Here is a 115343-nt window from a genome sequence, read left to right as displayed (position 1 = left end):
CGTATAATTCACTAAGTTCCAAAGTAAGTATGCGTAAATATTTCGCATCTGAGGAGAATTATTCATGGATGGATATTACTAAAGAGGGCGATTGCGTTTCGAGATGCAGATACGCTATTTATCATTTACGAGCTGCTGGTGTACCTGCTACCTATGATTATATTCCTAATTGGGGAAACAGACCCTTTTCAAGACATGCTTATGTTGGCTTGGCTAACAGAAACAAACAAGTTCCACAATTATTGGATAATACAAACAACACTAAAAATCTTGTTGATAATTTAAATGCTGCAATGAGTCCTAAGAAAACAAAAGTTTTTGCCGCAAAAGAATTGCCAAAAGGATTGTATGTGGAATATGAAAAAACCATACCTAAAATATACAGGCAAACATGGTCTAACCAGCCTGATATGATTGGTTTGCTGTCTGAAATCCCAAATGAAGAACTTTTTTTAGATTTAATCAAACCCAATATGGTCGATGTTACAGCACAGTATTTACAGACGGCTAGTGTTGCAACGTCCAAAAATATTTTCGAAAATAAAAAAATGGCATATCTAGCCACTTTTGATACCAATAATTGGACTCCTGTTGCCTTTACAACTTTTAACTGGTATGGAAGTGCAACATTCAAAGAGGTTGGAAAAAATATTTTGTATTTACCAATGACATATAACGGAACATTAGCAGCTTATGAGAATCCTTTTGTTCTAGATAATTCAGGCAACAAAAATGTATTGACTTGCAACAAGGACAAACGCATCTCAATGAAACTGATTCGGAAGTTTCCTTTATTTTCTTATACCGCCGATCATAGCGTTGATTTGAAAGACTGTTACATTGAGGGATCGAATAATAAAGATTTTAAAGATGCCGTGCTTTTGCATTTGGTAAACGGACTAACATTCAATACCAAGGAACTTGATTTCAAAAAACCAATTGCTTTTCGTTATATCCGTATGCTTGCTCCAGAAGGAGGAAGATTGCGACTTGCCGAAATTGAATGTTTTCAAAACAAACAAGGTATTCTAAAAAAGCTCGAAGATGTAAATTATAAAAAAGGAATTATTGAGGGGCAAAATGGAAATGCTTTTGATGGCGATTTCAATACCTATCTAGTGGGCAAACCGGTTGTTTTAGATTTTGGAGCTTCTGTACCTGTATCACGAATTCGGTTTACTCCCATGAATGACTCCAATTATATTATTCCCAATTATGAATATGAATTGTTTTATTGGGATAATAGTTGGATTTCGGCTGGAAAAAAAATAGCTAACACTGATTATTTGAATTATTCTAATATTCCATCTGGGACTATATACTGGTTGCGATGTTTAACTTCAGGCAAGGAAGAGCGCATTTTTACCTATGAGAATGACACTCAAATTTGGTGGTAGCATAAGAAGTAATTAAGAATTACTATCAATGCTATTTCTCTTTACAAGGAGAAAAACAAAGGTTATAGTTTTTCTTTTTTGCTTGATCAAAAAAAAACAAAAAAATCAAGTCTTACGCTTCCTCGTCGGTCAAATTAGTTTTCGAATACTAAAAGAAAAGAACTCTCTACGCTCAAACAGCTTTTCTTTTTACGTATTCTTCAAACATTTGACACTCGACTGCAAAAGCTAAGGACAATTAAAAATGGTAAACAAATAACTTTAAAAAAGACTATAAAGTGATTAATTTAAAAATGACATCGATGCTTCTTCGTATTTCAAGATTACTTCTTGTTGTTTTTGTTGTTATACTTCTTTTGTTTATACCTCAGTTGCATTTTCCAGAATACGTATTGCCTACTATTACAAGCAAGACGATTTATTTTCTATATGGTAGTATTATTCTTTGTGGTCTTTATACTTTAACTATTGTTTTTTCAAAAGAAATAACATTCTCCTTTTCTAAAATTGATATTGTTCTTTTTGTATTGGTTCTTTATATTACGTTGAATCGCTATTTTATTCAATCCTATTACGGATTTTCAATTCGCTATATAGAATTATTAGGATTAAGTTTCTTTTATGTTGTTTTAAGATCCATTTCGCTTAAAAATTATCCTTGGATACTATTATCGGTTGTGATTTCCGGCATCATACAGACTATTTACGGTAATCTTCAATTATTTGGATATTACGCTTCCAACCATTCGGGATTTAAAATGACAGGCAGTTTTTTTAATCCTGGACCCTATGCTGGTTTTTTAGCTAGTGTTTGGTCAGTTGCTTTGGGAATGTATTTATTTAAAGATGAGATAACAGCTTCTATACAAGTACAAAAAAAAAGAAACTTCTTGTTATTAAATGAAGCTATTAAAAACATTTTTGAGTACATACCCTTGTTAGGAATCATTAGTATTGCCATTGTCCTTCCTGCTTTACAATCTCGAGCCTCTTGGATCGCCACTATTGTGAGTAGCGCAGTTCTAATCGAATTAAAATATCATTTTCTAAAAAATATTTTAAAAAGAGCATTCGCCAGCTTTCAAATAAAAGCTGTAATTACTATCTCTATCATTATTTTAAGTATTACTCTCTTTAGTTTATATCATTACAAAAAAGCTTCTTCGGATGGAAGAGTTTTTATTTGGAAACTGACCACATATATAATAACAGATAATCCTGTTTTTGGTGTGGGTTTTGACCGATTTAAAGCATATTATATGAATTATCAAGCTGATTATTTTGCTGAAAACGGTGAAACTTTAGAAGCATTGGTAGCTGATAACGTTTATTATGCTTTTAATGAGGGATTACAGTTCGTATCTGAAAACGGTTTGATTGGATTAGTATTACTACTTATCCTAATCTACACTTTGTTCAGAGCAAAAATAAATGAGGAATATTATACAATGTTTTTTATAGGAAAAACAGGACTACTTACTATCGGAATTTTTGCCTGTTTTTCCTATCCAATGCAAATTCTACCAATAAAATTGGTATTAGTGTTTCTATTAGCCTTACTAACCAATAGTGTTGCAAATGAATTTCAATTAAATATTGGATATAGTAACAGAAGTCTGTGGTTGTATAAAACCGCTGTTTTACTAGTTACTTTTGTTACTACATATCAAACCATTTCTTATACGAATAATCTAAGTCAAGGATTTATAGCATGGAATATTGCTCTAATAAGTCATCAATACGGGAATTATGAGAGTGCAATTATCGATTATGAATTAGCATATCCTATTTTAAAGAGTGATGGAGATTTCCTGATGAATTACGGTAAAACGCTCTCAATTGCTAAAGAATATTCCAAAGCTATTGAAGTATTAAAACAAAGTAAGAAATATCAAAATAACACCATTATAACTAATTCCCTGGGTGATAGTTACGTAGCCACAAAACAATTCGACAAAGCAGAGGTAACCTATAAAAGAGCTATAAATATGACCCCAAGTAAGTTTTATGCTAATTATTTACTGGCTAAATTATATGATCTATCTGGGCAAGAGGAAAAAGCAGTTACAATGTCTTATAAAATATTAAATAAAAAAATAAAAATTCCTTCTACTGCCATTAAAGAAATACAAATAGAAATGAAAAAAATCTTAATAAAATATAAAAATCCTCCAGAGTTTAAAAATTAAAAAACTACCAAATCGTTTAACCTTTAAAAAAATAGCCTATGAAATAGATCACACCCCAGAGGAAGAATTTATATTGGAAATAATTTCTATATTTTCTTACAAATGCTTAAAGTTAAGCTATTGTAATGTGAAGCAAAAGTACCATTCCTATACCACTTTGCAAAAATAGTAAATACAAAAGGTTTAATTACCAAATTAATAACATATTAATTTTTATATGATGAATAATAAAAAACTAGGAATAGCCTGTTTAATGGCTTTAGCAATTTTCGGTACATTTAATCTAAATGTTGCTAGCTCTGGAGAAAAAGATAATGACGTTAACCTAAAAATTATGGTAACAAATGCAAATGCTCAGACCGAATATAATGATCCATCTCTTTGGTTTAGCCAAGGACTTACTAAAGATGAAAGAGAAATATCTGTAGCTTGTCCAGAGTCTACCACTTCTACTACAGGAGGTTCTATTTCAGGAGGCTATAAAGGAGTGACAGGTACTGTTAGTGGATCAACTACTACTACTAATAATTACACTTCTGGACAGACTCATATAACCTGTGGAAGTGGCAATGATAATTGCACAGAAACAGATTGCTAATTTTTTTGAGATACTCATTGTTTTATGAGTATCTCATTTTAAAAAACTCTAATTGTAAAAAAATGCAAAAATATACTTTTCTATTTTTAATCTTATTTTTTGTTTGTTGTAAAAACAAAGAGAATAAAAATTCACGATTTACTGAAAAACAAATAGCTTCTCTGCATCTAAAATCGGCTAAAATTTTAACTACTGAAAAAGATTCAGTAGTAAAGATTGATTTAAATCCCTTCTTGAAAGAACAAGCCTTTGATTTTGGCTCCTTGATTAAAGAAATCAAATTAATACCACTTGAAACTAAAGGCGAAAGTTTGCTTGATAATATTGAAGAAGTAGTTGTAACTGATTCTAATATTTACATTCGCGATGATTTTAAAGGAGGAGGAATCGTTATTTTTAATAGTAACGGAAAATTTATTAAAAGAATCGCCAGCGGGAAGGGACCAGGAGAACTTATGCGACTGTATGATATTGATTTTGATAAAGATAATGATGAATTAATAGCGTTTCAGCATTCTTTTTTGGTATTTTTTACCCCTACTGGTGAATTTATTAGACAAGAAAGATTACCATTTGTAAATTATAACTTTTCTGTTCTTCCAAATGGCTACATTTTTAAAACACTTGACAGTCAGGGAAATGAGCATATGGGAGATTTGAAAGATTTTACATTATTAGTTACAGACAAAAAATTTAAATTTCAATCTGTTGGTTTGTTTCGAACACCAATTTCTAATAATTATGGAGTTTATAGTTATTTGTTTAAAAATCAAAACTATATAAATGTAACACAAAGTTTTACTGATACTATTTTTAGGTATGAAGGCGTTGAAGGCAAGTTAAAAGCAGAATATGTTCTAGATTATAGTGATAAAAGAATTCCCGAGAATTACAGCAAATTATCTTTTGACAAGTTTAAAAATTTAGTAAAAAAAAATAATTATTATTTTTATACGGGTAATTACCTTGCTACAGAATACACAAATGTTTTCTTTTTAGAAAATTGGTATATCAAAAAATTTACTATTATATTCAGAGATAAAAAAACAGGTCATTTAATAGGTGGAACCGATCCATATCATGACTCACAAGAAATTCCACCTATAGCTTTTCCTAAATTTGTATCCGGTGAATATTTTATCTCTTGGTATTTACCTAGTCCTAATGATTCGTTCGCAACAAAAAGCAAAATAATTTCAAATGCAGACAAATTAAAAATTAAGGGATTAACAGAAAATGATAACCCTGTATTAGTATTCTATAAATTAAAAAATTTCTAAATGAAAGAAAACAAATTTATAACACTTATTATTATAACCCTTTTTGGAATTACTGTATTTACATTATTTCGATTCAACAAACTTAAACAACAGATTAGTATAAACTCAAGAAGTAACTCTAATGTTGAATCCGTAAAAGACGATGAGTTGAATGCATACAAAGTAAATTTTAAAACCAACTTATTAAACAGCAATTTGTCATTAAATAATGTTCTGATGAAAGACTCCATTAATAACATTATTCCATTAATAAATATTTTTAAGAACAGTCAAAAAACAATCTTGGTTTATCGTTTTTCACAAATGCACTGTGAAAGTTGTGTTATAGCCTCAATAAAAATTTTTGTAAATTGGGCTAATTTACACAAGGTAAAAAACATATGTTTTTTAGGTAATTTCAGTAATAATAGAATTTTTTACAGGACAATTCCTGAATATAGCATTGAAAATATGAATGTCTATAACGCATCAGACTTTGACATACCTGCTGATGGAATTGGTTATCCATATTGTTTTATTTTAAATAACAATATGCAAATATCAAATGTTTTTGTTCCCGATAAAGGTATGCCAAAATTAACAACTGAATACTTGAAAATGATACAAAACAAGCTTAAATAGATAACGACAAAGAACACGTTATTGACTTTATCATTTGAATTCGTTAATCTAAAATTTGTGAGTTTTATTGTAAAATGCAATTCAAAAAAATCAAAATCCCAATGAATAAAAAAACTCTCGCTATTGCACTATTTTTAATATCAGTTTTTGCCATCCAAAGCTGCTCCAAATCAAAGTCACCTGATGAAACGACTATAGATAAAAAAGCCTATGTAACTGAAAAAAACGAAGTAGAAACCATAGTCTTAAAAAACGAATCGTTCCAAAAAGAGTTGGTCAGCAACGGTAAAATCATTGCTGCCCAAAAAAATAACGTGCAATTTGAGGTAAGTGACAAACTGCAACATTTGTATGTGAAAAATGGAGATTTTGTTCATAAAGGGCAAATACTTGCTAGTTTAAATTCATTTAAATACCAACAAAGGTTAGCTAGAGCTGAAATCGAACTGAAAAAAGCCAAATTCCAGTTTGAGGATATGTTGGTAGGTAGAGGAATTTTTACTACCAAGAGAGACAGCATTCCTAAAGCTATTTATGATATGGTAGCCAGCAGAACAGGTTATGATACTGCATTGTTAGAATTAAAAACGGTTCAGTTTGAATTACAGTCCACTAAGTTGATTGCTGCTGTCGGTTTTCTTGCATATTGGTCAAATCCAACAATTCCAATATTAATTGCAGCTATGTGTGCATGCTAGCTCTAAATACAATAAAAAATGAAAAACTCCATTAAAATATTTGTAATAGGTGCTTTGATAATTATTATCGGAGCATTTTTAAAAATTCAAAAGCAAGAATATTCCAAAATTATCCTTGCAGTAGGTGTGGTTTTAGAAATTTCTTCAGTAGTTGTTTATTTCATAAATAAAAAGAATAAATCCGCTAAATAATAGCAACCACAAAAGACAGCAGATATGAGATTATAAAAATCTTATTTTCTGCTGTCTTTTTCTAAAACTAAATATAAACTCCTCAACAATGAAAAAAATATTAATGAAATATAAAAATCCTCCAGAGTTTAAAAATTAAAAAACTACCAAATTGTTTAACCTTTAAAAAAATAGCCTATGAAATAGATCACACCTCAGAGGAAGATTTTATAAAAGAAAAATAACTTTATAATTTCGTACAAGATCATTGAGATAATGGCATTGTAATGTTCAACGAAAGTGACATTCCTTTTTCACTTTGTAAAAATAAATAGGGATTATTACCCTTACTAACAATTTAAATTTTATAAAATGAAAAAAACAATTGGAATTTTGAGTGTTGTTGTTATCGCAGTAACAATGTTTGTAAATAATAATTCAGTGAACAGTTTAACACAAGATACTAATTTAGCAAATTTGATTGCACTTAATACTGCAAATGCTGAAGATGATGATAAGGAAAAGTGTGCTTGTACTGATATTGCAACCGACATATGCTATTATGGTTGGAGTAAGGTTACATATTGTTATCCCACTGTAGGACCTGACACTTGTAAATGAATATCATAGACTTTAAAAATTCTTTGCTTTACTTCACTATAAAGTAAAGAATTTTTATCCATGTTTAATACGAAGAGGGTTTTAGAATGATAAATCAAAAAAATACATGAAAATTATAAACAACAATAGAACAAATATATATGCATTTTTATCAATTATTATTTTGTGTCTGACTAGTTGTCAAACTATAAATAAAGCAGAAAATATTAATCTAAAAACATTCGAAAAATTTCAACAAGAAGGAAGTCCTTCATTTACAAATCTTTTTGAATTCACAAATGGAGTTCCCAATATAATACATTCAATAGACACTACTCTAATCATATCTTTAGGTAAAGGCGGTATAAATGACGCATTCTTTTATAATTATTCATTACCCAACAAAACACTTTCTAAAGGATACCTTAAAGGCGGAAGGGGACCGGAAGAAGCACTTACAGTTTTTTCTTCAGGAATAATTGGTAATATACTGTGGTCGTATGATATCACATTGGGAAGAATAACAACAATTGATAAAGAAAAAGCCCTTAAACAAGAAAAAAATATTAATATAAAACAATATTCTAAAAATGTGTTTTCATATCAAATTGCTTTTAAGGACTTGAATACAATATTAGCTGTTGGAAATCGTCAATCAAAATATAAAATACAGGAAATTGATTTAAAATCAGAAAAAATTATTGCTGAATATGGTGAGTTTGATAATATTTCAGAAGCCATTTCTTTCGAGTCCTTCAAATCTGCCAATGAGTGTTTTATTTTAACTAAACCATCGGGCAAAAAAGCTGTAATTTCATACAGATACAAAGACGAGATAGAAATATTTAATACTGAAAGTCATAAAAGTATTGCTATAATAAAAGGGCCAGAAGCATTTGAAGCCGATTTGGATTTAAGTGCAAATGTGGCTTATAGAAATAAAAATACACGGTTTGCTTTTTTTAACGGTGACACAACTGAGAAATTTATTTATCTTTTATATTCAGGGAATAGTCATGAAAGTGAGTTTCGTGATTTTTGCAATACCGTTTATGTTTATGATTGGGAGGGAAATCCTGTACGAAAAATAAAGCTAAACAAGTATGTTACAAGTTTGTCAGTTGCCAAGGATGATTCGGCACTGTATGCATATGATCCCTATTCAGGACAAATTGTTCAAGCACAAATTCAATTTTAATATGAAAAATAGATTAATTGGTTTTAGAAAAATCCTAATGTATTTTTATATAATTTCATTGTTTATCAGTTGTAAAAGGGAACAAATCAAGAATGAAAAAGTGGAATTATTAGAAAACATTGTAAAAGTTAACCTTGGAAGAAAATTAGTCATTCCTAAAGATTTGCAATTGTACACACCATTTAGTCAGAATTCAACTGATAGTGCTAAAATAGCAAATTCAAGTTTAAAGTTATATTCTTACGTTAACACCTCATGCTCGACTTGTTTAGATGAAATCAAGGAATGGAACTCTTTTGCGTTAAAACTTAAAAAATACAAAACACCTATTATTTTAGTATGCAAAACACGAGATAATTTTGAATTACTTAAATATTTATGTGAAACAAAAAAAATAAAAACATTCGATTACCCATTTTTTTTAGATATAAAAGAGCATTATATAAATAAAAATCCATTCATGAATGCTTCAAGCGATTTCGAAACAGTATTAACTGATAGGAATAATTCCATTTTATTAATCGGAAATCCACTTCATTCAGAAATAATTAAACAATTGTATTTAAGCAAAATACAAAAAGATCAAGGGGAAGTAAAAATTCAATGATTTTAAGTATAAAAATGAATGAATTAGAATCCGAACTGTAGAGATAAATATGATTTTAAAAAGTAGCATTCCCAATAGAAACTTTTGCGAAAAGAAAAGTTAAAAATAATAACAATTAATATTTTATATTTTGAAAAAAATAATAGGAATTTTAGGTATTGCAGTGCTTGCTGCAGGTATGTTTTTTAGTGCTAATGCATTGAATGGATCTGCTAAAGATGTAAGCTTAAGCGATTTCACAACTCTGAATAAAGCACATGTTTTTGTTCCCGATAAAGGTATACCAAAATTAACAACTGAATACTTGAAAATGATACAAAACAAGCTTAAATAGATAACTACAAAGAACACGTTATTGACTTTATCATTTGAATTCGTTAATCTAAAATTTGTGAGTTTTAGTGTAAAATGCAATTCAAAAAAATCAAAATCCCAATGAATAAAAAAACTCTCGCTATTGCACTATTTTTAATATCAGTTTTTGCCATCCAAAGCTGCTCCAAATCAAAGTCACCTGATGAAACGACTATAGATAAAAAAGCCTATGTAACTGAAAAAAACGAAGTAGAAACCATAGTCTTAAAAAACGAATCGTTCCAAAAAGAGTTGGTCAGCAACGGTAAAATCATTGCTGCCCAAAAAAATAACGTGCAATTTGAGGTAAGTGACAAACTGCAACATTTGTATGTGAAAAATGGAGATTTTGTTCATAAAGGGCAAATACTTGCTAGTTTAAATTCATTTAAATACCAACAAAGGTTAGCTAGAGCTGAAATCGAACTGAAAAAAGCCAAATTCCAGTTTGAGGATATGTTGGTAGGTAGAGGAATTTTTACTACCAAGAGAGACAGCATTCCTAAAGCTATTTATGATATGGTAGCCAGCAGAACAGGTTATGATGCCGCATTGTTAGAATTAAAAACGGCTCAGTTTGAATTACAGTCCACTAAGTTGATTGCTCCTTTTAGTGGTAAAGTTGCCAATATTGAGAGTAGAGTGTATGAGAATATTAGTGCAGGGAAAAGTTTTATGACCTTAATTGACGATTCGGTTTTTGAAGTAGAATTTTATCTGATAGAATCAGAAATGAAAGATGTCGCTCTAAACAGTAGTGTGCAAATAGTTCCTTTTGCATTGGGTAAAACTTATAAAGGTAAGATTTCCTCCATCAATCCCTTAATCGAAAAAAACGGGACTATTCTGGTAAAAGCGGTGGTAAAAAATGATGGAAAATTGAGCGAAGGCATGAACGTCAAAGTGAGAATCCAGAAAGAGATAAAAAACCAGTTAGTGGTACCTAAATCGGCGGTAGTTTTACGAGATAATCAAGAGGTATTATTTAAAGTAGTTGATGGAAAAGCCTATTGGACATACATAAAAACCACTCTGGAGAATAGCGGTTCTTATGCAGTTATTGCCCATCCCGATAAAAGCAGTGCTACCTTAAATCCAGGAGATATAGTCATTGTTTCCGGCAATTTGAATTTAGCACACGACAGTGAAGTAGTTGTTAATCCAAATAAGAAAAACTAAAAATTTCCTTACCTCCCAATATTTTTTTATTAAGAATCTAATTATGGTAAAATTTTTAATTAATAAACCCATTGCTGTTTTAATGACTACGCTTTGTATGCTTATTTTGGGGATATATGCGTTTGGTTTTATCCCAGTAGCTTTGATGCCTAATATTGATATTCCCGAAATTACGGTGCAGGTTGAAGCTGATAATATGTCGGCAAGGCAGGTAGAAGACGTCATTGTAAAGAATTTACGAGCTAACTTAATGCAAGTAAGCCACCTGAAAGATTTAAAAACAGAATCCAGCAATGGTAATGGAATCATTCGGTTACAATTTGAACAAGGAACTAAAATTGATTACTCCTTTATTGAAGTAAATGAAAAAATTGACAGGGCGATGGGTAATCTTCCCAAAACAATCAAACGCCCCAAAGTAATAAAAGCCAATATTACAGATGTTCCTGTGTTTTATTTAAGCCTGACCTTAAAAGATCAAGGTAAAACAATACCGAGTGTTTCAAATAATGAACTCTATCCCGTTTCTCAACAATTTGTTGATTTTAGTCGTTTTGCAAATCAGGTTATTCGTAAACGTATAGAGCAAGTAGAGGAAGTAGCGATGGTAGATGTAAGTGGATTGGTTTTTTCAGAAATCCGAATTATTCCTGATACAGAAAAATTAAATGCACTGGGTATTAGTTTGAACGAATTGGAATCAGCTATCAAAACCTACGATATTGAAGTGGGGAGCTTACTGATTAAAGATAATCAATACCAATACAATGTTCGTTTAGGTTCCAGCCTAAATAGCATTCGGGAAATTGAGAATATTTATATTAAAAAAAGTGATCGTCTTTTTCAATTAAAAGATATTGCCCAAGTAATTGAACATCCACAAAAACGTATCGGATTAGTTTTGTCTAATGATAAAGAGGTCGTTACGATGGCTATTATTCAGCAAAGTGATGCGCGGATGGAAAATTTAAAAACCTCTTTGAATTCACTTGTTGAAAGGCTAAGAAAAGATTATCCTACTATAGATTTTTCAATCACCAGAGATCAAACGAAATTGTTGGATGTCGCCATCAGTAATATAAAACAGGATTTGGTATGGGGGATTTTATTAGCATTTGCTGTTATGTTTCTGTTTCTGAAAGATGTTAAATCTCCTTTTTTAATAGGAATATCGGTTCCAGTTTCTCTTATTATTAGTTTGGAATTCTTTTATGTTTTCAATATTTCGATTAATATCATTTCTTTATCAGGATTGATTCTAGGAATCGGTCTGATGATTGATAATTCCATTATTGTAATTGAAAACATTATACAATATAGGGAACAAAAACATAGTTTAGCCAAAGCTTGTATTTTAGGTGCTACAGAAGTGATTAAACCTTTATTTTCTTCGGTTCTGACTACCTGTTCTGTTTTTTTACCGCTGTCTTTTTTGAGTGGTATTTCCGGTGCTTTATTTTATGACCAAGCGATGGCAATAACGATAGGGTTGTTTATCTCTCTATTGGTCTCTGTTACTTTGGTGCCGTTGTTGTATCATTTATTTCATTTAAAGGAATCCGGTAAAAAGAACCGAGTTGAACGTTTTCTTGAAAAAACAAATACACTGGATTATGATGAACTGTATGAAAAAGGATTTCGTTTTGTGATGAGAAAACAGAAAGAATGCTGGGGGATTTGTATGCTGTTACTTATCGTGGGTATGATTTTATTTCAATTTCTTCCCAAAACACAAATGCCTTATTTGACTAAAACTGAAACAGTATTGAAAATTGACTGGAACACGCAAATTAATGTTGAGGAAAATAAACGAAGGGTATTAGAATTATTACAGCCTGTAAAAAAGGAAATAGTAAACTATACTGCATTAGTAGGTTCTCAACAATTCATTTTAGACAAAGAGTCTACTTCTTTGAGTTCAGAAAGTGTTATTTATATTAGTTGTGATTCTTCAGAAAAATTGGATGAAATTCAATATAGAATTAATCTTTTTATACAAAAGAATTATAAAGGAGTTCTTTTTTCATATAATGAAGTTGACAATATTTTCAATATTATTTTTTCTGATAAAGAAGCTCCATTAGTTGCCCGGTTACGCAATGTAGAAAACCTGGGAAGCGCACAAAATGAACAATTAAAAAAAGTTTGGGGTCAGATAAAAAGCAATGTAAGTGATTTAGATTTACAGCCCATTGCATGGCAGGAACATATTAACCTTGTGGCGAATCAGGAAAAGTTAATGACCTATGGTGTATCAAGTAGTACCCTATTTGATGCTTTAAAAAGCGCTTTTAATGAGCGTGAAATTTTATCGGTAGTAGATAATCAAAATTTTGTTCCTGTAATTCTTGGAGAAAATAATAAAACAATAGCCGAAGTCTTAAGCCAAACAACTGTACAGTCAAGAGATAGTGCTGTATTCCATGCCAGTGATTTTATTAAAGTGGTCAATACGCAAGACATGAAAACCATTACAGGCGGTGTTGAAGGAGAGTATTATCCAATGGAGTTGAACACTAATGATGATAATGTAAATCAGACAATTGATAATGTAAAAAAAACAATTAAGGATAACAAATTGTACACGGTTTCCTTTAGTGGTAGTTTTTTTAATAATCAGGATTTAATGAAAGAATTAATTGCAGTTTTATTAATTTCACTACTTCTACTTTACTTTATTTTAGCTTCGCAATTTGAATCCCTTGTCTTACCGTTGATTATATTAATCGAGATTCCATTGGATTTGGCTGGATCATTTTTACTGTTAAAGATTTTTGGCATGAGTCTTAATTTAATGTCTATGATAGGTATTGTGGTGATGAGTGGTATAGTAATTAATGATTCCATCTTGAAAATTGATACCATCATTCAATTGCAACGTCAAGGATATTCTATACTAAGAGCTCTTTTGTTTGCAGGACAACGAAGGCTAAAACCTATTTTAATGACCAGTTTAACCACTATTTTGGCTGTAGTGCCACTTCTTTTTACTGGTGGTTTGGGTGCTGAACTTCAAGCTCCATTAGCAATGGTATTAACAGGAGGGATGATATTAGGAACGATAATCAGTCTTTATTTCACTCCATTATGTTATTATTATTTTGCTAAAAGGATAGAGAGGAGGACTAAGAAAAGGAACAAAAATGTTTTAAATACAGCTTAATACAATTAGGGGCTATTTGTTCATAAAAAAAAGAAATTTTCTTTTCCCTGCCCTTAAAGGGTGAAAAATTTCTTAAATAAAATATTAACACTGAATTTCATTAAATAATGATCTTAATAAAAAAAATACAAACAGTCTTATTAATCACTTTTGTTATATGTTCTATAGAAAGTAAAGCTCAAGAGCCAAATAAAAAGGATACTACTAAAAAAGTAGTTACTCTTGATGATATCATTTCAATTGCAACTAAAAAATCCTTAGATGCTTTTAAAGCCAAACAACAATACGGGGCAAGTTACTGGCAATTTAGATCGTTTAAAGCAAGTGTATTGCCCAAAATGAGTTTAGAACTGGAACCTTTAACTTATAATAAATCGGTATTAAAAAGATATGATTCCGAAAATAATATTGATGTGTATCGACTACAGCAAAATTTGAATTCGTACGGAAATATCAGTATCAATCAAAATGTTAAAGCTACAGGGGCAACCATTTATGCTAATTCCAGTTTTAACAGGTTGGCTAATTTTGGATTGATTGATTCCAAAGACTTCACTGCCACTCCTATCCGAATAGGTATTATTCAACCTATTATGGCTTTTAATCGCTTTAAATGGGCACATGTTATTTCTCCTCTCCAATTTGAAAGTGCTAAAAAAGAATATCTCTATGAATTACAGGATATCAAACTTAAAGCTGTTCATTATTTTTTTAATTGGGCTTCTGCGAGTAAAAGAGTAGAATTGGCTAAAGAGAATTTGTTAAGTACCCAAAAACTTTTTAAAATTGGAAAAAAAAGGTATGAACTGGGTTCTATAGAAAAGGATGATGTACTGAATCTGGAATTGGATGGGTATAATGCTGAGACCAATTTGACTCAAAATGTGAGAGAATTACAAAAAGCGGAATCAGAATTAAAATTATTTTTAAGAGATGATAGTCCTTTGTATTCGCTACCAGAATTACCCGAATTGGTTTCCGATTTACAAATAGATATTAAAGAAGCGACAGCACTGGCCGAGGCAAATAATCCTGAAATTTTTAATTTAAAAATAAAAAAAATTGAGGCTCAAAGGGATTTGGATAAAGTAATTAAGGACAATCGTTTTGATTTGTCATTGAGAGGGAGTTATGGTTTGAATCAAAATGCAAATACATTTAGAGATGCTTACGGCAGGTTATTAGACCAACAAATGATTAGTATCCAAATGAATATTCCCCTCTTAGACTGGGGAGAACGTAAAGGAAATATCAAAACGGCTAAAATGAATAATGAAGTGAGTGAAATTGCTCTCCAACAAGAAAGCGACAAACTAAGTCAGCAATTAAGCTTAAAAATTATTGATTTTAACCTTCAAAAACAATTGGTAACCGGAGCTTTACGAACCAGTGAAATCTCTAGGTCTTCTTATGAAATTACTGAAAAAAGATTTTTATCAGGAAGTATTGATTTATTACGACTCACCAGTGCCAGAAAGGCTTGGCAAACAGCCTCTGAAAATTACATAACTAGTTTGTATAATTATTGGAAATTTTATTATGAGGTACAGCAATTGACTCTTTATGATTTTCAGAATAAGAGTACTATTAGTGAAAATTTTGATGAAATGCTGGATAAATAAAAATCCTCTGGATATTAAAAATAAATAAATCTCACACTATTTAACTTAAAAAAAGCAGCCTATGACATAGACCACCACCCAGAGGAAGATTTTATAGATAAAAACATTTCTGTAATTTCGTACAACTGCTTATTAATAGGCGATTGTAATGTTCTGCAAAAGTAGCATTCCTAGATAACTTTTCAAAAAACAATAAGTATAAAAGGGTTTAAATACCCATTACAAACAATTTAAATTTTATAAAATGAAAAAAATAATAGGAATTTTAGGAGTTGGAGTTATTGCTGCAACGATGTTTTTTAGTGCTAATAATTTGAATGGAAGTAGTTCAGATACTAGTTTGGCTAGTTTAATAAATATGAATGTTGCGAATGCGGAAATTGACCCTGACGGAGAGGTTGAGGACGAAGTCGCTTGTAAGTATACAATTACAATAAATGTTGGTCCAATTTCATACACTACAGAAATGGATGGCACAAGAACTGATTGTGTAAGTGGAAAGGGCAAATGTTGGAGTACACATCTTTGTTTCTAAAAAATAATAAGTAATAATCTGATTGAATTCATTCTTATTAAAGAATGAATTCAATTTTTATAAAAATTAATTTATGTATATATTACGAAATATTATCCTAATTGTATTAATCTTTTTATACGGATGTAATAGCAAAAATAAAGACGTTAAATATAAAGGAAAAAATCAATTTAAGACGATTAAAGTTAGTCAAAATTCAAGTTTAATTCAAATAGATATTCCTGAAGAAGAATTATTCAAAGAGTTAAATACGTCTTCTATTTTAGATTCTGTTTGGCATGTAAAACTTCAAACAAATGAACAAAGCATTTTTGGAGCTATAGATCAGTTAATTGTATATGATGGCAGTATCTTTATTTTAGACACTAGTAATACCAACAGTCTGTTTGAATTCAGTTTAAATGGAAAATTCATTAAAAAATATGGGAGAATTGGTAAGGGCCCGGAAGAATATCTTAACCCAACCAGTTTTGGAATAGATAAAAAACAGAATAGAATCATCTTATTTGATGATAAAATGAGTAAAATACTTTTTTTTAATAGAGATGGCAGCTTTTATAAAGCAGAAAAACTCGATTTTTACACTAGTGAAATCTGCGTATTTAATAGCGAAAAAATTCTTTTAAATAATAGAAAGTCTACAAATGATGGTACAATTCCAGAGATATACACATATTATCTCACAATGATTAATTTTGGAGGTCAAATAGTGTCTAAAGCTTTGCCATATGATGAAGATATTATAAATTTCAGATACCATTCAAGGCAAGATTTTTTCATGTCTGAAAATGAAGTGTTATACCATCCCGCACTAAACGATACGATTTATACCGTTTCAGAAACTACAATAAAACCTAAATATGTCCTTAATTTCGGAAATAAAAAGTTGCCTTTAAATTTTGATAGAAATATTAAGTTTTATGACTTTGAACAGAAATATAAAGGAAAAAACTCTCCCTATGCCTATTTGGTAGGTGATTATATGGAAATTGATAATAAACTTTTTTTTGATATAAGTTATCAAGGTCATAAAGTTAAATGTATCTATTCTTTAAATTCAAAGAAATTACAATTTGGAGGTAAAATAAATGATGATTTAAAAAATAATTTTGGAACATTTAGCCCCGTTGGTTTTTATAAGGATTGGATAATAACAGCTGTTAATCCAGATATGGTATTAAATAAAAGAGAAAGAGTAAAGAATGATAAAATAAATGATATTATTGATCGCACTTCGATGGGCGATAATCCGATTTTGTCTTTTCAACATTTAAAAAATTTCTAATGAAGAAGTATGATTCAAAACACAAGCTACTTTTGGCAATTGTATTATTTCTTTTCGTATTTATTAGTAATGAGATATGGAATAGTGCCCAAAAAGATAAAATAATAACTAATCAAGAAAAAAATATTCAAAATTTAGATGGAAATTTATCCATTTTAAAGCATAATATGATGGAACAAATGGCTTCAACTGGGATTTCAGTTGATCAGCCTTCATTTTTAATAGGTCATGAAAATAGAAGAAGATTATTGTCTCAGATGAAATTTGGATCATTATTAGCTGTACGGATTTCACCTTTATCTTGTTCAATCTGTGTAGATAGCACTATGCTTGATTTAAGGAAATTCCTCACTAATAATAAACTCAAAAATAGGGTAATTATCTTAACGTCTTATAATACAGAAAGAGATTTAGTTTTATTTCGTAGACTACATCAAATGGGAGATATAGAAATTTTTAATATTAAGGAAAATGAAATTTCCTTAGCTATAGAAAATGAGAAAAAACCATATATGTTTATCATAGATTCCACCCTGATTTCTAGATCTCTTTTCATTCCTGAAAAAACTATTTCAGGGTTAACAAATTTATACTTAACAAGTATTAAGAAAAATTTTTTAAAATAAAAAAGTAGTTTGGTTAGGATAGTTGACGAATAACCATGTTTATACCTAAAAAACATTAAACTACAAAAAATATTTTTTAAAAGGGACTGCAATTAAAATAATTTTAAGCCCATTTATAAAGATCAAAATAAGAATATAGACGATAAAATGATATTTTAGAAGATCTCAATACCTAAATATTAATGCCAAAAACGTTATCGAATTTAAAAATGAGGTTATTTATCCTTTATAAAATGAAACAGAGTAAATACCAATTTCAATGAAAAAATTACAAAAAAAAGTCTTCTTAATCATCCTAGCACTGATTTCATTAGTGCTAGGGTTGATTTGGCTAACTATTATCTTTCTTTTATTTATATTAATTTACAAATTTGCATTACATTTTATTTCGTTGATAAAAACTACTTTTTTAAGAAAAACAGTTAAAGTTATATTTCTATTTGTTTTTCTTTTATCGGTGACTATTAGTGTAAAATTAATAGTTTTTGATATATATAAGATACCCAGTTCTTCCATGGAAAATATGCTATATTCCGGTGATGTTATTGTGGTAAATAAACTCAATTTTGGTCCTAAATTACCCCGTTCTCCTTTTGAAATTCCCTGGGTAAATTTGTTTTTTTACATGAATAAAGATGCACGTTCCAGAATAAAAGATACTTGGTGGGATTATTCCAGATGGAGCGGCATTACAACAATAAAAGAAGGAGATGTGTTTGTGTTTTCGTTAAACACTTCTTTAACTTTTTTTGTGGTCAAGCGATGTGTAGGACTTCCTGGAGATACCATAAGTATAAAAAAAGGAGAAATCTATACCAATTCTAAGTTATTTATTTCACCAGAAACAGTTAAGAATAATTACAGTTTCCGTATCAAAAATAAAAAATTACTATATAAAATTATTGATTCTTTACACATAGAAGGATATATAAAATATGACTATAGAACCCCAACTATGGGAAGTGCAATGTTATCGATTCAAGAATTTGATTTTCTTCAAAAAAGAAATTGTATCTATTCTATCAAGAAAAGCATAGATACCTATGACCCAAAGAAAAAATTATTAAAAACTCCAACAAGTCAATGGACTTTAGACGATATGGGGCCTATAATTATTCCCAAAAAGGGAATGAAAATACAATTGAACCCAGATACTTATATGCTATATGAAAAAGTAATAAATATGTTCGAGAAATGTAAGTTAACTGAAAAGAAAGGGACTTATTTTATTAACGGGAAGAGATCTACTAAATATAAATTTAAACTGAATTATTATTTTATGATGGGTGACAATAGAAAAGAAACTTCGGATTCCAGACGTTGGGGATTTCTTCCTGAATCCAACATAATAGGTAAAGTACAATGTATATTATTCTCTAATAAAAATGAGGAATTTCAATGGAATAGATTATTCAAAATGCTTTAAAATAAATCCAAATGAAATTAAAGTTATCTTCATTCACCATATTAACTTGCTTTATTTGCTTATCCATTATCGGAGCAAGTATGATTCCTTTATTGAGTATCCAATTAAATCCATCTAACTCTCTACCTTCTTTGAGCATTACTTATGTTTGGCACGATGTTTCGGCTAAGGTTATAGAACAAGAAGTAACTTCTAAATTGGAAGGTGTTTTTAACACGGTCAAAGGAATTAAGGAGATAAATTCTAACACAAATAAAGAAAGTGGATCTATAAATATTAGATTCAAAAAAAATACAGATTTGGATGCCATCAGGTTTGAAATTGCTAATCTAATCCGTCAAACGTATTCTGAACTTCCAGAAGGTGTGAGTTATCCTCGATTGTCTATTAGCGGGGCGAACGAGAATTCTTTACCAATTTTAACTTATAGTATCAATGCCAATGAAAGCCCCTATCTTATTAAAAAATATGCCGAAAATCAACTACTTCCAAAATTAGCAACCATAGAGGGTGTTAATAAAGTATATGTTTATGGTGCTGATCCTTTTGACTGGGTTATAAAATACAATTCAGACAAACTGTTACAACTGTCTATATCGGTTAATGAAGTTGAAAATGCTATTCGTGAATATTTTCAAACCCAACAACTAGGAAATGGAATAGTAACCTCGAAGAATAATGCTGAAATTGAGGAGATTTCGTTGGTATTAAGTTATAAACAGGAAAAAGAAATTTATTGGGATAATATCCCAATAAAAAAAATAGGAAATAGAATTATTTATCTAAAGAACATTGCTACAGTCCAGTATAAAGAAGCTCCTATGCAGGCTTATTTTAGAATAAACGGCAAGAATTCCATAAATATGGCCGTTTATGCCGAAAAAGGAGCTAATACAATTGATGTTTCTAATGAAGTAAAGGAAGAAATTGATCATTTGGATAAGGAAATTAAAGGGGGATATAGCTTGAAATTAACCAATGATACTTCCCAATACATTACTGAAGAACTACAAAAAATGGAAGAAAAAATGTTGTTCTCCTTATTGATATTATTTTTTCTCATTTTAATTACCAGCAGAAGCTTAAAATACATCTTAATTTTATTTTTAAGTATTATTACCAATATTCTAATTGCTATAATATTCTATTATATATTCAAGGTAGAATTGCAATTGTATTCCTTTGCAGGGATCACCATTTCTTTAGGAATCATTATTGATAATTGTATTATTATGATAGATCACCTGAGGAATAAAGGAGATAAAAAAGTGTTTTTAGCTATTCTCGCAACAACTTTAACTACTACAGGTGCCTTATTGTCAACCTTTTTACTAGATGAATCACTACAAGCCAATTTAAGGGATTTCACTTTAGTCATTGCAATAAATATAATTGTTTCCTTATTTGTGGCATTATTTTTTGTTCCTGCCCTTTTGGAAAAAATGGGTGTCAATCGCAAAAAGAAACAATTTTCAAGAATAAGAAAAAAAAGAACAATACGATTTACAAACTATTATTATAAATGGATTTTAGCATTTAAAAAACCGCGTTTTAAATGGTTGTTTATTGTTGTTTTATTGTTGGGTTTTGGTTTGCCTGTACAATTTTTACCGAAAGAAATAAAGGGCGATGGCTTTTTTGAAAAGAGCTATAATAGCACTATTGGCTCAGAATGGTTTTATGATGATATAAAACCAACTTTAGAAAAAATACTTGGAGGTTCTTTGAGGCTTTTTGCTGAAAATGTTTATGAAAACTCTCATTATTCTGATCCAGAGAGAACCACATTACGGGTTAGTGGCAGTATGCCGGAAGGTTGTACTATCGAGCAACTCAATGAGGTAATTATAAAAATGGAAAATTACATCAGTAGTTTTGACGAAGTAGAATTATTTGAGACCAATATAGGGAGTTATAGAAACTCGACTATTTCCATTTATTTCAAAAAAGAAAATGAATTCAGTGGTTTTCCGTTTAAGTTAAAAAATTTGTTGGAATCGAAAGCCATCAGTTTGGGAGGTGTGGACTGGTCAGTGAGTGGTGTGGGTCAAGGATTTTCGAATGCTTTAGGATCGGACTATAAAAACAATAGAATTATACTAGAAGGCTATAATTATGATAAATTATACGCTTATGCAGATTTTTTAAAATATCAATTGATAACAAACTCATCTTCAAGGATTAAAGACGTGGATATAACCAATGGAGATTCTTGGGGAAATGCTAATTCTTATGAATATTTTTTAGCATTTGATAATGAAAAAATGGCAATGGCGGAGGTATATCAAACAGGACTCTATTATTATTTAAAAAATCAAACATACTCTGGAGGTGTAACCTCTTTTATTCATAATAATGAATTACAACAAGTTAAATTGATGTCTGATCAATATCAGAAAGTTAATGTTTGGGATTTAAAGCATGTTCCTATTACTATTGGGAATAACCAATATAAACTAGATCAAATGGCAGCTATTGATAAACGAAAAACAGGAAACTCCATTTCAAAATTTAATCAGCAATATCGTTTAACGGTTGAATATAACTTTATTGGAACAGAGCCATTAGCTATAAAAGTTAGAGAAGACAATATAACCGAGTTAAGTAATAAGTTACCTATTGGTTATAAAGTATTTGAACAAAATCAAAATAGATGGGATAAAGGAAATAAGCAACAATATTATTTTATTTTTGTAGTTATTTTAATCATTTTCTTCATTTGTTCAATTTTACTCGAATCTTTGAAACAACCTTTCGCGATAATAAGCATGATTCCAATTTCCTTTATTGGAGTTTTTCTAACATTTTATGTTTTTGATTTCAATTTTGATCAAGGTGGTTATGCATCGTTTATTTTATTGTGCGGTATTAGTGTTAATGCTGCCTTATACATCATAAATGATTATAACAATTTAAGAAAAGAATATCCTTTTAGAAATCCACAATTACTCTATTTCACAGCTTTTAATTATAAAATAATTCCTGTAATGTTGACGATTATCTCTACTATCGCAGGTTTAATCCCTTTTATATGGGGAGGTCAAAATGAGGCTTTTTGGTTCTCTTTTGCTGTAGGTTCTATAGGAGGATTGTTGTTTTCATTATTAGGGATATTTATTTATTTACCTGTTTTTGTCGTAAATAAAAATAGTTATTTAATTAGGGGTTGCTGAGAAAGTACATTGCTTTGATTTTTAGTGGTTAATGACTATTTTTATTGAATCAACTGTAAGGGAAAATGAAAAGGCATTCAAAAGACCGTGCATCTCGACTAAAATATGTGAGTAAAAACAAACTCACAATTGAGGGGTTTGAGAGCCAATGATAGCTTATAACCTAATGTCCATCTTTAGAATATTGCTATCCAATGACAGGAGCTGTCTGGACAAGTGACAGTAAAGAAATCAAAAATCCTTACTATCCGAAAAATATGCTGACTTGCGGTGAAGTAAAAGCAAGTCTATAAAGATTGAGTTAGTTGATAAATACGGTATTCTGAATAAGGACCGTATTTGTCTTTTTAGCTAGTATGAAAAGTATAGTCTTAGAGCCTGTTTAGATTTTATCTAATTGCTTTTTACGGCTTATTTTCCGCTATATTTCGTTAAATTTACTCAAAAACAAGTCTATTATTCTTTCAAAATTTGCCTCATCTATCGAAAAATAATCTCATAAAAATCTAAATATTTAAATTTTAAACAGGCTCTTAAATACAAAGTTGTACATCTTTTTAGGATTAAGTGTAAATAGGTGATTCTTTTTTCAGTATTAGATTATGTATTTATACAATCGGGGAGAGAAAGAACTCTTTAAGTCAGTTTTTTAAATCACTGTTATTAGATTGAATTTATGCTAATGATTTCTTTTGCCTCAAAAAAAAATACATTGACCTCATTTTATTGTCAGAGTTTTTAAATATACATATTATTGTAAATAAGTCTTTGATACAGGTATTATTGAAATATCGGTATAAAATTACTATCGATTTTTTTAGTACATGACAAAATTATATTTTTCTAAAAATCAATAATATACAGGTTAATTAATTTGCAAAAAAGACTGATATTTCGTACATTATAGAATTATTACGACATAATTTTTATAATGAAGAATACCAGTCTTGAGGGTAAAGATACAGAGCTTATTTCAGTTTTACAAGGTCATTTCAAAGGGAAACTCAATTTAGCAAGGGTCAAGCTCATTTGTTTATTTATAACGGCTTTATGCAAAATAAAAACAGTTAATTATGATAGGTTAGCATCGGGATTTGATACAACCGCCAATAAAAATAGCTCTTATAGGAGGGTTCAAAGATTCATGAAGGAATTTGACTTTCCTATGAAAATAGTTTCTTCTTTGATATTCAATATATTACCGGTAAGATGCGATTTGGTATTGGTCTTAGATAGAACCAATTGGAAGTTCGGAACTAAAAATATCAACATTCTAATGTTGGGAGTCAGTTATAAAAATGTTGCATTTCCATTGATGTTCAAAATGTTGGATAAACGAGGAAATTCAGATATACAAGAGAGGATTGATTTAATCAAAACCTACATAGAATGGTTCGGGAGGCAAAGTATAGATTGTCTCTTAGCTGATAGAGAGTTTGTTGGGGATAAATGGTTAGAGTTTCTAAACCAAAACAATATTAGGTATTATATTAGAATCAGAAATAATTTCAAAATTTATTCTTATCAAAAACAGGAAGAGATTAAGGCTTTTTGGTTATTCAATAATTTAAAAATAGGCGAGTTTTACCACTATCCGAGAATTGTGGAGTTACATGGTCAAAAATGCTATCTTTCTGGGAGCAAGACCATTGCTAGGGATGGAAAAATAGAATTTTTAATTATTGTATCATTCGATAAACCAGAACAAGCAATGGTTTATTATAAACGAAGATGGCAAATTGAAACTCTTTTTAGAGGTTTAAAAAGTAGTGGTTTTAACATAGAAGACACACATGTGACGGATTTAAAAAGATTAGAAAAACTATTTTCTCTAACAATGATTGCTTTTGTATGGTGTTATAAAATTGGCGACTATTTGGATGAATGCATCCAGAAAATAATAATAAAAAAACATGGCAGAAGAGCAGTAAGTATTTTCAAGTATGGATTAGATTATTTGTCAAAATTTCTTTTGACAGGATTTAAATCTTTGGAAAACAATATGTTTTGCTTTTTGTCATGTACTTAAATCGATTTTATTCCTTTTTCACCTCTATTTAATGGCATATTTTGCAAGTATGAATCTTTTAAATCCCAAAGAATATGAAAACAAAAAAATATTTCTATCTCTGTTTAGGCGTTCTTGCTATGTCCTGTTCTAAAGACAACGACAGCAATGATGATGAAACCAGCGTTACAACCAATACTCCTGTTACCATTAGTGCCACGACTGTAAAGGGAACAGCAGAAGGATCATCAGAGACCGGGGCAAATGAGGAAGATATATTGGCTAATTCCTCATTTGCTTCTACGGTAAAAATAACATTTAGCGGTACAAGTGCGACGGTAGAAAATGCAGTAACAGGAGTAACCGTTACCACTTCCGGTGCAGATGTTACTGTTACGTCGACTGTTGCAGGAGTCGCTTATGAAGTAACCGGCACTACCACAGACGGAATGCTTAAAATCTACAGTGATAAAAAATACAAGCTTACGCTGAATGGCGTGTCGATCAAAAATAATGATGGACCGGCAGTTAATATTCAGTCAGGCAAGCGTGCCTTTATTGTACTGAGCGGTACCAATGCCTTAGAGGATGGAGCAACTTATGCTACTTCTACCGAAGACCAAAAGGGAACTTTTTTTAGTGAAGGACAGCTTATTTTTTCGGGTTCTGGTACTCTAAACGTTGTAGGTAACAATAAACATGGTATTGCCGCCGATGATTATGTGCGTGTACAAAGTGGTACGATTAACATTACCAAAGCGGCTTCTGATGGGATCCATACCAATGATGCGGTTTATATCGATGGTGGTACTCTGAACATTATTGCGTCCAGTGACGGTATCGAAGCCGAAGAGGGGCATATTATCATCAATGGCGGAACCATAACCGCTACTGTGGCTGATGACGGAATAGTGGCTTCATACGATACAGATGATACGATCGATCCTTATGTGGTGATTAATGGCGGTACCATTACGATTACTACAACAGGTGAAGGCGGAGAAGGAATAGAGAGTAAAAGTACCCTGACCATCAATGATGGGACCATTTATGTCAAGGCTGTAGATGATGCCATCAATGCCGGTGATGCGATTTATATTAATGGTGGAACTATTGTAGCCTACAGTACGACAAATGATGGTATTGATTCGAATGGTACACTGACCGTAACCGGCGGAAGAATCTTTTCTACAGGAGCCAAAAGCCCTGAAGAAGGTTTTGACTGTGATAATAATACCTTCAAAATTACTGGCGGACTGCTGATTGGCGCCGGAGGAGCTACCAGTTCGCCAACTGCCAGCGTATCTACTCAGGCTTCTGCTATTTTGGGGAGTGGAAATGCGGGAACGATATTTAGTATATTAGATAGTGATAATGCAGAGGTAATGACGTTTAAATCGCCTGTGAGTTTTACTACATTGCTATTGTCCGGCAGCAAATTCAGTTCTGGTAAAACCTATAAATTGGTTACGGTTTCAACAGTGACCAGCGCTTCGGATTTTAACGGACTGTATCTGGGAGGAACATTTAGCAATCCTACAGTATCGTCAAGTTTTACACTGACCTCGATGGTGACCAAAATAGGAGGGAGCACCGGTCCGCGATAACACAATAATTTTGACTATATGAAAAACAAGTCTGTGCCTGATGAGGTACAGACTTGTTTTTGTTTATAAAAGGATCATCCTTTTACAATAAAATAAAATTAATCAAAAAATGTCATCTAATTTTTTTCAGGGAGAAGCATCGTATAATCGTAACAAAATCCTGTTCAAATCCTGCATAAACGACTCTATAGTACATAACTATAAACTTCTCAAACCCTCTAATAGTTTTTTACTATATTTGGCATAGATATTGGTTTGCTGTTGGTTTTTAATCAATCTGTATCGGGCTAATATTATAATTTAAATATCCGATTTCCACTTTTAAATAATTGTCCCCAAATCGAAAATCAAAATTTAAAAAATGAAACAAAAACTTATCATCCTTCTGTTTGTATTTACTGTTATAAATGTATTTGGACAAGTGCCGGTTACTTCAAAACCTATTGAGCCTAGTGATCCTGCTAATATCGTTTCAGCTGCTGATGTTTTCACTAATAAGACGATAAGACCGATAAAGAAGGTTCCGTTAGACGAAGCTTTAGTCCTGATTTATGATTACGACGGCACTCTTTTTACATTCGATTTAGAATCTGAAACAATTGCCTGGACTGTAAAAGCTACAGACTCTTTTACAGAGATGTGCGCAAACGGAGTGACACTTCTGGATGGGGTTTTATATGTTCCGTTTATCAACGGAGAAATTTTTGCAATTGATAATCAAACCGGTGAAATTTTTTGGAAGTCAAGATTAGGTGATAGTAAAGACCAAATTATACTAAAAAATCAAATTCCGGTCATCAATAATGGCAAACTGTTTATAACGACTCAAAGTCCAAATAATAACATTTATGCCCTGAATGTAAAAGATGGCAGTTTAGCATGGAGCAACAAGTTAGAAGCTACCAATAACGATATGCCGGTTCTGTTTTTTGACAACAAAGTTTTTACTCAAAGCGCATCAAATGTGTATAGTTTTGATGCCAATACAGGAAAACTTCTTAGTCAAAAAAGCTTTGAAGGAGCCATTTTGGGAAAACCTGCCACCGATGGCGAAATTATATTTATAGCCAATGAAAAAAATACAGTTTATGCTTTAACGCCGGATAAATTAGATATTTTATGGGAATTTAAATTCGATGAAAATCAAAATAATGTAAGGCAACATATAGTGGGTAAAGACAAAAAAGTCTATTTTGCGGCACAAGGGGAGGAAGTTTCTTCCCTATATGCTGTGGATGCTACAACAGGAACTCAGTTATGGAAAACGGATTTTAAAGCCGATACTATTGCGTATATGATTGAAGAAAGTGATAACATCTGGGGATATACCCGAAAAGGAAAACTTTTTCAAATAGACTTGACGAACGGCGAAATAGCATTCGAAGTTAAATTAACCACCAGACCCATTTCAAATTTTGAATTTGCCAGCGATGATGAATCCTTGTTTTATTTTTCCGATGCTGCTTTAATTCAATTTGAATTTAAAACAAAAGACGAAAACGAAGTTTACCTGCGGACTTCAATTAAAGATGATCCTTATAGCGCCTATGTGAAACTGATTCGATAAAAAAAACAGGCTGTCCGAAAAGTAAGGACAGCCTGTTTTTTTTATAAATTCTATCGAAAATTTTTATTGCTGTTTTGCAGAGGTTTCAATCTCAAAAATCAACGTTGCATTTGGCGGAATGACACCACCGGCACCTTTTTCCCCATAAGCCAAATTTGAAGGAAGAAAAAAGATGGCTTTATCTCCGTCTGTCATCATATCAAGGGCTTCAATAAATCCGGGAATCATACCGTCTTTTTTACCTACCGTAAAAGGAAAAGATTTATAACCTCCCTGTGCATCCCTGTTAGGGTTATATTTTCCGTATGCTTTTTCTACATTTGGCATACTGCTGTCAAAAAGATTTCCATCTTCAAAATATCCTGCATAATGAAAATAAATCGTAGATCCTTCGGCGCCTTTTACGCCATTTCCTTTTTGTGTAATTACATATTTTAGACCAGAAGCAGTTGTTGTGGCTTTAGCTTTCATAGCTGCAAAATAAGCCGCTTTTTCTTTAACTACTTTTTGCGCTTCTGCTTTTTTAGCTTCTTCCTTTTTAGCATCATCAGCAATAACTTTTAAGGCATCAAATTTTTTGGCAGCAGCACCTTTACGCGTTATAGTGATTTTTGTCATAATATCATCCTGAACAATTTTGTTTACATTGTCCATTCCTGAAACTACATGGCCAAAAATAGTATGTTTACCGTTTAACCACGGCGTTTCTTTGTGTGTAATGAAAAACTGGCTTCCGTTAGTAGCCGGCCCGGAATTAGCCATCGCCAAAATACCGCCTTTGTCAAATATTAATTCATTTACGAATTCATCTTTAAAGGAATATCCTGGACCTCCAGTGCCGTTTCCGTCAGGATCACCCCCCTGAATCATGAAATCATTGATTACTCTGTGAAATTTTAATCCGTCATAAAAAGGCTTTCCTTTCAGTTTTTCAACCTTAACGTTCGGATTAGTACCTTCAGCCAAAGAAATAAAATTGGCAACAGTAACAGGTGCTTTTACATATTCCAGAGTTAAAACAATATCGCCTTTTGTTGTTGAAATTGTAGCAAAAATACCTTCGTTAGGATTTTCCTTCGGATTTACTTTTGCCTGTGTTTTTGTTGCAGGTGCTTTTGATTTTGCTACAGGTTTTTTAGTGGTTTGCGCCTGAATATTAAGTATTGCCAGGCAAAAAAGAAATAAAAATTTATATTTCATTATAGTTCAGATTATGTGTTCTTAAATTTTTTATGGCTTTTCTAATAATTGAATTTCGAAAATAATATTAGCATTTGGAGGAATAACACCACCTGCACCGGTTTCGCCATACGCCAGATGTGACGGAATAAAAATAACGGCTTTATCTCCAAAAGAAAGCTGCTCAATTCCTTCAATAAACCCAGGGATCAAGCCTTGTTTACTTCCGGCCGTAAAAGGGATTGGCTGATATCCGTTTGCATCGGCTTTTGCCTGAATAAATTTTCCAAACGTTTTTGAGATCTCCGGAGAACTGGAATCAAATAAAGTTCCGTCTTCTAAAAAACCGGAGTAATTAATATAAACTTGTGTACCTGCAGCTGGTTTTTTTCCTGATCCTTTTTCAGTAATTACATATTGTAAGCCACTATTTGTTTTCGTAGCTTTTGCTTTTAAGGCAGCAAAAGAAGCTGTTTTTTCTTTCTGAATTCCGGCATATTTACTTTGCTCTTTTGCAATCTCTGAAAAATAATCATGAAATACTTTTACAGCATCGAATTTTTTAGCTTCTTCACCATTTCTGATAATAGTTACAGCAACAATAGTGTCGTCCTGAAGAATTTTATTGACTACTTCCTGATCTTTTGCATCAACGACATGTCCAAAAATAGTATGTTTATTGTCTAGCCATGGAGTTTCTACATGTGTAATAAAAAATTGGCTGCTGTTTGTTCCTGGCCCGTTATTAGCCATTGCCAGCACACCTGGTTTGTCAAATTTTAAATCTGAGAATTCATCTTTAAATTTATAACCTGTATCCCCAGAGCCTGTTCCTTCCGGATCTCCGGTCTGAATCATGAAATTTTCAATAACCCTGTGGAATTTTAGTCCATCAAAAAAGGGCTTTTTTTTCAGGTAATCTTTCGTTACAAATTCATTTTTGCCTTCTGCTAAGGTTATAAAATTCGCCACAGTTACAGGTGCTTTTTTATAATCTAGTGCAACTATAATATGCCCTTTGTTTGTTTCAATATCAGCATATAAACCATCCGGTAAATTGCTATGTTCGTTTTTACAGGAATAAAATGAAGTAACGGCTAATAGTAATAATAAAATACTCTTTTTCATTTTTAAAATGTTGTTTTTATGGGTTTATTGTATCTTTTTTAGCTACAGATGCCGGTTTTGACGCTGCAGTTTTTGGAGTTTGTCTCGTTGTTTTTTGTTTTGTGGAGTCTGCAGCCGGAGCTCCTGCTGCATTAGGGTCAGGAACAAAATTGCGTAAAGTAACGGTACAGATTAACGATTGATTGGTTCCGATTTTTTTGTTGTCTCCATGATATCCGTACGCAATATGGGATGGGAACAGGAAAGTTACGGTTTCATTTTTATGCATTAATTTGATTCCGTCTCTCAATCCCATCATGATGTCTTGTTTGTCTACATAATACGTTTGTGGACCAAGTTCAGCTTCAGAATAGATGATTTTGCCCTCAATGTCTTTTATCTCTAAATTAAAATAGGCGATATCTCCTTTTTTAGGGGTTTGAGTATCCGTTAGATTTCTTTCATCATAAGTTAGCCAATACCCCTTTCTGGTGGCATAGTATTTTACCTTTGGATTGTTTTTGATGATTTTTTTTATCACATCTTCTTCACTCGCAACCAGTTTTTTGTTTCTTTCAGCCGATTTTTTCATAAAGGTACCTGAAGCCTGGGAAATAGGTCTTCTGGCTTCTTCATTTTGCTTACAACTAATAAATAAAACAGTAAAAAGCAAGGTATAGATACTTCGTTCTAAGTGGTTCATATTGGGTTATATTTTTAGTTTAGTTACCAAATCTTCAAACTTTTTCAGGGTTTCTTCCATTGAAACTTCAGATTTTCCACCGGCAGCATTGATGTGTCCGCCACCATTAAAATAATCTCTTGCAAACTGATTTACATCAAATCCGCCTTGTGAACGAAAAGATATTTTAATAATGTTTTCTTCTTTATTTTCGATAAAAATAGCTGTAAAAACAATATCTTTTATGCTTAATCCATAATTAACAATTCCTTCTGTATCCCCTTTAACATAATTAAAAGAATCCAATTCTTCCTGAGTTAAGGATGTATAAGACGTTTTATGCGCTGATAAAATTTTCATATTCTGCAAGGCGCGTCCCAGTAGTTGTAAACGGCTGTATGAACTATTGTCAAACAATAAAACCGGTATTTGGGTATTATCTGCGCCTAAATCAATCAGTTCTGCTACTATCCGATGGGTATTTCCTGTCGTTTTAGGAAAGCGAAAGGAACCTGAATCGGTTAATATTCCGGTATAAATGCAGGTTGCGATAGTTTTGTCGATATCTTCTTTTTTGTTTAAAAACAGAATGAAATTGTAAATCATTTCACAAGTAGAACCAAAAGAAGTGTCAGAATAAGTGTAAGCTGCGTAATCATGCGGTTTTTCATGATGATCGATCATGATAAAAGGAACTGTTAGTTTGGCTAAAGTATGTTCCATTTCACCTGTACGATGAAAAGCATTAAAATCAAGTGTAAAGATCAGCTCGGCTTCTTCTAATATTTTGGAGCAGTTTTGAGTGTCTTTTTCAAATATTTTCACAGTTTCAGAACCTGGGAGCCAGGCTAAAAAATCAGGAAAGTCATTTGGAGCAACGACAGTTGGCTGATGATTGTTTTTTAATAAAAAATGGTATAGTGCTAACGTAGAACCCATAGCGTCGCCATCTGGTCCTCTGTGCGGAATTATTGCAATTTTCTTTGGGGCAGCAAGCAACAATTGTATTGCCTGAATATCTTGTATTTTCATAGTGTGCGAATTTACATTTTTTTAATCTAATGCTGAAATCATTTTGTAGATTAACACACTTTTATAGGTTGGAAGTTATAAGTTAAGAGTGATAAGTTTTTGAGGAGAGACTTATTTTGCAGAATGCTTAATGTACTGAAAAGGTATTATAATTTATAATCAAAGGTTTTTTAACTCTCTTCTTTGTAATTTCTGATAGAGTTTATATTTGGCGCCTTTTACAATTTGAGATTTATAAATCCCTACAGAACCAGAAGAAAAATAAGCAATTGTACAGGCAATCGCAATGAAAATTCCGGGTTGTACTCCAAATAATTCCATTCCCATAATAGTACAGGCAATAGGAGTGTGGGTCGCGCCTGAAAATACAGCTACAAATCCCAAACCTGCCAACAGTGCAATCGGCATTGGAATAAAAAGGGTTAGAGTGCTCCCTAAAGTAGCTCCCACAAAGAATAGCGGGGTTACTTCACCGCCTTTAAAGCCAGCCCCTAAAGTGAATCCGGTAAACAATATTTTAAGCAAAAAATCATACCATGGACTGACATTTGAAAAAGAATCCACAATTATTGGAACGCCTAATCCAGAGAATTTTGTAAAACCAAAACCTGCAATGGCAATGGCTAAAATGATTCCACCAATAAAAGGTCTTAATGGCGGAAATTTTATGTTTTTTGAGAAAAAAGAGCTCCAAAAATGAACATTTCTGGAAAAAAGCAAAGCCGCTAATCCGGATACTATTCCAATAATAATCGTGTAAAATACTGTAGTGAGATTAAATTCAGGAACAATTGGGATGCTATAATGTGTATGTTTTACCTGCCAGAACTCAACAGTAAAATAAGCAACATAAGCCACTAAAAACGATAAAACGATGCTCTTAAAATTGATTTTACTGAAATATAAAACTTCAAGGGCAAAAATAGCGCCTGCCAAAGGTGTCCCGAAAACAGATGCAAAGCCTGCACTGATTCCCAGAATAATCAGAATTTTTCTTTCGGAATGATCTAATTTGAAAAATTTCGTAAACTGATCGGAAATTGCACCTCCCATTTGTACAGCAGTTCCTTCGCGTCCGGCTGATCCACCAAATAGATGTGTGAGTAAGGTTCCCAGGAGTACTAAAGGAGCCATTTTGAACGGAATGACTTTTTGAGGGTTTTCATATTCCTCAAGTAGTAAATTGTTCCCTTTTACAACAGATTCGCCCCAATAATAATAACTGAATCCAACTAATAATCCGCCAAGAGGCAAAAACCAGATAATCCCCTCATGTTGAATTCTGAATTTTGTGACATATTCCAGTGAAACTAAGAAGAAAGCTGATGCAGATCCTGAAAAAAAGCCAATTAAAGTACAAATGAAAGACCATTTGAATATTTTCTGGAGTGTTTCTTTTAGTTTTTGAAGGTTCATTTAAAAAAGTTTGCCACGAATTTCACCAATTAAAACGAATTTTAAAAGTTCCTGATGAAATTCGTGGCAAAAAAAATTATTCCTGTACTACAGCTGTAAATTCAATTTCGACCAAATATTCAGGTGCAACCAGTTTACTGATTTCGTAAAAACCGGTTGTGGGCTTTACCTCTTTGAAAAAAGCAGCATGCGCTCTTGCAACCTCTTCAAAAGTAGCAATATTGGTTGTGAAAATTCGGGTTCTGATAACGTCTTTCATTCCAACATTTAAATCTTCTAATACTTTTTCAATGCGTTCCAGAATATTATACGTTTGGGCATAAGCGTCATCGGCTTTTACTTTTTCGCCATCAACAATAGCCACAGTGCCGGAAACTTCAATGATATTGCCAATTCTTACGGCACGACAATATCCCATTTTGTCTTCCCACGGTGATCCTGTTAAGATGTTTTCTCTTTTCATTTCTTCTGTTTTATTGAATTGTTTCATAAAATTTTAAAACAAATTCAGGTTAATTAAATTGCATTGCAATTTATAAAATATGCCATCAAAAAGAGATAAAATTATTTGAAATCATGCTGTAATTCGCTCTTTTTTGTGATATTTAAATGATGGATATAAGTAACTATCCGATTTGATTTTGTTCAAAAAGCCGGAGCCTGTTTTGAGCATTATTCAGGCTTTGCTGCAACACTTCAATCCTGTTTAATAAATGCGCTATAGCATCAATTCCTTCAAGATTTATTTTAAGATCGTAATGCAGCCGGATCATTTTCTCAACAGTAGGGAGTTGTTCGGGCTGCAGATATTCATCTTCCTCTAAAGCAATAATTTCAACAAGCCCATAATTGCTCAGTTCTGTTATAAAAGTATTTTCAATTTCGTGATACAGACAAAATTGCTTAATCTGAATTAAATTTTTGTTACTCATGATTTCTTATTTTAGCTAATTCCTGAAATAATTCTTTTTCCTTTTCGGACAATTGGGTCGGGATTTTTAATTTATAGGTAATAAATAAATCACCAAACTCATTTTCCTTTTTATACACCGGAAATCCTTTTCCTTTTAGCTTCACTTTTGTTCCGGTTTGTGTTTCTGCCGGGACTTTTATTTTTACTTTTCCATCAAAAGTTTTAACATTAATCTCACCTCCCAAAATGGCAGTATATAAATCAAGATCTACATCAGCGTACAAATTATTGCCTTCGCGTTTAAAATCAGCATTGTTTTCAATCAGAAAAGTAATATATAAGTCTCCGTTAGGTCCTCCGTTTGCGCCTAATCCGCCATGTCCGGGGATTTTAATAATCTGACCGTTTTCTACACCTGCAGGAATCGTAATTCGGATATTTTTTCCGTTAACGGTTAAATTTTGTTTGTGAGTAGTATAAACAGCAGCTAAATCCAATTGTAATTCTGCGTTGAAATCCTGTCCTCTGTATTTAACCTTATTTCTGCCGCTTTGTCCAGATCCGTACATAGAATTGAAGAAATCTGAGAAATCGCTTTCTGAAAAATCACCGCCAAAACCTGAAAAATCACGACTGTTTTGCTGATTTGTTGAATATTGCTGCTGCTTCGGATTGTAGCCGGCTTTTTCAAATTCATCTGCATGTTGCCAGTCTTTTCCATACTTGTCATATTTTTTACGATTTTCAGGATCGCTTAACACTTCATTGGCTTCATTTATTTCCTTGAATTTTTTCTCTGCTTCCTTGTCATTCGGGTTCAAATCTGGATGGTATTTCCTGGCAAGCTTTCGATACGCCTTTTTAATATCGGCCTCGGTCGCTGATTTTGTTATTCCTAATGTTTTATAATAGTCCATAATAATCCATTTTTTCTGATTTTTTTGAAATAATACATTTAGATCATTAAGTTAAGAATAAGTTGTTAATTATCAAAATGATGATTGGTTATTAGACTATAAAATAATTGTGTTTTCTGAATCGGCCTTGATTTTATTTTTTTTGACTAATTATATTTTATAAAATGATACTCAAGTGGCAGGTTTTTTGATTCTAAAAATTAGCTTAACAGAGTGTTATAAAAGTCATAAAGTTCTCTCTGCAAATTAAATTATGTTATTTTTGCGATATGGGATTTTTGATTTTATAAAATTTTAAAGCCGATTCGATAGCCACTTTTTCAATGAAGCATATTTTATTTTTTATATTGTTTTTTACAGCACTGACAGTTTCTGCACAGGGAGAATTTAATTCAGGTTATAAATCTATTCCCTCTCCAAAGTTCAATGCTAAACCCAAAAAACTTCCTGCTCCGGAAGTTAAAAACCCAGAGTCTCAAAATACCGATATTCCAGGTATTAAGACACCAAATGTTTTTGATAATACCAGTATAACTCCAAAATCCAGTTTTACAATAGGGGAGGAAAAAAGCAAATTTTCGATGTCAACAGAAAATAAATTTGCCAATCCTGGAGATCGTTATATTCCTAAGATGGAAAAAGATCTGGATAAGGCCTTGAGAGAAGCCGGATTAAAGGAGGACAGGGGAGAATTGGTTAAGAAAAATATTTCTTTAGGGGATTTTAAAACTAAATCGGCCTACTTTATTGTAAAATTCAGGGATTTTGGGGCTATTGATGGCGATTTAGTTAAAGTGTCTTCAAATGATCAGGTTATTCAAAACCAGTTATTTCTGGAAAGTAATTTTAAACAAGTAAGAATAATGCTTGCAGACGGGTTTAATAAACTCGATTTTGAAGCATTAAATATAGGTTCTTTGGGAGGGAATACTGCCGAAATTCAGGTTTTCGATGACAAAGGAACATTAATTACCAATGATTACTGGAATAATCTTGCGGCAGGTTTTAAGGCATCTATTATTGTTACCAAAGAGTAGTTTTGAATTGTTAAGTTCTGTTTTTCTTTATGTAAACAAAAAAAAGAACTTAACATGTTGGTTACTTGATTATACTTACAATGGACCTGCAGTAACCCTAAATTTCATATTTGCTTTTATCGTTACATCTTTTGTTAAGGTTTCCTTTAATGTAACTTTTGTTCTGATTTTGTAGCTGTCTGCTTTAATGTACTCGTCTAATTTGCTATCCGTACAAATTAAATGAATCGAATTTGCTGTAGTGCTAATGTTATCCTGATAAGCTAACTCGATTTCATTAGACTCCGTTGTTGAGATGTACAAGTGTATTGATTTTAGAAATGTAAATGTTTTGTCTGAAGGATCAGAAATTGCTAATATCAAAGATCTAAGCTTAACATCTTTTACCAGGTTTGCTTTGGTTTTGTTATTTTCAAATTCAGAAGATGAATTTGTAGTCACTTCAGGTGTAATAATCTCTGAAGGTAAGTTGATTGGGGAAGTACTTTTGATTTTAATTGAAGTTTCATTTGAAATAGAGAAGGTTAATAAATCATCGATGACATCACAAGAAGTTAAAAAGACTGACATGCAAAGTGCCAAAGCAATACGTTTTGTTTTCATAGTTAAAATACAATAGTTTTTTTTCTTAGATACGAGATTTTCTTGTAAATGGTTTTTCTTAATGATGCAAAGTTACAAAGGTTGATGTATTTAAAATTTGATCTTTGAACCTTTTGTAAGTTAATCTATTTGGAACTAAAACCGGGGCAATGTAAAAAAAATAATTTTTTTCATTGTTCCGATTTTTCAATTTCGAATTTAAAAAGTATTTTTGCGCATGCAACATAACGTACTTATTTTAGATTTCGGATCGCAATATACTCAGCTTATTGCGCGTAGAGTTCGCGAATTAAATATATTCTGCGAAATTTTTCCTTACAATCACTTTCCTAGTGATTTATCACCTTATAAAGCTGTAATTTTAGGAGGAAGCCCTTTCTCTGTTAGAGGAGAAGATGCACCACATCCTGATTTATCGCAAATTAGAGGTAAAATGCCTTTGCTTGCCGTTTGTTACGGAGCTCAATATTTAGCTCATTTCAGCGGTGGAGAAGTGGCAGCTTCAAATACCAGAGAATACGGAAGAGCTAACTTGTCTTACATTAAAGAAAACGAAACTTTCTTCGAAGGAGTTTCCGAAAACAGCCAGGTTTGGATGAGCCATAGCGATAGTATCAAAGCGCTTCCAACAAATGCTGTAAAATTAGCAAGCACGCATGATGTAGAATATGCAGCTTACAAAATTGAAGGCGAAACTACGTATGCCATTCAATACCATCCTGAAGTTTTTCATTCTACAGATGGATCAAAAATGCTGGAAAACTTCTTAGTTAAAATTGCTGAAGTTCCTCAAAACTTTACACCAAACGCTTTCGTTGAAGAGATGGTGGGAGAGTTGAAAGAAAAACTAGGGAATGATAAAGTTGTTTTAGGACTTTCTGGAGGAGTAGATTCTACAGTAGCAGCAGTTTTATTAAACAAAGCAATCGGACAAAATTTATATTGCATCTTTGTTAATAACGGACTTTTGCGTAAAAACGAATTCCAAAATGTATTAGATCAATACAAAGGTATGGGCTTAAACGTAAAAGGTGTTGATGCCGGAGATCGTTTTCTTTCTGAATTAGCCGGAATCAGCGATCCTGAAACCAAACGTAAAACCATTGGCCGTGTATTTATCGAAGTTTTTGATGATGAATCGCATTTAATAGAAGATGTAAAATGGTTAGCACAAGGAACTATTTACCCAGACGTAATTGAATCTGTTTCGGTAAAAGGACCATCTGCAACTATTAAATCACACCACAACGTGGGCGGATTGCCGGATTATATGAAATTAAAAATTGTAGAACCGCTTAGAATGCTTTTCAAAGATGAAGTAAGACGAGTAGGAGCTACATTAGGAATAGACCCGGAATTATTAGGAAGACACCCTTTCCCGGGACCTGGATTGTCAATTAGAATTTTAGGAGATATTACGCCGGAGAAAGTTAGAATTTTACAAGATGTAGATGCTGTTTTCATTGAAGGATTAAAATCCTGGGGATTATACGACAAAGTTTGGCAGGCAGGAGCCATTTTGCTTCCGGTAAATAGTGTTGGGGTTATGGGCGATGAGCGTACTTACGAAAAAGTAGTGGCGCTTAGAGCGGTAGAATCAACAGACGGTATGACGGCTGACTGGGTTCATTTACCTTACGATTTCTTGATGAAAGTGTCAAACGATATTATCAACAAGGTAAAAGGCGTGAATCGTGTTGTTTACGATATTAGTTCAAAACCGCCAGCAACAATTGAGTGGGAATAATAACATAATTTAAAATTAAGGTCTTACATTTGTAAGGCCTTAATTTTTTATAACCTACTATTTATGAGAGGATTTTTAACGATTTCTCTTGTGTTTGTTTTCTGTTTTAACGAAATAACTGCGCAAGATTCAATTATTGAACACAAAATTCAAAAAGGGGAAACAGCTTATTTTATTGCCCAAAAGTATAAGGTTTCTGTAGATGAGATTTACAAACTCAACCCCGAATCCCAAAACGGAATCAAAGACAACCAGATTATTAAGATTCCTGTTCATTCTCTGCAAAAAATAAATCAGGACGAGCATACTATTCATATTGTTGGTGAAAAAGAAACATTATACGGTTTGTCAAAAAAATATAATGTTTCTGTGGAAGCCCTTCAAAATGCTAATCCAATGCTGGTTAACGGACTTCAGATAGGTCAGCAACTAGTAATTCCGCCAAACGCTTCGAATACTTCAAAAACTGAAATTTCCATATCTTCCAAGCTTACACATCAGGTTGTTGCGAAAGAATCGTTGTTTAGTATTGCCAGACAATACAATGTTTCGGTTCAGGATTTGGAAAATCTCAATAAAAATATTTTGATTAACGGTTTGCAGATTGGCCAGACCATTTCAATTCCAAACAAAAGAAAAACGCTCGATGGAAGGGTTCGTGTCATCAATCAGGAAACGGTTTTTCATGTAGTGGAACCCAAAGAAACTAAGTTTTCGATTGCTAAAAGGTACGGTGTTTCGATTGATCAACTGGAAACTCAAAATCCTGAAATCGTAAACGGACTGGTTGTAGGGAATAAATTAGCCATCAATACTACAGCCATTAAACCAGCAAACGAAAGCGAAGAACTGATGATGGCTCTTGCCGAAAAGCAAGTTGTGGTTGAAAAAACAAAAGCAAAAACGGTTGAAATTGATGATTTAAAAGACAGATTGATTGTTCAGAAAGAAATGAATCAGAAGATTATAAAAATAAATGATCTGAAAATGAATCTGAATGATCTGAATGGTTCTAAAGAAAATTCGGTTGAGAAACTACGATTGGTTTTAGAGGCCAATAAGAATGTGCAGGATATTTTGATGGCAAAATTAGATTCATTGGTCAATACGATGAATAATGATTTGCTTGAATTAAAAAGAATGGATATTCTGAATATTGATGAATCAAAACGCTTAGAAAAACTATCCTATGAAAGTATTGGAAAAACAAATGAGTTATCTTCTGGGCTTAAAAACGAATTAGCTGAAAACCGAAAAGCATACGCTGATTTAATGAATAAAGTTGAAAAGATAACTGTTGAGGAAAATCAGGAATATAAGAAAAAAATCCGCGAAAGCGAAAAAAAGAACAATACCACCTCAATACAGCAGCGGCTTTCATTAGAAGAAATCAAACGATATAAAATTGATCAGGAACAGGGAGATGCAAAAAATCAGCTTTTAATTGCAAAAATTGACTCGCTGGATATTCAGAAAAAAATAGAGGTAAAAAGACATATTAGTAAAGCTTCTTATTACAGTATGGAAGCCAGAAAATTTGATGATAAACTGGCTTTGGTAAAACTAAAGAAATATCAGGATGAAGCTGTTAAAAAATCAAATGGTACAGAAACTTCAAAAATTGTTTCATTGGAGGAAATGAAAAAGGAACTCAAAGAAAATCCGTTTAAAAACGAAAAAAATATAAAAATTGAAGTTTTTGATAATCTTAAAGAAGTTTTAAACGGCTATTATTTGGTTTTAGGTACATTTACAGATGCTGTTCCAAGAGATCAGTTTATTATGAAGCTTATTGATTCAGGTGATTTTAATGCTAGTTTTTTCTTTAATATTAACAGTCTTTCTTATTATGTTTATTCTGATAAATACAATAATATGGAAGAAGTGCTGTATCAATGCAAGAAAAAGGAAGAAGATGAGTTATATAAAAAGATCATTATTGCTAAGGCAGAAATAGATCTCAGGTAATAATTAGTAAAGAATTAACTTTCGGTCTGATTTTTGTTTTAAGCAGAAATTAGTATCTTGTTCACATTAAAGAATAATTGTTTTAATATCTATTATGAAATATTTTTTCACCGTATTTTCTGTTGTTTTTTTTATAACGTGTTCTGCTTTTTCTCAGGGAAAGGTCATTAAATACACTGTTTCAGCAGGAGAGACAATCAATCAGATTGCACAAAAATTTAAGGTTACTCCTTATGAGATCTATGAATTAAATCCTGATGCGAGAATTTCTTTGATGCCGAACACCGTTTTATTAATTCCGAGCAGAACTGCAAAAACGGCGTCGGTTAAAAAAGATGAAAGTTCAGCCAAAAAGAATCTAAATCCAGAAGAGGTGGTACACGAAGTACAGCCAAAAGAAACTTTTTTTAGTATTGGAAAAAAATATGGCATTTCTGAAGAAGATTTGAAAGCTGCAAATCCAATTTTGGAAAAAACCGGTGTTCAGATTGGTCAGAAATTGGTTATTCCGGCAAAAGGTTACGCTGCAAAAAGTGCTGCTGCAGATAAAAAAACGAAAGAAAAGGGATCTGAAAAATATGTTTATCATGATGTTGTAGCAAAAGAAACCAAATTTTCTATTGCAAAAAAATACAACACCACTATTGAAGATTTAGAAAAACGCAATCCTGAAATTGTTTCTAATTTGCCTGTTGGATATCGTTTGACTATAAAAGGAACGGCTCCAAAATCAGAAACCACAGCTTCAGTTGTAAATGCTGCAAAACCTGCTGAAACTTCAAAAAAAGTGACTACTTATATGGAATATCAGGTTAAACCTAAAGAAACCTTTTATAGTTTAGGAAGAACATTTCATCTTACTCAGGAGGAGCTGACAGAATTAAATCCATCTCTTTCTGAAGGGGTAAAGGAAGGTATGGTGCTTAAAGTTCCATCAGGTTATTTAGCTCCTGTGCCGATCATTGTAAGAGAAGAGCCAAGACAAGAGACAGAAAAGTCAACAGAAAATAAAGGTGGAATTCAAATACTTGAAAAGGTAAAATCTGCCGACCCTGAAGTGGTTGAATTGAGTAAAAAGAGAGGTCAAAACGAACGTAAAAAGCTAGTTTTGCTATTGCCTTTTAATATAGCCAAAATTCAAAATGATACTGTAGGATTTGCTAATCGTGTAAAAACAGATAAGTTTTTAAACATGACTCTGGATTTTTATTCAGGTGCCATGATGGCAATTGATTCGGCAAAAACGTTAAAACTGCCAATAGATATTTCAATTTATGATTCGCAGGAGACAAAAAGTACTTCGAATATTCCGAGTCTGATTACGCAAAATAAATTACAGGATGCTGATGCCATTATAGGGCCATTTTATCAAACCAATGCTGAAACAACAGCTAATACACTACGTTTACATAATGTTCCGGTGATTTCGCCATTGTCTAAAGATGCTGCGAATCCAATTGATAACTTATATCAGTCAATACCCACAACAGATGTGGTTAGAAATACGGTTTTTGATTATATGCGTTCTAAAAATGGTAATATTGTGGCTGTAGTTGACAAGAAAAAAGAATCAGTTATCAACTATATCAAACAAAACCAAAAAGGAGTTGTTTTTGCTTCTTTAACGGAAACCGGAGCTCTGGATGTCGCCAGCCTGAAAAGTTTATTACTGCCAAACAAGATGAATTATGTAGTAATGGAGACTGCTAATACCGCCATGGTAAAATATACGATTAAGGCTCTGATTGAGGCGCAAAAAACATGTCAGATACAATTGGTGATTTTAGAGCCAAACAGTACTTTAGATACAGATGAAATCTATTTTGAAAATCTGGTAAAATTAAAATTAATGTATCCGTCAGTTTCCCGCGAGAGCGACGAACCCCGCGTTTTAATTTTTGAAAAAGAATACAGACTGAAAAATAAGGTGAATCCAAATACCTATGCAACCCGTGGCTTTGATGTAACTTTTGACACCATGATGCGTCTGGTTCAGGGAAAAACGTATCAGGAAACTGCGGATTTAATGACAACTGAGCAAGTTGACAATAAATTTCAATATTATAAAAAAGAAGATGGTGGACACGCAAACAAAGGTGTTTACATTTTATATTACGATTCAGACTTAACTTTAAAAGTAGCAAATTAATGACATCCAAAGTAACCTATTTAGGCGATTTAAGAACAAAATCAATACACGTGCAATCGGGCAGCGAAATCATTTCGGATGCACCTTTAGATAATAACGGAAAAGGAGAAGCCTTTTCTCCAACAGATACAGTAGCAAATGCTTTGGCAAGCTGTATGTTTACCATTATGGGAATTAAAGCCCGTGATTTAAATGTAGATTTAGTTGATTCGACAGCTGAAGTAACCAAAATTATGAATGCTGAACCAAGAAGAATTGGAGCCATCGAAATTGTTTTTGAAATGACAAGTAATGCTGATGAAAAAAATAAAACAATTTTAGAACGTGCCGCAATGACATGTCCGGTATTTTTGAGCCTTCATCCGGATATTGAAAAAAAAGTTACTTTCAACTGGAAATAAAAACATAATTGCAAAACTTAAAGAAGCAGGAAAAAGATATCCTTTTTTCTTGCTTCTTTTTTTCTTTTTGAAAAATGGAACAGGATAAAAAACAGCTTATAAAATTAGCCCATACTAAAATGCCTTTCGGGAAATACGAAGGACGTTTTCTGATTGATTTACCCGAATATTATGTGGTATGGTATCATAACAAAGGTTTTCCAAAAGGAGAATTAGGTCAGCAGCTTCAGCTTATTTATGAATTGAAATTAAACGGGCTTGAAGAGTTAATCAGAAATATCAAAAAGCAATATCCTAAGCCTAATTAATGAGAATATTCAAAAGAATGGCTATTTAAAAGTTGGAATTGTCAATAACGGAAACATGTTATCATTCTATTTGAAAATTTGCAAATTATCTCATTCTCTAATTGATAAATTGTCTAATTAAATTTGTACTTTTGCCAAGTTTTTTACACAACTACAATACAAACAATTACAGAATGAATCAAACAAAATATATTTTTGTTACAGGAGGTGTGACGTCTTCATTAGGAAAAGGAATTATTGCGGCATCTTTGGCAAAATTGTTACAAGGAAGAGGATATCGTACCACTATTCAGAAATTTGATCCCTATATTAACGTAGATCCGGGAACATTAAATCCTTACGAACACGGAGAATGTTATGTGACGGATGATGGAGCAGAAACAGATTTAGACTTAGGACATTACGAGCGTTTCTTAAACGTTCCTACTTCTCAGGCTAATAACGTAACTACAGGCAGAGTTTATCTTTCGGTTATTGAAAAAGAAAGAAGAGGGGAGTTTTTAGGAAAAACAGTTCAGGTTGTTCCTCATATTACAAACGAAATTAAGGATAGAATGCAATTGCTGGGTAAATCTGGCGATTATGATATTGTAATTACCGAAATTGGCGGAACTGTAGGTGATATTGAATCTTTGCCTTACATAGAGTCTGTTCGTCAATTAGTTTGGGAGTTAGGCGAAAATAACGGAATAGTAATTCATTTGACTTTAGTTCCATTTTTGGCTGCAGCTGGTGAGTTAAAAACAAAACCAACACAGCACTCTGTTAAAACGTTAATGGAAAGCGGTATTAAAGCCGATATTTTAGTTTGCAGAACTGAGCATGAATTATCTCAGGAATTACGTCAAAAACTGGCTTTATTCTGTAATGTTAAAAAAGAAGCGGTTATTCAGTCAATTGATGCTTCAACGATATATGAAGTTCCAAATTTAATGCTTGAAGAAGGATTAGATGTTGTGGCTTTAAAGAAATTAGATCTACCTAAAAAAGCAGCTCCGGATTTAAAAACATGGAATACTTTTTTACGCAGATTAAAAACACCAAAACAAACTGTAAATATCGGTTTAATTGGGAAATATGTAGAAATGCAGGATTGTTACAAATCTATTTTAGAGGCGTTTATTCATGCTGGTGCTGCAAATGAAACAAAAGTTAATGTAATTTCGATACACTCAGAATATATCAATATTGATAATGTGGCAGAGAAATTAGGTCCTCTTGACGGAGTTTTAGTTGCTCCTGGATTTGGCGAAAGAGGAATCGAAGGAAAAATTGAAGCAGTTCGTTACGCACGAGAAAATAATATTCCGTTTTTCGGAATTTGTTTAGGAATGCAAATGTCAGTTATTGAATATTCCAGAAATATATTAGGTTACGCTGAAGCGAATTCTACTGAGATGAATGATAAAACAAAACATCCGGTAGTGAATTTGATGGAAGATCAAAAAACAGTTACAGATAAAGGGGGAACAATGCGACTTGGAGCCTGGAAATGCGAAATTAAACCCGATACTCTGGCATACAGGATTTATGGTGAAAAAATGATTTCTGAGCGTCACCGTCACCGTTATGAATTCAATAATAAGTATAAAGACGAATTAGTAAAAGCAGGTTTGATCGCTTCGGGAGTTAATCCTGATACGGGTTTAGTTGAAATTGTGGAATTGGAGAATCACCCATTTTTTATTGGAGTTCAATATCACCCTGAATATAAGAGTACGGTTGCCAATCCGCATCCTATTTTTGTAAACTTTGTGGCTGCTGCTGTAAATGCACATAAAAAATAATAATTCATTCTAAGAGGTGTAACTTTTAAACTCAACGAATAACGAATAACCTCAAACGAATAACTTTTTTAAAAATAATGGAAGAAAAAAAATTAGACCTTAATTCAATCATTGGTTTTGTACTGATATTCGGAATTTTGATTTGGATTATGTATCAGAATCAGCCTTCTGAAAAAGAAATTGCTGCTGAAAAAGCCAAAAAAGAATTAGTAGCTAAACAAGAAGCTCAGTCAAAAGCAGATAATGCTAAAACGGCTTCATTACCGGCTGCTGCTACAACTCCAGGAGATACGCTTCAATTGGCGCAATTGCAAAAAACATTAGGTGGTTTTGCTTATTCTGCAACACTTCCTTCAGCAAAAGAAGCTTTTACAACAATCGAAAATGATAAATTAAGATTGAAAATTGCTAACAAAGGCGGGTACATTGCTGAAGCAACTTTAAAAGGATATGAGAAATTTAGAAAAGGTTCTGGTCAATTAGTTGAGTTGATTAAAAACAATAACTCTAATTTAAACATCCAATTACAAACTACAGACAACAGAACTTTAAATACTAAAGATTTATTTTTTGAGCCGACTTTGACTAAAAACGGTACAGATCAAATTCTGACAATGCGTTTAAAAGCCGGTGCAAATGAATTTTTAGAATACAAATACGTTTTAAAAGCTGACGATTATTTAATTGGGTTTGATATTCGTTCTCAAGGTTTAAGCAGGGTGTTAAATGCTGCTAAGCCATTAGATTTGCAATGGGATTTAAAAACATACAGAAACGAGAAAAGTGTTTCTTATGAAAATCGCTATGCACAAATTGATTACAAATACGAGGAATCAAAATATAATAACGTAAGCTCGCATGGACAAGGAAAAGAAGAAACACCTGATAAAGTTAGCTTTGTTGCTTTTAAACAGCACTTCTTTGCTACAATCTTAGCGACAGAAAAACCTTTTGAAACTTCAAAATTACAATCTGATGATTTAGTTAAGGATGGAAAAATAGATACTGTTTTTACAAAACAGTTTAGAGCGAATCTTCCTTTAGCATTTTCAAATGGAGAGATCGATTACAAAATGAGTTTGTATATGGGACCTGCAGATTACAAAACATTAAAAGCATACGATAAAAACTTTGAAAAAATTATTCCGTTAGGATGGGGGATTTTTGGATGGATTAACAAATTTATCTTTGTTCCATTATTCGGATTTTTAAGTTCGACAATCGGACTTTCTTTAGGAATTGCGATCATTATTTTTACGATTATCATCAAATTGGCTATGTCGCCAATTACGTATAAATCATTCTTGTCTCAGGCTAAAATGAAAGTTTTAAGACCTGATATTACAGAGTTGGGAGAGAAATACAAAAAAGACCCAATGAAGAAACAACAGGAAACAATGAAATTGTATAATAAGGCAGGAGTGAACCCAATGGCAGGATGTATCCCGGCATTGATTCAGCTTCCTTTTATGTATGCATCTTTCCAGTTTTTCCCTGCAGCATTTGAATTAAGACAGAAAAGTTTCCTTTGGGCAGACGATTTATCATCTTTTGACTCTGTTGTAAAATTACCATTCAATATTCCTTTGTATGGAGATCATATCAGTTTGTTCCCAATTTTGGCCGCAATAGCGATTTTCTTTTACATGAAAATGACTTCGGGAGATCAACAAATGGCAGCTCCACAACAGGAAGGTATGCCAGATATGGCTAAGATGATGAAAATCATGATTTATGTTTCACCACTAATGATGTTGATTTTTTTCAATAGTTATGGGGCAGGTTTGAGTTTGTATAACTTTATTTCCAACTTAATTACAATTGGAATTATGTTTGTAATTAAAAACTACATTGTGGACAGCGACAAAATCCATGCTCAAATTCAGGAAAACAAACAAAGAGAGCCAAAAAAGCCAAGTAAATTCCAACAGCGTCTTCAGGAAGTAATGGAGCAGCAGGAAGCAGCTAAAAAAGCTCAAAATAGAAAGAAATAATATTTCAGAATATATTGAATAAAAAGGTCGAAATTTTAATTTCGACCTTTTTTTATAAAATTGATATCAATTTATCTCCATTGAGATAAGTCTTTTTTGTAGGTTTTTCTTTGGCAATGAATTTTCGGGTCAAAATTCTTCCACAAAAGGTGAATGGCATTATTTTCAAGTAATTCAGGTGTTCTGATACAGTTGAGGATGCCTTTTTCTGAGAAGGTTTTGTAATATTCGTCAAAAATAATTGCTGTAACACCTTTGTTCTGATATTCAGGATGGATTCCAATAAGGTAAAAAACAACATCCTTACTGTGTTTTTTTGCCTTTAATAAATGAAGAAAACCAAATGGAAAAAGCTTTCCTTTTATCTTTTGTAAAGCTTCCGTGAAACTTGGCATTACAATGCTGAATGCTATTAATTTATCATCTTTGTCCACCACAAACTTAATATATTCAGGATTGATAAAACTAATATATTTCTTTTTAAAATACTCTTTCTGGACATCAGATATGGCGACAAACGAAGCTAATTTTTCGTAAGATTCATTAAACAAATCAAACATTTTGTCAACATAAGGCATAATGTCTTTCGTTTTTGAAAAATTTAACGCTCTTAAGCCGTATCTCTTTTTAATAAGTTCCTGTGCTTTCTGGAAAAATTCCGGTTTAACATTTGAGAATGGGAAAATGCTTTCTATATATTCTTTTTCAACCTGAAAGCCTAATTGCTCAAAATGTGAAACATAATAAGGGTGATTGTACCAGGTGATCATTGTTCCGATCTGGTCGAAGCCTTCTGTTAAAACTCCAACTTTGTCTAAATTTGAAAAGCCCATCGGACCTTCTATGTGTTCCAGATTGTTTTGTTTACCCAATTCATATACTTTTTCCAGCAATGCTTTAGTAACTTCGATATCATCGATTACATCAAACCATCCAAAGCGGACTTTCTTTTTATGCTGATTATTTACTTCTGCCCAATTAATAATAGCTGTAACTCTTCCAACAACTTTATCGTCTTTATAGGCTATGTAAAAGTAAGCTTCAGCATGTTCAAAAGCCGGGTTTTTTGTTTTGTCAAATGACTCTAATTCATCTGCAATAATAGGTGGAACCCAATATGGATTATCCTTGTATAAGGAAAAAGGAAATTTTATATATTCGGTTAATTCCTTTTTTGTTTTAGCTTCTTTAATTGTAATCATTAACTTGTTTTTTTATTATTTTCAGAAATCAAAAGTGTTTAGCGAAAAAATCAATGCTTTTTCTCATATTTTGCTTTCCTTTTACGCTCTTTTTCCTGATAGTCTTCTTTTGGATCTGTTTTATCCTGTGCTTCTAGCTCTTCTTTAGACATTTTGTCCTTCTTGTCTTTCTTTTTAGGCTTTTTAATTTTACCTACTCTTGTTAACTTTTCTTTGTGCATGTCATCGTAACGTATAGAAAAACCAATTCCTCCATAAAGTAATGAAGGAGTGTTTTTTAAATTTTTGCTTATCGAAGCATCAATTTGAACGTTTCTTGACCATAAGTAAGCTGCGCCTCCTCTAAATATTGCATCACTATATAAGTCGCTTTTGTAGCCCTGATTTTCTAGAAAGCCAGACCATTTTTTGTTAAAACCTCTTGTTAAAGTAATAATATAACCATATCCTGAATTGTCAGTACCGATATAGTCAGCAATGAGGTTAGAGACTAATACCCATTTGGGGCCAAAATGGTGTTGTGTAACTAGCATCAATTTTGGGGAAACGCCGGATTCAGTTGAATAATAATTGAGGATATTAGAATTGTAAGCATATGGATTGTCTTTTAAGACGATATTAGCTCCGGCAAAGATAGAAACTGCTGGAATCAATTGACGCCAGCTGAATTTTTTATTTGAATAACTATAAATGTTGATGTCTTCTTTATAGTTTTTATATGGATCATAGATTAAGTATTTTGCCCCTAAATAAGTCTGTCTGAAATTGCTTTTCTTAAAACGGGTTACCGGAGTTGTAAACATCTCATTTTGGTATTGTATGTCGGCTATAAATTCAAGCTGTTCGAGAAAAAGACCCCAGCGTAGTGTAAAATCAGTGCCAAAACCAGAAGCTTCGTAATTTTGTATCTCATGTTTTTCGTATATACCGTAAAAACCAGCTTCAGCCTGAATGACGGACTTTCCAACTGAGAAAGCAGACATAGTTTCGCCTGGGCGATTTGAGTTTATAACATCTGTATATTGAGCAAAAAAGTATTTTGGGAATAATAAAAATAGGCAGGCTATTAAAAAGTTTTTAATTTTTAACATATATGTATTTTTTGATTAAAAAGTAATAACGTTTTCAAATGTACTATATTTTATTATTTATTTAAGATTGATATTTTAATTTTGAACAATCGTTTTATTAATTTTGGAAAAAATTATACGATTATGCAAGAAGCATCATTTTCAGGTTTCCTTAAAACCATAATGTGGGTCATAGCTTTTTATTATATTTTTAAATTTCTGGCTAAGATATTTTTGCCTGTATTAGTGAAAAAGGCGGTAGAAAAAGCAGGGGAAAATTTTCAAAGGCAGCAGCAATATAGTCAGGATAACTCATGGCAAAGAACCACAAACAACAATAATGATGAGATAATCATCAACACTGCTAATGCAAAAAAGCCCCGAGAGACCAAAAAAGTAGGGGATTATGTTGATTACGAAGAAATAGATTAAGTTTGTATTCTGAAATAATCAGGATTCATCATTTAACCAAACCAATCAAAATTGAAAGTAATAAATAAGTTCTATCCGCATGCCCTTGTAATTCTGGGCTTTATTCTCGTTTCGTTAATTTATTTCTATCCTGTCCTTCAGGGAAAACAAATTTTTCAGTCTGATATCGCTCAATATACCGGAATGGCAAAAGAGCAAAATGACTTTAGGGCTGCCGAACACACTGAACCCTATTGGACTAATTCTGCTTTTGGAGGAATGCCCACTTATCAGTTAGGAGCAAATTATCCAAATGATTTTGTGGGGAAACTAGATGATTTTTTACGTTTTTTACCCCGTCCTGCTGATTATTTATTTTTATACTTCTTAGGATTTTACGGTTTGCTTTTGGTTTTAAAGACTGATCCGTTAAAAGCATTTATTGGAGCAATTGCGTTTGGGTTTTCAACCTATTTGATTATTATTCTGGGAGTTGGACATAATGCAAAAGCCCATGCAATTGCGTATATGCCATTGGTTATAGCCGGTTTTATATTGGTCTTTCAAAAAAAATACATCTGGGGAGGACTCCTCACAATGTTTGCGGTTGCATTGGAAGTAAATGCAAACCACTTTCAAATGACTTATTATCTGTTGATTTTCTTATTGATCCTTTCAGGATATTTTACTTTTACTTTTATTAAAGAAAAACAATTCAAAGAACTAGTGATTGCAGTAGGGGTTTTGGCAGTTGCCGGGATTTTTGCCATTGGAGCAAATGCTACCAATTTAATGGCTACCAGTGAATATGCTAAGTTTAGTACACGAAGTAACAGCGAATTGACTTTCAATCCGGATGGGTCTAAAAAGACAAATGAGAATGCATTAAGCAGAGAATATATCACAGAATACAGTTACGGAATTGCAGAAAGTTTTAATCTCATTGCACCAAGACTTTTTGGTGGTTCTAATCATGAAAATGTCGGAACAGACAGCCGTATGTACTCTTTTATGATTGAACATGGAGTGCCTTCTGATCAGGCTGAAGATTTTGTTTCTGGAATGCCAACATATTGGGGAAACCAACCAATTGTTGCTGCACCAGCTTATATTGGTATAGTTGTATTCTTTTTAGGAGTTTTAGCTTTGTTTATTGATGACAGAAAAATAAAATATGTATTTCTTGGAGGGGCATTGTTTTCACTAGTGCTTTCCTGGGGAAAAAATTTCTCATTATTGACTGATTTCTTTATTGATTACGTTCCGATGTATGATAAGTTTAGGGCAGTTTCTTCTATTCAGGTTATTCTTGAATTATGTTTTCCGGTATTGGCTGTTATGGGAATCCAGTCATTTTTTAAAGCAAAAGAGGAACCAAAACAACAGCAAAAAGCCCTGATACAAACTGGTGTTTTTGGTATTGGTGTAATTTTAATTTTGGTAGTTGCTAAAGGTTTTTTCCACTTTACCGGGAACAGCGATAATTATTTCTTAGAAAGTTATGGTCCTGGTTTTGTTGATGCTTTGAAAGAAGACAGAATGACTTTATATTCTGCTGATTTATTGCGTTCCGGATTTTTTATTGTAGTTACTTTTGGGGTTTTATGGCTATTCATTAAAAATAAACTGTCTCAAAATACCACTCTGATTCTTGTAGGGCTTTTGATGGTTTTTGATTTGTTTTTTGTGGATAAAAAATATGTTTCCGCAAAAGATTTTGTAAGCCCGGTAGAAATTGCTGCACCATTTCAGGAAACGCCATCTGATGCGCAAATTTTAAAAGATACGACTCATTACAGAGTTTTTGAAGTAAGCGGAAATATGTCAAGTGCCCGTGCTTCTTATTTCCATAATTCATTAGGGGGATATCATGCTGCTAAGCCAAGAAGAATCCAACAATTATTTGATTATCAGATCGCAAAAAATAATATGGAAGTTTTGGATATGTTGAACGTAAAGTACATTATCCAGACTGATAAAGAAGGAAAAGAATTCCCAACAATAAACCCAAATACAAATGGCAACGCATGGTTTGTCAGCACAGTAAAACTTGTCAATAAGCCAGACGATATCATGAAAGCGTTAGATCATATTGATACTAAAAAAGTTGCTGTTTTCAATGTACATGAATACGAAGGCAAATTTAAAAGTGCCCGTTTAAAAAAACAATGGGACACCACAGGGACAATTAAAGTGGTGCAATACAAACCCAATTATATTAAATATCAATCGGATAATGGTAAAGATGGTTTGGCTGTTTTCTCTGAAATGTATTATAAAAATGGCTGGAATGCTTACATCGATGGTAAGTTAACAGACCATTTTCCAGTTGATTATGTTTTAAGGGCTATGGAAATTCCGGGCGGAAAACATACAATTGAATTTAAATTTGAACCTCAGGTAATAAAAACCGGAAGTACCATTACTCTGGCAAGCTCAATTGGAATGCTGCTGCTGTTGATTGTCGGTATTTATTTTGAAAACAGGAAATCTAAACAGAAAGTTCATAATTAAATTTCTTAGCCTATTGAGTACTATATCGTTTTGTATCTTTGTTTTCTAATATTGCAAAAGTTCAGTGATGAAAGATATTGTATTAAAATTTGGTACTCCAAAAGAATTGGAAGCTAAAAGAATTCTAGAAATAAAATCGCTTTCTTATGTAGAGAGACTAGAGCGATTGATGGCTATTGTTGAAATTTCCCATACATTGAAAACTGCTACAATAATTCAATCTAAGAAACGATGAATGAGCAAATAATTGCTATTTGGAATAGTTTCTTTCAAAATAAGGTTAAGTATATAACTATTGGAGGTTTTGCGGTAAATATTTATGGCTATACTAGAAATACAGGGGACATTGATATCTATTTAGAAGATACCATTGAAAATAGACTTAATTTACGAAAAGCATTAAAATCAATTAATTTAGGAGACTTTGAATCAATTGAAACAATGCAATTTATTCCTGGCTGGACAGATTTTACATTAAATTATGGTCTAAGGCTGGATATTATGACCGCCGTAAAAGGTTTAGAAGATAAATCTTTTTCATCTTTGTTAGAAGACGCAACAATTGTTATGATTGGTGAGACTCCTGTTTATTTTATTGATTATGAAAATTTAATTATTGCTAAAAAAGCTTCTAATAGACCGAAAGATATTTTGGATATTGAAGAATTAGCGAAAGTGAATAATGAGAATGAAGAGAATATTTAATTTTTGGATTAAGTTAAAATATTAAATAAAGATTGGAACAAAAGAAACTTTTAATAATTACCTATTACTTCCCGCCAGCTGGAGGACCTGGTGTGCAACGCTGGTTGAAGTTTGTAAAGTATTTGCCGGAATTTGATATTCAGCCGATTGTTTATGTCCCTGCAAATCCAACTTATCCGATAGTTGATGAAGGTTTGTTAAGCGAAATTTCAGAGAAAGTAATTGTTCTTAAAAATAAGATTTGGGAACCTTATCAGCTGGCTTCTGTTTTTTCAAAAAATAAAACAAAAAAAATTAGTTCAGGAATTTTACCTCAAAAGAAGAAGCAGACTTTTTTGGATAAAATGTTTCTTTGGGTACGCGGCAATCTTTTTATTCCCGATGCCCGTGTTTTTTGGGTGAAACCTTCTGTTTCTTATTTAGAAAAATACATCACCGAAAACAATATTGATACGATTATAACTTCGGGACCTCCTCATAGTCTTCATTTAATAGGTTTGGAATTGCAACAGAAACTGAAAGTAAAGTGGTTTGCTGATTTTCGTGATCCATGGACAACTATTGGTTATCATAAAGCGCTCCGCTTGTCTTCTTTTGCTGAGAAAAAACATAAAATGTTGGAGCATAAAGTGCTTAATTCGGCAGATGAAATTATTGTAACTAGTAAAACCACTAAATCAGAATTTCAGGCAATAACCGATAAGCCTATTTCAGTTATTACAAACGGATATGATATTGAAAATGTTGAGAAGCAGATTTTAGATACTAAATTTACTCTTGCTCATATAGGTTCTTTTTTATCAGACCGAAATCCAAAGTTTTTATGGGAGTGTCTGGTTGAATTGTTAAATGAGATTCCTGATTTTAAATTGCATTTAGAAATTAAATTAATTGGAGCTGTAAGTCAGGAAGTGCTTGAATCTGTTGCTGAATTTAATCTGAATTCATATCTGAACCTTTTGGGATACGTTTCGCATCATGAAGCAATTGCCCATCAAAAAAAATCACAGGCTTTGCTTTTAATTGAAATTAATTCAGAAGAGACTAAAAGTATTATTCCGGGAAAATTATTTGAATATATGGTATCAAATCGTCCAATAATTGCTATCGGTCCCCAAGGTTCTGATTTTGCAGATATTATAAAAGAAACGAATACAGGAGTGTTTTTTGATTATTCTGAAAAAGAGAAATTAAAAAGTGTAATTTTGGACTTTTATAATCAATTTTTAGGAGGGAACTTACAGGCTCATGGCGTTGGGTTACAACAATATTCAAGAAAAAACCTGACTAAACAATTAGCACAATTGGTAAAACAGTAAGTTTTACAAACCAAAATAATCTAAATTCTACAATTTAAACTCAAACATGGGTATTGTCTTAAATCAATCTTTCAAAAATACTATAATTACTTATATAGGTTTCGGTATTGGAGCCATTAATACGCTTTATTTGTATCCAATTTATTTAGGAGCAACATATTATGCCTTAACGAATTATATTCTTTCTGCCGCAAATGTTATCATGCCTTTGTTTGCTATCGGGATGCAAAATACATTAGTCAAATTTTATTCGCAATATGATACTGAAGAGGAGAGAGAGCAATTTTTGTCTTTTACAGCATTGTTTCCGATCTTAATGTGTATTCCATTAGGGATTATCGGAATCTTTTTCTTTGATGACATAACCAATTTCGTTTCTAAGGAAAATCCTGTTGTCAGGGAGTTTATGCTATTAATTCCGTTTATTGGGATTTGCATGGCTTATTTTGAAATTTTTTATGCCTGGGCAAGAGTACACATGCATTCTGTTTTTGGAAATTTTATAAAGGAAGTAGGATTGAGATTATTTTCCAGTTTTGCCTTAATTGGTTTGTATTTTAACTGGATTTCCCTAGTTCAGTTTGTCTATCTGACCGCAATAATTTATTTTGTAGCTTTTTTGATTACAATGTTTTATGCGTTTTATATTAAAAAGCCAAATTTTCAAATTACAATTCCTGACAATGTAAAAAGTGTTATGGAATATACTTTTTACATTATTTTGTCCGGAAGCGTTGCGAATCTGCTTTTAGATGGTGACAAACTGATGCTTAATCAATACATGGAAATTAAGAATATTGCTTATTATTCTGTCGCAACCTATATTGCTCTCGTTATTTCAGTTCCAAGTCGTGCTATGCATCAAATCGTATATCCTATTACTGCTAAATTAATGCATGAAAATAAACATGACGAACTAAACATTTTATATAAAAAAACATCTATAAATCTTCAAATTGTAGGGGGCTTTGTTATGTTGTGCATATTTGTTAATATTAATCAGCTTTATGAGATAGTACCTGACGAATATAGGGGCGGAATTCCTGTCGTTTTTATGATTGGTTTATCTAAATATTTTGATTTGATTTTAGGAAATAATAATGCTATTATTTTTAATACTAAATATTACAAAACAGTATTATTTCTTGGTTTAGGTTTAGTTGTATTAACGTTTATTTTAAATGTAATTTTCATACCTCTGTATGGTATTATGGGATCTGCATTTGCGACTCTGTTGTCAATTACTTTTTATAGTTTAGCCAAATTATTGTTTGTGGTTAAAAAACTTCATTTATATCCTTTTACCATACAAAATTTATATTCTTTAGGAGTAACAACCGCTTTGTTTTTAGCTTTCTATTTTTGGGATTTTCCAATCTATCCTTTGATTGGAATTGCTATGAAATCTATTTTGGTCACGATTTTATATCTATACCTGAATTATAAATTGAATATATCGCCAGATATAAATAAAGTTGTTGATGGTCTTCTGGTAAAAATTGGGATTAAAGTATAAATATCAGGTTAATTTTGTAAAAAAGATAGTAATAAAAATTATTTGTCTTGATTTGATGCATTATAATCAAATAATATACTTTTTGTCTAAATTTAACATTTGTTTTATTTGTAATTTATAAGATTAAAACTACCTTTATCTTTAAGAATTAATAAGTAAAACTCTTTTATGTTGAAAGATTATTTGTAAATCACTAAAAGTGGGTATTGTTAACAGTATTGTATTTATGTAATTTTGTTTAAATTTAAGTAAGATTAGTTTTAATTTAATGATTATGAAAAACAATCAATTCAGCCAGGAAGAAAGTCTACAGGTATTTTCTAAAATGATTTCCAAGAAGGTTCATAATGGATTTGTACTTGAAGAACGCAATGACAAAATGCTTTTTGCGGTACTTTCAAAAGGAGGAAAAGCTGTAGATCATGGTTTCAATTTTATGATATTTTGTTTAACATTAGGTCTATGGTCAGTAGCATGGTTGTATCTTACAGTTCAGGCTTCTAAACAAAAAAAGATTTTAGTTGCAATAGACGAAGATGGTGTTCCTTTTGAAGAAAGATGTTTAGTTGCTTAACGCGCAGGCCTAAGCAATTTTAAAAATAGCCACAAGTTATTCCTTATTACAATTCAGTAAAAAGAATAATTTGTGGCTAATTTATTTAGTTAATGTAGTTTTTCTTTTAAATAAATTCCTGTAACGGATTCGCTAACCTTCACAATGTCTTCAGGAGTTCCTGCAGCTAATAAATGACCTCCGTTTTCACCTCCTTCAGGACCTAAATCAATAATCCAGTCGGCACACTTTATAAGATCAAGATTGTGCTCAATTACAATAATAGAATGTCCTTTTTCAATTAAAGCATCAAATGAAGCCAGTAATTTTTTGATATCATGAAAATGCAGTCCTGTTGTAGGTTCGTCAAACACAAATAAAGCTTTGTCTTTCGTGGCGCCTTTTACTAAAAAAGAGGCAAGTTTAATACGTTGTGCTTCGCCTCCGGAGAGGGTAGAAGAAGATTGTCCCAGCTGAACATATCCTAATCCAACATCCTGAAGTGGCTGCAGTTTTTGAGTGATTTTTGGTTGTTTGTTTTTTTCAAAAAAAGCAATAGCATCATCGATAGTCATAGTCAGGATATCATTGATGTTTTTTTTGTTGAAATTAATTTCCAGAATCTCTTTTTTGAATCGTTTTCCTCCACAGGTTTCACACGGTAAAGAAACGTCAGCCATAAATACCATTTCTACGTTTATAGAGCCTTCACCTTTACAGGTTTCGCATCTGCCCCCATCAACATTAAAAGAAAAATGTTTAGCCTGATAACCTCTTATTTTTGATAGTTTTTCTTTAGCGTACAAATCACGAATATCATCATACGCTTTTATATAAGTAACAGGGTTGGATCTGGAACTTCTTCCAATAGGATTCTGATCCACATACTCAATGTGTTTTATTTGAGAAAAAGATCCTTTTATGTCGGTAAACTGGCCTGCTTTTTCGGAAGCACTTTCCAGTTTTTTCTGCATAGCCGGAAATAAAATCTTTTTAATAAGGGTACTTTTTCCGCTTCCTGAAACTCCTGTGACTACTGTTAAAACATCCAGTGGAAAAGTAACATCAATATTTTTCAAATTATTTTCCCTGGCGCCTATAATATCAATATGATTTTTGAATTTGCGCCTTTTTTTAGGTACAGAAATTTCTAAATCGCCATTTAAATATTTTGCAGTTAATGACTCTGATTTTAAAATCTCATCATACGTTCCCTGAGCGACAAGATTACCACCAAAAGTTCCGGCTTCAGGACCAATGTCAATAATCATATCAGCTGCTTTCATTATATCTTCATCGTGTTCAACTACAATTACGGTATTACCTAAATCACGAAGCGACAATAAAACTTTTATTAATCGTTCAGAATCTTTCGGATGTAAACCTATACTTGGTTCGTCGAGAATATACATCGATCCTACTAAGCTGCTTCCTAGTGAAGTAGCAAGATTGATTCTTTGGGATTCTCCTCCTGAGAGTGATGCTGAGTTTCTGTTTAAAGTAAGATAATCTAAACCAACTTCAGTCAAAAATGAGAGACGATTGTTGATTTCTACCATTAAGCGTTTGGCTATTTGATGTTCGTAAACATTCAATTCGATGTTTTTGAAAAAAGTGACCAAGTGTTTTATTGGTAAATCAACTAATTCTGAAACCGTTTTTCCACTGATTTTTACATAAGAAGCTTCTTCACGTAAGCGTTTACCACGGCATGCATGACATTTTGTTTTACCACGGTAACGGGATAACATTACCCGATTTTGAATTTTATAATTTTTCTCTTCAAGTTCTTTAAAAAAGCTGTTTAATCCCTGGAAATACTGATTCCCTTTCCATATTAAATCTTTTTGATCTTCTGTAAGTTCGAAATAAGGTTTGTGAATTGGAAAATCAAATTTATAAGCATGTTTTACTAATTCATCTTTATACCAGCTCATGCTTTCTCCTCTCCATGGATAAATAGCACTTTCAAAAACAGATAATGAAGTATTGGGTATAACTAAATCGGCATCAATACCAATGATGTTTCCGTAGCCCTCGCAAACCGGGCAGGCTCCATAAGGGTTGTTAAAACTGAATAAATGGACATTAGGTTCTAAAAATGTAATGCCGTCTAATTCAAAATTATTAGAATAAGTCAATCTTTTATGGGTGCCTAATTCCTGAAGGTAACAAATTCCTTTTCCTTCAAAAAAAGCAGTTTGTACAGCGTCTGCAAGACGATTATAAAATTCTTCTTCCTCTTTAACGACAATTCTGTCAATGACTAGTAAAATATCTTTATTGTCTAACTGGTGAATATCGGAAGGTGAAAACTCATCCAGACGAATCATTTCGTTATCAACTAAAATACGAGCAAATCCCTGCTGTAAAAGGACTTTAAGTTTGTCTTCAAGCTTTCTTCCTTCTTCTAAATGGATAGGTGACAATAAAAGCCATTTGCTGTCTGTTTCTAAGGTTTTAACATCCGCAATAACGTCTGTTACAGTGTTTTTTTTAACCTCTCTCCCTGAAACCGGAGAATAAGTACGGCCAATTCTGGCATATAAAAGTTTGATGTAATCGTAAATTTCAGTCGAAGTTCCAACCGTAGAACGTGCGTTTGTTGTATTTACTTTCTGCTCAATTGCAATTGCAGGAGCAATTCCTTTGATATATTCAACTTTAGGTTTGTCTAAGCGCCCTAAGAACTGACGGGCGTATGATGATAAGCTCTCTACATAACGACGTTGCCCTTCTGCGTATAAAGTATCAAATGCGAGACTAGACTTTCCTGATCCTGAAAGTCCTGTGATGACTACAAGTTTGTTTCGCGGAATAGCAACATCTACATTTTTTAAATTATGTACCTGAGCGCCTTTAATGATGATGTTGTGTTTTGGGTCTAGTTTAGAAAGATCAATCTGCATAAAAAGTCAATTTCTACAAAAGTAATCAATTTTGAACTGAGTTTTGTTAAGGTGTGTGTTCCAAATTTTAACAGAATCAGTATAGAAAACAATTTTTTATATGTATAATATTTTATATTAAAATTTGCTGGATTGATTGAAAATAAGCTATTTTAGAACTGCTTTTGTAACAAATAAAAACATTATAATTTTGAAGACTACACTTTACTTCCTGTATTTTTTGATGTCTGGAGTCCTGTTTTCTCAGGAATTACCGCCAATTGTAAAATATCCGTCAGCTCTTCATGGCGCAGGAAATCAAAACTGGATGATTACACAGGATGAACAAAATATAATGTATTTTGCCAATAATGAAGGGTTATTAGAATTTAACGGAACGAATTGGGAGTTGTATCCAACGCCAAACGAAACTATAATTCGATCTGTAAAAGTAATCCATAATAAGATTTATACAGGCTGCTACATGGATTTTGGTTACTGGACAAGGCAGTCAAATGGAAAATTAAAATACACTTCACTCAGCGACAAAATCAAAAATAAAATTCTGGACGATGAGCAGTTCTGGAATATTTTAAAATATGATCAATGGGTTTTATTTCAGTCTTTAAACCGAATTTATATTTATGATACTAAAACAAAAAGATTCAAAATTATTGCACCTAAAAATGGTGTTGTAAAATCATTTTGCACCAAGAATTCGATTTATTACCAAACTACAAATGAAGGTCTCTTTGAAATAGAAGAGGGAAAAGGAAAATTGATTTCAGATAATCCCATTCTTAAAAAAAATACAATTGTAAATATTTTTGCAGTTGATGATGGTTTAATGATTCAAACGCAATTAGACGGATTTTATAAATTAATTGGTACTATTTTAACTCCTTTTAAAACAGAAGTAGATTCACAGATAAAATCGGGGTTTGTTTACAGTAGTCAGAGGCTTCATGATGGTAGTTATGCTTTAGGAACTGTTTCTGACGGAATTTTTATTTTATCTGATTCAGGAAAATTAAATTATCATATTTCACAAAGTAAAGGATTAAGTAATAATACCGCTTTATCTTTGTTTGAAGATAAGGATCATAATGTTTGGATTGGTCTTGATAACGGAATTAATTGTGTCAACCTGCAAACTCCGGTACATAGTTTTACAGATGATACGGGTGTTTTAGGAACGGTTTATGCTTCCATTATGCATAATGGAATATTATATGTGGGAACTAATCAGGGATTGTTTTGTAAAAGATATCAAAGTAATGGTGGTTTTCAGTTTATAAATGGAACAAAAGGGCAAGTTTGGTCATTATTTGAATATGATAATACTCTTTTTTGCGGTCATGATTCAGGTACTTTTATTGTAGAAAATACTTCGGCAAGAAATATTTTCAGAAGTTCAGGAACATGGAAATTCGAGCCTGTGCCAAATCATAAAAATAGACTACTTCAGGGAAATTATTACGGGATTTCAGTTTTAGAGAAAATTAATAATCAATGGCGATTTAAAAATAAAATTAACGGGTTTAATTATTCATCACGTTATTTTGAAATTACTTCAGGCCTGGAGGTTTATATAAGTCATGAATACAAGGGCGTTTTTAGGTTTAAAACCGATTATTCTTTTTCAAAGGCAATAGATTTTTATGCCTATTCTTCGCCCAAAAAAGGAAAAAATGCAAGTCTTACAGAATTTAATAATGCGATATATTATGCCTTTAAAGACGGAATATTTAAATTAAATCCAGTTACAAAACAGTTTGAAAAAGATAAAGTACTAAGTTCAATTTTTGAAAAAGACGATTATACGTCGGGTAAACTGATTGTTGACAAATCGAATAAAATCTGGTTGTTTTCAAAAAACTATATCCATTATTTTTCTTCCAGTAAGTTAAGTCACCAATTAAAACAAAATGTTATTCCCATTCCTTCATCCTTAACCAATTCTATGTTGGGTTTTGAAAATATCAATCAAATTTCAAAGTCAACTTATCTGATAGGGACTACTGATGGTTATTATATACTTAATATTGATGATTTGAGTTTTAAAAATTATATAGTTTCCATTTCTGAGATTTCTATTAATCAGCAGAATCAGGCTTTAAAAAATGTTGTTTTAAATGAAGAAGGAAGTTTTAAATCGAATGAAAACAATATTACTTTTAATTATACAGTTCCGGAATACAATAAATATATCAATTCAGAATATCAGTATCTATTAGAAGGTTTTCAGGATGACTGGAGTGAGTGGAGTACAAAATCTTCTGCAAATTTTAAAAATTTATCGCCTGGAAAATACACGTTCAAAGTACGGGCAAAATATGCCAACACACCTTTACAGAACACTGCCACATATACTTTTGTAGTTTTAAAACCCTGGTATTTAACTAATCTTGCTTGTTTTATTTATTTATTGCTGCTTGTTGTAAGTGGTTACTTTATCAATAAAGCGTATCGAAACTTTTATCAAAAGCAAAAAGAGAAATTAATAGAGGAAAATAATCTGTTATTAGAGATCAAGGAACTTGAAAACGAGCAGCAGTTGATGAAACTAAGAAACGAGCAATTGTCACAGGATGTAGATAATAAAAACAGGGAATTAGCGGTTTCAACAATGAGTCTGAACAGTAAAAATGAATTGTTAGCTTTTATTAAAGAAGATTTGAAGAAAACAGTTCAGGATGATGATAAAAATATAAAATCAGTTATTAGAACCATTAATAACAATATTACTGAGGAAGATTCCTGGAAAGTTTTTAAAGAAGCTTTTGATAATGCCGACAAAGACTTTTTAAAGAGAATAAAACAGATACATCCGTTACTTACTCCTAACGATTTGAGACTGTGTGCATACTTGCGATTAAATCTATCTTCAAAAGAAATCGCGCCTTTATTTAATATTTCAGTGAGAAGTGTTGAAATAAAAAGATATCGCCTACGCAAAAAAATGGATCTGCAGCATGAAATAGGGTTAGTAGAATATATTTTATCTGTATAGTAGGTTTAAATTACACTGTAAACACCTATACATTACCTCAACATTCATGCTTTATTGTGAATTTTACACTTATTTGTTAAAAAAAATAGCATTTGTGATTTATGTGTTGAATCAAGGTTTTTTTTTATGTATATGTATTTTAGGTATTGTTTTTTTGTGATGTATGTTTTTTGTTGAGGTTGTTTTTAATTTGCTATTAAAAAGATGTAGTAATTTTATGACTCAATAAAAAACTAACTAGATATGAAGCCAAAATTATTATTAGTAGTATTGTTACTATTTACCTCTTTTGCGTTTTCGCAGACTTTTGATGTAAGTGGGACAGTGCTGGATGCTTCAGGAATGTCACTGCCTGGAGTAAATGTAAAAGTTAAAAGTTCGTCACAAAGTACTACCACAGATTTTGACGGTTCTTTTAAATTATCAGGTCTCTCAAAAGGAACGATAATCGTTTTAAGTTACATCGGTTTTCGAACCCAGGAGGTTTCTGTATCGGATAACAAAATAACTGTCAAAATGAGTGATGATGCAAAGTCACTGGACGAAGTTGTGGTTATTGGTTATGGTACCCAGAAAAAGAGAGACCTTACCGGATCAGTAGGTTTAGTTGACAGCAAAACTATTGAAACTTTAAAACCTATAAAAGTAGAGCAGGCTTTGCAAGGAACTGTTTCAGGGGTAAATGTAACTAGTCAGTCAGGTGCCCCCGGTGCGGGATTAGATATTCGCATACGTGGTATTGCTACTAATGGTGAAAACAAACCGGCTGCTATTATTGATGGTTATATAGGAGATTTAAGTTTGCTGAACCCTGGCGATATTGAAACTATTACCGTATTAAAAGATTCTCAAGCGGCTATCTATGGGAGTATTGGTGCAAACGGTATCATTTTGATTACTACTAAGATGGGTAAAAGAAATACTAAAGCTAAACTTTCATACAATACATATACAGGGTTTCAGGAAACATCAAAAAAGCTAAATACCTTAAATGCTACGGAATATGCCCTTTTATTAAATGAAAGTTATGCTAACGGAGGAAAACCACTTCCATATCCAAATGTAACTGGTCTAGGAAAAGGCACCGACTGGCAGGATGAAGTTTTTGGTAAAGGGATACCAATTATCAGTCACGACTTAACTATTTCAGGAGGATCAGAAAAAATAAACTATTCTGTTAGCGGTTCACATCTTGATCAGGAAGGAATAGTTGGGGCAGATAAATCTGGATTTTTAAGAAATACTGCCAGAGTAGCTATTGGTGGTGATGTTACTGATAGATTAAAATTTAAGACTAATGTAATTTATTCTTATTTTACAAGAAAGACATTAAATGAAAACGGATTAGGGTCTGTTTTATTTAATGCTTTAAATATTCCTGCTACAATTAAACCGTATGATGCAAATGGAAATTTTACAGTTATACCTCTTAATGGGTTAGGAAACGAAATTATTAATCCTTTAGCTCAGATTGCTAATACCTATAATGATTATAATTATAAAAAACTTAACGGAAGCTTTGGTATAGATTATAAAATTTTTAAAGATTTTGTAATAACGAGTACCATCGGTTTTAATACTTCAAACAGTGAATCAAAAACTTTTGGAAAAGAAATTAGTTATGGGGGTAAAGTGTTTGACGTAAAGCAAAGCTCAGTAACTCAGGGAGCTGTAAATGATAATGATTATTCATTTGACCTTTATGGTACTTACACTAAAAAAATAGGAGAAAGTCATAATGTAGTTGGCGTTATTGGGACTACCATTTACAAGACCTGGGGTAACGGTCTTTATGCAACAGGCTATGACGTGCCTTACAATTCATGGGAATTTGCTGATCTTAAATTAATATCAACTATTTCAAAAGTTTTAAATAACAGTTCTTATGATTATGATGTAAGAAGATTGTCTTATTTTGGAAGGGTACAATACGATTTTAAAGGCAAATATTTACTTTCTGCTATTATAAGACGTGATGCCTCTTCCAGATTCGGGCCGGCAAATAAAGTAGCATATTTTCCTTCTTTTACTGGAGGATGGGTTGTTTCTGACGAAAAATTCTTTGGAAATTCAAAAACGGTTAATTTCTTAAAATTCAGAGCCAGTTATGGTAGTTTAGGAAACGATCAGATTGGAGATTTTACTTATTTAGGTCAGCTCACAGGAGAAGCTACTTATGTTTTTAATAACGAATTGGTTAGTGGCAGGGCACAGGGTATTCTGCCAAACCCGAATGTAAAATGGGAAGCAGCTAAGAAGTTTGATGTTGGGGTTGATATGAAATTATTAGATAATAAAGTTTCAGTAGTAGCAGATTATTTTATAGATACGAGAAAAGATTTGCTAATCCCTGGTATTGCAGTTACGGGTATAAGTGGAATAGGTGCGCCGGGTGCGGGTGCTCCAACCATAAATGCCGGTACAGTAAGAAATTCAGGTTTTGAATTTGCAGTAGATTACAAAGAGAAGTTTTCGGATGCTTTTTCAATGAGCGCCGGGTACAATGTTACTTTTCTTAAAAATAAAGTAATTGAGGTAAATAATGCTACTCATTATATAGAAAGAGGCTCATTTTCTGTGGGGCAGCTTGCGCCAACCAGAATGGAAGAAGGAAAGCCAATAGGTTACTTTTATGGATATAAAACGGATGGTATTTTTCAAAATCAGGCAGAGGTTGATGCACACCCTTCTCAACTGGCTTTAGGGGCAAATGCTGTTCCAGGTGACTTAAGATTTGTAGATATTAATGGAGATGGTGTTATAGACAGCAAAGACAGAACCAATATCGGAGATCAGATTCCTACAGCTACTATGGGATTTAATTTACAGTTCAATTATAAAAATCTGGATTTCGCAGTTTATACTTATGCGTCTTTGGGTAATGACTTAATAAGAAACTACGAGAGAAATCTTTCAGATGTTAACCATTTGGATTATATATTAGACAGATGGACTGGGGAAGGAACTTCAAATTCGACACCAAGAGTTACAACTGGGGCTACATCAAATAGTGTCTTTTCTGATTATTATGTTGATGACGCTTCTTATTTAAGAATTCAAAATATACAGTTAGGGTACACATTAGATCCTAAATTAACTCAAAAAGCCGGAATTACAAAACTTAGACTATATGTTGGAGCCAATAATCTTTACACTTTTACAAAATACAAAGGTTTTGATCCTGGGGCTTCTACCGGAGATCCTATTGCGGGAGGAATTGATTACGGGTTTTATCCGGTACCAAGAACTTATCAATTAGGACTTAATCTTAACTTTTAATTGCTATCAAAATGAAAAAATATACACAAATATTTCTTTTAACAGGACTACTCTTTTCAACAGTTTTTGTTTCTTGCTCGGATGATTTTGTAGAAACCAAACCACAGTATTCTATAGATTCAGAAAACTATTTTAACTCAAAGAGTGATTATGATCAGGCATTAGTGGCTGCTTATGACATACTTCAATCTACATACGCCAATGTTTTGTTGGGAGAAATTGCTTCAGATAATACTTTATGTGGAGGAGAAAGTCCTACAGACGTTATCGGCTGGCAGCAAATTGATGATATGATTCACACATCAACAAACAGCAATCTTAAAAATATATGGGATTGGATGTTTGCCGGTGTACAAAGAACTAACTATATCCTTGAATTTAAGGATAAAACTGATTTTGAAGGAAAAGCACAACTGCTGGCAGAAACGCGTTTTCTTAGAGCATATTACCAATTTGAATTAGTAAAATGGTTTGGCGGTATTCCGATGAAAGGCGATGCCAGATTTAAACTTGGAGATGAAAAAACAATTCCTCGCTCATCAGTAGCAGAAGTATATGCTTCAATAGAAGCTGATTTAACTTTTGCAATTGCTAATTTGTCTCCATTAACAGCAACAACTCAAAAAGGAAGAATTACTAAAGGAGCAGCTCAGGCGTTATTGGGAAAAGCTTATTTATATCAAAACAAGTTTACACAGGCAGCCGCAACTTTAGAAGGTTTAATAAGTACGTCTCCTTATTCTTTAGTGTCAGATTATAATTCAATATTCGAAATGGATGGAGAAAACGGCCCCGAATCAGTATTTGAAATACAATACACAGACATTGAAGGTGCCGGATTTGGATGTTTGCAATGTAGTGAAGGCAATGTAGCCGTTGGTTTCAGTGGTATACGTGGTTATGAGGGACCATTCTTTTCGCCTGGCTTTAGTTTCAATGTTCCAACTCAGGAAAGTGCGGATGCTTTTGAGGTTGGAGACAGACGTAAAGATGTTGCTATATTGGATATTGCAGCATGGGCAGCTGCTAACTCTGGTGTAAAATATAGTAAAGGCAATGAGGATACGGGATTTTTTAACAGAAAATATTTGCCAAGAAAAAGAAGTGCTAATGCTGCGGGAGATTTGAATTTGACAAATCCAAATAATTACAGGGCTATTCGTTATGCCGATGTTTTGTTAATGGCTGCAGAAGCTTACAACAGAGGAGGAATTGATGATAACAAAGCAAGAGGATATCTGAATCAGGTGAGAAGGCGCGCTTTTGGTGATACTAATCATGATATATCAGCTTCAGGAGCTGCATTAACTGATCTTATTTTAGCCGAAAGAAGACTGGAACTTTTTGGAGAAGGACATCGTTTTTTTGATTTGGTAAGAACAGGAAAAGCAGTGGGGAAAATACCTGGTTTTCAAAAAGACAAAAACGAGCTATTCCCAATACCAATTGAGGAGATTCAATTTGCAAATGGAAACTGGAAACAAAATCCCGGATATTAAAAACAGCAATCATGAAAAAAATACATTTTATTATAAGTTTTTTTGTTTTGACAGTCCTGATGGGATGTGCAAACGATAACATTGATATTGATTTAGAAGGTATAGCTGCACCTGAAAATATATCGGCTTTGACTACTGTAACACAGGATAATTCAGGAAAAGTTACTTTTTTGCCTAAAGCTGAAGGAGTAACAGCATATAAAATAAATTATGGAGACGGTTCTGCTGAGTCAGATTACTTTTCTCCGGGGGCAACTGTTACTCATGTCTATAAAGAGGGCGTTTATACTGCCAAAATCATAGCAATGGGGTTAAATGGGAAAACTACAGAAGTAGCTCAGCAGGTAGTAGTTTCTTTTAAAGCTCCTGAGAATTTAGTTGTTGTAGTAACGAATGATTTATCAGTTTCGAAAAAAGTAACAGTTAAGGCAAGTGCAGATTATGCCTTATTTTATGATGTTTATTTTGGAGAAGCAGGAAAACCGGATCCAATTTCAGCAAATAACGGCGAATCGGTTTCTTATACTTACCAAAATGCAGGAGTGTATACAATTCGGGTGGTTTCCAAAAGCGCAGCAGTTGCTACCACAGAATATACGACACAAGTTACTGCGAAACTAGTACTTAATCCAACAACTTCTGCGCCAGTTCCGCCAAATAGACAGGCAGGTGATGTAATTTCGATCTATGGTTCTAAATACACCAATGTTGTCGGAACTAATTACTTTCCGGATTGGGGTCAGGCGGGACAAGGCAGCAGCTGGGCAGAATTTGATCTGAACGGAGATAAAATGCTCAATTATATTAAATTAAGCTATCAGGGAATTGCATTAGCAGATGGGACATCGATAGATGTTTCAGGTATGGAATATTTGCATATGGATGTCTGGACAGCTGATTTACAAAAAATAGAAACATCATTGATTAATGTTGGACCTTCAGAGAAACCTGTTACAAAGGATCTTACAGCAAATCAATGGACAAGTATTGATATCCCAATTTCGGCATTTACCAGTCAGGGATTATCAGTTGATAAAATATTTCAGTTAAAATTGGTTGGAACACCATGGGCTGGCGGAACTGTATTTATCGATAATATTTATTTCTATAAAACACCTGCTCAGTCTGTACAATTGCCTCTTGATTTTGAATCAGCTGCTTTAACCTATGCATGGGGAGGTTTCGGAGATGCTGGTTTTGGACCAATTCCAGTTTCTGTAGTAGCAAATCCAGATAAAACAGGGGCTAATGTATCTAACAAAGTAGTTAAAATCGAAAAAACATCAGGAGCTCAGGTTTGGGCCGGCGCAAGTCTTAATTTAGAAAATACAATTGATTTTACTAAAGGAACTACTGTGAAAGTAAGTGTGTGGTCACCTAAAGTTGGGGCTGATATTTTATACAAAATGGAAGTTTCCACATCGCCGAAAGACGGAAACGGAAATCCAACTGTTTTTTTCGAAGCACATGCAACGACTACAACCGCCAATGCATGGCAGGTGCTAACTTTTGATCTGACCACTGCGCCAGGCTTTAATACGGCCAATAAATACGACAGGGTAATTTTATTTCCAGACTTCGGTCAAATGGGAACAGGTGCTACGTATTACTTCGATGATATAAAACAATCCAATTAAAAAAAGAAATCATGAGCAAAAAAATAATCATAAAGATAGTATTCTTATTTACTATTCTCCTGATGACGGGTTGTCAGAAAGATGATTACGCATTTGGAGATATAAATGCTCCAACAAATATTCAGATAACTGCTGAAATTGTTGGGAAAACATCTGCAGAACCCTATGGAGACGGATCAGGAGTTGTTAAACTTATAGCAACCGGAGATGATGTGATTTCGTATAAATATGTATTTAGTGATGGGACTTCAGAGAATTCTCCTAGTGGACATTTTGATAAACGATTTACTAAAACAGGCGTAAATAAATATATCGTTACCGCTATTGCCTATGGAAAAGGAGGGATAGCTACTAATGCCACAATTGAAGTTGAGGTTTTAAGTAATTTTAGTGATCCTGAAGCAGTTAATTTCCTGACTGGAGGATCGTCTAAAAAATGGTATTGGTCAGCTTCTGAACCCGGACATTTAGGAGTGGGACAAAATGATGGTGATGCAACCAAAAATTATTATGCAAACTATTATCAGGCAGGTGCGTTTGAAAAGGGATCTTCACCAGTCAGCAGCTGTTTGTATGAAAACGTATTGACTTTTTCTTTAGATGGAGAACAATTAAAATACGAACTGAATAATGGCGGTTCAACCTTCTTTAATGCTGCTTTTGCAAGTGTTGCCGGGGGAAGTTCACCTGATGACGCATGTCTGACATACAATGCAGGAGGAGTGAAAAATGTATCCCTGAGTCCGTCAGAATCTGTTGTGACTAAAAATCCTAATCATGCTACTCAAACAAGAGGGACGATGCTAAACTTTTCAGATGGTGGATTCATGGGGTATTACATTGGTCAGAGTTCATATGAAATTTTATCTATTACAGCTAACAGGATGGTTGTAAGAGCTGTTATGGGTGGTAATCCAGCCTTGGCATGGTATCATATTTTTACGACAACAAAACCAACTCAAGTTACGGATATAGATTATACTAATTTAGTATGGTCGGATGAGTTTAATACTGATGGCGCACCAGATTCGGCTAAATGGGGCTATAATTTGGGAACAGGAGATAATGGCTGGGGAAATAATGAAAAACAGAATTACACTAATGCTGCTACTAATGTAATCGTTCAGGGTGGAAACCTTAAGATTACCGCAAAGAAAGAATCTTCTGGAGGAGCTGCTTATTCGTCTGCAAGATTAGTTTCTGAAAATAAATTCGAATTTAAATATGGAAAAGTAGAGGTAAGGGCCAAACTTCCAATAGGTGCCGGAACCTGGCCAGCCATCTGGATGTTAGGACAAAATTACGCAACAAATCCATGGCCCGCCTGTGGTGAAATTGATATTATGGAACATGTAGGGAACAATCAAAATGTAATTCTTGGCACATTGCATTATCCAGGGCGTTCTGGAGGAAACGCTGATACAGGCAGTAAAACAATAGCCAATGTTTCAACTGAATTTCATGTGTATAAAGCGGTTTGGAGCCCAGCGTCCATAAAAATATATGCTGATGATACACTCATACATTCAGTTGCTAATAACGCTTCATTACCATTTAACAGTGATTTCTTTTTGATATTGAATGTTGCGATGGGAGGAAACCTCGGAGGAAATATTGATCCCGCTTTTACACAGTCTTCTATGGAGATTGATTATGTAAGGGTCTATCAATAAAAGAATTAATTCGTATGATGAAAATTGGAAGGCCAGTTTTTGCTGGCCTTCTTAATTTCTTAATTTAAAAAATATTAGCATGAAAAAAATAATGTTGCTTTTTGTAATTAGTAGTTTTTGCATGGGTCAGCAAGTAAAAAGAAAACTGATTTGGGAAGAAAATTTTAATAAGAAGATAAATGAATCTGTCTGGAATTTTGAAGTTGGTGACGGATGTCCAAATCTTTGCGGCTGGGGAAATAATGAAAGACAAATTTATACCAAAACCAACCATGAAATAAAAGAGGGTAATCTTGTTATTGAAGCACGAAAAGAAGGCGAAAAGTATACTTCTACAAAAATTACCACTAAAGGAAAAAAAGAGTTTTTGTATGGCCGGATTGAAGCAAGGGCAAAACTGCCCGTAGGTCATGGTCTCTGGCCGGCATTTTGGATGTTAGGAGCCAATATTGATGAGGTAAAATGGCCTAAGACAGGAGAAATTGATATTTTAGAGTATATAGGCAGGGATCCGCATATGGTTTATACCACACTGCATACTCAGGATAGTCATGGTAATACAATCAATACTAAAAGAACGGAGTTTCCGAATATAGAAGAAGGATATCATATTTATGCTATTGAGTGGAATAAAGATAAAATTGATTTCTTTGTTGACGAAATTTTGGTTTATACTTTTAATCCTGAAGTAAAAAATGAGGATACCTGGCCTTTTAATAAGCCATTTTATATCATTATTAATTTAGCTATTGGAGGGAATTTTGGAGGGCCGGATGTTGATGATGCGATCTTACCTCAAAAATTTTATATTGATTATGTTCGTGCCTATAAATAATATAAAATAACTACTATTAAAAAAAGAGTGTAACTTGTTTGAAATAAATATTTTAGATAAGTAACACTTCTTTTTTTTTAACAGTTAAAACGTTATATTATTTAAGATTTACACATACTTTATGGATGAAATTTAAAATTAATTAATATTATTTCGAATTTTACTACTAATTATTGTTCTGTTGATTTGCTTTTTAAAATAAAAAATTGTTAAATTTGGGCAGATATTAACAAACTCAAAAAGATAAGCCTATACAATAAAATTACTTTTTAGAAAATTACTCCAAATTTTAAATAACTAAAAAAGTAGTATATTATGGCTGATCTGTATATTCCTGACGCTCTATTGGTTAAAAATTATGTTGAAGGCAATGAAAATGCTTTAGCAACATTAATAAAAAGGCATGAGTCTAAAATTTATGGATTCATATATTCTAAGATTGCTGATAGAGATATTTCAAATGATATTTTTCAAGATACCTTTATTAAGGTTATTAAAACTTTAAAATCCAACTCATATAACGAAGAAGGTAAATTCCTTCCCTGGGTGATGCGAATTTCTCATAATTTAATTGTGGATCATTTTCGCAAAACCAAAAAAATGCCAATGTACAGAGAAACAGAAGAGTTTTCGATTTTTTCGATTATGTCTGATGATTCTTTAACTATTGAAGGCAAAATGATTCTGGATCAGGTTGAAGTTGATCTTAAAAAACTGATTCAGGAACTTCCTGAAGATCAAAAAGAAGTATTGATAATGCGAATGTATCAGGACATGAGTTTTAAAGAAATTTCTGAATTAACCGGTGTAAGTATTAATACAGCATTAGGCAGAATGCGTTATGCGCTAATGAATTTAAGAAAAATTATCGACAAGTATCAAATTATTTTAACCAGCTAATACTATTTTAGATATTGTAGCGTTATACTGGTATAAAAGCATTTTCATAGTATGGCGAAAATTTACTCTAAAAAGACATTAGCTTCTAAAGATTTAAAACCAAACAAAGAAGTCGTTTCTTTTTTATTAAGTTATTCACAAGCTTTAAAAGTTGTGAAAATCGATAATAAAAGTTTTGAAGTTATAGCTAATTAAGCAGCCCACTACTTTTGTCGGATGTTTATTCGAAAGAGAACCAAATGGTCGTTTTGGTCGAAAGCTCACTATTCGTATGCAAATACAAATAGTGAGTTTTTTTATAAACTAAGTTTATACTCTTACAGGCATTGAGAGTATTTGTAATACGAAATGCTGCTATAAAAAGAACTTATTCTTTTAACGAATTATTTCTTTTTGAAGGGCCTTGTGAAAAATAATTTGTATTTTATTTGTGTATTCGTTTTTTAATTCTATTTTTAGCTAAAAAATAAATTACCCTCAAAAAATGATATAAAAAAAAACATTTATAATTTTAATTAAGTTAAAAAATGATTTTTTTATATGTAGTGAATGTCTAACCGTATAAAATTTGTTGATATGATAAAAAACTACCCTAATTTTTCTATCTAGTTTGATGAAGCTTTTAAATCCAAGATTTACAAGCCTACAGTTTTGCATCTAAACGCAGCCCAAAATCTATTAACTATCAAACTAATCTAAACATGAAATTAAAATTTATAATGTTATCAATAGTATTGATACATGTTGGAGTGTATTCTCAAAAGTCTCAAATAAAAGATGCCCAGTCTTTGTTTGAAAAAGGGAAATCTGAGGAGGCAATTGTAATTTTAAAAAAGACAGAATATTTAATCCTAAACGCCCCGGATGAAGAAAAATCAGATTTTTATTTTTTAAAAGGCAATGTGTTAAAAGATCTGGCAGTCAAAAATATTGATGCTGCTAATAATTTTTCCGCTGCATCTCAATCTTATCAGGATGTAATTTTATATGAAAATGAAGCTGGTAAATACAAACTTTCCGTAAAAGCAAACCTGGCTTTAAAAGATATGAAGTCAAAACTTGTTAATGGCGCAATTAGTGATTTTAACGCAGGTAATTTTAAAGAGAGTGCAGAAAAGAGCTATAAAGTATATTTATTCGATAAAAAGGATACAATGAATTTATACAATGCAGCGGCTGCTTATATAAATGCAAAGGAATATGGTTTGGCCATCCAATATTATGAGCAGTTAAAAAAAATCAACTTTTCAGGAAATGGAGTTCTTTATTATGCAACGAATAAGAAAACAAAAGAAGAAGAAGCTTTTATCTCTCCAAAAGCAAGAGAGTCCTATATTCAGGAAGGACTTTATGAAAAACCGAGAAATGAAGCTATTCCTTCCAAAAAGTTCGAGGTAAATAGAAACTTAGCCTATGCTTATTTGGAGAGAAAGGAATTAGCAAAAGCAGAGGCGACCTATAATTATCTTTTAGAATTAGATCCTAATTATATTGATGCATACGTCAATCTGGCTTATTTAAAGCTAGAATCAAAAAAAGAAATAATAGACAAGATTGATGCTTTGGGGAATTCTAAAAAAGAAATGCTCGAGTATGATAAATTGTCCGCAAAAAAAGATGAAATAACAAAAAGTGCTATTCCGTATCTTACAAAAGCACTTACTATCGATCCAAAAAATCCAGAAGTTACAAAGATGCTTTTAGGGATTTACAGATCCTTAGATATGACAAAAGAGTATAATTCTCTAAAGGGAATTAGTAATTAATAACAATGAACTTTATTAGGCATTATTGTTTAAAAAAGACTTAGAGCCTGTTTAAAATTTAAATATTTAGATTTTTATGAGATTATTTTTCGATAGATGAGGCAAATTTTGAAAGAATAATAGACTTATTTTTGAGTAAATTTAACGAAATATAGCGGAAAATAAGCCGTAAAAAGCAATTAGATAAAATCTAAACAGGCTCTTAGTAGTTTAAAATTTAAACTTAAAGGCTTAAGCTTTATCAAGATTTTTTATTTCGAAAGAAAAACCAATTGGCGTTTTGGTTGAAAGCTCACTATTCGTATGAAAATACGGATAGTGAGCTTTTTTATGCAATAATTTATTTTATGATAAAAATAGATAATCAATCTTAAATTTTTAATTAGTTAAAGAAATTGTACTTTAATTAAGATTTTTATTAGTACGGTGTTAAAGTTTAGTGCTTTGTTAGTTTGCCTGATTTTTGCCTTTAGGTTATTGAAAAAAAGCTTTTATTTTGTACCAATCAATAAATCTAAATTTGTCGGATTAGAAATGAGTTAGATGAAAAGAAAATAATAAAATAAAATTTAAAGCATCAATTGTGATATCTATGAAAAAAAACTACGATAATTTATTTTGTTTTGTTTGCCTCCTTTAAATGTATACCACATTCAATTATCAATTTTTAAATAACCAAACTCAACAAAAAATGAAAAATAATATTAAAATACTATCCTTTCTATTATTGGTTAATGTTGGGGTATTTGCCCAAAAAGATCAAATAAAAGAAGCTCAGTCTTTTTACGATAAAGGAAAAATTGAAGAATCATTAACAATTTTAAAAAAAATTGAATATCTTATCGTCAATGCCCCAGACGCAACCAAATCAGATTTTTTTTACTTAAAAGGAAATAGTTATAAAGATTTAGCGAATAAGAACATAGATCCTAAAAATAATTTCACATTGGCTTCTGGTGCATACCAGGACGTACTTTTGTATGAAAATGATTCGCGTCATTACAAATATGCTTTTAAGGCAGATTTAGCTTTAAAAGATATTAAATCAAAACTCGTTAAAGGGGCAATTAGTGATTTCAAAGAAGGGAAATACAAAGAAAGTGCTGATAAGAGTTATGAAGTTTACTTATTTGATAAAAAAGATACCTTAAACTTATACAATGCAGCAGCAGCTTCCCTAACAGGTAAAGATTATGTTTCATCTATTAAATATTACGAGGAACTAAAAAAAAGGAACTATACAGGAACAGGGACTATTTTTTATGCAACTCATAAAAAGACAAAATTAGAAGATGCTTTCGTTTCTTTAGGTGCGCGTGATTTGGCCGTCAGTGAAGGTGTATATGAGAAACCCAGAAATTTTTCGCCTCCTTCCAAAAGAGAAGAAGTGTTAACTAATCTCGCTTTTTCATATTTAGAGAGAAATGATTTTGCTAATGCAGAAAAAAATTATCAGGATGCTTTACAGGTAAATCCTAATTGTATTAATTGCTGCATTAACATTGTTTTTGTTAAAATGGAATTGAAAAAGAGATTGTTGGATCAGATGAATGCATTGGGGAATACTCCACAAGAAGTAAAGCAGTATGACGAATTAAATGCTAAAAAAGATGAAATTGTGAAAAGTGCAATCCCATTTCTTAAAAAGGCGTTACTTATCGAGCCAAGCAACGAAGAAGCAAAAAAATCACTTTTAGGCATCTACAAAGCTTTGGAAATGACGAACGAATATAATACTTTGAAAAATAGTAAATAATATATTGGAGCTGCTAAATTTACTTTTTAGCAGCTTCTTCTATTATTGATTTTTTACCAATAGTCCTGGTAATAATATCTTTCTCCAGACTCCAGCCTCTTGCAGGTGAATATTCACGGCCGTACCAGATAATTTGTAAATGCAGGTCGTTCCATAATTCTTTTGGGAAAAGCCTTTTTGCATCCTTTTCGGTCTGAACTACATTTTTCCCATTTGATAAATTCCATCTGTACATCAATCTATGGATATGTGTATCAACCGGAAATGCCGGAACCCCAAATGCCTGAGACATTACCACGCTTGCTGTCTTATGGCCAACAGCCGGCAAAGCTTCAAGAGCCTCAAAACTCTGAGGAACTTCTCCGTTATGTTTTTCAATTAAAATTTCAGATAATCCGTAAATTCCTTTTGATTTCATTGGTGACAACCCGCACGGACGAATAATTTCCTTAATTTCTTCTACAGACATTTTTACCATATCATATGGGTTATCAGCCTTAGCAAATAATAAAGGGGTAATCTGATTCACGCGGACATCTGTACATTGTGCTGAAAGCAATACAGCAATCAATAACGTATAGGGATCTTTGTGGTCAAGCGGGACAGGTATAGTAGGGTAGAGCTCTTTTAACGTATTTATAACAAATTGTACTCGGGCTTCTTTATTCATTTCCGTATTTTTATTACCGTAAAAATAGCATAATTTTGATGATGTGCCTAATCCGGCTTTCCGTTTCAACTCCTCATTGTCAAAGTAACATTTTTAAGCATTAACAAGAGCTTCCGCAGGTCGCTTTCTTAATGCAAAAAATGTAAACTCTCACAATTCCGGGGTTTTCACTATAATCCGGGGCAGAAAACAAGTAACAATTCATAATTAACAATTATAAAACATGACGACATTACAAAAAGGGGATAAAGCACCCAATTTTTCAGGAACAGATCAGGACGGAAAAACACATACACTGGCAGATTATAAAGGAAAAAAGCTGGTTGTTTTCTTTTACCCCAAAGCGAGCACACCGGGTTGTACAGCAGAAGCCTGTGATTTAAGGGATAATTTTGAGCGTTTTAAAGCTAATAATTACGAACTTTTGGGTGTAAGCGCTGATAGTCAGAAGGCGCAATTGAAATTCAAAGACAAATACGAATTTCCTTTTCCGCTTTTGGCAGATGAAGACAAATCAGTAATCAATGCTTTTGGAGTTTGGGGACCAAAGAAATTCATGGGAAAAGAATATGACGGAATTCACAGGACCACTTTCGTAATTGACGAAAACGGAATAATCGATGAGGTTATTTCGCAGGTTAAAACAAAAGAGCATGCAGCTCAAATTTTGAAATAATAATAATGTATAAATTACAATAAAAAATGCCCTTTTCGAAGGGCATTTTGGTTATTTTTATTTTTATTTGAACTGTCATTCCAAAACCAAGCCAATCTGACCGTCGTCATCTAATTCAGTTTCTACAGGATCGTCTTCTGAAATTTCAGGTCTTTCCGGAACTTCTTCAACAGGTTCTTCATAAGGAAGCGGTTCTAATAAATTGACTTGTCTTAACTTTTCTGTTGTTAATTGATTTCCTAAAGCTTTAAAACCTTTTACAGCTATAAAGTCTGCTACATCTATATGAAGATCTTCTTTTTGCACTCCTTTTACTTTTGCAAAAACCAATTGTGCCACGGGACGATAATCGGTAGATACAATTTCTAATTGAGAATTTGGATGATCGGTAATAAAACTTTCTTCCTTTCCTTCATTTTCTACCAGGAAACGTTTTAAGAAATAGCGCTCTTTTTCACCATCGTAATAAATAGCAGAAATCGGTTTTTTAGGCTTCCATTTCTCCAGTACAATCATATCTTCTTCAAAGTGAGTCGATAGCTCTGGGATAATAACTTTTAATTTTCCAGATTGACTGATAACTAAAATTTTGTCGGTTGGTTTGAATTCGCCCAGTAATTCTCCTCTTCCGTCAACGTTTAGACGTTTTACCGTGTCATCAAACCAGACTTTTCTAGGCAATAAAGTCGAAATTCCTTTTTCTTTTAATTCGATTTTCTTGATCGGATATTTGGTAACCAGATTTCCTTTCGAACTACGTCCTTTAATAGCTAATTTCGCAAAATCAATATCAAATTTCAGTTTTTTGATGGTTCCAATCTGGCGCAATAAAATTGTCACCACTTCAGCTTCTCCATTTGGATTGTGCGAAAAATAAACAACCTGAGAACCTTTGGTTCCATTCGTTAAATCATATGCTTTATCTCTGGTAACTCCGGTAACGTTAAAACGTTTAATGTAAGATGGTCCGGATTTTCCATCTCGGTAAATCATGTTGTAAATGGTACGTTTATCGCTTTTATCAAAAACGGCAACATGTATAATATCTTTTCCAACAAACGTTTTGGCGTCCACTTTTGTAATCATCATTGTACCATCGCGCAAAAAAACAATGACATCGTCAATATCAGAACAATCACCGACGTATTCGTCTTTCTTTAAGCTGGTTCCTACGAAGCCTTCTTCGCGGTTTACATATAATTTGGTGTTGCGTAAAACAACTTTTGTGGCTTCAACATTATCAAAAACACGAAGTTCAGTCTGACGTTCGCGTCCTTTTCCGTATTTCTCTTTTAATTTGGTAAAATAGGCAATAGCAAAATCGGTAAGATGCTCCAGATTGTATTCAACCTCTTTCATTTCTTCTTCTAATCTCGAAATCAATTCGTCTGCTTTATCTGAGTCAAAACGGGTTATACGAATCATTGGAATCTGAGTCAGTCTTTGTAAATCCTCATCGTTGATTTCTCTTACAAATGATTTTTTGAAAGGCTCGAAACGGTCATACAAATATTTGTAAAGGGACTCCCTGTCACCGTATAATTTGAAATCAATGTACATTTCTTCACGAATGAAGATTTTCTCCAAAGTAGAGAAATGCCACTTATTTTTGAGCTCTTCTAATTGAATTTCGAGCTCTTGTTTAAGCAAATCAACTGTTCTTTCAGTTGAAATCTTCAGCATTTGCGAAACACCAATGAATAACGGCTTATTATCTTCAATTACGCATCCTAAAGGTGCAATTGAAGTCTCACAGGCTGTAAATGCAAACAAAGCATCGATTGTTTTGTCTGGCGAAACTCCCGGGAAAAGATGAATTAAAATCTCAACATCAGCTGCCGTATTATCTTCAATTTTTTTGATTTTGATTTTACCTTTTTCATTGGCTTTCAAAATACTGTCAATTAAACTTGAGGTATTGGTAGAAAACGGAATCTGTGTAATGACCAGTGTATTTTTGTCTAACTGTGAAATTTTAGCACGTACACGCACACGTCCGCCGCGCATTCCGTCGTTATAGTTGGAAACGTCGGCGATACCAGCCGTCATAAAATCAGGATAAAGCGTAAATGGTTTTCCTTTTAAGATTTTAATCGAGGCGTCAATTAATTCGTTGAAATTATGAGGCAAAACTTTTGTAGAAAGTCCAACCGCAATACCTTCTGCTCCCTGAGCTAAAAGCAATGGGAATTTTACCGGAAGATTGATGGGTTCGGCTTTTCTGCCATCATACGAAACGCCCCATTCTGTAATTTTTGGAGAATATAAAACCTCCAAAGCAAACTTTGACAAACGTGCTTCGATGTAACGCGAAGCTGCTGCTCCATCGCCTGTTAAAATATTACCCCAGTTTCCCTGGCAGTCAATCAATAAATCTTTTTGACCAATTTGCACCATAGCGTCACCAATACTAGCATCTCCGTGTGGGTGATACTGCATTGTGTGACCTACAACATTGGCAACTTTATTATAACGACCATCATCCAGCTCTTTAAGCGAGTGCATAATACGACGCTGTACAGGCTTGAATCCGTCTTCGATAGCAGGAACTGCACGTTCCAGAATTACGTACGAAGCGTAATCCAAGAACCAGTCTTTGTACATTCCGGTTACTTTCGTAATCACGTCTTCGCCTTCTTCTTCCTGATTTTCGTAAAAATGCTGCCCTTCAAAGTGTTTAGCATCTACGTCGATAATCTCATCGTCATCTCCATTTTGATTGTCATCAATTTGGTTTTCATCCTGATTATTCTCGTCGTCGTTTGGAATTATGTTATCGTCTTCTTCGTCTTTCATTTTTATGCTGAATTATTTCAGTATTTTTATTTAACGCTATAATTTAAATATCCTTTTTTTCTTAAAATCTCATATTCTTTTTTTTCATCATCATAATCAACAAAAAGTTTTATCCCAGATTTTCGAAAAAAATCACTCATATCTGAGTAGCAATATTTTTGAAATCCATCTAGATTTGCAGAATTTCTAGAACCTACACAAGTTATACAAAACTCATCATAACCGATAATTCTGTTTTTTTGATCTCTAAATAAAATCAAATGTCTGGGTCTGTAACAAGCTGCACTCATTTCTTCAGGAACGCAGGTGTCACACAAAATTAAATTCAAAAGTTCTTTTTCCTGAATTTTATTCAAAGTTACTCTCTCTTCTATCATTGTAGTATCAAAAGTCAACTTATAATTATCAACTAAATCTTTTACAAATGGTTGCTTTCCTTTATGTTTTATAGTATCCCAAGAAATTCTATCATAATAGGAAATCAATTCAATTTTTGAAAAGTCTTTGATGGGAAATTCTCTTTTGTGAATCATTTTGCTAACTGATTTAGCAATAGGAGTTCCTTCTATTTCTGCTGTTTCTTTTGCTTTTTCATTTTTACAAGAAACTAAGGAAAGGATAACAATCAAAAATATTATTTTCTTCATACAACTGTAGTTTATTTTATCTTGCAGGCTTTTTAGTTACTATCAAAAAATCAGTGTAATCTTATTTAACCTGAATGTTTTCAATTGTATTCTGACTCTTTTTATAATTTTTAATTAAAACATAAGTGATTGCAAAACTTACAATAAAAACTAGTGCAGCGTAAATTAATTTCTTCTTTTCCATTTTTTATATTTCTTCCAGTTCGTCAATTTCCACCTTCAGATTCTTGATAATAAACTCTTGCCTGTCCGGAGTATTTTTACCCATGTAGAAAGACAACAACTGCTCAATGGAAGTATGTTTATCCATCATAACTGGATCAAGACGAATCGTGTCTCCGATAAAGTTCTTAAACTCATCTGGAGAAATCTCTCCCAAACCTTTAAATCGCGTGATTTCTGGCTTTGGTTTTAGTTTTTCGATTGCTTCTTTTCTTTCTTCTTCAGAATAACAGTAAATCGTTTCTTTCTTGTTTCGAACCCTAAAAAGAGGCGTTTGTAAAATATACAAATGTCCTTCTTTGATTAATTCTGGAAAGAATTGTAAAAAGAACGTAATCAAAAGCAGACGAATGTGCATTCCGTCGACATCGGCATCGGTTGCGATTACGATGTTGTTGTAACGTAATTTTTCTAATCCGTCCTCGATATCCAATGCAGCTTGAAGCAAGTTGAATTCTTCGTTTTCATACACAATTTTTTTAGTCATTCCGTATGAATTCAAAGGCTTACCACGCAAACTAAAAACCGCTTGTGTATTAACATCACGTGATTTCGTAATCGATCCGGAAGCCGAATCTCCCTCGGTAATAAAAAGCGTACTTTCTAAGTTTCTTGGGTTTTTGGTATCTGGAAGATGCGCACGGCAGTCTCTTAATTTTTTATTATGCAGATTGGCTTTTTTAGCACGATCTGTCGCCAGTTTTCTAATTCCTGACAATTCTTTACGCTCACGTTCAGCCTGAAGAATTTTTCGTAATAAAGCATCTGCAGTTGTTGGGTTTTTATGCAGGTAATTATCAAGTTTCGTTTTGATGAAATCGTTAACGAAAGTACGAACAGAAACGGCTGGAGTTCCATCATCTGACCCCATATCGGTAGAACCTAATTTGGTTTTGGTCTGAGACTCAAAAACTGGTTCCATTACTTTGATGCTGATCGCACTTACAATTGATTTACGAACATCTGATGCTTCGAAGTTCTTATTGTAAAACTCACGAATTGTTTTTACAACGGCCTCACGGTAAGCGGCTAAGTGCGTTCCTCCCTGTGTGGTATTCTGACCGTTTACGAAAGAGTGATATTCTTCGCTGTACTGCGTTTTACTGTGTGTCAGCGCAACTTCGATGTCATGCTCTTTTAGATGAATAATCGGGTATTCTAAATCTTCCTCATTAATTGTTTGTTCTAATAAGTCACGAAGTCCGTTTTCTGAATAGTATTTTTCTCCGTTAAAAATAATCGTCAGGCCATTGTTTAAGTAACAATAGTTTTTGACCATTTTAATCACATATTCTAAACGGAATTTATAGTTTTTGAAAATCGTCTCGTCTGGCGTAAAAACTACTTTTGTTCCTTTGCGTTTTGTTGTATCAATTACATCTTCTTCCTGGACAAGATTTCCTGCAGAGAATTCCGCCGCTTTTTGTTTTTCATCACGAACTGATTCTACGCGGAAATAATTTGAAAGGGCATTAACCGCCTTCGTTCCGACACCATTCAAGCCAACTGATTTCTGAAAAGCTTTAGAATCGTACTTTCCTCCGGTATTCATTTTTGAAACTACGTCGACTACTTTACCCAGTGGAATTCCGCGTCCGTAATCACGAACAGAAACTGTTTTGTCTTTAATATTTACTTCAATGGTTTTTCCGGCTCCCATAACGAACTCATCGATACAGTTGTCTAAAACCTCTTTTAATAAGATATAAATACCATCATCAGGTGATGATCCGTCCCCTAATTTCCCGATGTACATACCTGGACGCATACGGATATGTTCCTTCCAGTCGAGTGAACGAATATTATCTTCGTTATATTGATTTTGCTCTAGCATAAATGAATTTAGGATTTTTTGCTAATGTACCATTTATCGGTAAAATATAAAAGTGTATTGTTTATTTGTTATGAATAATAACAGTTTAAAATCTGTTTAAATCGATTTGTAAATAATAAGTCTAATAAATTATAAAAAAAACTGATTTTTCAGCAAAAAAGACTATTTGATCCCGAGTACTTGTCGGGTTAACGCAATCATTTCGGGTGTTCCTGTGTTTTTGTTTTTTTCGTCAGAGAGTTTTACAACGCCTTGCCAATGTGCATGGTCTGGTTTTGTTTCCGTTAGTTTAATGACCATATTCATCGATGGAAGTCCGACATCATTGGTAAAATTAGTCCCGATTCCAAAAGACATCCTGATTTTATCCCTGCAGAAATCGGCTATGATTTTTACTTTATCAAAATTAAGGGAATCGGAGAAAACAATCGCTTTAGATTTTGGGTCAATTCCCATTTTGGTATAATGCGAAATTACCTTTTGAGCAAATTCTATTGGATCACCGCTATCATGTCGTACCCCATCAAAAAGTTTGGAATATTTTTTATCAAACTGACTGAAGAATATGTTTGTTGTATAGGTATCAGTGAGAGCGATTCCGAGATCGCCTCCGTAAACTTGTGTCCAGTGTTCAAGACTGATTGAATTAGCCATTTTAAAACCATATTGTGCACCATGAAACATAAACCATTCGTGTGCATGTGTTCCTAAAGGTCTGCGGTTATTGAGCATGGCAAAATGTACGTTACTGGTTCCCATGAAGCTTCCTGAACCGTAAGCTCTCAGCGTTTCATTTACTAAATGATGGACATCGTAAGAATGACGGCGTCTGGTTCCAAATTCCAAAACAGAAACGCCAAGTTTATTGTAGTTGTCGATTTTGTTTTTAGTCAGTTCTTTTATCGCATCATCATTTAAACGGATTAAAAGATTCGATTTATAAAAAAGTTCAGAAATTAAAGCCATCAGGGGTACTTCCCATAAAATAGTACGATACCAATAGCCTTCAATGGTAACTTTGATTTCTGAGCCTTTCTGCGTGATCTCGACTTCTGAGGGATCGTAGCTATAACCTTGTAGAAAATCTAAATAAGTAGGATCGAGATATGGACAGTAGTGTGATAAATAATTTTTTTCTTCTTTGGTTAATCTCAGATCTGCCATAGCATCTACTGATTTTCGTAGTAAATCGGAAAAACCTGGTGGAAAAGTATGTTTGCCTCGATTGATAAAACTATAACGGACCCGGTCTTTTGGAAAAAGCCTGATTACGGCGTGCTGCATCGTAAATTTATAGAAATCATTATCTAAGATTGATTTCAAAAAAGTTGTTTCCATAATTCTGGGCGTTATTATTTTATCATTAACTACTAAGTTACATCAATTCAGTAAAATAAGAAAGTAATTTAGTTAGCGGTACTATTACTTTTGAATTACTTTAAAAGAAGCAATACTGTTTGTGTTTAGATAAAATGTAATATAATTTCCAATAGTATTATCAAAAGTAACCTGAAATTCTAAAACACCTCTTTTTTCTTTTGAGTTTGTTATCCTGACAGGCTGGTTCTTTTTATTGAGGTAATAAAACTGATCTGATTTTGAAATGTTTTTAATGGCAAAAGTTATTTTATCGCCATTATTGATTTCGATTATTCCAGATTCCGGGGCTATGATTTTATTATCACCAGCAATAGTTTTATTGTATATTAAAGGACCGTTTAGAAACTCATCTTTATTTAATTTTCTGTTAAGAAAGAAACCCGAATCAGGAAAATGTTTTGCAAAAAAATAATCAGATTCAGTATCAAAATAGACCGGATCAAAATCTTTTACCATACTGCCTTTACTGCTGTCGTAATAGCCTTGTCCCCAGGTAACGTCAACTAAACGCCATTTTCCATCAATTAAAACGATGTTCCATGCATGATTTGAAGAAGTGCTTTTTCGACCAATATCAGCAAGTCTTGTTTTGGAGTCACCTCGGATAATTTCTGATTTAATTCCCACCAATGCAGTTAGATGCTGGTATAAAAGAGTAAAACCTTCGCAGACTGCTTTTTTAGATCTGAAAGCCTTTTGAATTATTTGGTTATTAAACTCTTGTATTTTTCTTTGTTTTTCCGCTTCATTCCGATAAGAAAAACGCATTGATGCAGGAGGATTCAAAAAAGCATCATAATCATATTTGATGTTAAATGCGATCCAGCTGTAAATAGCTCTTGCTTTATCATAATCAGAGTTGAAATCCTTGTCGATTTTTTGAGCTAATTCTTCGGTGCTGTCAAAACTTTTAGGGTATTTCATGATAATCCCGTCAACAGTATTCCGTTTTTGAGAGTAGGACAAATGAAGGGTTATGGCATTAAAAAAAATAAAGGCAAAAAAGAATGGTTTAAATTTCATGAATTAAAACTGTTTTTTACAATAGTTTTTAGTTCATTATCGAATTCGGGATTTGAAATTTCATTTTTCTCCAAGTCAAAATTCGCATTGAAGGAAGGTAAAGAAAAAAGGCCTTTTACCTGAGCACCATATCTTGGGAAGGCAGTTTTTGCAATTTCTAAAACCGAAGCACCACCTCTTGTGCCAGGGGAGGTCGCCATTAATAGCATTGGTTTTTGCTGAAACACGTCTTTTATGATTCTGGAGCTCCAGTCAAATATATTTTTAAAAGCAACTGAGTAATTTCCGTTATTTTCAGCCAAAGAAACTACCAGTATATCAGCACTTTCTATTTTTTTTAGAAATGATTTTGCGGTTTCGTGCTGGCCTGTTTCTTTTTCTAAGTCAACGCTAAATAAAGGCATTTCAAAATCATTCAGATCCAAAACTTCTATTTCTGCATTTTCAAATTGATTTGCAGCATAAGCGGCCAAATGTCTATTGATGGATTGTTGGCTGTTGCTTCCGGCAAAGGCTATAATTTTCATGGTTTGTTTTTTATTAAAAATACTAAATTTAAATTACAATTAAAAACGCAGTAAACTGAAATAAATTTTACAAAAAAAAGTCCAAAATGAATGATTCTTTTGGACTTTTATGATTTTTAATAAAGTAAATTTAATTCTGTTCTAATTGTTTTTCCGGATGATAACCAAAAAGATGGTGTTCTTTTATGATTTCAGCAACTCCCGATGGAAGCATTGGTTCCCAGCCAGGTTTTCCCTGTCCAATCATTTTTAAAACTTCACGAGAGAATACATTTAGAATATTAGGATTATAGTCAACAATATCAACTACTTTTCCGTTGAATTTAAAGAATTTGTATAATTCTTTCATTCTTGGATGTACTTTTAGGTTTTCAGAAGTAATAATTTCGCCATTCTCGCCCAGCATTGGGTATAAAAATACTTTCATATCGCGGTAGAATAATTTTCCAAATGCTTCAAGAATTCCACCACTTAAATGGCGGTAATATTTCTCGTCAAAAATGTCAACTAAATTATTTACCCCCATTGCCAGTCCCATACGGGCTTTGGTATAGTTAGAGAAGTATTCAACAACCTTATAATATTCCTGGAAGTTAGAAATCATAACGGTTTGTCCTAATGAGCAAAGCAATTCAGCCCTGTCCATAAAATCACGTTCATCAATTTCTCCGTCTGAACGCAGATTTGAAAGCGTAATTTCAAAAACGACTAAAGTATTTTCTTTCTCAACTTTGTTTTCTTCCAGAAACATTTTTAAAGATTTCCTGTACATGTCCACATTTACATTGGTAACAGGACGAAAACTTCCTCTGAAAGCAAGAAGGTTTTTCTTGTATAAAATTGCTGCCGGTAAAATATTCTTTCCTTCCGGATTAAACATTACGGCATCAGTCATACCGTTTTTAACTAACTGCAAGCTCATCAGACGATTGTCAACATCGGCAAAACGAGGTCCTGAGAAATTAATCGTATCGATTTCCAACTGATCTTTGTCTAAATGATCATATAAGTGTCTAAGTAATTTTTTAGGGTCATTGTATGTGTAGAAAGCACCGTAAATTAGATTAACACCTAAGACTCCTAACGTTTCCTGCTGTAATCGGGCATCGGTTTCTTTAAAACGAATGTGAAGAATAATTTCGTTATAAGCTTCGTCAGGTTCAATCTGGTATCGGATTCCGACCCATCCGTGACCTTTAAACTGCTTAGCAAAATCTATCGTGGCAACCGTATTGGCATAACTAAAAAAAAGTTTGTTCGGATGTTTTTCACGGCTTAAACGTTCTTCAATTAGCTCTCCTTCAAAGGTTAACATTTTTTTGAGTCGGTTTTCGGTAACATATCGTCCATCGCTTTCGATACCATAAACTGCGTCACTAAAATCTTTATCATAGGCAGACATTGCTTTTGCAATTGTTCCTGACGAACCTCCGGATCTGAAAAAATGTCTTACAGTTTCCTGTCCGGCACCAATTTCTGCAAAAGTTCCGTAAATATTTTCGTTTAAATTAATGCGTAATGCTTTGTCTTTTATGGAAGGAATCTGAGCGATGACCTTGTCACCTTTGAGTTTTATTTCTGTGCCCATTTTATTTTGAATAGATTTGTTACAAAGTTAGTAAATTAGCGTTCTAATGAAAGAGAAATAATCCCTATTTTTGTAAAAAAAAAGTTCAATTGAAGATTTATTTTTTAGGTACCGGTACTTCTCAAGGTATTCCCATCATTGGGATTGATCATCCTGTTTGCAAGAGTTTAGATGCTAAGGATAAAAGACTTCGAGTATCGATTTGGATTACATGGGGAGAACATTCTTATGTGGTAGATTGCGGACCTGATTTCAGGCAGCAGATGCTTTCCTGCGGCTGTCGAAAACTTGATGCAATTTTATTCACACACGAGCATGCTGATCATACGGCTGGTTTGGATGATATTCGGCCTTATAATTTCAGGCAAGGGGAAATTCCCGTTTATGCCCACAAGCGTGTGATTGAGAATTTAAAAAAGCGGTTTGATTATGTTTTTGAAACCGTAAATAAATATCCGGGTGCGCCAAGTGTAAAAACAATTGAAGTAATCAATAATGAGCCTTTTGCGATTGGAGATAAAATGGCTGTTCCGATAAATGTCATGCATGGTGACTTGCAGGTTTTTGGCTACAGAATCGATGATTTTGCTTATTTAACAGATGTCAAGACAATAGAAAAGGCTGAAGCAGAAAAATTAAAAAATCTGAAAGTTTTGGTTGTGAATGCCCTGCGTGTAGAACCCCATGATACGCATTTTAATTTGCAGGAAGCACTTGATTTTATCCATTTAGTAAAACCTGAAAAAGCTTATCTGACACACATTAGCCATGTTTTGGGATTTCATGAAGAAGTACAGAAACAGCTTCCGGAAAATGTTTTCCTGGCTTATGACAACTTAGAAATTACAATTTAATTATACCTACAAATGAAGAAATCCTTAATGCTTTACCTTTTTTTATTAGCAATTCTAATGAATATTTTTACTTATATGTTTTACAGCAGAGAAGTGAAATTTGAAAAAGAACGATATGATAAAACGACGAAAAAGCTTAGAGACAGCATCCATCTGGTTTCGGCAAAACTGGCTGAATCCAACTATTTTTCGTTGGAAAACAATGAAAATGCCCAAAATTATTTTGATAACAGCGCTTCTGGCGGAAAGGTAATTTTATATGAAAAGCTGATTCCGGTAGTGACTGAAAAATTATTAGACTTAAATGCAAATCCAAACGGGAATCCTTACACAGGACAGGATAAAATTGGTCCCAATAAATTTATTATCAATAAAGTGAAAATATTAAATCACAGATGGATAATTGCTGATTACAGTAATGGTGAATTATGGGGAGAGGTATTGTTGAAATACTTTGTTGACGATAAGGAAAACATAAGTTTTGAAGTAAATCAAACCTGGTTATATCAAAAATAAAAAATACTGTTTTTAGAATTAACTATAAAATCCGATACAGTTAATGTATCGGATTTTATATATAAGCTGTTTGCAACTATTTTGCCAGCCAACTTTTAAAATCAAAGAAATTCTGGGGTGCTACACCATGACCAACCGGATATTCCTTATAAGTAACCGGAATATTTAAATTTTCTAAAATAGAAGGCGTTTTTCTGGCCCATTCGATTGGAATAACCTGATCTACAGTTCCGTGTGAGGCGAATATTTTCAGGTTTTTAAAATCATTTTTTTCATAACCTTCTTTTATAATTTCTTCATTAAAATAACCGCTCATTGCCACAACCCGCTGAATTTTTTCAGGATAGGAGAGTGCAGTAGCATAACTTAAGATAGATCCCTGACTGAAACCAATTAAAGTTATATTATTAGCGTCAATTGGATAATTAGCTTTTAATTCATCAATAAAATTTGCAGTAGTATCACGAGATATTTTAGCTTGTTCATTATCTGAAAACTTATTCTGGTCGGCGTCAAAATTGATTGCATACCAGGCATATGATCCGTATTGTAAATCATAAGGAGCTCTTGCTGAAATCACATAATAATGATCCGGAAGTTCTGTAGCAAAAGAGAATAAATCAGCTTCGTTACTGCCGTATCCGTGTAATAAAAGCAACAACGGATTTTTATCTAAAATTACTTTTGGCTCTTGTATTTTATATTCTAAAGATAAATTCATTCTTAATTAAAGTTATGATTTTTGAGTTATAAGTTAGGAGCTTCCTTAGGAGCCTAACCTTGACAAAGCTTTTGGGATTTGGAATTTGGAATTTGTTTTTTGGGATTTTTATCCAATGGATTTAAACCATTTCTGGTATAAACCGCCAACTAAAGGCATTGGTCTTGTCTGTCCTTGTATGGCACTAAAAATTCCATAAGTCCATAAAACAGACATACAAATCCACATTGGAAAAGTAATTAAAAAACTGTCAAAAGGACTGATAATTAAAGCCAGCGAAATAAAAGTAATGGATAATCCTAAAGCCTGGCGAATGTGAAAAGATGCAAAACTGTTTTTGTTTTCAGCGTTCATTGACATCGCAATTAAAACGCCAATGATCAAAATATAACTGGTAATAGCAATTGATTTTCCTTCTTCTACTGAATTATTCATTTTAATTATTTTATAACAAGTTGATTATGATTTAAAATTCCGTACACGAAACCGTTGATTTCAGTTCCTAAAAAAGCAGAATTTTTAGATTTTGAAAGAATGTTTTCTTTCGTAAAAGTTGACTTTCCTTCCGGAGTAAAGAATGTAAAATTAGCTTTAGCCCCTTCTTTTATGATGTTGTTTTCTAAACCGAAAACGTCTCTTCCTGAAGTTAATTTTGCTACCACAGTTTCTAAAGGTAAAACCGTTAATAATGCTCCAAAAGCACTTTCTAAACCTATAGTTCCGTTTTTTGCAGTATCAAATTCCATTTTTTTGAATTCAATATCAATTGGGTTATGATCTGAAGTAATCATATCAATGGTTCCGTCTAAAACGGCATTTATAAGAGCTGTTCTGTCAGCTTCGCTACGCAATGGAGGGGTAACTTTAAAGCGGGTATCGAAACCTTCCAGCTTTTCATCTGTCAAAACTAAATGGTGTACAGAGACGCTACAGGTTACCTGTAAACCTTTTGCTTTAGCTTCTTTAATTAATTCGACTGATTTTACTGTGGAAATAGTTGGAATATGAAGTTTTCCACCAGTGTATTCCAGTAAAAATAAATTTCGGGAAATTTGTAATTCTTCGGCTAAATTCGGAATTCCTTTCAAACCTAATCTTGTTGAAACAATCCCTTCATTTGCAACTCCGTTTCCTTTGATGTTGGCATCCTGCGAATAGGCAATTACCAAACCATCAAAATCCTGCACATATTGTAGGGCGATTTTAAGCAGATTGGCGTTGTCCAGACTTTTATTGTAATCTCCAAAAGCGATGGCTCCGGATTTTTTCATGTCAAACAATTCTGCCATGTCTTTTCCTTCGCTGGCTTTGGTCAAGGCGCCAATAGGAAATAATTCTGTGGCAAAACCATTTGCTTTGTTTTTTACAAAATTTACCTGCGATTGATTATCAATTACAGGATAGGAGTTTGGTTGTAAAGCAATGGTTGTAAATCCGCTTTTTGCAGCAACATGCAATCCGTTTGCTATAGTTTCTCTGTCTTCGTAACCAGGTTCTCCAAAAGAAACACTACTGTCAAACCAGCCTTGAGAAAGATGTAAATTTTCCAGCTTAACTTCGGTTGAGTCGTCAATGTCAAGAATGGAAGTTCCTATTTTTTCAATTAAACCATCTGCAATTAAAAGATCAACTGTCTGATTGTGAAACGGACTTTCTGGATCGATAATTTTGGCGCTTCTGATGATTATTTTCATATGTAGAGAAATTTATTTTTTACTTAAAGATTCCGTTTTGTCATTTCGACTAAGGAGAAATCGCATCCAGAATTCCATATAGTTCGTTCTCAGCGTGTGTGATTTCTCCTTCGTCGAAATGACAGTGAAATCTATTTTACAAATTTAATAATGGCCATTTCTAATGCTAAAAATAACAGTGCAAAGATAACAAACCATTTCCAAATTTGGCTGTCAGTTCGTTCTGTTTGTAGTGTATTAAAAATAGTTGAAATCGTATCGGCAGTCTTAAAATCTGAAACTACGTTTGTGTTTACCTGATTCAAATCACTTTCGCTTCGGTTGTAATTGAAACTCAGGTTTTCGACTGATTCTTTTTTATCAAAAACACTGTAATTTCCGGCCGTTTCCGGGAAATCATTGAAAGTTAATTTGACCTTATTGTTCAGGATCTGCTGAATCGGAATAAACGAATCTTCAGTTCCTTTGACTTCTAAAATAGCATCTTTACTCAATAATACATCCACAAAATAAGGCTGATTATTACCGATTGTCAGCGCATTTACACCAGTTTTTTGATTGTTTTGCCCCATTTTATAAAACAAAGGCACAATTAGCGGAGACTGCTGAAAGTTAGAATTCGTACTATTTATTGGTGCTGCAAAAATAGTAATCCCTGCAACCGCATTCTGAATCATGGTCACAAACGGACTTTGATCTTCATAAGATAAAACAGCAGGGTATGGACTCGAAAGATCAAAAGAAGAATTGGTTTTTGGATACTGGAAATTCGTGATTTTATTCTCAAAAACACCTGAAAACAACGGATGGTCAAAATTGATTTTTGTGATCAGTTTACTTTGTGTTTTTAAATTGTTGAATTGTATTTTTCCAAAATTCGCTAAAAAAGTATTTAGATTTGGAACAGAACTTTTTTCAGACGGAATAATAACCAGATTACCGCCTTTTGAAACAAAAGTTTTTAAAGTCGTCTGCAAAGCCTGCGGAATTTCAGTTAATTCATTCAGAATTATAGTGTTTTGCTTTTCTAAGTTATTGTAATCTAAAGAACTTATAGAGTAATTTTTGTAATTGAATTCTGACGGAGTATAAATTCTCGATAAGAAGCCGCCTTTTTCCGGTTCTCCAATACTAATCACATTTGTTTTTTTAGCTTTTGAAATGCTGAAAAAAAGTGTATTGTCATAAGAAAGAGCGTTATCTTCGATTGTCACATAACCATGAAACGCTTCTTTTGGAATGGTGAAATTTACTTTCTTTTTCTTCGAATCAAAATTAATAATCGTTTTGGCAATTAACTTTTTCTGATTGTACAATGCCATCGAAACAGGTCTGAAATCTTCGCCATATGCGGATAAATTGATTCCTATTTCGTAGAAATTTTCTAAAGTCTGATTGATAAAAACACTGTCAATGGAAATGTTGTTTTTTTGTTCTGCTTCAGGAATTATAAAATAAGGCTTTTCTTCGAAATCAATATTTTCCACCTCTTTTTCAGCTAAACCAACAGCATCAGAAATAATAACAATATCTTTTTTATGTGCTGATTTGTGTGCTTTTATCTTTGCTGTTATGGCGGAGAGTTCAAATGGAGTTGCACTGTATTTTAGATTCTGCAGCGAACTTTTAACCGATTTGATATCTGTGTTCCAGAAGTTTTCGGTATTGGTCAGTAATGAAAATTTAGCTGCTTCTGGTGTATTTTCCAATAATTCCTGAACAGCACGTTTTAATAATTCTCCTTTTTTGCCTTTCGCCTGCATACTAAATGAATTATCAAGGACAATGTACATTTCGTTTGAGATATTTTTACGGTCTTTAGCTTGAAAAAAAGGCTGGGCAAAAGCAATAATAGCACATGTTAGAAGCAATAAACGGGTTGCCAGCAATAAGCGCTTTTTGATTTTCGAACTTTTACGTGTTTGAACCGCAAGTTCTTTTAAAAATCGGACATTTGTAAAATAAGAAGTTTTAAAACGTCGTAATTGAAATAAATGAACCAAAACTGGAACAATCAATAAGAACAGAAAGTATAGAATTTCGGGGTGTTTAAAATGCATTCAGGGTTTGATTTATTTCACTACTTTATACATTTCGCGAATGTGCCAGCCAAAAATACAAATTTGTTGAGAGTTAAAAGCTTTCAAAGCAGGATTTTTATTTAAAAAAGTATTTGAATCATATAACTTTTTGAAATTCATTTATAAGCGAAAAATCAGCAGTAAAGGATATTATTACTTATTTTAGCTAATTCAAAAAACCACTTTATAATATGAAAAAAATGTTTTTAGTACTATTTTCAGCTTTAGCAGTTACCGCCTCAAAAGCTCAAAATAAGTTTAATTTGTTGGTAGGAACTTATACCAATACGTGCGATAGTAAGGGAATTTACGTGTATGAATTTGATGCTAATTCAGGAGATTTTAAATTAAAAAAATCTTCAGAGGGTGTTGTAAGTCCGAGTTATTTATCGGTTTCCGCAGATAATAAGTTTGTTTATGCTGTAAATGAAAATGGAAAACAAAGTACAGTAAGTGCTTTTAGTTATGATTCTAAATCAGGTACAATAAAATTAATAAATAAGAACGATGCCTTGGGTGCAGATCCCTGTCATTTGATTAATGACAGCAAAAATGTCATTACGGCTAATTATTCTGGTGGGAATATTGCCGTATTTAAGAAAAATGCTGACGGAAGTATTACAGAGGGGCAACAGCTCATTCAGCACGAGGGCAAAGGCCCGAATGAAGCACGTCAGGAAAAAGCGCATATGCATATGGTTGCTTTTTCTCCAGATAAAAAGTTTGTTTTAGCCAGTGATTTAGGTTTAGATAAAGTTTTTATCTATAAATATAATCCTAGTGCCGCACATGAAATTTTAAAATTAAAAGAAAGTGTAAATGTAAAACCAGGAAGCGGACCAAGACATTTGACTTTTAGCAAAGATGGTAAATTTGTTTATCTGATTCAGGAATTAGATGGAACACTGACGACTTTTAGTTATGATAAAAGCGGCAATTTAAAACTTTTAAAATCAACCAATATTATTCCGAAAGATTTTAAAGGGGCCAACAGCTCTGCTGCTATCAAAATTTCGCCTGATGGTAAATTTTTATACGTTTCAGACCGCGGTGATGTAAATATGATTACGGTTTATAAGATTCTTAAAGACGGTAGTAGCACTAAAGTAGAACAAGTAAGCACACAGGGAAAAGGCCCTAGAGATTTTGCGATTGATCCATCTGGAAATTTTCTTTTAGCAGGGTATCAATACACCAATGATATCATTATCTTTAAAAGAGATAAAATTACCGGAAAGCTTACTGGTACAGGTAAGAAAATTGAATTATGTTCGCCGGTAGGATTGGTTTTTACTAAAATATAGTTTTTTCAAATTCCCAAAAAAGTCCAAATTCTAATTTTAAAAGTCAATTTGAATTTGGATTTTTTTATTGGGATTTACTACCTGTTGCTATTTTTTTTTCTTCTTCTTTTCATTTCTCGTCTTTAGCATGTTTCTGTTAACAGAACCATGCGTTTTCTTTTTCGTTTTTGAAGGTCCGCCCAAATTGACTTTTTGATTCTTTTTAGCTTTTTCATGAAAAGCACCGTCTCCCTCCAGCTTTACTTTTTTCATCAAAAACTTAATCGGCTGTTTGTCTTTTTCAGGTTCGATTAGTTTAGTTGAAATTTCAACTTCTTCAGGGAAATCAGTAATTTCAAGTTCCTTATCCATTAAAAGTTCAGTCTCTATTTTAAATTCTTCTTCTCTTGGAGTAACAAAACTTATTGCTGTTCCCGTTGCATCTGCACGACCAGTACGGCCAATTCGGTGCATATACAACTCAGGCTCTTCAGGAAGTTCAAAGTTGATTACGTGGGTGATATCAGAAATATCCAGACCTCGGGCCATAATATCAGTTGTTATTAAGCCACGAAGATTTCCTTCCTGAAATTCGGCCATCGTACTCAAACGGTAATTTTGGGATTTATTAGAATGAATTACACCAAATTGTCCTTCAAAAAGCTCGTCAATCCGATTGAAAAGCATATCCGAAATCTTTTTGTTGTTTACGAAAACTAAGATACGGCTCATACTTTCATCAGTCTCCAATAAATGTTTTAACAAATTTACTTTTGTATTGAAATTCGGAACGTTATAGGTAATCTGGGTAATTTTTTCAAGCGGTGTTCCTGAAGCAGCAAGAGTAACTTCTTCGGGAAAATCAAAATAATCATTTAAGATATCGTCAACTTCATCTGTCATTGTAGCAGAGAACAAAATATTCTGACGTTTGGTTTTCATCATAGCTAAAAGCGAAGTAAGCTGTGGTTTGAAACCTAAATTCAGCATTTCATCAAATTCATCAATAACCAGTTTTTGGGTTTCATCAAATCGAACAACAGCGTCAAGGGCTAAATCCATTGTACGACCCGGAGTACCCACTAAAATGTCAACACCTTCGTAAACGGCTTTTTTTTGTGTATTAATATTTACGCCACCATAAATCCCTAAAGTTTTAACCGACATATAAGTCGTTAATTTCTCTATTTCTTCCACAACCTGAACAACTAGTTCGCGGGTTGGAACCAGAATTACGATTTTTGGGGTGTTGGTATTGGTGAATTTATATAATTTTAAAAGAGGCAGTAAATAAGCAAATGTTTTACCGGTTCCGGTTTGTGCAATTCCCATCATATCTCGTCCGGACATAATTACAGAAAAAGATTTTTCCTGAATAGGAGTAGGTGTAACGAACCCTAATTCGTCAACAGCTTTTTGTAATGATTTTGGAAGATTGAATTTTTCGAAAGTACTCATTTGCATTAATTTTTTGCAAAGATAGCATTAAATCCCCTTTGTAAGAGAGAAATACGAAAAACATCGTGAGACTGTTATGTCTTTTATGGTAAAATAACTATCCGTAACTAGTACTATGTTGTTTCTAAAGAAACAATCATAATTCTATAGGATTAGTCTATTTCCAAAATATCTTCTGTTAAATTTGTAGCAGAACTCGTCAAGGTAATTTTGGACATACTGTTTGTTTATAGTATTGTGGTGGATTCCTAACAGTACTTTTTTAGCATTGCTAATCGTTCTATTTACCCAAGGAAAAACTTTCGCAGATTTATTCTTGTCAGGCTCTAAACAACCTGATGTTTTGCTATTACTTCTTTTAGTTTAGAATATCCTTTATAACGATCGCAGATCACTGAAGCTGTTTTTTCTACTGATTTCTGAATTTCTTTATTAATGGTTTCAGATTTCAAGTCTTCCATAACAACCATTTTCAAGTAGCCTACTTTTCTATTGGGTTTTCCTTTTTCTGGTGCAGAAATATTAGGCTCTGATTCAACCATCACCAATACTTTTGCTTGTCTTTCACTCCCACGACCTCTTTTTTTGTTTAGGATCTTTGTTGTCAACGCTTTCAAAGAAGCCTTCATCAAATTCTATGTAATCGTCCAATTTATATTTATCATCACGTTTACTCATTATTCTGCCTATTTTGGGCATCATTAACCAAGATTGGCTCATAGCGCTTATGCCCCAACATGCGTTGCATTTCTAATGCTGAAAAACTTTTTTTGAGAGTGTCATTAATTCAATGTAAAGCATCCAATATTGGAAAGGCAAATTAGATTTTCTATTACCGTCCCTGAGCGAAGACTAATGCGGCTTTCACACTTTTTGCATTGAAATTTTAAATCAGTTTTCCGAAAAGAATGCTCTGTATGTTGGCATTTTTTACAAACAATTCCTAGTTCAAGTCGTTTTTTCTTGAAGCCTTCAATACAAGAAGATTCATCAGGATATTTTTCAAAGAATTTACGCAAATTCATAACTGTTTATTTTTGATTATTTATCGAATATAAGACAATAAAAAAAGTACAATATACGGATAGTCATATTATAAATTATTACCAAAAAACTCATAAAGAATGGATGTTGGGCAGTTTCGTTAACCCCAGATTTCATTGGTTCGGGTGTTCGTGAACTACAGAAAGGAATGAAACGTATAGGCTAATTTATCGAAAACCCGAGATAAATAACACCAAGGACCTCTGACTCTCATTAAGACCTCCATTCTTCTCCTGCTGACTATTACTTTCCTCTTTTCTTATTCATATTGATTCAATCAATGGTGTAAATTTAAATACCCAACATTGAATCGTCGCATGATCAACTTACACTCTAAACAGTTTTATTATCTCTTCTATGTCTCTACAAATTAAACAAAATCTAAGTCTAAAATAAGCCTCCTGAAGAATGAAATTTCGGAAAACAATGACCTATGGTACGCATTAACACTATGTTTTTAAAATACAAAAAGAAATAGTTCAAACTTATCTAACATGATCTAAATCTCATACACATTTTTTTTAATTTCATGACATTAATTAACTAAACTATTAGTTTAAATATTAGTTTTGCAAAAATTTTAACACTATACAAACAGAACAATATAAAACCCTTTTATGAAAAAACTTTACATTTTTTTGCTGCTACTCTTAAGTTCTTTTCAGATTCAAGCACAATGTCTGTCCTTGGCAACACCTTATAACAGTAACAACTCTAATAAAGGTGTTATGTTTAATATTACTACAGGAGCTACTCCAGTAACAATCAGCAGTTTTGATATGAACATGCTAGGCTTTAGTACTGGTGTCTTTGAAATTTATTACAAATCGGGTACCTATGTAGGTTATGAATCAAATAGTGCAGCCTGGACATTGGCTGGAAGTGCAACGGTAACTGCTCAAGGTATAGATAATCAAACTCACATACCCATTGTTTTGGATATTGCCATTCCTGCTAATAGTACTTTTGCATTTTATATTACAAACAATGACCCCGGTATTCCTGCCGGAGTGCGTTACACCAATGGTACCCCTACAGCCATAGCCACAGATAGTTACATAAGCATTGTAGGAGGTGTTGGTAAGGCTTATCCTTTTGGTGCTAATTATGCTAATCGAAGAGTAAATTGCACCCCTCACTATTACGTCACTGGAGGAAGCTGTGCCCAAGAAATGAACCTAAAAGGCAACAGCACAAACATTGCTGATGAAGACTCCACACCTTCAACGGCTGACCATACTGATTTTGGTGCTACAGAATTAACATCAGGTTCAGTAGTACGAACTTTTACGATAGAAAACACAGGAGCGTTGCCACTCAATCTGACTGGAACACCACTAGTAGCCATAAGTGGTACCAATGCTTCCGATTTCTCGGTAACTACCCAACCAACATCGCCAGTCGCAATATCAGGAGGAACTACCACTTTTCAAATTACCTTTAATCCATCGGCAATAGGATTGCGAACCGCTACAGTGAGTATTGCTAATAATGACTCTGATGAAAACCCTTATAATTTTAGTATCCAAGGTACTGGGTATGAATTCCCGACAGCCACAACAAAGAATGTAACTTGCAAAGGAGGAAATGATGGAGCTATTAATCTATCGGGAGTAGAATCATTAAAAGGTAGCCTAACTAGTAGTAATTCAGGTGGAGGTATTAGTTTTGATGTTACGCTGAACCGTCCTCTTAACATAACAGGATTTGATTTGAATCTATCTACAAACAGCACGATTCGCTTTTATTATAAATCTGGTACTGCCGATGGGAACGAACTAAACGCTGGAGCCTGGACATTTGTAGAAGAGGTTTCGGTAACTGCAGCTGGTACAAATAACGGCAGTAAACTAAACTTGACAACTCCTCTTGCGTTACCAGCAGGTAATTATGCCTTCTACTTAACTTCAAGTTCAAGCTTACAATATCTAAATGGATCTAATATAGCGAATGTATGGCAATCTAACGCTGATATGACTATATATGAAGGTAAAGGTAGATCTACGGTCGCTCCAGGAAATGAATTTTCAGTTTCCCCCATTACTACAAGAAAGTTTTCTGGAAACATTAACTATGAGAGCGTTTCATATTCTTATCTATGGTCTAATGGAGCAACTACGAAAGACGTTACTGGACTTACTGCTGGCAGTTACAGCCTAACGATTTCAAGTAATGGGAATTCATCAACGTCATCGCAGTCTTACACGATAACTGAACCTAATACCACATTAGTTGCAGGTAGTACTACCAATCCAACTACTTGCCTGCCCACAGATGGCAGCATTAGTTTTGCAACTACTGATTTAGCCAATGGTACTTATACTTTAAACTATGCGAAAGACGGAACCCCCACAACAGCAAACATAACGATTACTTCAAATGCGTTTACATTATCAGGTTTGGGGGCTGGTACTTACTCTTCATTTTCGATCATTAACGGGACTTGTAGTATTTCTCAATCAACTTCCAAAATACTAACTGATCCGGCTATTCCAACACTTACCGCTGGTACAGCAACCAATCCTGTGACTTGTGGGGGCAACGGAAGCATCGCTTTTATCTCGACTAATCTGCCTGACGGAACGTATGCTTTGAGCTTTACAGCATCAGGGGCTACCGCTACGCCAAGCCCTGTGAATGTTACGGTATCGGGTAATGCTTTTACACTTTCTGGTCTGAAAGCAGGAACTTACAGTGATTTTTCTATAACCAATGCCGGATGTACCGGTTCTACAGCGACAGCTAAAACCATTTCAGATCCGGCTATTCCAACACTTACCGCTGGTACAGTAACCAATCCTGTGACTTGTGGGGGCAACGGAAGCATCGCTTTTAGCTCGACTAATCTGCCTGACGGAACGTATGCTTTGAGCTTTACAGCATCAGGGGCTACCGCTACGCCAAGCCCTGTGAATGTTACGGTATCGGGTAATGCTTTTACACTTTCTGGTCTGAAAGCAGGAACTTACAGTGATTTTTCTATAACCAATGCCGGATGTACCGGTTCTACATCGACAGCTAAAACCATTTCAGATCCGGCTATTCCAACACTTACCGCTGGTACAGTAACCAATCCTGTGACTTGTGGGGGCAACGGAAGCATCGCTTTTAGCTCGACTAATCTGCCTGACGGAACGTATGCTTTGAGCTTTACAGCTTCAGGGGCTACCGCTACGTCAAGCCCTGTGAATGTTACGGTATCGGGTAATGCTTTTACACTTTCTGGTCTGAAAGCAGGAACCTACAGTGATTTTTCTATAACCAATGCCGGATGTACCGGATCTACAGCGACAGCTAAAACCATTTCAGATCCGGCTATTCCAACACTTACCGCTGGTACAGTAACCAATCCTGTGACTTGTGGGGGCAACGGAAGCATCGCTTTTAGCTCGACTAATCTGCCTGACGGAACGTATGCTTTGAGCTTTACAGCATCAGGGGCTACCGCTACGCCAAGCCCTGTGAATGTTACGGTATCGGGTAATGCTTTTACACTTTCTGGTCTGAAAGCAGGAACTTACAGTGATTTTTCTATAACCAATGCCGGATGTACCGGTTCTACAGCGACAGCTAAAACCATTTCAGATCCGTCCAGTCCAACACTTACCGCTGGTACAGCAACCAATCCTGTGACTTGTGGGGGCAACGGAAGCATCGCTTTTAGCTCGACTAATCTGCCTGACGGAACGTATGCTTTGAGCTTTACAGCTTCAGGGGCTACCGCTACGTCAAGCCCTGTGAATGTTACGGTATCGGGTAATGCTTTTACACTTTCTGGTCTGAAAGCAGGAACCTACAGTGATTTTTCTATAACCAATGCCGGATGTACCGGATCTACAGCGACAGCTAAAACCATTTCAGATCCGGCTATTCCAACACTTACCGCTGGTACAGTAACCAATCCTGTGACTTGTGGGGGCAACGGAAGCATCGCTTTTAGCTCGACTAATCTGCCTGACGGAACGTATGCTTTGAGCTTTACAGCATCAGGGGCTACCGCTACGTTAAGCCCTGTGAATGTTACGGTATCGGGTAATGCTTTTACACTTTCTGGTCTGAAAGCAGGAACTTACAGTGATTTTTCTATAACCAATGCCGGATGTACCGGTTCTACAGCGACAGCTAAAACCATTTCAGATCCGTCCAGTCCAACACTTACCGCTGGTACAGCAACCAATCCTGTGACTTGTGGGGGCAACGGAAGCATCGCTTTTAGCTCGACTAATCTGCCTGACGGAACGTATGCTTTGAGCTTTACAGCTTCAGGGGCTACCGCTACGTCAAGCCCTGTGAATGTTACGGTATCGGGTAATGCTTTTACACTTTCTGGTCTGAAAGCAGGAACCTACAGTGATTTTTCTATAACCAATGCCGGATGTACCGGATCTACAGCGACAGCTAAAACCATTTCAGATCCGTCCAGTCCAACACTTACCGCTGGTACAGCAACCAATCCTCTGACTTGTGGGGGCAACGGAAGCATCGCTTTTAGCTCGACTAATCTGCCTGACGGAACGTATGCTTTGAGCTTTACAGCTTCAGGGGCTACCGCTACGTCAAGCCCTGTGAATGTTACGGTATCGGGTAATGCTTTTACACTTTCTGGTCTGAAAGCAGGAACCTACAGTGATTTTTCTATAACCAATGCCGGATGTACCGGTTCTACAACGACAGCAAAAACCATTTCAGATCCGGCTATTCCAACACTTACCGCTGGTACAGTAACCAATCCTGTGACTTGTGGGGGCAACGGAAGCATCGCTTTTATCTCGACTAATCTGCCTGACGGAACGTATGCTTTGAGCTTTACAGCATCAGGGGCTACCGCTACGCCAAGCCCTGTGAATGTTACGGTATCGGGTAATGCTTTTACACTTTCTGGTCTGAAAGCAGGAACTTACAGTGATTTTTCTATAACCAATGCCGGATGTACCGGTTCTACATCGACAGCTAAAACCATTTCAGATCCGTCCAGTCCAACACTTACCGCTGGTACAGCAACCAATCCTGTGACTTGTGGGGGCAACGGAAGCATCGCTTTTAGCTCGACTAATCTGCCTGACGGAACGTATGCTTTGAGCTTTACAGCTTCAGGGGCTACCGCTACGTTAAGCCCTGTGAATGTTACGGTATCGGGTAATGCTTTTACACTTTCTGGTCTGAAAGCAGGAACCTACAGTGATTTTTCTATAACCAATGCCGGATGTACCGGATCTACAGCGACAGCAAAAACCATTTCAGATCCGGCTATTCCAACACTTACTGCTGGTACAGCAACCAATCCTGTGACTTGTGGAGGCAACGGAAGCATCGCTTTTAGCTCGACTAATCTGCCTGACGGAACGTATGCTTTGAGCTTTACAGCTTCAGGGGCTACCGCTACGTTAAGCCCTGTGAATGTTACGGTATCGGGTAATGCTTTTACACTTTCTGGTCTGAAAGCAGGAACTTACAGTGATTTTTCTATAACCAATGCCGGATGTACCGGTTCTACATCGACAGCTAAAACCATTTCAGATCCGGCTATTCCAACACTTACTGCTGGTACAGCAACCAATCCTGTGACTTGTGGAGGCAACGGAAGCATCGCTTTTAGCTCGACTAATCTGCCTGACGGAACGTATGCTTTGAGCTTTACAGCTTCAGGGGCTACCGCTACGTTAAGCCCTGTGAATGTTACGGTATCGGGTAATGCTTTTACACTTTCTGGTCTGAAAGCAGGAACCTACAGTGATTTTTCTATAACCAATGCCGGATGTACCGGATCTACAGCGACAGCAAAAACCATTTCAGATCCGGCTATTCCAACACTTACCGCTGGTACAGTAACCAATCCTGTGACTTGTGGGGGCAACGGAAGCATCGCTTTTAGCTCGACTAATCTGCCTGACGGAACGTATGCTTTGAGCTTTACAGCTTCAGGGGCTACCGCTACGTTAAGCCCTGTGAATGTTACGGTATCGGGTAATGCTTTTACACTTTCTGGTCTGAAAGCAGGAACCTACAGTGATTTTTCTATAACCAATGCCGGATGTACCGGATCTACAGCGACAGCAAAAACCATTTCAGATCCGGCTATTCCAACACTTACCGCTGGTACAGCAACCAATCCTGTGACTTGTGGGGGCAACGGAAGCATCGCTTTTAGCTCGACTAATCTGCCTGACGGAACGTATGCTTTGAGCTTTACAGCATCAGGGGCTACCGCTACGCCAAGCCCTGTGAATGTTACGGTATCGGGTAATGCTTTTACACTTTCTGGTCTGAAAGCAGGAACTTACAGTGATTTTTCTATAACCAATGCCGGATGTACCGGTTCTACATCGACAGCTAAAACCATTTCAGATCCGGCTATTCCAACACTTACTGCTGGTACAGCAACCAATCCTGTGACTTGTGGAGGCAACGGAAGCATCGCTTTTAGCTCGACTAATCTGCCTGACGGAACGTATGCTTTGAGCTTTACAGCTTCAGGGGCTACCGCTACGTTAAGCCCTGTGAATGTTACGGTATCGGGTAATGCTTTTACACTTTCTGGTCTGAAAGCAGGAACCTACAGTGATTTTTCTATAACCAATGCCGGATGTACCGGATCTACAGCGACAGCAAAAACCATTTCAGATCCGGCTATTCCAACACTTACCGCTGGTACAGCAACCAATCCTGTGACTTGTGGGGGCAACGGAAGCATCGCTTTTAGCTCGACTAATCTGCCTGACGGAACGTATGCTTTGAGCTTTACAGCTTCAGGGGCTACCGCTACGTTAAGCCCTGTGAATGTTACGGTATCGGGTAATGCTTTTACACTTTCTGGTCTGAAAGCAGGAACCTACAGTGATTTTTCTATAACCAATGCCGGATGTACCGGATCTACAGCGACAGCAAAAACCATTTCAGATCCGGCTATTCCAACACTTACCGCTGGTACAGCAACCAATCCTGTGACTTGTGGGGGCAACGGAAGCATCGCTTTTAGCTCGACTAATCTGCCTGACGGAACGTATGCTTTGAGCTTTACAGCTTCAGGGGCTACCGCTACGTTAAGCCCTGTGAATGTTACGGTATCGGGTAATGCTTTTACACTTTCTGGTCTGAAAGCAGGAACCTACAGTGATTTTTCTATAACCAATGCCGGATGTACCGGATCTACAGCGACAGCTAAAACCATTTCAGATCCGTCCAGTCCAACACTTACCGCTGGTACAGCAACCAATCCTCTGACTTGTGGGGGCAACGGAAGCATCGCTTTTAGCTCGACTAATCTGCCTGACGGAACGTATGCTTTGAGCTTTACAGCTTCAGGGGCTACCGCTACGTTAAGCCCTGTGAATGTTACGGTATCGGGTAATGCTTTTACACTTTCTGGTCTGAAAGCAGGAACCTACAGTGATTTTTCTATAACCAATGCCGGATGTACCGGATCTACAGCGACAGCAAAAACCATTTCAGATCCGGCTATTCCAACACTTACCGCTGGTACAGCAACCAATCCTGTGACTTGTGGGGGCAACGGAAGCATCGCTTTTAGCTCGACTAATCTGCCTGACGGAACGTATGCTTTGAGCTTTACAGCTTCAGGGGCTACCGCTACGTCAAGCCCTGTGAATGTTACGGTATCGGGTAATGCTTTTACACTTTCTGGTCTGAAAGCAGGAACCTACAGTGATTTTTCTATAACCAATGCCGGATGTACCGGATCTACAGCGACAGCAAAAACCATTTCAGATCCGGCTATTCCAACACTTACCGCTGGTACAGCAACCAATCCTGTGACTTGTGGGGGCAACGGAAGCATCGCTTTTAGCTCGACTAATCTGCCTGACGGAACGTATGCTTTGAGCTTTACAGCTTCAGGGGCTACCGCTACGTCAAGCCCTGTGAATGTTACGGTATCGGGTAATGCTTTTACACTTTCTGGTCTGAAAGCAGGAACCTACAGTGATTTTTCTATAACCAATGCCGGATGTACCGGATCTACAGCGACAGCTAAAACCATTTCAGATCCGTCCAGTCCAACACTTACCGCTGGTACAGCAACCAATCCTCTGACTTGTGGGGGCAACGGAAGCATCGCTTTTAGCTCGACTAATCTGCCTGACGGAACGTATGCTTTGAGCTTTACAGCTTCAGGGGCTACCGCTACGTCAAGCCCTGTGAATGTTACGGTATCGGGTAATGCTTTTACACTTTCTGGTCTGAAAGCAGGAACCTACAGTGATTTTTCTATAACCAATGCCGGATGTACCGGTTCTACAACGACAGCAAAAACCATTTCAGATCCGGCTATTCCAACACTTACCGCTGGTACAGTAACCAATCCTGTGACTTGTGGGGGCAACGGAAGCATCGCTTTTAGCTCGACTAATCTGCCTGACGGAACGTATGCTTTGAGCTATGAAAAAGACGGAACAGCTACTTCTGCAACTGTCAATATTAAGTCTGGTGCTTTTATCTTGAATGCTTTATCGGTAGGTAGTTATACTAATTTTTCGATCACTTCTTCAGGGTGTAGCACTTTGGACACAACAATAAAAACCATAGCAAACAATCCTGATACCACTGCACCCGTTATTTCGTGCATTGAAAATCAAATCGTACCCTGTCAGACGACAACGATACCTGATTTCAGAAACTTAATCACGGTTATTGACAATTGTGATTCTTCACCAATAATTACGCAAATTCCTGCTTCCGGAACAGCTTTCATTAATGGGATGGATATAAAAATTAAAGCTACCGACGTAACTGGAAACAGCTCGGAATGTCATTTTACAGTATCCTCAGAAATAATTACAGTATCTGCTGGTGATGATGTCTATATTAAAGAAGGTGAAAGCATACAACTTAATGCAACAGCATCGACCGCAGGAAGTTTTGAATGGAATACTGCTGACGGGCTGAGTAATTTACTTATATCTAATCCTTTTGCTAATCCTTCAGAAACCACCACTTATACCGTAGTTTTCAAAAGCACAGAGGGCTGTATGTCAGAAGATAGTATTACCGTATTTGTAGAACCAGATCTGAAAGACGATACTAAATACGGTTTTTCTCCAAATAATGATAATGTAAATGATTTTTGGGAAATTGATACGATAGAGAAATATCCTGATAACGAAGTCTCTATATACAACCGTTGGGGAGACCTGGTTTTTCAGATTAAAAATTATGACAATGCCAACAATGTATTTAGTGGCGTGGCTAATAAAAAAAGAAATATGGGAGCAGATATTTTACCCGAAGGAACTTACTTTTTCGATATCAAAATAAGCGGAACGCATCATCTTAAAAAAACCAAGGGATTCCTTGTACTAAAACGATAAATAATGACAAACAATTTTTTAATACGGACTATTATTGCGGTTTCGTTTACGCTGCAAATGAGTTTTGTTTTTGCACAGCAAACTCCCGTTTTTGCTAATTATAGTTATAATACGGTGGTAATCAATCCAGCACATTCAGGTTATTACGATGATACAGATGTTACTTTAATAAACTCTGGATTCTTTAATTCTGTAGAAGGAAGCCCCAAAAACTTGGGACTTACCATAAATGCACCGTTGCGTTCCAAGCATTTGGGATTAGCTGCGGGTATTTCAACAGATGAAATAGGCGTTACAACTGCTACGAGTTTTTTTGGAGCTTACTCCTATAAAATTTTCTTTGATTCCGATTATAATCAAGGGAGATGGTGGGCTTATGATCCTAATATTCTATCTTTCGGAATTAGTGCGGGAGGTACAAAATACAGTGAAGATTTATTGAGTCTTAATATTGAAAATGATCCTGAATTTCAAAACAATGTTAATGCATTTGTACCTACTCTTGGAGTTGGGGTTCTGTACAATAAGGATCGTATTTATTTGGGGATTTCAGCTCCGAATATATTAGGAAATTCACTTTCTTCTGAAAGAAATATCAATCTAAAAAATCCTTATTACACCTATTTTGGTTATCGTTTTTTTACAACTCAATTAGAAGAAGTTCTGGTAAATCCGAGCATACTTCTAAAGTACGTTAGCGGAGCAGCACTTCAAGCCGATTTTAATGTAATGATAAACTACATAAACAAAGTAGAATTTGGAGCGGGATACCGTACCAGTGAAACCGTCAATTTGCTCGCAGGATTCCATTTAGGTACCAATTTTAAATTATTATACAATTATAGTTATGCTCTAAAAACATATAACAATATCAATACCCATGGTATTATACTTAATTACAGGTTTGGTAAAGGGTATGAAGAAAAAGGTTTTAAATGATACTGCTACCTCTAAGCGGTAGTGTTACAGATTAGGTGTTATTATAAATTAATGTCGTAACTGAACAAGAGTTCTGTCAAAAACAGTAAATATTTGTTGCTAATTTCTGTTTTTAAAACGGATAAATGCAATAATATCCTTACAAAGTTATACCAGATTGCCTTGATAAGATTTGAAACAATTATTATTTAATTTAGCGAGAGTTCGATATAAAAAGTAAAAATATATTTGAAAAATAGAGATGGTTTGTATATGTTAATATTTGAAAAACAAATAATTATACTAAAAACCATCTCTGATCTTATATACAAATAAAATTACTGAAATTAACTTATTAAAGCTTGTACAACTTAAAATATGTTTTGGAATACTCCAATAAAGTATAAATGGCGTATCGTAACGTTTTTTCACTGGAACCGATTAGATAAATGTTTTTTTCATCGCTTTTGATGCTAAATGAATCGTTTTTAGAAACACTTTCTTTGTTAACTTCAAGAATGATTTTTGAATTCTCAGCGTTTTCTGATTTATTATTCTGAATTAAAAATGGATTATCAAAAGCCTGATCTAAATATGTTTTTAAGAGAAGGGATGCTTTTTGAGTAATTTCTCAGAAGAAACAATAATCACCCTTTGTTCTTTCGTATTTGCTAAATATAGGGAGTTTTGAGCCATAATTTTGCAGTCTGGAAAAGATAGGAAAACAACAATGCAAAAAATAATTTGTTGTTTGATTTGCATTTTTTAAAATTGATATTAGAGCTTCAGATGAGCCTTGATTTCTTGGTCTTATTACAAAAACTGACTTCAAACGATTTAAGTATAAATTGATCCGCTTTTAATTTCAAATGCAATTATCTAAAGCGGATTTCCCAAGACAATGCAAGGGTCGAAATCCAGAAATAATTTCCCAGGTCAAAAGGGATTTCCTGATGAATGATTCCGAGCTGTGCGCCCCATGCATTTTGTTTGTTATGCGTAGAAAAATAGTAAGAGATATTCAGTTTTTGTGATTGCAGATTTATGATTCGGTCATCATTTTCAAAAAAGTAATTCTGATTAAGTTCCGGTGAGATTCCGGCTCCAATATTGATGCCAAAATAGTTGTCAGCATCGCTTCTGTATTTTCGGTATGTTAGAGTGCCTGAAGAACTTAAACCATTGTCTCCCGGAGTAAAATATGGACGGAAAGACCAGTAATTATTTCCGTTGTACCAGGTTACAGAACCCGTATAAATCATGGTTGTGGTGTCGTATTGCAATCCTCTGAGTCCTGCTGAAATTTCAAAACTTCTTGGCAGCGATTTAAAAATTTCTGCGCCGTATCTGTAATCTGGGAATAAAGAAGAACCTGATACACCAAAATTTAAATAAGCATATGTTCCTTTTGCTATTTTAGGGTATAAATCTAACTCGTACTGAGTTCCGTACTCACCAAGTCTCCTGTCGATGTTTACTCTCCCAATAATGCTTCCGTATTTGGTTTGGCGTGCATATTTTACAGCATTATAAAACATAGGATCAAAGACATCTGAGTAAATATTAACTTCAGAAGTAACGCCAATCGTATTGTTTCGTACCTTTTTTCTCAAATCCGATTCAGATTCTTTGGATATAGAATCCTTCGGAATATCGCTGGCTAATGTTTGTACCGCACCGGCAGTAGCAGTTGGAATCATCGTACTTTCCTGTGCGCTTTTCTGCAAGTCTAATATTTCAGTATCATTTGGAAACTTTTTCAATGCTTTCTTAGATAATTTTAAAGCAAGAAAAGGAAACTGTCCCCAGATTTCATTTTTAATAGCAGCAATCCAAGTGGTTTTCCTGTGCTGGTCTTTTCCTAAAATTTTTTGAAATTCGGTTCTTGCTTTTTTATGATCCCCATCCCAGGCATAGGTTGAGGCCAAAAATTCACGAACATCATGATAATTAGGATATTTAGTCAGGATGTGCAATAAAGTATCCTGTGCCTGTTTTCTGTTATTGTTAAAAGCAAGATCACGAGCCTTTGCAAATGAAACGTCTGGGTCGCCACTATATATATTTTCTTGTCCAGTCATCTGAAATGATGTGGAAAATAAAGTTATAATGAGAAAAATATAGAGTTGAAAATTTCTATGTCTAATTTTTATAAAAGTACCCATTGCTTATTTGGTATTTGAATTTTTTATCGATTTTTGAGATCTTTCGATCTTTATTTTGATTTCTGGTTTTTTTACACCGTTTGAAAGTGCTAATTTACCTGTTTCGATCGCTTTTTTATTCTGATCAGACCACCAATAAACATCCATCAGGGCTAAATAAGCATCATCATACAAAGGCATTCTTTTGATGACAATCAGTAACTCATTTTCTGCTTTTTTATATTCACCATCCCAAGCCAATATCCGGCCTTTTAAAGTCCGTACATCTGAATAATTGGGTAATTCATTTAATATAAAATCGCATAATAGAATCGCTGTTTTGTGCTTTTTATTAAAAGCTAACTCTCTTGCTTTAAAAAACATCTGGTCGGGAGTTAATCCTTTGGTTAGTTTGTCGATTTCAATTTGCTCTTCTTTAGTAAAAGAAACACCCTGCTCTTTGCTCACAATCAATGATTTTGGAATAATTTTATCTTTTTGTGTCAAATAAGCATTCAGTTGTTTAAAAGCATTGAATTCGCTGGTTATTTTATCCAGAATTTTATTGTCATTGATACTTTCTACATCAAAATTGTCTTTTATTTTGTACAATTCACCACTTGAATACAAATATTCTTTATACACATAATCATCAATAGTTCCTTTGTTACGTGTCAAAGGAAAACCCTGAGTGTTTCTGAATTCTTGTGCCGTATCAAGACCTTTTCCCATCCAGGCGGTCTGATTGAGTCTGTTGAATTTGTAATTAGTAAACAAAAAGGAAACCAGACTCGGTGTTACATCCCAGTGCGAAGAAACAGATTTAAATGATTCCGTTTTTTTTAGCATCGGACTAAAAATATACAAAGGTACATGAAAGCGGCATAATTTGTTTTTTTGTGTAATGGGAATCAAACGGTGGTCACCAGTAATTATAAAGATAGTATTTTTATAATCAGGTCTTCTTGAATATGCTTCCATAAAATTTTTAATGGAATTGTCAGTGTAATTCAGACAGGCAAAAATATCCTTATAAGAACCAATATTATCTTTTTGAGATTTCAGATTTTCATGTGCATCAATAATGCCGTCAATTTTTTTCAGATATGCATTTTTTTCAGGAAAGTCAAAAGGTTCATGATTGGTAAGGGTTTGTATAATATCCAGTCTTGGAGCCTTCATTTTGTTGGTTTCGATAAGTGCTTTTCTGAAAATTTCAGCATCAGGATATCCCCATGAAAAACCACCTGAATTGGCTTTTGTCTGTGTATATTCAGAACCATAACTGCTTTTGTCTATTATGTTATCAATACCATTTTGATCCAAAAAGTTGATTTTTCTATCAAAATTAGCGTTATCCCCTGAATAGAATGATGTTGTATATCCATTTGCATTCAACACATTTATCAGTGAAAGATGTCTCGGATACGGATTTAATTCTAAAAAACCTTTTTGACCGTAAGTTAGTGAGCCCAATAATGACGATAGTACGGCAAAAGTCCTTCCTCCATTACTCAAAAAATTTTCCCAATACAATGATTTTGGGATCATTGAATCTAAATAAGGTGTAAAGCCTGCATATTCATTTTTACCAATAAATTCGGTTCCCAGTCCTTCAACCACAATAACAATTATATTTGGTTTTTCATTTGTAATAGTAAAATAAGATCCTAAAACATCCGGAGTGCCTTTAAATGGTTTCAGCATCGGATACTCCGATTTGAATTTAATGTTTTGAACGTTTTCGGTTATTTTTTTATCTTTTTCATAACGAATGATGTCTTTGGTTAAAAACGCAATTTTGTTTTCATATTTTGAATCAGAAAGACCAGAGAAAAATAATTTTACACCTGCAGCAATAATCAATAATGCAAATGTTGTTGTTAAAACTATCTTCCCTTTTCCTAATCTGTTAAAAGCAAAATTTATTGCGAAGTATAATATAGGAATTACAAAGAAGGGTAAAAAGAACATAAACGAAAGCGATTCAGATGCTGTGACAGTTGTGTATATGTCTGATAAAGAGTAGCCTATTAAGTCTGCTCCAAGGTTAACAAGTGTCGTAGAGCTATATTTTACCAATGCAAACTGTATTAGTCCTGTCAGGGTAAAAAGTACGGTTGTAAATCGTATGGCAAACGTTTTATTAATGTATCCAAAAACTATGAATAAAGGCAAAATCACTAAACTCACACTAATGGCTGATAAAAAATCATTAACTAATTTATAGCCAATCTCCAGACTAATATTCGGGATTGTAATACCGTTTGCTATTTTTAAATACGTTTCTGCAAAACTGGATAGCCAAAAAATAACTACTAAAGAAGTGGTGAGATATAAGTATTTTAAATGTTGTATTTGCATTTGTTTTATTTTTATTGTGCAAAGTTTTCTTTCTCTATTATTTTTACAGAATTGTCAAAACAATAATGCTTTATATTTTCCCAGCTTTGTTCTTTTAAGCTAAACAAATTATAATATCCTTTCGGTGAAGGATAAACACAAATAGGTGGAAGCAAAAAGGTTCAATAAAAACCATCAGTACTAAAATAATAATTTCTTTGGCATTGTCATAATTTTTATAAATAACATCGTCCAAAAGCGTGTAAATAAAAGGCACGATACTATAATAAGTAATAAACGGTTAACGTCATATAAAGGGAATTAACAGAATCTTCATGACGAATATTTTAAGAATATAAAATAGCGAACCTCTCCTTTTTAAGAATGAATATTTAAATTCAAAGAAGAAAAATAGTAACTGTAACGTTAAAAAAAAAATGAAAAAATAGTTTTTAGCGAATTTTCTAAAACCCTTCAAAAACTCCTAAACCGAATAATGCAAAATCATATTTTACCGGATCTACAGCGTCCATTTCACGGAGTTTTTTATCTAATTCGGTCAAAGCTTTTGCATCGTTTTGTTTTCGTTCCAGAATTCCCAGCTTTCGGGCAACATTTCCGGAATGTACATCGAGGGGGCAGGACAAAAGGGCTGGCGAAATGGTTTTCCAGATTCCCAAATCTACTCCTTTGTTATCCTGTCGCACCATCCATCTCAGGTACATGTTGATGCGTTTTGCGGCAGAATTATTTAGCGGATCTGAAATGTGTTTCTGGGTACGGGGCAAATGATCGGTTTCAAAGAATATTTTTTTGAATTCATGAATACTGTTCTGTAAACTATTTTTATCCTGATTTTTAGCAAAAACAGCTTCTAAACCATTATGATTTTTATAAATATGCTGTAATCCTTTAATAAAACCCGTAAAATCTTTTCCGTTAAAGGTACGGTGGACAAAATTTTCTAATCGCTGCAAATCTGAATCAGAATGTGACATGACAAAATCATATGGTGTATTGCCCATCAGATTCATCATTTGATGTGAATTTTTAATAATCATTTTACGGTTTCCCCATGCGATACTGGCACTTAAAAAACCAGCAATTTCAATATCTTCTTTCTGTGAAAATAAATGCGGAATTTGTACAGGGTCGCTTTCAATAAAATCGAAGTTATTATATTGGTTGACTTTTTCGTCAAGAAATTCCTTTAGTTCAGTCTTATTCATCTTTTTGTACTTTCTTTGGATAAAACCCATCTTTTAAATTGTTCGTACGCATTTGAGGAATAGTTTTATAATATTTTTTATAATACTCAATCTGATCTTTATTGATGCAAGGTAAGTCACCGTCTCCATTCGACCAAAAAATATCATTCTCTATTGGTGAGTTGTAGATTAGATTTCCTAAACGGATGGTTTCAAAATTAGTATTGCTTTTGGTGCTTTTATGAGGTAAAATCAGGTTTTCAATTGAAAAGGTGCTCATTTTTAGCATGAATTTGTGATTCGCAAATTGATTTAGATTTAAAGGAAAAAGTAAAACAATAAACGTTGGGATTAACGATAATAGCACTAAAGAATAGACTGCTTTTTTATTTTGTATAAAACAGGTTAAACCAAAAAGAGAAAAAAACATGACAAAATTCATGAAAAAACGATACTGAGGAGAAGTAACGAAAAGCAAAAACATTTGAAAAAGCATTACGAAATAAAGAATCCAAAGGCTTTTTTTATTTTGAAATTTATAAATCAAAAAAGGTGAAACCAACATGATAATGACAATAGTTTTATCAAACAAACCATTTAGTTTTGGAAGAAAAAGCCACCTTAGAAACAAATCCTTAACAGGCATAGTATTGTATTGGAATTCGTTTACAAAGTATCCATAATGTTTGATACTGTCATAGTAAGCGCTTCCAATCGCATTAGGAATCGCATAGCTAGTTTCTAAACTAGTGAATAGTTTTGATGGGAAAACCGGACCTCCGCAAATAATCATGTTTTTTATAATATACAGAGACAATACTAAAAGCGATAATAAAGCAGGACGTATAAGTTTTTTTGATAATAACCTAAAATGTTGAGCCAATAAGATAATTGGGATTATGGCAAAAGCAAGGGTTGTGTTCTTAATATAAATCAGAAAAAGAACTAAAATGAGAATAAGGTAAAAAGACTCTATGGTCATTTTTTTGAAATTATCTAAAAAATAAAAGAAGAGCAGAAACGAAAATACGTAAACCGGGATATCCGGTGAAGGAGCACTAATAAATTGAAAAAGAAAAACATTAAATAACGGAAGTAATCCAATGATAAGATAGTTCTGGTTTTTGTTTTGATAAAATTCGTTTAGTTTTTCAATAGAGAATATGCTGCCTAAAAGCAAACAAAAACCACTCAAATCATTAAAATTTTTATATAAAAACGAAAAATTAAAAATACTCTGTGTAATATGCCAGCCACTAGTCTGACCGAGGTAAATATGCAAATTTGCAATTCCTTTTACAAAACCATATTCATTAAGCCATTTTATGGTTTGAATGTAATAAGATTCGTTGTCAATTACAAAAGGAGCAGTACTACATTGCGCTATAATTAAAAGAGTAATTAAGATCAGAATTAATTTTAAAACTTTTTCTAGTTTTTTAAAATCAAGTAAAAATTGTTTGTAAATATTTAAAATTGAAAACTTGTATTTAATTACCAAAAGTATGTTGAAGAACAATAAAAAAAGGTGAAATTCAATGTTTATTCTTCCGAAAATCGCCCATATACTGGCTAAAATTGTGGTAAAAAAAAGACCTAATACAGAAGTTACTACAAAATTATTGTTTTTTGTACCGATGATTTTATCAAAGATAAAGCCAAAATTTATAGTCGTGAAAAGAATGTAAATCCAACTTAAAAAAATTAAAAACATCTTATGATATTATTTGCCCGTCTGACATTACCAATTTTCTATCAGCCATATTTGCAAGCTCTTCGTTATGAGTTACAATCACAAATGTTTGTCCGAACTCATCACGAAGCTGAAAAAATAACTGATGCAAATTTTCTGCAGAATGAGTATCAAGATTTCCTGAAGGTTCATCGGCAAAAATTACATCAGGCTTATTAATTAAGGCCCTTGCTACGGCAACACGCTGCTGTTCTCCACCTGAGAGTTCGCTTGGTTTATGATTAATTCTATGAGATAATCCTAAATAATCCAGTAGTTTTTTAGCCTCTGCTTCTGTTTCAGAAGGCTTTTTGCCAGCAATGTAGGCAGGAATACATACATTTTCAAGAGCGGTAAATTCTGGTAAAAGCTGATGAAACTGGAAAATAAAACCTAAATTCAGATTTCTAAATTTTGATATGGCTTTGTCATTTAACCCTAAAATGTTTTGTCCGTTTATAGTAAGAGAAGTGTCTGAATTTGTTTTTTCAGGTTGATCTAATGTGCCTAAAATATGAAGCAATGTAGTTTTTCCAGCGCCTGAAGCACCTACTATCGAAACAATTTCCCCTTTCTGAATATGTAAGTCAACACCTTTTAAAACTTCAAGCTTATCATAGAATTTATGTATATTTTTTGCGTGTATCATTTGGAAACTGTTTTTACAAAGAAACAAAGATTCTGTGGATATTGAAAGATGTATGGAAATTTTAAGACTCTAAATTTTTATGCGGTATATTTATTGATATGGGAATTCAGAAATTAATTTATAGAATGAAATAATTTCAATAAACGAATTATTTCTATTTTTGAAATGAAACTAAAATCGATTTGTCATGCAGAATGTGAAAGTTGTAGAGGATAACAGGATTTCGAAATTATTAATCGGATTAGTGTTGGATGGAATCGGAATGGTATCATTTAGTATTCCTTTGTTGGGTGAGTTTTCAGATGTGATTTGGGCACCAATTGCAGTCTTTA

88 protein-coding genes (2 of these 88 only partly in view) are annotated in these 115343 nt (G+C 33.6%); 54 read left to right on the top strand and 34 right to left on the bottom strand.

Annotated features, from left to right (window positions below; all coding sequences use genetic code 11):
- The 22 genes from ACNC7R_RS15360 to ACNC7R_RS15255 all read left to right on the top strand — a co-directional run.
- On the top strand, positions 1-1397 hold the 3' portion of the coding sequence (locus ACNC7R_RS15360; protein ID WP_417941948.1) for a hypothetical protein. The gene continues 568 nt to the left of window position 1, outside the view; 1397 of the gene's 1965 nt are visible here — the last part of the coding sequence; its start codon lies beyond the left edge, outside the window; its stop codon occupies positions 1395-1397.
- 278 nt (positions 1398-1675) lie between these two features.
- On the top strand, positions 1676-3586 hold the full coding sequence (locus ACNC7R_RS15355; protein WP_417941947.1) for an O-antigen ligase family protein: 1911 nt from the start codon (positions 1676-1678) through the stop codon (positions 3584-3586).
- Between the two features lie 253 nt (positions 3587-3839).
- A complete protein-coding gene (locus ACNC7R_RS15350; RefSeq protein ID WP_417941946.1) occupies positions 3840-4184 on the top strand; it encodes a hypothetical protein in 345 nt (114 codons plus the stop codon).
- Positions 4185-4246: 62 nt separating this feature from the next.
- Positions 4247-5464, top strand: a complete 1218-nt coding sequence (locus tag ACNC7R_RS15345) for a 6-bladed beta-propeller (protein WP_417941945.1) — start codon at positions 4247-4249, stop codon at positions 5462-5464.
- The gene (locus ACNC7R_RS15340) at positions 5465-6085 is read left to right on the top strand and encodes a hypothetical protein (RefSeq protein ID WP_417941944.1); all 621 of its coding nucleotides are present in this window, start codon (positions 5465-5467) and stop codon (positions 6083-6085) included. It begins immediately after the preceding gene.
- Between the two features lie 101 nt (positions 6086-6186).
- On the top strand, positions 6187-6783 hold the full coding sequence (locus ACNC7R_RS15335; RefSeq protein ID WP_417941943.1) for a biotin/lipoyl-binding protein: 597 nt from the start codon (positions 6187-6189) through the stop codon (positions 6781-6783).
- An 18-nt stretch (positions 6784-6801) separates the two neighbouring features.
- Positions 6802-6975, top strand: a complete 174-nt coding sequence (locus ACNC7R_RS15330; RefSeq protein WP_417941942.1) for a GldL-related protein — start codon at positions 6802-6804, stop codon at positions 6973-6975.
- Between the two features lie 351 nt (positions 6976-7326).
- Complete coding sequence (locus tag ACNC7R_RS15325; RefSeq protein WP_417941941.1) at positions 7327-7575, top strand: hypothetical protein; 249 nt, start codon at positions 7327-7329, stop codon at positions 7573-7575.
- A 106-nt stretch (positions 7576-7681) separates the two neighbouring features.
- Positions 7682-8752 (top strand): BF3164 family lipoprotein, encoded by a 1071-nt coding sequence (locus tag ACNC7R_RS15320; protein WP_417941940.1) that lies wholly within the window; start codon positions 7682-7684, stop codon positions 8750-8752.
- A gap of 1 nt (position 8753) precedes the next feature.
- Positions 8754-9359 carry a hypothetical protein gene (locus tag ACNC7R_RS15315; protein ID WP_417941939.1) on the top strand — a complete coding sequence of 202 codons (606 nt, stop codon included), beginning with the start codon at positions 8754-8756 and terminating at the stop codon, positions 9357-9359.
- A 130-nt stretch (positions 9360-9489) separates the two neighbouring features.
- Positions 9490-9693, top strand: a complete 204-nt coding sequence (locus ACNC7R_RS15310; RefSeq protein WP_417941938.1) for a hypothetical protein — start codon at positions 9490-9492, stop codon at positions 9691-9693.
- Between the two features lie 101 nt (positions 9694-9794).
- On the top strand, positions 9795-10892 hold the full coding sequence (locus ACNC7R_RS15305; RefSeq protein WP_417941937.1) for an efflux RND transporter periplasmic adaptor subunit: 1098 nt from the start codon (positions 9795-9797) through the stop codon (positions 10890-10892).
- Positions 10893-10935: 43 nt separating this feature from the next.
- Positions 10936-14055, top strand: a complete 3120-nt coding sequence (locus tag ACNC7R_RS15300) for an efflux RND transporter permease subunit (RefSeq protein WP_417941936.1) — start codon at positions 10936-10938, stop codon at positions 14053-14055.
- A gap of 107 nt (positions 14056-14162) precedes the next feature.
- A complete protein-coding gene (locus ACNC7R_RS15295) occupies positions 14163-15677 on the top strand; it encodes a TolC family protein (RefSeq protein WP_417941935.1) in 1515 nt (504 codons plus the stop codon).
- A gap of 244 nt (positions 15678-15921) precedes the next feature.
- Positions 15922-16212 carry a hypothetical protein gene (locus ACNC7R_RS15290; RefSeq protein WP_417941934.1) on the top strand — a complete coding sequence of 97 codons (291 nt, stop codon included), beginning with the start codon at positions 15922-15924 and terminating at the stop codon, positions 16210-16212.
- Between the two features lie 73 nt (positions 16213-16285).
- Positions 16286-17497 carry a 6-bladed beta-propeller gene (locus ACNC7R_RS15285; RefSeq protein WP_417941933.1) on the top strand — a complete coding sequence of 404 codons (1212 nt, stop codon included), beginning with the start codon at positions 16286-16288 and terminating at the stop codon, positions 17495-17497.
- Positions 17497-18123, top strand: coding sequence for a hypothetical protein (locus ACNC7R_RS15280; RefSeq protein ID WP_417941932.1), 627 nt, complete (start codon positions 17497-17499; stop codon positions 18121-18123). The genes ACNC7R_RS15285 and ACNC7R_RS15280 overlap by 1 nt, the downstream gene beginning before the upstream one ends.
- Positions 18124-18382: 259 nt before the next feature.
- Positions 18383-19549, top strand: coding sequence for a signal peptidase I (lepB, locus tag ACNC7R_RS15275; RefSeq protein WP_417941931.1), 1167 nt, complete (start codon positions 18383-18385; stop codon positions 19547-19549).
- A gap of 11 nt (positions 19550-19560) precedes the next feature.
- Positions 19561-22722 carry an efflux RND transporter permease subunit gene (locus ACNC7R_RS15270; protein WP_417941930.1) on the top strand — a complete coding sequence of 1054 codons (3162 nt, stop codon included), beginning with the start codon at positions 19561-19563 and terminating at the stop codon, positions 22720-22722.
- A gap of 931 nt (positions 22723-23653) precedes the next feature.
- Positions 23654-24751, top strand: a complete 1098-nt coding sequence (locus ACNC7R_RS15265; protein ID WP_417941019.1) for an IS4 family transposase — start codon at positions 23654-23656, stop codon at positions 24749-24751.
- A gap of 74 nt (positions 24752-24825) precedes the next feature.
- Positions 24826-26337 (top strand): carbohydrate-binding domain-containing protein, encoded by a 1512-nt coding sequence (locus ACNC7R_RS15260; RefSeq protein ID WP_417941929.1) that lies wholly within the window; start codon positions 24826-24828, stop codon positions 26335-26337.
- Between the two features lie 361 nt (positions 26338-26698).
- Entirely contained in the window at positions 26699-27904 is a 1206-nt protein-coding gene (locus ACNC7R_RS15255) for a PQQ-binding-like beta-propeller repeat protein (RefSeq protein WP_417941928.1), read from the top strand.
- Positions 27905-27967: 63 nt separating this feature from the next.
- Here ACNC7R_RS15255 and ACNC7R_RS15250 read toward each other — a convergent pair whose 3' ends face one another.
- The 8 genes from ACNC7R_RS15250 to ACNC7R_RS15215 form a co-directional block, all read right to left on the bottom strand.
- Positions 27968-29104 carry a peptidylprolyl isomerase gene (locus ACNC7R_RS15250; protein WP_417941927.1) on the bottom strand — a complete coding sequence of 379 codons (1137 nt, stop codon included), beginning with the start codon at positions 29102-29104 and terminating at the stop codon, positions 27968-27970.
- Positions 29105-29134: 30 nt separating this feature from the next.
- Positions 29135-30211 (bottom strand): peptidylprolyl isomerase, encoded by a 1077-nt coding sequence (locus ACNC7R_RS15245; RefSeq protein WP_417941926.1) that lies wholly within the window; start codon positions 30209-30211, stop codon positions 29135-29137.
- A gap of 16 nt (positions 30212-30227) precedes the next feature.
- Positions 30228-30893, bottom strand: a complete 666-nt coding sequence (gene gldI, locus ACNC7R_RS15240) for a gliding motility-associated peptidyl-prolyl isomerase GldI (RefSeq protein ID WP_417941925.1) — start codon at positions 30891-30893, stop codon at positions 30228-30230.
- Between the two features lie 6 nt (positions 30894-30899).
- Positions 30900-31904, bottom strand: a complete 1005-nt coding sequence (locus ACNC7R_RS15235) for a DHH family phosphoesterase (RefSeq protein ID WP_417941924.1) — start codon at positions 31902-31904, stop codon at positions 30900-30902.
- A 159-nt stretch (positions 31905-32063) separates the two neighbouring features.
- Positions 32064-33320 (bottom strand): voltage-gated chloride channel family protein, encoded by a 1257-nt coding sequence (locus ACNC7R_RS15230; protein WP_417941923.1) that lies wholly within the window; start codon positions 33318-33320, stop codon positions 32064-32066.
- A gap of 76 nt (positions 33321-33396) precedes the next feature.
- Positions 33397-33783 (bottom strand): RidA family protein, encoded by a 387-nt coding sequence (locus ACNC7R_RS15225; protein ID WP_417943178.1) that lies wholly within the window; start codon positions 33781-33783, stop codon positions 33397-33399.
- 163 nt (positions 33784-33946) lie between these two features.
- Complete coding sequence (locus ACNC7R_RS15220; RefSeq protein ID WP_417941922.1) at positions 33947-34252, bottom strand: chaperone modulator CbpM; 306 nt, start codon at positions 34250-34252, stop codon at positions 33947-33949.
- Entirely contained in the window at positions 34245-35150 is a 906-nt protein-coding gene (locus ACNC7R_RS15215) for a DnaJ C-terminal domain-containing protein (protein ID WP_417941921.1), read from the bottom strand. The genes ACNC7R_RS15220 and ACNC7R_RS15215 overlap by 8 nt, the downstream gene beginning before the upstream one ends.
- Positions 35151-35473: 323 nt before the next feature.
- On the opposite strand from ACNC7R_RS15215, the gene ACNC7R_RS15210 reads away from it, so the two are divergent.
- On the top strand, positions 35474-36187 hold the full coding sequence (locus ACNC7R_RS15210) for a hypothetical protein (RefSeq protein ID WP_417941920.1): 714 nt from the start codon (positions 35474-35476) through the stop codon (positions 36185-36187).
- Positions 36188-36262: 75 nt separating this feature from the next.
- On the opposite strand, the gene ACNC7R_RS15205 is transcribed toward ACNC7R_RS15210, so the two are convergent.
- On the bottom strand, positions 36263-36790 hold the full coding sequence (locus tag ACNC7R_RS15205) for a hypothetical protein (RefSeq protein WP_417941919.1): 528 nt from the start codon (positions 36788-36790) through the stop codon (positions 36263-36265).
- A 217-nt stretch (positions 36791-37007) separates the two neighbouring features.
- Here ACNC7R_RS15205 and guaA point away from each other — a divergent pair, with 217 nt between their 5' ends.
- The 7 genes from guaA (at position 37008) to yidC (ending at position 47144) form a co-directional block, all read left to right on the top strand.
- Positions 37008-38537, top strand: a complete 1530-nt coding sequence (gene guaA / locus ACNC7R_RS15200) for a glutamine-hydrolyzing GMP synthase (protein ID WP_417941918.1) — start codon at positions 37008-37010, stop codon at positions 38535-38537.
- 63 nt (positions 38538-38600) lie between these two features.
- Positions 38601-40505, top strand: a complete 1905-nt coding sequence (locus ACNC7R_RS15195; RefSeq protein WP_417941917.1) for a LysM peptidoglycan-binding domain-containing protein — start codon at positions 38601-38603, stop codon at positions 40503-40505.
- A 94-nt stretch (positions 40506-40599) separates the two neighbouring features.
- A complete protein-coding gene (locus ACNC7R_RS15190; RefSeq protein ID WP_417941916.1) occupies positions 40600-42654 on the top strand; it encodes a PBP1 and LysM peptidoglycan-binding domain-containing protein in 2055 nt (684 codons plus the stop codon).
- A complete protein-coding gene (locus ACNC7R_RS15185) occupies positions 42654-43055 on the top strand; it encodes an OsmC family protein (protein WP_417941915.1) in 402 nt (133 codons plus the stop codon). Before ACNC7R_RS15190 ends, ACNC7R_RS15185 begins: the two co-directional genes overlap by 1 nt.
- A 74-nt stretch (positions 43056-43129) precedes the next feature.
- The gene (locus ACNC7R_RS15180; protein ID WP_278009233.1) at positions 43130-43363 is read left to right on the top strand and encodes a DUF3820 family protein; all 234 of its coding nucleotides are present in this window, start codon (positions 43130-43132) and stop codon (positions 43361-43363) included.
- A 173-nt stretch (positions 43364-43536) separates the two neighbouring features.
- Positions 43537-45150: a CTP synthase gene (locus ACNC7R_RS15175; protein ID WP_417941914.1), complete on the top strand. Its 1614-nt coding sequence runs from the start codon at positions 43537-43539 to the stop codon at positions 45148-45150.
- A 77-nt stretch (positions 45151-45227) separates the two neighbouring features.
- On the top strand, positions 45228-47144 hold the full coding sequence (gene yidC, locus ACNC7R_RS15170) for a membrane protein insertase YidC (RefSeq protein WP_417941913.1): 1917 nt from the start codon (positions 45228-45230) through the stop codon (positions 47142-47144).
- 71 nt (positions 47145-47215) lie between these two features.
- Here the strand turns inward: yidC and ACNC7R_RS15165 are convergent, their stop codons facing one another.
- Together ACNC7R_RS15165 and ACNC7R_RS15160 are read right to left on the bottom strand one after the other, a co-directional pair.
- Positions 47216-48346, bottom strand: a complete 1131-nt coding sequence (locus ACNC7R_RS15165; RefSeq protein WP_417941912.1) for a GTP cyclohydrolase — start codon at positions 48344-48346, stop codon at positions 47216-47218.
- A 50-nt stretch (positions 48347-48396) separates the two neighbouring features.
- Positions 48397-49437, bottom strand: coding sequence for a transporter (locus ACNC7R_RS15160; RefSeq protein ID WP_417941911.1), 1041 nt, complete (start codon positions 49435-49437; stop codon positions 48397-48399).
- 123 nt (positions 49438-49560) lie between these two features.
- On the opposite strand from ACNC7R_RS15160, the gene ACNC7R_RS15155 reads away from it, so the two are divergent.
- From ACNC7R_RS15155 to ACNC7R_RS15125, 7 genes are all read left to right on the top strand, one after another.
- Positions 49561-49848, top strand: coding sequence for a DUF4834 family protein (locus ACNC7R_RS15155; protein ID WP_417941910.1), 288 nt, complete (start codon positions 49561-49563; stop codon positions 49846-49848).
- Positions 49849-49899: 51 nt separating this feature from the next.
- On the top strand, positions 49900-52341 hold the full coding sequence (locus ACNC7R_RS15150; RefSeq protein ID WP_417941909.1) for a YfhO family protein: 2442 nt from the start codon (positions 49900-49902) through the stop codon (positions 52339-52341).
- A gap of 67 nt (positions 52342-52408) precedes the next feature.
- Positions 52409-52576 (top strand): hypothetical protein, encoded by a 168-nt coding sequence (locus ACNC7R_RS15145; protein ID WP_417941908.1) that lies wholly within the window; start codon positions 52409-52411, stop codon positions 52574-52576.
- Positions 52573-53046 carry a nucleotidyltransferase gene (locus ACNC7R_RS15140; RefSeq protein WP_417941907.1) on the top strand — a complete coding sequence of 158 codons (474 nt, stop codon included), beginning with the start codon at positions 52573-52575 and terminating at the stop codon, positions 53044-53046. The genes ACNC7R_RS15145 and ACNC7R_RS15140 overlap by 4 nt, the downstream gene beginning before the upstream one ends.
- Before the next feature lie 32 nt (positions 53047-53078).
- Positions 53079-54365: a glycosyltransferase family 4 protein gene (locus ACNC7R_RS15135; RefSeq protein ID WP_417941906.1), complete on the top strand. Its 1287-nt coding sequence runs from the start codon at positions 53079-53081 to the stop codon at positions 54363-54365.
- 46 nt (positions 54366-54411) lie between these two features.
- Positions 54412-55881: a polysaccharide biosynthesis C-terminal domain-containing protein gene (locus tag ACNC7R_RS15130; RefSeq protein WP_417941905.1), complete on the top strand. Its 1470-nt coding sequence runs from the start codon at positions 54412-54414 to the stop codon at positions 55879-55881.
- A 274-nt stretch (positions 55882-56155) separates the two neighbouring features.
- Complete coding sequence (locus ACNC7R_RS15125; RefSeq protein ID WP_417941904.1) at positions 56156-56455, top strand: hypothetical protein; 300 nt, start codon at positions 56156-56158, stop codon at positions 56453-56455.
- A gap of 89 nt (positions 56456-56544) precedes the next feature.
- Here ACNC7R_RS15125 and uvrA read toward each other — a convergent pair whose 3' ends face one another.
- Positions 56545-59343 carry an excinuclease ABC subunit UvrA gene (gene uvrA / locus ACNC7R_RS15120; protein WP_417941903.1) on the bottom strand — a complete coding sequence of 933 codons (2799 nt, stop codon included), beginning with the start codon at positions 59341-59343 and terminating at the stop codon, positions 56545-56547.
- Between the two features lie 223 nt (positions 59344-59566).
- Here uvrA and ACNC7R_RS15115 point away from each other — a divergent pair, with 223 nt between their 5' ends.
- From ACNC7R_RS15115 to ACNC7R_RS15070, 10 genes are all read left to right on the top strand, one after another.
- Entirely contained in the window at positions 59567-62335 is a 2769-nt protein-coding gene (locus tag ACNC7R_RS15115; RefSeq protein WP_417943177.1) for a triple tyrosine motif-containing protein, read from the top strand.
- 243 nt (positions 62336-62578) lie between these two features.
- Positions 62579-65614 carry a SusC/RagA family TonB-linked outer membrane protein gene (locus ACNC7R_RS15110; protein ID WP_417941902.1) on the top strand — a complete coding sequence of 1012 codons (3036 nt, stop codon included), beginning with the start codon at positions 62579-62581 and terminating at the stop codon, positions 65612-65614.
- Between the two features lie 11 nt (positions 65615-65625).
- Positions 65626-67113, top strand: coding sequence for a RagB/SusD family nutrient uptake outer membrane protein (locus tag ACNC7R_RS15105; protein ID WP_417941901.1), 1488 nt, complete (start codon positions 65626-65628; stop codon positions 67111-67113).
- Between the two features lie 11 nt (positions 67114-67124).
- Positions 67125-68750 carry a hypothetical protein gene (locus tag ACNC7R_RS15100; RefSeq protein ID WP_417941900.1) on the top strand — a complete coding sequence of 542 codons (1626 nt, stop codon included), beginning with the start codon at positions 67125-67127 and terminating at the stop codon, positions 68748-68750.
- Between the two features lie 11 nt (positions 68751-68761).
- A complete protein-coding gene (locus tag ACNC7R_RS15095; protein WP_417941899.1) occupies positions 68762-70423 on the top strand; it encodes a family 16 glycosylhydrolase in 1662 nt (553 codons plus the stop codon).
- A gap of 79 nt (positions 70424-70502) precedes the next feature.
- A complete protein-coding gene (locus ACNC7R_RS15090; RefSeq protein WP_417941898.1) occupies positions 70503-71258 on the top strand; it encodes a family 16 glycosylhydrolase in 756 nt (251 codons plus the stop codon).
- Positions 71259-71573: 315 nt separating this feature from the next.
- Positions 71574-72158, top strand: coding sequence for an RNA polymerase sigma factor (locus ACNC7R_RS15085; protein WP_417941897.1), 585 nt, complete (start codon positions 71574-71576; stop codon positions 72156-72158).
- Between the two features lie 51 nt (positions 72159-72209).
- The gene (locus tag ACNC7R_RS15080; protein ID WP_223681598.1) at positions 72210-72353 is read left to right on the top strand and encodes a hypothetical protein; all 144 of its coding nucleotides are present in this window, start codon (positions 72210-72212) and stop codon (positions 72351-72353) included.
- Between the two features lie 506 nt (positions 72354-72859).
- Entirely contained in the window at positions 72860-73924 is a 1065-nt protein-coding gene (locus ACNC7R_RS15075) for a hypothetical protein (RefSeq protein WP_417941896.1), read from the top strand.
- A 691-nt stretch (positions 73925-74615) separates the two neighbouring features.
- Positions 74616-75680 (top strand): tetratricopeptide repeat protein, encoded by a 1065-nt coding sequence (locus ACNC7R_RS15070; protein WP_417941895.1) that lies wholly within the window; start codon positions 74616-74618, stop codon positions 75678-75680.
- A gap of 19 nt (positions 75681-75699) precedes the next feature.
- On the opposite strand, the gene ACNC7R_RS15065 is transcribed toward ACNC7R_RS15070, so the two are convergent.
- Positions 75700-76350, bottom strand: a complete 651-nt coding sequence (locus ACNC7R_RS15065; RefSeq protein ID WP_417941894.1) for an endonuclease III domain-containing protein — start codon at positions 76348-76350, stop codon at positions 75700-75702.
- 223 nt (positions 76351-76573) lie between these two features.
- Here ACNC7R_RS15065 and bcp point away from each other — a divergent pair, with 223 nt between their 5' ends.
- Positions 76574-77026 (top strand): thioredoxin-dependent thiol peroxidase, encoded by a 453-nt coding sequence (bcp, locus tag ACNC7R_RS15060; RefSeq protein ID WP_223681594.1) that lies wholly within the window; start codon positions 76574-76576, stop codon positions 77024-77026.
- Positions 77027-77101: 75 nt separating this feature from the next.
- On the opposite strand, the gene ACNC7R_RS15055 is transcribed toward bcp, so the two are convergent.
- The 8 genes from ACNC7R_RS15055 to ACNC7R_RS15020 all read right to left on the bottom strand — a co-directional run bounded on the left by ACNC7R_RS15055 (position 77102) and on the right by ACNC7R_RS15020 (position 87043).
- On the bottom strand, positions 77102-79822 hold the full coding sequence (locus tag ACNC7R_RS15055) for a DNA gyrase/topoisomerase IV subunit A (protein WP_417941893.1): 2721 nt from the start codon (positions 79820-79822) through the stop codon (positions 77102-77104).
- 26 nt (positions 79823-79848) lie between these two features.
- A complete protein-coding gene (locus tag ACNC7R_RS15050) occupies positions 79849-80469 on the bottom strand; it encodes a hypothetical protein (RefSeq protein WP_417941892.1) in 621 nt (206 codons plus the stop codon).
- A gap of 61 nt (positions 80470-80530) precedes the next feature.
- The gene (locus ACNC7R_RS15045; RefSeq protein ID WP_280115297.1) at positions 80531-80653 is read right to left on the bottom strand and encodes a hypothetical protein; all 123 of its coding nucleotides are present in this window, start codon (positions 80651-80653) and stop codon (positions 80531-80533) included.
- Between the two features lie 3 nt (positions 80654-80656).
- Complete coding sequence (locus ACNC7R_RS15040; RefSeq protein WP_417941891.1) at positions 80657-82525, bottom strand: DNA topoisomerase IV subunit B; 1869 nt, start codon at positions 82523-82525, stop codon at positions 80657-80659.
- A gap of 162 nt (positions 82526-82687) precedes the next feature.
- Positions 82688-83863 carry a nicotinate phosphoribosyltransferase gene (gene pncB / locus ACNC7R_RS15035; RefSeq protein WP_417941890.1) on the bottom strand — a complete coding sequence of 392 codons (1176 nt, stop codon included), beginning with the start codon at positions 83861-83863 and terminating at the stop codon, positions 82688-82690.
- Positions 83864-83947: 84 nt separating this feature from the next.
- Positions 83948-84928 carry a transglutaminase domain-containing protein gene (locus ACNC7R_RS15030; protein ID WP_417941889.1) on the bottom strand — a complete coding sequence of 327 codons (981 nt, stop codon included), beginning with the start codon at positions 84926-84928 and terminating at the stop codon, positions 83948-83950.
- Complete coding sequence (locus ACNC7R_RS15025; protein ID WP_417941888.1) at positions 84925-85455, bottom strand: NADPH-dependent FMN reductase; 531 nt, start codon at positions 85453-85455, stop codon at positions 84925-84927. Before ACNC7R_RS15025 ends, ACNC7R_RS15030 begins: the two co-directional genes overlap by 4 nt.
- Before the next feature lie 130 nt (positions 85456-85585).
- Positions 85586-87043 carry a TonB-dependent receptor gene (locus tag ACNC7R_RS15020; RefSeq protein WP_417941887.1) on the bottom strand — a complete coding sequence of 486 codons (1458 nt, stop codon included), beginning with the start codon at positions 87041-87043 and terminating at the stop codon, positions 85586-85588.
- An 89-nt stretch (positions 87044-87132) separates the two neighbouring features.
- On the opposite strand from ACNC7R_RS15020, the gene ACNC7R_RS15015 reads away from it, so the two are divergent.
- Together ACNC7R_RS15015 and ACNC7R_RS15010 are read left to right on the top strand one after the other, a co-directional pair.
- Positions 87133-87897 (top strand): MBL fold metallo-hydrolase, encoded by a 765-nt coding sequence (locus ACNC7R_RS15015; RefSeq protein WP_417941886.1) that lies wholly within the window; start codon positions 87133-87135, stop codon positions 87895-87897.
- 12 nt (positions 87898-87909) lie between these two features.
- Entirely contained in the window at positions 87910-88413 is a 504-nt protein-coding gene (locus tag ACNC7R_RS15010) for a hypothetical protein (protein WP_417941885.1), read from the top strand.
- A 76-nt stretch (positions 88414-88489) separates the two neighbouring features.
- On the opposite strand, the gene ACNC7R_RS15005 is transcribed toward ACNC7R_RS15010, so the two are convergent.
- The 4 genes from ACNC7R_RS15005 to ACNC7R_RS14990 all read right to left on the bottom strand — a co-directional run bounded on the left by ACNC7R_RS15005 (position 88490) and on the right by ACNC7R_RS14990 (position 92888).
- Positions 88490-89134, bottom strand: coding sequence for an alpha/beta hydrolase (locus ACNC7R_RS15005; protein ID WP_417941884.1), 645 nt, complete (start codon positions 89132-89134; stop codon positions 88490-88492).
- Between the two features lie 108 nt (positions 89135-89242).
- Positions 89243-89569, bottom strand: coding sequence for a hypothetical protein (locus tag ACNC7R_RS15000; protein ID WP_417941883.1), 327 nt, complete (start codon positions 89567-89569; stop codon positions 89243-89245).
- 5 nt (positions 89570-89574) lie between these two features.
- Positions 89575-90828 (bottom strand): dihydroorotase, encoded by a 1254-nt coding sequence (locus tag ACNC7R_RS14995; protein WP_417941882.1) that lies wholly within the window; start codon positions 90826-90828, stop codon positions 89575-89577.
- 131 nt (positions 90829-90959) lie between these two features.
- Entirely contained in the window at positions 90960-92888 is a 1929-nt protein-coding gene (locus ACNC7R_RS14990) for a BatA domain-containing protein (RefSeq protein WP_417941881.1), read from the bottom strand.
- A 212-nt stretch (positions 92889-93100) separates the two neighbouring features.
- On the opposite strand from ACNC7R_RS14990, the gene ACNC7R_RS14985 reads away from it, so the two are divergent.
- Entirely contained in the window at positions 93101-94213 is a 1113-nt protein-coding gene (locus ACNC7R_RS14985) for a lactonase family protein (RefSeq protein ID WP_417941880.1), read from the top strand.
- A gap of 87 nt (positions 94214-94300) precedes the next feature.
- Here the strand turns inward: ACNC7R_RS14985 and ACNC7R_RS14980 are convergent, their stop codons facing one another.
- The 4 genes from ACNC7R_RS14980 to ACNC7R_RS14965 form a co-directional block, all read right to left on the bottom strand.
- Positions 94301-95650: a DEAD/DEAH box helicase gene (locus ACNC7R_RS14980; RefSeq protein WP_417941879.1), complete on the bottom strand. Its 1350-nt coding sequence runs from the start codon at positions 95648-95650 to the stop codon at positions 94301-94303.
- Between the two features lie 144 nt (positions 95651-95794).
- Entirely contained in the window at positions 95795-95926 is a 132-nt protein-coding gene (locus ACNC7R_RS14975; RefSeq protein WP_417943176.1) for a transposase, read from the bottom strand.
- Positions 95927-95976: 50 nt separating this feature from the next.
- The gene (locus ACNC7R_RS14970; protein WP_417941878.1) at positions 95977-96279 is read right to left on the bottom strand and encodes a transposase; all 303 of its coding nucleotides are present in this window, start codon (positions 96277-96279) and stop codon (positions 95977-95979) included.
- Between the two features lie 153 nt (positions 96280-96432).
- Complete coding sequence (locus ACNC7R_RS14965) at positions 96433-96675, bottom strand: transposase (protein WP_417941877.1); 243 nt, start codon at positions 96673-96675, stop codon at positions 96433-96435.
- A gap of 636 nt (positions 96676-97311) precedes the next feature.
- Between ACNC7R_RS14965 and ACNC7R_RS14960 the strand changes: the two genes are divergently transcribed.
- The gene (locus ACNC7R_RS14960) at positions 97312-106017 is read left to right on the top strand and encodes a gliding motility-associated C-terminal domain-containing protein (RefSeq protein ID WP_417941876.1); all 8706 of its coding nucleotides are present in this window, start codon (positions 97312-97314) and stop codon (positions 106015-106017) included.
- A gap of 3 nt (positions 106018-106020) precedes the next feature.
- Positions 106021-106956, top strand: coding sequence for a PorP/SprF family type IX secretion system membrane protein (locus ACNC7R_RS14955; RefSeq protein ID WP_417941875.1), 936 nt, complete (start codon positions 106021-106023; stop codon positions 106954-106956).
- An 854-nt stretch (positions 106957-107810) separates the two neighbouring features.
- On the opposite strand, the gene ACNC7R_RS14950 is transcribed toward ACNC7R_RS14955, so the two are convergent.
- The 5 genes from ACNC7R_RS14950 to ACNC7R_RS14930 all read right to left on the bottom strand — a co-directional run bounded on the left by ACNC7R_RS14950 (position 107811) and on the right by ACNC7R_RS14930 (position 115011).
- Positions 107811-109016: a YaiO family outer membrane beta-barrel protein gene (locus tag ACNC7R_RS14950; protein ID WP_417941874.1), complete on the bottom strand. Its 1206-nt coding sequence runs from the start codon at positions 109014-109016 to the stop codon at positions 107811-107813.
- Between the two features lie 87 nt (positions 109017-109103).
- On the bottom strand, positions 109104-111443 hold the full coding sequence (locus tag ACNC7R_RS14945; protein WP_417941873.1) for a sulfatase-like hydrolase/transferase: 2340 nt from the start codon (positions 111441-111443) through the stop codon (positions 109104-109106).
- A 443-nt stretch (positions 111444-111886) separates the two neighbouring features.
- Complete coding sequence (locus ACNC7R_RS14940; protein WP_417941872.1) at positions 111887-112651, bottom strand: TIGR02757 family protein; 765 nt, start codon at positions 112649-112651, stop codon at positions 111887-111889.
- Entirely contained in the window at positions 112644-114344 is a 1701-nt protein-coding gene (locus ACNC7R_RS14935) for an LIC_10190 family membrane protein (RefSeq protein WP_417941871.1), read from the bottom strand. Before ACNC7R_RS14935 ends, ACNC7R_RS14940 begins: the two co-directional genes overlap by 8 nt.
- A gap of 1 nt (position 114345) precedes the next feature.
- Positions 114346-115011 carry an ABC transporter ATP-binding protein gene (locus ACNC7R_RS14930; RefSeq protein WP_417941870.1) on the bottom strand — a complete coding sequence of 222 codons (666 nt, stop codon included), beginning with the start codon at positions 115009-115011 and terminating at the stop codon, positions 114346-114348.
- A gap of 187 nt (positions 115012-115198) precedes the next feature.
- Between ACNC7R_RS14930 and ACNC7R_RS14925 the strand changes: the two genes are divergently transcribed.
- Positions 115199-115343, top strand: the start of a protein-coding gene (locus tag ACNC7R_RS14925; RefSeq protein ID WP_417941869.1) for a hypothetical protein. Its footprint extends 152 nt past the window's final position; the window shows 145 of its 297 coding nt (coding positions 1-145); it begins with the start codon at positions 115199-115201; the stop codon falls past the right edge of the window.

Origin of the sequence: Flavobacterium adiutor (assembly GCF_048282555.1) — a bacterium.
Classification (GTDB): Bacteria; Bacteroidota; Bacteroidia; order Flavobacteriales; family Flavobacteriaceae; genus Flavobacterium.
Note: the sequence above shows the minus strand (reverse complement) of the source record. Positions and strands in the feature narration are given on the sequence as shown.

Bases quoted from the DNA above. Each gene is read 5' to 3' on its own strand.
- ACNC7R_RS15270 (WP_417941930.1), top strand. From the start codon at position 19,561: ATGAAATTAAAGTTATCTTCATTCACCATATTAACTTGCTTTATTTGC.
- ACNC7R_RS15020 (WP_417941887.1), bottom strand. From the start codon at position 87,043: ATGGGCACAGAAATAAAACTCAAAGGTGACAAGGTCATCGCTCAGATT.
- ACNC7R_RS15335 (WP_417941943.1), top strand. From the start codon at position 6,187: ATGAATAAAAAAACTCTCGCTATTGCACTATTTTTAATATCAGTTTTT.
- ACNC7R_RS14965 (WP_417941877.1), bottom strand. From the start codon at position 96,675: ATGAATTTGCGTAAATTCTTTGAAAAATATCCTGATGAATCTTCTTGT.
- ACNC7R_RS15105 (WP_417941901.1), top strand. From the start codon at position 65,626: ATGAAAAAATATACACAAATATTTCTTTTAACAGGACTACTCTTTTCA.
- ACNC7R_RS15125 (WP_417941904.1), top strand. From the start codon at position 56,156: ATGAAAAACAATCAATTCAGCCAGGAAGAAAGTCTACAGGTATTTTCT.
- ACNC7R_RS15340 (WP_417941944.1), top strand. From the start codon at position 5,465: ATGAAAGAAAACAAATTTATAACACTTATTATTATAACCCTTTTTGGA.
- ACNC7R_RS15130 (WP_417941905.1), top strand. From the start codon at position 54,412: ATGGGTATTGTCTTAAATCAATCTTTCAAAAATACTATAATTACTTAT.
- ACNC7R_RS15190 (WP_417941916.1), top strand. From the start codon at position 40,600: ATGAAATATTTTTTCACCGTATTTTCTGTTGTTTTTTTTATAACGTGT.
- ACNC7R_RS15100 (WP_417941900.1), top strand. From the start codon at position 67,125: ATGAAAAAAATACATTTTATTATAAGTTTTTTTGTTTTGACAGTCCTG.
- ACNC7R_RS15050 (WP_417941892.1), bottom strand. From the start codon at position 80,469: ATGAAGAAAATAATATTTTTGATTGTTATCCTTTCCTTAGTTTCTTGT.
- ACNC7R_RS15225 (WP_417943178.1), bottom strand. From the start codon at position 33,783: ATGAAAAGAGAAAACATCTTAACAGGATCACCGTGGGAAGACAAAATG.
- ACNC7R_RS15065 (WP_417941894.1), bottom strand. From the start codon at position 76,350: ATGAATAAAGAAGCCCGAGTACAATTTGTTATAAATACGTTAAAAGAG.
- ACNC7R_RS15160 (WP_417941911.1), bottom strand. From the start codon at position 49,437: ATGTTAAAAATTAAAAACTTTTTAATAGCCTGCCTATTTTTATTATTC.
- ACNC7R_RS15115 (WP_417943177.1), top strand. From the start codon at position 59,567: ATGTCTGGAGTCCTGTTTTCTCAGGAATTACCGCCAATTGTAAAATAT.
- ACNC7R_RS15025 (WP_417941888.1), bottom strand. From the start codon at position 85,455: ATGAAAATTATAGCCTTTGCCGGAAGCAACAGCCAACAATCCATCAAT.
- ACNC7R_RS15095 (WP_417941899.1), top strand. From the start codon at position 68,762: ATGAGCAAAAAAATAATCATAAAGATAGTATTCTTATTTACTATTCTC.
- ACNC7R_RS15285 (WP_417941933.1), top strand. From the start codon at position 16,286: ATGTATATATTACGAAATATTATCCTAATTGTATTAATCTTTTTATAC.
- ACNC7R_RS14995 (WP_417941882.1), bottom strand. From the start codon at position 90,828: ATGAAAATAATCATCAGAAGCGCCAAAATTATCGATCCAGAAAGTCCG.
- ACNC7R_RS15000 (WP_417941883.1), bottom strand. From the start codon at position 89,569: ATGAATAATTCAGTAGAAGAAGGAAAATCAATTGCTATTACCAGTTAT.
- ACNC7R_RS15040 (WP_417941891.1), bottom strand. From the start codon at position 82,525: ATGCTAGAGCAAAATCAATATAACGAAGATAATATTCGTTCACTCGAC.
- ACNC7R_RS15030 (WP_417941889.1), bottom strand. From the start codon at position 84,928: ATGAAATTTAAACCATTCTTTTTTGCCTTTATTTTTTTTAATGCCATA.
- ACNC7R_RS15180 (WP_278009233.1), top strand. From the start codon at position 43,130: ATGGAACAGGATAAAAAACAGCTTATAAAATTAGCCCATACTAAAATG.
- ACNC7R_RS15265 (WP_417941019.1), top strand. From the start codon at position 23,654: ATGAAGAATACCAGTCTTGAGGGTAAAGATACAGAGCTTATTTCAGTT.
- ACNC7R_RS15045 (WP_280115297.1), bottom strand. From the start codon at position 80,653: ATGGAAAAGAAGAAATTAATTTACGCTGCACTAGTTTTTATTGTAAGT.
- ACNC7R_RS15320 (WP_417941940.1), top strand. From the start codon at position 7,682: ATGAAAATTATAAACAACAATAGAACAAATATATATGCATTTTTATCA.
- ACNC7R_RS15010 (WP_417941885.1), top strand. From the start codon at position 87,910: ATGAAGAAATCCTTAATGCTTTACCTTTTTTTATTAGCAATTCTAATG.
- ACNC7R_RS15305 (WP_417941937.1), top strand. From the start codon at position 9,795: ATGAATAAAAAAACTCTCGCTATTGCACTATTTTTAATATCAGTTTTT.
- ACNC7R_RS15315 (WP_417941939.1), top strand. From the start codon at position 8,754: ATGAAAAATAGATTAATTGGTTTTAGAAAAATCCTAATGTATTTTTAT.
- ACNC7R_RS15250 (WP_417941927.1), bottom strand. From the start codon at position 29,104: ATGAAATATAAATTTTTATTTCTTTTTTGCCTGGCAATACTTAATATT.
- ACNC7R_RS14945 (WP_417941873.1), bottom strand. From the start codon at position 111,443: ATGCAAATACAACATTTAAAATACTTATATCTCACCACTTCTTTAGTA.
- ACNC7R_RS15085 (WP_417941897.1), top strand. From the start codon at position 71,574: ATGGCTGATCTGTATATTCCTGACGCTCTATTGGTTAAAAATTATGTT.
- ACNC7R_RS14935 (WP_417941871.1), bottom strand. From the start codon at position 114,344: ATGTTTTTAATTTTTTTAAGTTGGATTTACATTCTTTTCACGACTATA.
- ACNC7R_RS15205 (WP_417941919.1), bottom strand. From the start codon at position 36,790: ATGAAAACAAAACGTATTGCTTTGGCACTTTGCATGTCAGTCTTTTTA.
- bcp (WP_223681594.1), top strand. From the start codon at position 76,574: ATGACGACATTACAAAAAGGGGATAAAGCACCCAATTTTTCAGGAACA.
- ACNC7R_RS15255 (WP_417941928.1), top strand. From the start codon at position 26,699: ATGAAACAAAAACTTATCATCCTTCTGTTTGTATTTACTGTTATAAAT.
- pncB (WP_417941890.1), bottom strand. From the start codon at position 83,863: ATGGAAACAACTTTTTTGAAATCAATCTTAGATAATGATTTCTATAAA.
- ACNC7R_RS15140 (WP_417941907.1), top strand. From the start codon at position 52,573: ATGAATGAGCAAATAATTGCTATTTGGAATAGTTTCTTTCAAAATAAG.
- ACNC7R_RS14980 (WP_417941879.1), bottom strand. From the start codon at position 95,650: ATGAGTACTTTCGAAAAATTCAATCTTCCAAAATCATTACAAAAAGCT.
- ACNC7R_RS15155 (WP_417941910.1), top strand. From the start codon at position 49,561: ATGCAAGAAGCATCATTTTCAGGTTTCCTTAAAACCATAATGTGGGTC.
- ACNC7R_RS14930 (WP_417941870.1), bottom strand. From the start codon at position 115,011: ATGATACACGCAAAAAATATACATAAATTCTATGATAAGCTTGAAGTT.
- gldI (WP_417941925.1), bottom strand. From the start codon at position 30,893: ATGAACCACTTAGAACGAAGTATCTATACCTTGCTTTTTACTGTTTTA.
- ACNC7R_RS14940 (WP_417941872.1), bottom strand. From the start codon at position 112,651: ATGAATAAGACTGAACTAAAGGAATTTCTTGACGAAAAAGTCAACCAA.
- ACNC7R_RS15165 (WP_417941912.1), bottom strand. From the start codon at position 48,346: ATGATTACAATTAAAGAAGCTAAAACAAAAAAGGAATTAACCGAATAT.
- ACNC7R_RS14960 (WP_417941876.1), top strand. From the start codon at position 97,312: ATGAAAAAACTTTACATTTTTTTGCTGCTACTCTTAAGTTCTTTTCAG.
- ACNC7R_RS14950 (WP_417941874.1), bottom strand. From the start codon at position 109,016: ATGACTGGACAAGAAAATATATATAGTGGCGACCCAGACGTTTCATTT.
- ACNC7R_RS15110 (WP_417941902.1), top strand. From the start codon at position 62,579: ATGAAGCCAAAATTATTATTAGTAGTATTGTTACTATTTACCTCTTTT.
- ACNC7R_RS15245 (WP_417941926.1), bottom strand. From the start codon at position 30,211: ATGAAAAAGAGTATTTTATTATTACTATTAGCCGTTACTTCATTTTAT.
- ACNC7R_RS15090 (WP_417941898.1), top strand. From the start codon at position 70,503: ATGAAAAAAATAATGTTGCTTTTTGTAATTAGTAGTTTTTGCATGGGT.
- ACNC7R_RS14985 (WP_417941880.1), top strand. From the start codon at position 93,101: ATGAAAAAAATGTTTTTAGTACTATTTTCAGCTTTAGCAGTTACCGCC.
- lepB (WP_417941931.1), top strand. From the start codon at position 18,383: ATGAAAAAATTACAAAAAAAAGTCTTCTTAATCATCCTAGCACTGATT.
- ACNC7R_RS15185 (WP_417941915.1), top strand. From the start codon at position 42,654: ATGACATCCAAAGTAACCTATTTAGGCGATTTAAGAACAAAATCAATA.
- ACNC7R_RS15055 (WP_417941893.1), bottom strand. From the start codon at position 79,822: ATGAAAGACGAAGAAGACGATAACATAATTCCAAACGACGACGAGAAT.
- ACNC7R_RS15235 (WP_417941924.1), bottom strand. From the start codon at position 31,904: ATGAAAATACAAGATATTCAGGCAATACAATTGTTGCTTGCTGCCCCA.
- ACNC7R_RS15300 (WP_417941936.1), top strand. From the start codon at position 10,936: ATGGTAAAATTTTTAATTAATAAACCCATTGCTGTTTTAATGACTACG.
- yidC (WP_417941913.1), top strand. From the start codon at position 45,228: ATGGAAGAAAAAAAATTAGACCTTAATTCAATCATTGGTTTTGTACTG.
- ACNC7R_RS15260 (WP_417941929.1), top strand. From the start codon at position 24,826: ATGAAAACAAAAAAATATTTCTATCTCTGTTTAGGCGTTCTTGCTATG.
- ACNC7R_RS15350 (WP_417941946.1), top strand. From the start codon at position 3,840: ATGGCTTTAGCAATTTTCGGTACATTTAATCTAAATGTTGCTAGCTCT.
- ACNC7R_RS15215 (WP_417941921.1), bottom strand. From the start codon at position 35,150: ATGGACTATTATAAAACATTAGGAATAACAAAATCAGCGACCGAGGCC.
- ACNC7R_RS14955 (WP_417941875.1), top strand. From the start codon at position 106,021: ATGACAAACAATTTTTTAATACGGACTATTATTGCGGTTTCGTTTACG.
- ACNC7R_RS15295 (WP_417941935.1), top strand. From the start codon at position 14,163: ATGATCTTAATAAAAAAAATACAAACAGTCTTATTAATCACTTTTGTT.
- guaA (WP_417941918.1), top strand. From the start codon at position 37,008: ATGCAACATAACGTACTTATTTTAGATTTCGGATCGCAATATACTCAG.
- ACNC7R_RS15195 (WP_417941917.1), top strand. From the start codon at position 38,601: ATGAGAGGATTTTTAACGATTTCTCTTGTGTTTGTTTTCTGTTTTAAC.
- ACNC7R_RS15325 (WP_417941941.1), top strand. From the start codon at position 7,327: ATGAAAAAAACAATTGGAATTTTGAGTGTTGTTGTTATCGCAGTAACA.
- ACNC7R_RS15330 (WP_417941942.1), top strand. From the start codon at position 6,802: ATGAAAAACTCCATTAAAATATTTGTAATAGGTGCTTTGATAATTATT.
- ACNC7R_RS15220 (WP_417941922.1), bottom strand. From the start codon at position 34,252: ATGAGTAACAAAAATTTAATTCAGATTAAGCAATTTTGTCTGTATCAC.
- ACNC7R_RS15080 (WP_223681598.1), top strand. From the start codon at position 72,210: ATGGCGAAAATTTACTCTAAAAAGACATTAGCTTCTAAAGATTTAAAA.
- ACNC7R_RS14970 (WP_417941878.1), bottom strand. From the start codon at position 96,279: ATGAAGGCTTCTTTGAAAGCGTTGACAACAAAGATCCTAAACAAAAAA.
- ACNC7R_RS15345 (WP_417941945.1), top strand. From the start codon at position 4,247: ATGCAAAAATATACTTTTCTATTTTTAATCTTATTTTTTGTTTGTTGT.
- ACNC7R_RS15005 (WP_417941884.1), bottom strand. From the start codon at position 89,134: ATGAATTTATCTTTAGAATATAAAATACAAGAGCCAAAAGTAATTTTA.
- ACNC7R_RS15280 (WP_417941932.1), top strand. From the start codon at position 17,497: ATGAAGAAGTATGATTCAAAACACAAGCTACTTTTGGCAATTGTATTA.
- ACNC7R_RS15070 (WP_417941895.1), top strand. From the start codon at position 74,616: ATGAAAAATAATATTAAAATACTATCCTTTCTATTATTGGTTAATGTT.
- ACNC7R_RS15075 (WP_417941896.1), top strand. From the start codon at position 72,860: ATGAAATTAAAATTTATAATGTTATCAATAGTATTGATACATGTTGGA.
- ACNC7R_RS15145 (WP_417941908.1), top strand. From the start codon at position 52,409: ATGAAAGATATTGTATTAAAATTTGGTACTCCAAAAGAATTGGAAGCT.
- ACNC7R_RS15230 (WP_417941923.1), bottom strand. From the start codon at position 33,320: ATGAACCTTCAAAAACTAAAAGAAACACTCCAGAAAATATTCAAATGG.
- ACNC7R_RS14990 (WP_417941881.1), bottom strand. From the start codon at position 92,888: ATGCATTTTAAACACCCCGAAATTCTATACTTTCTGTTCTTATTGATT.
- ACNC7R_RS15210 (WP_417941920.1), top strand. From the start codon at position 35,474: ATGAAGCATATTTTATTTTTTATATTGTTTTTTACAGCACTGACAGTT.
- uvrA (WP_417941903.1), bottom strand. From the start codon at position 59,343: ATGCAGATTGATCTTTCTAAACTAGACCCAAAACACAACATCATCATT.
- ACNC7R_RS15290 (WP_417941934.1), top strand. From the start codon at position 15,922: ATGAAAAAAATAATAGGAATTTTAGGAGTTGGAGTTATTGCTGCAACG.
- ACNC7R_RS15175 (WP_417941914.1), top strand. From the start codon at position 43,537: ATGAATCAAACAAAATATATTTTTGTTACAGGAGGTGTGACGTCTTCA.